General features: G+C 63.2%; 94 protein-coding genes, 1 tRNA gene and 1 rRNA gene (1 of these 96 running past the window's edge). 30 read left to right on the top strand and 66 right to left on the bottom strand.

The features are described from left to right. The 4 genes from proB to rplU form a co-directional block, all read right to left on the bottom strand. Positions 1-614: the 5' portion of a glutamate 5-kinase gene (gene proB / locus DN412_RS17185; protein ID WP_115212730.1), read on the bottom strand. The gene continues 505 nt to the left of window position 1, outside the view; only the first 614 of its 1,119 coding nucleotides appear in the window; its start codon is at positions 612-614; the stop codon falls past the left edge of the window. A 98-nt stretch (positions 615-712) separates the two neighbouring features. After that, a complete protein-coding gene (gene obgE, locus DN412_RS17180; protein ID WP_115212729.1) occupies positions 713-1,810 on the bottom strand; it encodes a GTPase ObgE in 1,098 nt (365 codons plus the stop codon). Positions 1,811-2,005: 195 nt separating this feature from the next. Beyond that, positions 2,006-2,266: a 50S ribosomal protein L27 gene (gene rpmA / locus DN412_RS17175; RefSeq protein ID WP_010814747.1), complete on the bottom strand. Its 261-nt coding sequence runs from the start codon at positions 2,264-2,266 to the stop codon at positions 2,006-2,008. A 39-nt stretch (positions 2,267-2,305) separates the two neighbouring features. Then, a complete protein-coding gene (gene rplU / locus DN412_RS17170) occupies positions 2,306-2,617 on the bottom strand; it encodes a 50S ribosomal protein L21 (protein ID WP_006576525.1) in 312 nt (103 codons plus the stop codon). Positions 2,618-3,145: 528 nt separating this feature from the next. Between rplU and ispB the strand changes: the two genes are divergently transcribed. The 3 genes from ispB to DN412_RS17155 all read left to right on the top strand — a co-directional run bounded on the left by ispB (position 3,146) and on the right by DN412_RS17155 (position 6,028). Continuing rightward, positions 3,146-4,075 (top strand): octaprenyl diphosphate synthase, encoded by a 930-nt coding sequence (ispB, locus tag DN412_RS17165; protein ID WP_115212728.1) that lies wholly within the window; start codon positions 3,146-3,148, stop codon positions 4,073-4,075. 125 nt (positions 4,076-4,200) lie between these two features. Then, positions 4,201-4,277, top strand: a tRNA-Pro gene (locus tag DN412_RS17160). A 173-nt stretch (positions 4,278-4,450) separates the two neighbouring features. Next, complete coding sequence (locus DN412_RS17155) at positions 4,451-6,028, top strand: site-specific integrase (protein ID WP_115212727.1); 1,578 nt, start codon at positions 4,451-4,453, stop codon at positions 6,026-6,028. Positions 6,029-6,163: 135 nt separating this feature from the next. Here the strand turns inward: DN412_RS17155 and DN412_RS45855 are convergent, their stop codons facing one another. Beyond that, on the bottom strand, positions 6,164-6,349 hold the full coding sequence (locus tag DN412_RS45855) for a DNA-binding protein (protein ID WP_161564010.1): 186 nt from the start codon (positions 6,347-6,349) through the stop codon (positions 6,164-6,166). 159 nt (positions 6,350-6,508) lie between these two features. On the opposite strand from DN412_RS45855, the gene DN412_RS17145 reads away from it, so the two are divergent. Continuing rightward, the gene (locus tag DN412_RS17145) at positions 6,509-6,934 is read left to right on the top strand and encodes a hypothetical protein (RefSeq protein WP_115212725.1); all 426 of its coding nucleotides are present in this window, start codon (positions 6,509-6,511) and stop codon (positions 6,932-6,934) included. A 231-nt stretch (positions 6,935-7,165) separates the two neighbouring features. On the opposite strand, the gene DN412_RS17140 is transcribed toward DN412_RS17145, so the two are convergent. Next, positions 7,166-7,522 carry a hypothetical protein gene (locus DN412_RS17140; RefSeq protein ID WP_115212724.1) on the bottom strand — a complete coding sequence of 119 codons (357 nt, stop codon included), beginning with the start codon at positions 7,520-7,522 and terminating at the stop codon, positions 7,166-7,168. Positions 7,523-7,653: 131 nt separating this feature from the next. Further along, positions 7,654-7,821, bottom strand: a complete 168-nt coding sequence (locus DN412_RS43420) for a hypothetical protein (RefSeq protein WP_161564009.1) — start codon at positions 7,819-7,821, stop codon at positions 7,654-7,656. Between the two features lie 556 nt (positions 7,822-8,377). On the opposite strand from DN412_RS43420, the gene DN412_RS17135 reads away from it, so the two are divergent. Further along, a complete protein-coding gene (locus DN412_RS17135) occupies positions 8,378-9,172 on the top strand; it encodes a hypothetical protein (RefSeq protein ID WP_115212723.1) in 795 nt (264 codons plus the stop codon). Between the two features lie 566 nt (positions 9,173-9,738). Here the strand turns inward: DN412_RS17135 and repC are convergent. The 5 genes from repC to DN412_RS17105 all read right to left on the bottom strand — a co-directional run bounded on the left by repC (position 9,739) and on the right by DN412_RS17105 (position 20,412). Beyond that, entirely contained in the window at positions 9,739-10,746 is a 1,008-nt protein-coding gene (gene repC / locus DN412_RS17130; protein ID WP_115212722.1) for a replication protein C, IncQ-type, read from the bottom strand. Continuing rightward, positions 10,743-11,657: an AAA family ATPase gene (locus DN412_RS17125; protein ID WP_115212721.1), complete on the bottom strand. Its 915-nt coding sequence runs from the start codon at positions 11,655-11,657 to the stop codon at positions 10,743-10,745. The genes repC and DN412_RS17125 overlap by 4 nt, the downstream gene beginning before the upstream one ends. A 1,795-nt stretch (positions 11,658-13,452) precedes the next feature. Beyond that, the gene (locus DN412_RS17115) at positions 13,453-17,232 is read right to left on the bottom strand and encodes an AAA family ATPase (protein WP_161564008.1); all 3,780 of its coding nucleotides are present in this window, start codon (positions 17,230-17,232) and stop codon (positions 13,453-13,455) included. Between the two features lie 100 nt (positions 17,233-17,332). Beyond that, positions 17,333-18,544 carry an ATP-binding domain-containing protein gene (locus DN412_RS17110; RefSeq protein WP_244222678.1) on the bottom strand — a complete coding sequence of 404 codons (1,212 nt, stop codon included), beginning with the start codon at positions 18,542-18,544 and terminating at the stop codon, positions 17,333-17,335. A 50-nt stretch (positions 18,545-18,594) separates the two neighbouring features. Continuing rightward, entirely contained in the window at positions 18,595-20,412 is a 1,818-nt protein-coding gene (locus DN412_RS17105; RefSeq protein ID WP_115212742.1) for an ATP-dependent nuclease, read from the bottom strand. A 345-nt stretch (positions 20,413-20,757) separates the two neighbouring features. Between DN412_RS17105 and DN412_RS17100 the strand changes: the two genes are divergently transcribed. Both DN412_RS17100 and DN412_RS17095 read left to right on the top strand, forming a co-directional pair. Beyond that, on the top strand, positions 20,758-21,651 hold the full coding sequence (locus DN412_RS17100; protein ID WP_115212717.1) for a hypothetical protein: 894 nt from the start codon (positions 20,758-20,760) through the stop codon (positions 21,649-21,651). Continuing rightward, positions 21,651-22,205 (top strand): hypothetical protein, encoded by a 555-nt coding sequence (locus DN412_RS17095; protein WP_115212716.1) that lies wholly within the window; start codon positions 21,651-21,653, stop codon positions 22,203-22,205. Before DN412_RS17100 ends, DN412_RS17095 begins: the two co-directional genes overlap by 1 nt. Positions 22,206-22,421: 216 nt before the next feature. Here DN412_RS17095 and DN412_RS43025 read toward each other — a convergent pair whose 3' ends face one another. From DN412_RS43025 to DN412_RS17080, 5 genes are all read right to left on the bottom strand, one after another. Next, positions 22,422-23,222 carry a hypothetical protein gene (locus DN412_RS43025; RefSeq protein WP_133303057.1) on the bottom strand — a complete coding sequence of 267 codons (801 nt, stop codon included), beginning with the start codon at positions 23,220-23,222 and terminating at the stop codon, positions 22,422-22,424. A 3-nt stretch (positions 23,223-23,225) separates the two neighbouring features. Further along, positions 23,226-23,633, bottom strand: a complete 408-nt coding sequence (locus tag DN412_RS43020; protein ID WP_133303056.1) for a hypothetical protein — start codon at positions 23,631-23,633, stop codon at positions 23,226-23,228. Between the two features lie 491 nt (positions 23,634-24,124). Beyond that, positions 24,125-25,819 (bottom strand): P-loop NTPase family protein, encoded by a 1,695-nt coding sequence (locus DN412_RS17090; protein WP_115212715.1) that lies wholly within the window; start codon positions 25,817-25,819, stop codon positions 24,125-24,127. 389 nt (positions 25,820-26,208) lie between these two features. Beyond that, positions 26,209-27,123, bottom strand: coding sequence for a hypothetical protein (locus DN412_RS17085; RefSeq protein ID WP_133303055.1), 915 nt, complete (start codon positions 27,121-27,123; stop codon positions 26,209-26,211). Positions 27,124-27,223: 100 nt separating this feature from the next. Then, entirely contained in the window at positions 27,224-27,904 is a 681-nt protein-coding gene (locus DN412_RS17080) for an EcsC family protein (protein ID WP_115212713.1), read from the bottom strand. Between the two features lie 399 nt (positions 27,905-28,303). Between DN412_RS17080 and DN412_RS17075 the strand changes: the two genes are divergently transcribed. The 5 genes from DN412_RS17075 (at position 28,304) to DN412_RS17055 (ending at position 33,894) form a co-directional block, all read left to right on the top strand. Beyond that, positions 28,304-29,443, top strand: a complete 1,140-nt coding sequence (locus tag DN412_RS17075) for a hypothetical protein (RefSeq protein WP_115212712.1) — start codon at positions 28,304-28,306, stop codon at positions 29,441-29,443. Between the two features lie 100 nt (positions 29,444-29,543). Further along, positions 29,544-30,953, top strand: a complete 1,410-nt coding sequence (locus DN412_RS17070; protein ID WP_133303054.1) for a hypothetical protein — start codon at positions 29,544-29,546, stop codon at positions 30,951-30,953. Next, positions 30,953-32,773 carry an Hsp70 family protein gene (locus tag DN412_RS17065; protein WP_115212710.1) on the top strand — a complete coding sequence of 607 codons (1,821 nt, stop codon included), beginning with the start codon at positions 30,953-30,955 and terminating at the stop codon, positions 32,771-32,773. Before DN412_RS17070 ends, DN412_RS17065 begins: the two co-directional genes overlap by 1 nt. 460 nt (positions 32,774-33,233) lie before the next feature. Beyond that, a complete protein-coding gene (locus tag DN412_RS17060) occupies positions 33,234-33,479 on the top strand; it encodes an AbrB/MazE/SpoVT family DNA-binding domain-containing protein (RefSeq protein WP_208647613.1) in 246 nt (81 codons plus the stop codon). A gap of 142 nt (positions 33,480-33,621) precedes the next feature. Continuing rightward, entirely contained in the window at positions 33,622-33,894 is a 273-nt protein-coding gene (locus tag DN412_RS17055; protein WP_133303053.1) for a hypothetical protein, read from the top strand. A 1,371-nt stretch (positions 33,895-35,265) separates the two neighbouring features. Here DN412_RS17055 and DN412_RS17045 read toward each other — a convergent pair. Beyond that, a complete protein-coding gene (locus tag DN412_RS17045) occupies positions 35,266-35,820 on the bottom strand; it encodes an HAD domain-containing protein (RefSeq protein WP_115212708.1) in 555 nt (184 codons plus the stop codon). Positions 35,821-36,199: 379 nt separating this feature from the next. Here DN412_RS17045 and DN412_RS17040 point away from each other — a divergent pair, with 379 nt between their 5' ends. Further along, positions 36,200-37,381, top strand: coding sequence for a hypothetical protein (locus tag DN412_RS17040; RefSeq protein ID WP_133303052.1), 1,182 nt, complete (start codon positions 36,200-36,202; stop codon positions 37,379-37,381). 220 nt (positions 37,382-37,601) lie between these two features. Then, positions 37,602-37,733 carry a hypothetical protein gene (locus tag DN412_RS45495; RefSeq protein WP_279635205.1) on the top strand — a complete coding sequence of 44 codons (132 nt, stop codon included), beginning with the start codon at positions 37,602-37,604 and terminating at the stop codon, positions 37,731-37,733. A gap of 1,459 nt (positions 37,734-39,192) precedes the next feature. On the opposite strand, the gene DN412_RS17025 is transcribed toward DN412_RS45495, so the two are convergent. Further along, on the bottom strand, positions 39,193-39,486 hold the full coding sequence (locus DN412_RS17025) for a hypothetical protein (protein WP_115212705.1): 294 nt from the start codon (positions 39,484-39,486) through the stop codon (positions 39,193-39,195). Beyond that, complete coding sequence (locus DN412_RS17020; RefSeq protein WP_115212704.1) at positions 39,483-40,112, bottom strand: hypothetical protein; 630 nt, start codon at positions 40,110-40,112, stop codon at positions 39,483-39,485. The genes DN412_RS17025 and DN412_RS17020 overlap by 4 nt, the downstream gene beginning before the upstream one ends. 373 nt (positions 40,113-40,485) lie before the next feature. On the opposite strand from DN412_RS17020, the gene DN412_RS17015 reads away from it, so the two are divergent. Next, positions 40,486-40,899, top strand: a complete 414-nt coding sequence (locus DN412_RS17015) for a hypothetical protein (RefSeq protein ID WP_115212703.1) — start codon at positions 40,486-40,488, stop codon at positions 40,897-40,899. A gap of 483 nt (positions 40,900-41,382) precedes the next feature. Here DN412_RS17015 and DN412_RS17010 read toward each other — a convergent pair whose 3' ends face one another. From DN412_RS17010 to DN412_RS16960, 11 genes are all read right to left on the bottom strand, one after another. Then, positions 41,383-42,621, bottom strand: a complete 1,239-nt coding sequence (locus DN412_RS17010; RefSeq protein WP_115212702.1) for a PDDEXK family nuclease — start codon at positions 42,619-42,621, stop codon at positions 41,383-41,385. Between the two features lie 107 nt (positions 42,622-42,728). Beyond that, entirely contained in the window at positions 42,729-44,324 is a 1,596-nt protein-coding gene (locus DN412_RS17005; RefSeq protein WP_161564006.1) for a DUF2357 domain-containing protein, read from the bottom strand. 2 nt (positions 44,325-44,326) lie between these two features. Continuing rightward, positions 44,327-46,579: an McrB family protein gene (locus tag DN412_RS17000; RefSeq protein ID WP_133303051.1), complete on the bottom strand. Its 2,253-nt coding sequence runs from the start codon at positions 46,577-46,579 to the stop codon at positions 44,327-44,329. 792 nt (positions 46,580-47,371) lie between these two features. Continuing rightward, positions 47,372-47,713: a helix-turn-helix transcriptional regulator gene (locus DN412_RS16995; protein ID WP_115212699.1), complete on the bottom strand. Its 342-nt coding sequence runs from the start codon at positions 47,711-47,713 to the stop codon at positions 47,372-47,374. A 179-nt stretch (positions 47,714-47,892) separates the two neighbouring features. After that, positions 47,893-48,339: a very short patch repair endonuclease gene (locus DN412_RS16990; RefSeq protein WP_115212698.1), complete on the bottom strand. Its 447-nt coding sequence runs from the start codon at positions 48,337-48,339 to the stop codon at positions 47,893-47,895. Between the two features lie 9 nt (positions 48,340-48,348). Further along, positions 48,349-49,440 carry a DNA (cytosine-5-)-methyltransferase gene (gene dcm, locus DN412_RS16985; protein WP_115212697.1) on the bottom strand — a complete coding sequence of 364 codons (1,092 nt, stop codon included), beginning with the start codon at positions 49,438-49,440 and terminating at the stop codon, positions 48,349-48,351. 136 nt (positions 49,441-49,576) lie between these two features. Next, on the bottom strand, positions 49,577-50,440 hold the full coding sequence (locus DN412_RS16980) for an HNH endonuclease (protein ID WP_115212696.1): 864 nt from the start codon (positions 50,438-50,440) through the stop codon (positions 49,577-49,579). Continuing rightward, complete coding sequence (locus DN412_RS16975) at positions 50,440-52,035, bottom strand: ATP-binding protein (protein ID WP_115212695.1); 1,596 nt, start codon at positions 52,033-52,035, stop codon at positions 50,440-50,442. The genes DN412_RS16980 and DN412_RS16975 overlap by 1 nt, the downstream gene beginning before the upstream one ends. A 17-nt stretch (positions 52,036-52,052) precedes the next feature. Beyond that, entirely contained in the window at positions 52,053-52,496 is a 444-nt protein-coding gene (locus tag DN412_RS16970) for an EcoRII N-terminal effector-binding domain-containing protein (RefSeq protein WP_115212694.1), read from the bottom strand. Positions 52,497-52,513: 17 nt separating this feature from the next. Continuing rightward, the gene (locus tag DN412_RS16965) at positions 52,514-54,391 is read right to left on the bottom strand and encodes a DEAD/DEAH box helicase (protein ID WP_115212693.1); all 1,878 of its coding nucleotides are present in this window, start codon (positions 54,389-54,391) and stop codon (positions 52,514-52,516) included. Positions 54,392-54,967: 576 nt separating this feature from the next. Then, positions 54,968-55,279 (bottom strand): helix-turn-helix domain-containing protein, encoded by a 312-nt coding sequence (locus DN412_RS16960; RefSeq protein ID WP_244222677.1) that lies wholly within the window; start codon positions 55,277-55,279, stop codon positions 54,968-54,970. A gap of 407 nt (positions 55,280-55,686) precedes the next feature. Between DN412_RS16960 and pilB the strand changes: the two genes are divergently transcribed. From pilB to DN412_RS16930, 6 genes are all read left to right on the top strand, one after another. After that, positions 55,687-57,417: a type IV-A pilus assembly ATPase PilB gene (gene pilB / locus DN412_RS16955; protein ID WP_115212691.1), complete on the top strand. Its 1,731-nt coding sequence runs from the start codon at positions 55,687-55,689 to the stop codon at positions 57,415-57,417. Positions 57,418-57,482: 65 nt separating this feature from the next. Continuing rightward, a complete protein-coding gene (locus DN412_RS16950) occupies positions 57,483-58,754 on the top strand; it encodes a type II secretion system F family protein (protein WP_115212690.1) in 1,272 nt (423 codons plus the stop codon). Between the two features lie 3 nt (positions 58,755-58,757). Continuing rightward, complete coding sequence (locus tag DN412_RS16945; RefSeq protein WP_115212689.1) at positions 58,758-59,672, top strand: prepilin peptidase; 915 nt, start codon at positions 58,758-58,760, stop codon at positions 59,670-59,672. A gap of 73 nt (positions 59,673-59,745) precedes the next feature. Next, positions 59,746-60,372: a dephospho-CoA kinase gene (gene coaE, locus DN412_RS16940; RefSeq protein ID WP_115212688.1), complete on the top strand. Its 627-nt coding sequence runs from the start codon at positions 59,746-59,748 to the stop codon at positions 60,370-60,372. A gap of 209 nt (positions 60,373-60,581) precedes the next feature. Next, positions 60,582-61,340 carry a cell division protein ZapD gene (gene zapD, locus DN412_RS16935; protein ID WP_078197965.1) on the top strand — a complete coding sequence of 253 codons (759 nt, stop codon included), beginning with the start codon at positions 60,582-60,584 and terminating at the stop codon, positions 61,338-61,340. A gap of 17 nt (positions 61,341-61,357) precedes the next feature. Further along, entirely contained in the window at positions 61,358-61,546 is a 189-nt protein-coding gene (locus DN412_RS16930; RefSeq protein ID WP_078197966.1) for a DNA gyrase inhibitor YacG, read from the top strand. Between the two features lie 30 nt (positions 61,547-61,576). Here DN412_RS16930 and DN412_RS16925 read toward each other — a convergent pair whose 3' ends face one another. The 5 genes from DN412_RS16925 to secA form a co-directional block, all read right to left on the bottom strand. Next, complete coding sequence (locus DN412_RS16925) at positions 61,577-63,616, bottom strand: OPT family oligopeptide transporter (RefSeq protein WP_115212687.1); 2,040 nt, start codon at positions 63,614-63,616, stop codon at positions 61,577-61,579. A gap of 107 nt (positions 63,617-63,723) precedes the next feature. After that, the gene (locus tag DN412_RS16920) at positions 63,724-64,182 is read right to left on the bottom strand and encodes an NUDIX domain-containing protein (protein WP_115212686.1); all 459 of its coding nucleotides are present in this window, start codon (positions 64,180-64,182) and stop codon (positions 63,724-63,726) included. After that, a complete protein-coding gene (locus DN412_RS16915; RefSeq protein WP_115212685.1) occupies positions 64,179-65,084 on the bottom strand; it encodes an ATP-binding protein in 906 nt (301 codons plus the stop codon). Before DN412_RS16915 ends, DN412_RS16920 begins: the two co-directional genes overlap by 4 nt. A gap of 81 nt (positions 65,085-65,165) precedes the next feature. Further along, on the bottom strand, positions 65,166-66,392 hold the full coding sequence (gene argJ / locus DN412_RS16910) for a bifunctional glutamate N-acetyltransferase/amino-acid acetyltransferase ArgJ (protein WP_115212684.1): 1,227 nt from the start codon (positions 66,390-66,392) through the stop codon (positions 65,166-65,168). Positions 66,393-66,531: 139 nt separating this feature from the next. Beyond that, positions 66,532-69,309, bottom strand: a complete 2,778-nt coding sequence (secA, locus tag DN412_RS16905; RefSeq protein WP_115212683.1) for a preprotein translocase subunit SecA — start codon at positions 69,307-69,309, stop codon at positions 66,532-66,534. Positions 69,310-69,586: 277 nt separating this feature from the next. Here secA and DN412_RS16900 point away from each other — a divergent pair, with 277 nt between their 5' ends. Continuing rightward, positions 69,587-70,090: a DciA family protein gene (locus DN412_RS16900; RefSeq protein WP_078197972.1), complete on the top strand. Its 504-nt coding sequence runs from the start codon at positions 69,587-69,589 to the stop codon at positions 70,088-70,090. Between the two features lie 66 nt (positions 70,091-70,156). On the opposite strand, the gene lpxC is transcribed toward DN412_RS16900, so the two are convergent. The 18 genes from lpxC to coq7 all read right to left on the bottom strand — a co-directional run bounded on the left by lpxC (position 70,157) and on the right by coq7 (position 90,796). Then, a complete protein-coding gene (gene lpxC, locus DN412_RS16895; protein WP_035826759.1) occupies positions 70,157-71,074 on the bottom strand; it encodes a UDP-3-O-acyl-N-acetylglucosamine deacetylase in 918 nt (305 codons plus the stop codon). A 153-nt stretch (positions 71,075-71,227) separates the two neighbouring features. Next, the gene (locus DN412_RS16890; protein ID WP_078197974.1) at positions 71,228-71,734 is read right to left on the bottom strand and encodes a peroxiredoxin; all 507 of its coding nucleotides are present in this window, start codon (positions 71,732-71,734) and stop codon (positions 71,228-71,230) included. 446 nt (positions 71,735-72,180) lie between these two features. Next, a complete protein-coding gene (gene ftsZ / locus DN412_RS16885; RefSeq protein WP_115212682.1) occupies positions 72,181-73,374 on the bottom strand; it encodes a cell division protein FtsZ in 1,194 nt (397 codons plus the stop codon). Positions 73,375-73,555: 181 nt separating this feature from the next. Then, a complete protein-coding gene (gene ftsA, locus DN412_RS16880; RefSeq protein ID WP_115212681.1) occupies positions 73,556-74,788 on the bottom strand; it encodes a cell division protein FtsA in 1,233 nt (410 codons plus the stop codon). Continuing rightward, on the bottom strand, positions 74,785-75,705 hold the full coding sequence (locus DN412_RS16875) for a cell division protein FtsQ/DivIB (protein WP_115212680.1): 921 nt from the start codon (positions 75,703-75,705) through the stop codon (positions 74,785-74,787). Before DN412_RS16875 ends, ftsA begins: the two co-directional genes overlap by 4 nt. Before the next feature lie 27 nt (positions 75,706-75,732). Next, a complete protein-coding gene (locus tag DN412_RS16870; RefSeq protein WP_115212679.1) occupies positions 75,733-76,716 on the bottom strand; it encodes a D-alanine--D-alanine ligase in 984 nt (327 codons plus the stop codon). Beyond that, a complete protein-coding gene (murC, locus tag DN412_RS16865; protein WP_078197979.1) occupies positions 76,713-78,128 on the bottom strand; it encodes a UDP-N-acetylmuramate--L-alanine ligase in 1,416 nt (471 codons plus the stop codon). Before murC ends, DN412_RS16870 begins: the two co-directional genes overlap by 4 nt. 22 nt (positions 78,129-78,150) lie before the next feature. Next, positions 78,151-79,221 carry an undecaprenyldiphospho-muramoylpentapeptide beta-N-acetylglucosaminyltransferase gene (gene murG / locus DN412_RS16860; RefSeq protein ID WP_115212678.1) on the bottom strand — a complete coding sequence of 357 codons (1,071 nt, stop codon included), beginning with the start codon at positions 79,219-79,221 and terminating at the stop codon, positions 78,151-78,153. Next, on the bottom strand, positions 79,218-80,459 hold the full coding sequence (ftsW, locus tag DN412_RS16855) for a putative lipid II flippase FtsW (RefSeq protein WP_078197981.1): 1,242 nt from the start codon (positions 80,457-80,459) through the stop codon (positions 79,218-79,220). The genes murG and ftsW overlap by 4 nt, the downstream gene beginning before the upstream one ends. Then, on the bottom strand, positions 80,456-81,967 hold the full coding sequence (murD, locus tag DN412_RS16850; protein ID WP_115212677.1) for a UDP-N-acetylmuramoyl-L-alanine--D-glutamate ligase: 1,512 nt from the start codon (positions 81,965-81,967) through the stop codon (positions 80,456-80,458). Before murD ends, ftsW begins: the two co-directional genes overlap by 4 nt. Before the next feature lie 70 nt (positions 81,968-82,037). Then, entirely contained in the window at positions 82,038-83,207 is a 1,170-nt protein-coding gene (mraY, locus tag DN412_RS16845) for a phospho-N-acetylmuramoyl-pentapeptide-transferase (RefSeq protein WP_115212676.1), read from the bottom strand. Between the two features lie 13 nt (positions 83,208-83,220). After that, entirely contained in the window at positions 83,221-84,621 is a 1,401-nt protein-coding gene (locus tag DN412_RS16840; RefSeq protein WP_115212675.1) for a UDP-N-acetylmuramoyl-tripeptide--D-alanyl-D-alanine ligase, read from the bottom strand. Continuing rightward, positions 84,618-86,180: a UDP-N-acetylmuramoyl-L-alanyl-D-glutamate--2,6-diaminopimelate ligase gene (locus tag DN412_RS16835; protein ID WP_115212674.1), complete on the bottom strand. Its 1,563-nt coding sequence runs from the start codon at positions 86,178-86,180 to the stop codon at positions 84,618-84,620. Before DN412_RS16835 ends, DN412_RS16840 begins: the two co-directional genes overlap by 4 nt. A 10-nt stretch (positions 86,181-86,190) precedes the next feature. After that, on the bottom strand, positions 86,191-87,996 hold the full coding sequence (locus DN412_RS16830; protein ID WP_115212673.1) for a peptidoglycan D,D-transpeptidase FtsI family protein: 1,806 nt from the start codon (positions 87,994-87,996) through the stop codon (positions 86,191-86,193). Further along, on the bottom strand, positions 87,993-88,310 hold the full coding sequence (gene ftsL / locus DN412_RS16825; RefSeq protein ID WP_114134140.1) for a cell division protein FtsL: 318 nt from the start codon (positions 88,308-88,310) through the stop codon (positions 87,993-87,995). The genes DN412_RS16830 and ftsL overlap by 4 nt, the downstream gene beginning before the upstream one ends. Continuing rightward, on the bottom strand, positions 88,307-89,308 hold the full coding sequence (gene rsmH, locus DN412_RS16820) for a 16S rRNA (cytosine(1402)-N(4))-methyltransferase RsmH (RefSeq protein ID WP_115212672.1): 1,002 nt from the start codon (positions 89,306-89,308) through the stop codon (positions 88,307-88,309). Before rsmH ends, ftsL begins: the two co-directional genes overlap by 4 nt. A gap of 7 nt (positions 89,309-89,315) precedes the next feature. Continuing rightward, positions 89,316-89,744, bottom strand: a complete 429-nt coding sequence (mraZ, locus tag DN412_RS16815; RefSeq protein ID WP_078197989.1) for a division/cell wall cluster transcriptional repressor MraZ — start codon at positions 89,742-89,744, stop codon at positions 89,316-89,318. Between the two features lie 428 nt (positions 89,745-90,172). Further along, on the bottom strand, positions 90,173-90,796 hold the full coding sequence (gene coq7, locus DN412_RS16810; protein ID WP_115212739.1) for a 2-polyprenyl-3-methyl-6-methoxy-1,4-benzoquinone monooxygenase: 624 nt from the start codon (positions 90,794-90,796) through the stop codon (positions 90,173-90,175). A 336-nt stretch (positions 90,797-91,132) separates the two neighbouring features. On the opposite strand from coq7, the gene DN412_RS16805 reads away from it, so the two are divergent. From DN412_RS16805 to DN412_RS16790, 4 genes are all read left to right on the top strand, one after another. Further along, entirely contained in the window at positions 91,133-92,296 is a 1,164-nt protein-coding gene (locus DN412_RS16805; RefSeq protein WP_115212671.1) for a porin, read from the top strand. A 171-nt stretch (positions 92,297-92,467) separates the two neighbouring features. Further along, a complete protein-coding gene (locus DN412_RS16800; RefSeq protein ID WP_115212670.1) occupies positions 92,468-93,469 on the top strand; it encodes a tripartite tricarboxylate transporter substrate binding protein in 1,002 nt (333 codons plus the stop codon). Positions 93,470-93,598: 129 nt separating this feature from the next. Beyond that, the gene (locus DN412_RS16795) at positions 93,599-94,102 is read left to right on the top strand and encodes a MarR family winged helix-turn-helix transcriptional regulator (RefSeq protein WP_115212669.1); all 504 of its coding nucleotides are present in this window, start codon (positions 93,599-93,601) and stop codon (positions 94,100-94,102) included. Next, positions 94,099-94,545 carry a hypothetical protein gene (locus DN412_RS16790; protein ID WP_115212668.1) on the top strand — a complete coding sequence of 149 codons (447 nt, stop codon included), beginning with the start codon at positions 94,099-94,101 and terminating at the stop codon, positions 94,543-94,545. The genes DN412_RS16795 and DN412_RS16790 overlap by 4 nt, the downstream gene beginning before the upstream one ends. Before the next feature lie 81 nt (positions 94,546-94,626). Here DN412_RS16790 and DN412_RS16785 read toward each other — a convergent pair whose 3' ends face one another. Together DN412_RS16785 and DN412_RS16780 are read right to left on the bottom strand one after the other, a co-directional pair. Continuing rightward, the gene (locus DN412_RS16785) at positions 94,627-96,309 is read right to left on the bottom strand and encodes a long-chain fatty acid--CoA ligase (RefSeq protein WP_115212667.1); all 1,683 of its coding nucleotides are present in this window, start codon (positions 96,307-96,309) and stop codon (positions 94,627-94,629) included. Between the two features lie 199 nt (positions 96,310-96,508). Next, positions 96,509-97,171, bottom strand: coding sequence for a TetR/AcrR family transcriptional regulator (locus DN412_RS16780; protein ID WP_115212666.1), 663 nt, complete (start codon positions 97,169-97,171; stop codon positions 96,509-96,511). A gap of 168 nt (positions 97,172-97,339) precedes the next feature. On the opposite strand from DN412_RS16780, the gene DN412_RS16775 reads away from it, so the two are divergent. Continuing rightward, entirely contained in the window at positions 97,340-100,648 is a 3,309-nt protein-coding gene (locus DN412_RS16775; protein ID WP_115212665.1) for an acetyl-CoA carboxylase family protein, read from the top strand. A gap of 192 nt (positions 100,649-100,840) precedes the next feature. Here DN412_RS16775 and DN412_RS16770 read toward each other — a convergent pair whose 3' ends face one another. After that, positions 100,841-101,974: an aminopeptidase gene (locus DN412_RS16770; RefSeq protein WP_115212664.1), complete on the bottom strand. Its 1,134-nt coding sequence runs from the start codon at positions 101,972-101,974 to the stop codon at positions 100,841-100,843. After that, positions 101,971-104,079 carry a molybdopterin-containing oxidoreductase family protein gene (locus tag DN412_RS16765; RefSeq protein WP_115212663.1) on the bottom strand — a complete coding sequence of 703 codons (2,109 nt, stop codon included), beginning with the start codon at positions 104,077-104,079 and terminating at the stop codon, positions 101,971-101,973. The genes DN412_RS16770 and DN412_RS16765 overlap by 4 nt, the downstream gene beginning before the upstream one ends. Before the next feature lie 287 nt (positions 104,080-104,366). On the opposite strand from DN412_RS16765, the gene DN412_RS16760 reads away from it, so the two are divergent. Next, the gene (locus DN412_RS16760) at positions 104,367-105,569 is read left to right on the top strand and encodes an ABC transporter substrate-binding protein (RefSeq protein ID WP_115212662.1); all 1,203 of its coding nucleotides are present in this window, start codon (positions 104,367-104,369) and stop codon (positions 105,567-105,569) included. Between the two features lie 81 nt (positions 105,570-105,650). Here the strand turns inward: DN412_RS16760 and DN412_RS16755 are convergent, their stop codons facing one another. The 6 genes from DN412_RS16755 to DN412_RS16730 all read right to left on the bottom strand — a co-directional run bounded on the left by DN412_RS16755 (position 105,651) and on the right by DN412_RS16730 (position 111,678). Next, positions 105,651-106,682, bottom strand: coding sequence for an ABC transporter ATP-binding protein (locus tag DN412_RS16755; protein WP_208647612.1), 1,032 nt, complete (start codon positions 106,680-106,682; stop codon positions 105,651-105,653). Positions 106,683-106,708: 26 nt separating this feature from the next. After that, positions 106,709-107,707: an ABC transporter ATP-binding protein gene (locus DN412_RS16750; protein WP_115212660.1), complete on the bottom strand. Its 999-nt coding sequence runs from the start codon at positions 107,705-107,707 to the stop codon at positions 106,709-106,711. 13 nt (positions 107,708-107,720) lie between these two features. After that, positions 107,721-108,650 (bottom strand): ABC transporter permease, encoded by a 930-nt coding sequence (locus tag DN412_RS16745; RefSeq protein WP_078198001.1) that lies wholly within the window; start codon positions 108,648-108,650, stop codon positions 107,721-107,723. Positions 108,651-108,653: 3 nt separating this feature from the next. Continuing rightward, positions 108,654-109,631, bottom strand: coding sequence for an ABC transporter permease (locus DN412_RS16740; protein ID WP_078198002.1), 978 nt, complete (start codon positions 109,629-109,631; stop codon positions 108,654-108,656). A gap of 148 nt (positions 109,632-109,779) precedes the next feature. Beyond that, positions 109,780-111,366: an ABC transporter substrate-binding protein gene (locus tag DN412_RS16735; protein WP_115212659.1), complete on the bottom strand. Its 1,587-nt coding sequence runs from the start codon at positions 111,364-111,366 to the stop codon at positions 109,780-109,782. Between the two features lie 36 nt (positions 111,367-111,402). After that, the gene (locus tag DN412_RS16730; protein WP_115212658.1) at positions 111,403-111,678 is read right to left on the bottom strand and encodes a hypothetical protein; all 276 of its coding nucleotides are present in this window, start codon (positions 111,676-111,678) and stop codon (positions 111,403-111,405) included. A gap of 35 nt (positions 111,679-111,713) precedes the next feature. Here DN412_RS16730 and DN412_RS16725 point away from each other — a divergent pair, with 35 nt between their 5' ends. Then, positions 111,714-112,907 (top strand): M20 aminoacylase family protein, encoded by a 1,194-nt coding sequence (locus DN412_RS16725; protein WP_115212657.1) that lies wholly within the window; start codon positions 111,714-111,716, stop codon positions 112,905-112,907. A 64-nt stretch (positions 112,908-112,971) separates the two neighbouring features. After that, complete coding sequence (locus tag DN412_RS16720; RefSeq protein ID WP_115212656.1) at positions 112,972-113,997, top strand: DUF2891 domain-containing protein; 1,026 nt, start codon at positions 112,972-112,974, stop codon at positions 113,995-113,997. 18 nt (positions 113,998-114,015) lie between these two features. Here DN412_RS16720 and DN412_RS16715 read toward each other — a convergent pair whose 3' ends face one another. After that, the gene (locus DN412_RS16715) at positions 114,016-114,966 is read right to left on the bottom strand and encodes a DUF3047 domain-containing protein (protein WP_115212655.1); all 951 of its coding nucleotides are present in this window, start codon (positions 114,964-114,966) and stop codon (positions 114,016-114,018) included. Positions 114,967-115,245: 279 nt separating this feature from the next. Beyond that, positions 115,246-115,343 (bottom strand): 5S ribosomal RNA (gene rrf / locus DN412_RS16710); the annotation flags it as partial.

Genomic DNA, 115,343 nt, shown 5'->3' with positions numbered 1-115,343 from the left:
ATGGCTTCCAGCTCGGGCTTGCCGGCCAGGGCCTCGTCCACGAACTGCGCGGCCGGGTCCTTGCGCGGGTCGGCGGTGTACAGGCCGCGCTGGTCGGTCAGGATCACCAGCACATCGCCCTCGATCAGGTTGGTGACCAGCGCGCCCAGCGTGTCGTTGTCGCCGAACTTGATTTCGTCGGTGACCACGGTGTCGTTCTCGTTGATGATGGGCACCACGCCCAGCGACAGCAGCGTCAGGAGGGTCGAGCGCGCGTTCAGGTAGCGTTCGCGGTCGGCCAGGTCGGCGTGGGTCAGCAGCACCTGCGCGGTACGGATGCCGTAGCGGCCGAACTGGCTTTCATAGACCTGCGCCAGGCCCATCTGGCCGACGGCGGCGGCAGCCTGCAACTCGTGGATTTCCTTCGGGCGGCGCACCCAGCCCAGGCGCTGCATGCCTTCGGCGATGGCGCCGGAGCTGACCAGCACCACTTCCTTGCCGGCCACGCGCAGCTTGGCGATCTGGGCCGCCCAGCGGGCGATGGCGTCGTGGTCCAGACCCTTGCCGTCGTTGGTGACCAGGCTGGAACCGACTTTGACGACGATGCGCTTTGCCTGCGCGATGACCGATTGCATGACGGGAATCCTGTCTCCCGGGCAGCCGGCGGCGGGCGCCGCGCCCGAATTGTCCGTGGGTATTCTTCTGGGTTGGGACGCGCCGGCGGCCGTCCCGCTTATGCTTCGTCCTGCCCCTGGTCGACGTTGTGCAGCCGCCCGTCCAGGCGGATGTCCGGCTCGGCCAGCGCCGCGGCCTCTGCGGCCTTGATCGCCTGCAGGTGATCCTTGATCGCGTAGATCAGCTCGCGGCAGCCTTCGCCGGTCAGCGCCGAGATCTGGAACACCGGACCCTTCCACTTGTAGCGCTTGAGGAAATCCTTCACCCTGGCCGCGCGCTCATCCTCGGGGACCACGTCGAACTTGTTCAGCACCAGCCAGCGCGGCTTGTCGTACAGGGTCTCGTCGTACTTCTTCAGTTCGTTGACGATAGCCTTGGCCTCGGCCACCGGGTCAACCGCTTCGTCGAACGGCGCCAGGTCCACGATATGCAGCAGCAGGCCGGTGCGCTGCAGGTGGCGCAGGAACTGGTGGCCCAGGCCCGCGCCTTCGGCGGCGCCTTCGATCAGGCCGGGGATGTCGGCGACCACGAACGATTGCTCATGGTCCACCCGCACCACGCCCAGGTTCGGGTGCAGCGTGGTGAACGGATAGTCCGCCACCTTCGGCCGCGCGTTGGAGATATGCGAGATAAGGGTCGACTTGCCGGCATTGGGCATGCCCAGCAGGCCGACGTCGGCCAGCACCTTGAGTTCGAGCTTGAGCATGCGGCGCTCGCCCGGCTTGCCGTCCACCTGCTGGCGCGGCGCGCGGTTGGTACTGGACTTGAAATGCAGGTTGCCCCAGCCGCCCATGCCGCCTTCGGCCAGGCAGACGCGCTGGCCATGCTCGGTCAGGTCGGCGATGACTTCGCCGGTGTCCATGTCCATGATCAGCGTGCCCACCGGCATGCGCAGCGTGATGTCCTCGCCGGCGGCGCCGTAGCAGTCGGAGCCGCGGCCGTTCTCGCCGTTGCGGGCGACGTGCTTCCTGGCGTAGCGGAAGTCGATCAGGGTATTGATGTTGCGGTCCGCCACGGCGAACACGCTGCCGCCGCGGCCGCCATCGCCACCATCCGGGCCGCCGAAGGGCACAAACTTTTCGCGCCGGAACGAGGCGCTGCCATTGCCGCCGTTGCCGGCGATGGCTTCGATTCGGGCTTCGTCGATGAACTTCATGATGGGTTTTCCGTGATGGATCGGCGCATGGGCGGCGGGATGCCGCCTACCCGGCCGGGCACACCGCAAAAGGCGCTATCGAAACGCGGCGCAGGTGCTGCGGCGCCGGGACCGTTTTGATAGTGCCTCTAATTGTGGCCAGAAAAGAAAAAGCCCCGCAAGGGTTGCGGGGCCTTCATCCTGCAAAGGCTGTTATCAGGCCGCCGGAACGACGCTGACTTGCTGCTTCTTGGCAGGGCCCTTGACGGCGAACTGCACGTGGCCGTCCACCAGGGCAAACAGCGTGTGGTCCTTGCCCACGCCGACGTTGTCGCCGGCATGCACGCGGGTACCGCGTTGGCGGATGATGATGCCGCCGGCGTTGATGGCCTGGCCACCAAACACCTTCACGCCCAGACGCTTCGATTCGGAATCACGGCCGTTCCGCGTGGAACCGCCGCCTTTTTTCTGTGCCATGTCTTACTCCTGTCGCTTTACCTGGTTACGCTCGATCGATCAGGCAACGATCGCTTCGATGCGCAGTTCGGTGTAATTCTGACGATGGCCCTGACGCTTCTGGTAGTGCTTGCGACGGCGCATCTTGAAGATCTTCACCTTGTCGTGACGACCTTGGGAGATAACGGTAGCCTTGACGGAAGCCCCGCTAACCAGCGGCGTACCAAACTTGATTTGGTCGCCGGCGCCCACTGCGAGCACCTGGTCGAGCGTGATTTCTGCGCCAATGTCTGCCGGTATCTGTTCTACTTTAAGTTTTTCGCCAGCAGCAACCTTGTATTGCTTGCCGCCGGTTTTTACGACCGCGTACATTGTCGAACCTCTCGGATGTGAATAAAACGCCTTGCCGGCACTGGCGCGCCCTGCGCAACCGGTCAAAGCACGGCGTAGCACATGGGCGGGCTCACTGCGGCCCGGTTATCTCCCGCCGGTCAGAACCCGCAAAGCGAGCACAACAACCGGAGGAAACCGGCAATTGTAAACGAGATCCTGGAAAAGCGCAAAGAAAACAGGCACATAGCCTGTGAGCGGCGGCCTCGCCACAGCAAGTGCGGCGTGCGGCTCAGATCAGGTCGGCGAGAAGGAATCCCGCCAGTGCGGCAAACGCCACCCATAGCGCGGTGCGGCGCAACGGGCGACGGGGTGCGTGCTTGTTCATGGCAGCATTATAGATGCGCCCCATCCGAACCCCCTGGGCGCATCCCCCGATCGGGTACTTTTAGATAGTGGGCCATACGTAGAACGCCGCGTGCATCGCATATAATCGTCCGGTTTTGCGTAACGGTGATCATCTTGCCCCAGCCTTCCGCCACTGCCTTGCTTGCCCCGGTCGCTGCAGACATGCGCGCGGTCGATGCTGTTATCCGCCAGCGGCTGTCTTCTGAAGTCCCCCTGATCGAACAGATCGGCGAATACATCATCAGCGCGGGCGGCAAGCGCCTGCGCCCGGTGATCCTGCTGCTGATGGCACGCGCGATGGGCTACGACGGCAACCGCCACCATGAGCTGGCCGCCGTCGTGGAATTCATCCACACCGCCACCCTGCTGCACGACGACGTCGTCGACGAGTCCGAACTGCGGCGCGGCCGCGACACCGCCAACGCCGTGTTCGGCAACGCCGCCAGCGTGCTGGTGGGCGACTTCCTCTATTCGCGCGCGTTCCAGATGATGGTCGATGCTGGCAGCATGCGCATCATGGAGATCCTGTCCAACGCGACCAACGTGATCGCCGAGGGCGAGGTCCTGCAGCTGCTGAACATGCACGACCCCGACGTCACCGTCGAGCGCTACCTGCAGGTGATCCGCTACAAGACCGCCAAGCTGTTCGAGGCCGCCGCGCAACTCGGCGCCGTGCTGGCGGGCGCCGACGCCCAGATGGAAGAAGCCGCAGCCGAATACGGGCGGCGCATCGGCACCGCCTTCCAGCTGATCGACGACATGCTGGACTACACCGCCAGCGCCGAGCAGATGGGCAAGAACGCCGGCGACGACCTGCGCGAAGGCAAGCCCACCCTGCCGCTGCTGCACCTGCTGGAACATGGCACGCCCGAGCAGCGCCAGCTGGCGCGCGATGCCATCGTGCAGGGCGGCACCGAGCACTTCGACGCCGTGTTCGCCGCGATCCACGCCAGCGGCGCGCTCGACGTCACCTTCGAGGCCGCACGGCGCGAGGCCGAGGCCGCAGAGCAGGCGGCACGGCAGTTCCCGCCGTCCGAGCTGAAGGAAACCCTGATCCAGCTCTGCGCGTTCTCGCTGCAGCGTCAGTCCTGACGACGTTGAAGGCAGCGGAAGCGGGACGAACGGCGATTTTCCTCGCCCTCTTCCATTCCCAAAAAAACGCTGCTAAACTTACGTTCTTTGCTGCTGACGGTCAAACGTCTGCCAGCGAACCAAATCGGGGTGTAGCTTAGCCTGGTAGAGCGCTACGTTCGGGACGTAGAGGCCGGAGGTTCGAATCCTCTCACCCCGACCAGAATTATCCTTGTGAATCAAGGGCGAAACCGCACAGGAGACTGTGCGGTTTTTTGCTTTCTGGGGTCGTCTGCGCCAAATCTGCGCCACCGCCCATGGCTTTCGTGCCACTTCCGCGCACGGATAAAAACGGTTCCTGCACTGGTTTTCAACCATGCTTTGAGGACACCGCAGATGGCCAACATCGAGAACCGCAGCCGCTACACCGTCACCGTCAAGAACAACGACGCGCTCGCGCGCACCTTTCCCTACAGCCAGCTCGAGCAGGCCAAGGCCTACCACGCCGAACTGCGCCGCCAGGGCTACAAGCCGAGCCTCGGCCAGCGCGAGGACACCATCGCCATCCGCATCCGCCAGAAGGGCCACCGGGACCTGAACTACACTGCCAGGTCGCTCGACGAGGCCGACAGGCTGGTCCAGAAAATCGAGGAGGAACGCAGCCGGGGCCTGTTCGTCGACTACACCAAGGCGCACCAGGTCAGCTTCGCCGACCTCATCCGCCGCTACATCAAGGAGGAGGGCCCGAAGAAGAAGGGCTGGGAAAAGGTCGAGAAGTACAAGTGCCTCGGCTGGCTCGAGGACCTCGACGGCACGCTGGCCAGGCGCGACCTCCAGCGCGCGGCCGAACAGGCCGCCGGCGGCCGCGCCACCACCGCGCGCGGCGCCATGCGCACGCCGGCCAGCGACCTCGACTGGATGAACAAGCCGTTCGCCGAGGTCGAGACCCTCGACCTCGAGCGCTACATCAACGACCGCCTCGAGGTGGCCGCGCCCGCCACGGTCGACCGCGAGGTCGACGTGCTGTCGGCCATCTGCAAGGTCGCCATCACGGTCTGGAAGTACCGCGTCGCCGAAAATCCAATGACCGGCGTCCGGCGCCCGCGCTACTTCAACGAGCGCGACCGCCGGCTCAAATCGGGCGAGGAGGCGCGGCTGCTCGCCGCCGCCCGCGAGGAGGACCGGCTGCGCTCCATCGAGCTGCGCACCGAGGCGCTGATGGCCGAAGCCCGGGCCCACGCCGCACAGCTGCCCACCGTCTACCAGCGCAAGGGGCACATCAAGGTGGCCCTGGAAGCGTGCCGGGCCCAGGCCGAACAGGACTACGTGCACGTGGCCCTGCACGAGACCCTCACCCAGTTTCTGCTGATGACCGCCGCGCGCCGGGGCGAGGCCCTGTCGCTGACCTGGGACAATGTCGACCTGGAAGGCCGCACGGCGTTTCTGCCCGAAACCAAGAACGGCCGCTCGCGCAAGCTGCCGCTGCGCGCCGACCTGGTCGCGTGGCTCGAAACCCTGGGCCGGGACAGCGAACTCGTGTTTCCGATTAACGACTCGACGCTGCAGAAGGCCTGGAAGCGCATCGCGGCGCGCGCCGGCCTCGACGACCTGCACCTCCACGACCTGCGCCACGAGGGCATCAGCCGGGTGGCCGAGACGCGCAAGTTCTCGCTGGTCGACCTGCAGGCCTTCAGCGGCCACCGCGATACGCGCATGCTGATGCGCTACGCCCACCTCTGCACGACGAAGCTGGCCCACTCGCTGGACGAGGCCTTCTCGGCAAAGGGGGAAGGCCAGGCCACGGTCGTCCACCGTGGCCGCCTGCGTCTGCGCAGTGGCACGGGGCCGTCGATTTCCGACGTGCTGGCCGACGGGCCGCAGCCTGCTCCCGCCGCGCCTGCGCCCGTTGCCGCGCCAGGCGCCGCGACGACCAACATCATCCCCTTCCCCGGCCGCCGCGCCCTCGGCCATTGAGGCAGTGGCGCCAGCCCCCACGGCGTGGCGATAGCGCGGGAAACCTCAAGGCCGGCGCATGGCACCGCCAGGGCGCCACTTCACCGCAAGGAAAGCGGCCCACCAAAGGGTGGGCCGTGCCTTCTGAATCATCCGTCAGCCTCGCGATGGGCGAGGCTCCTGCCGTAGCGCCAAGCGCCGCAGATGCCGGCTAATCGTTGTCATGCTGCCCCGCCCCAGCTGCGAGCGCACATTGCTCGGGCCGACGCGGCGCTTTTGGTGCCTGAGCGCGACGCAGGCTTGCACGACGTCGACCAAGGTGATGCCCGGTCGTCCTGCCATTATTTGCCCTCCTCTGAAATCCGCCCATGGGCGCATAGCACGTATAGGCAAAGACGTCGGATTACGTAATCGATAGTTGAATTTCGTAATCTAAATTTGGTGCGTTCCCGACCTTCTTTGTGCATGCTGTTTTGGCATTATTTTTAAAGGGAAATGTAGATGAATAAGACTACCGAGTTCACCGGCGTCCGCACGGTCCTCCACTTGTCTCCCGCCGTGTGCGCCGCTGCGCTGTCAGCGGCCCAGCAATCCGGACAGAGCCTGCAAGAATGGCTTGAAGACCGTGTCGGCTACGCGATGGCCGATGACAGCGTCATGCTTGATAGCGGGCTCGATGCGGTGGCGCCATGGTCTCTGGCATGCGCCGACCTGTTCGCGCAGGTGGCCAACAGCGCGCCGGAAGCGCTGCGCGGCCGCTGGGCCCTGCTGTATGAGCGCGTACGGCTCGAGCGGTCCCTGTGGCATGAACCGAGGCAGACTGTCGAGGAAATCGAAGCGGGTGCGCCCTTCAGCGAGCCTTACATCCTGCTGCCCAGGCTCCGGGCAGCGTGGTCACGCCTGTGCGCCGCCACGTTTTGCGTCTAGCAGAAGAAATGGCCCCGCATGGGGCCATTTTTGAATCATTGCACGTCGATACCTAGGTCTGCGAGGATTTCGAGGGGGTCTTTCCCGTCCTCTGTGGCGCGATACCACGCCTGCTCAAGCGCATCCGCCAGCGTGACCCGCTCAAGCGCTGACAGCTTGCGGAGCTTCTCTACCGGAAACGACGCGCGCGGCGCCATATTGACGCGGCCGCAGGGATACCCTTTGAGGAGTCTAAGCGCCCCTCGATGCCTTGAGGTCCTGATACCAATCCAGCAAGAATTTGTCGTCCGGTACCTTGAGCTTGAGCACTTCGAGTCCTGTGCGAGCGGTCCAATTACCGTCTTTGTCATACCCGAAGAGTTCCCAGTCGTCGCTGACTTGCACGATTTGCTGTGCATCATCGTCGTAATGGATGTACGGGAAGGCGTTGATACTAGCCACCAGAGCAGCTCGAAACGTGTCGAAACTTGCGAGACTCTCAGACGCATACGGCTCTTCCCAGAAAGTATTCACACCGTCATGCCCAAGCCCGTTCCACTCTCCACCAATGGTACACACCCGCGTCAGCTCTACCGAAGCAATTTTCATTTACAAGCCTTTCAATTCAGATTATCTCCAGAAATCCAATATTCCTGGATAACGAGATAAGTGTAGATAAGAAGCGCCTTCTTGAAAACTGCATCCAATCAGATGCACTCACCTAACTTTATTTTTCTACATTAATCAGCGTTTGTTTCTATTTGGCTGCGTTGTTGAGTGCTTGCAATATTTTTTTTATCTTCGGTTGCTTCGTCGCAAGAAAGCAACACTTGCTTGTCGCTTTCCGGCAGTACCGTGGCTTTCTCTACGACCACACAAGTGCTGACGACCGCGATGAGTGCGACCACGACTGGGACGCTGAGGTGCCACGAGCCAAAAGCAGCAAGCCTCAGGCGCCCTCCTCGCCGCCGCCCCTCAACGTGAGTTCATTAAAAAAATTGTTGCTTCTATTCAGATTTCACACACGTTAACGTCTTCCAGGGGAATCAACCCAAGCGAGTCGCAGAGTACGGCGAGTATCTTGATGTGCTGCGTGCGTCAGCAGAAGAAGGCCCGGAATTGCTGGCGGAGCAAGTCGCTGAAGCCGTACTTGGCTAGGCATCTTTTGCTGCGTATCATGGGCGCCGAAGACTGCGTAAAGCGGGTGCAAAAACGCAGCGCCGCCCGGGCATCCGGGTCCGACCTGGAGTAGGAATTCTGCCGAAAGGCAGATAGAGAACCCTGCATGCGACGGCCGCCGGAAAAGCGGCCGTTGGTTTTTCTACCTCCTGCAGGGCAGGCCCATGGGATGGGACACGAGGTAACGCCTAAGTCGGAATGGCTCACTACACGCTTTCCAGTAAGTCTCGCCGCAGCGGCGTTGTCCATCTCGTAACAGACCCAAACTTTGGAGGGCCACTCAGCATGTCAGCCGCTTTTCGACGCTACGTGGGCATCGACTATTCTGGAGCCCAGACTCCCGGCGACAGCTTGAAGGGCCTACGGGCTTACATGGCCACCCATCAGAATGCTGACCCAGTGGAAGTCCTCCCTCCCCCGAGTCCTCGCAAGTACTGGACACGGCGTGGCATTGCTATTTGGCTGGCGGACCTTCTACGAGAAGACGTTCCTACCATCGTCGGCATCGACCACAGCTTCTCGTTCCCGCTACGGTACTTCGAGGTCCATCACTTGGAGCCCGACTGGTACGTGTTCCTGGAAGACTTTCAACGACACTGGCCGACCGACGAGGCGCACGTCAACGTTGACTTCGTCCGCCATGGTCTCGCCGGCAACGGCGCCGCCCGGCAAGGGAATTCCAGGTGGCGACGCATCACCGAAGAGCGCTGCAAGGCCAAGTCGTCGTTCCACTTCGACGTGCAGGGCTCGGTGGCCAAATCGACGCATTCCGGCCTCCCGTGGCTGCTGTATCTCCACAGACAGCTTGGCGATAGGGTTCATTTCTGGCCGTTCGACGGCTGGGACGTTCCAGCGGGGCGCTCTGCAATCGTCGAAGCGTATCCGTCGATGTGGAGGCACGTGTTCACCGCGCAGGGCGGAATGACAAGCGACCAGCACGACGCGTACACCGTTGCGGAGTGGCTACGGCGGGCTGACCATAATGGTCGATTGCAGGCGGCGCTTCACCCCCGGCTACCCCCTGCAGAGCGAGCGATTGCGGAAATCGAGGGCTGGATTCTCGGGGTCGGTTCCGACTAATTGGGTTCGAGCAATTGCAGCGCTGCGCCCCGAGACAGTCCAGCGCGCAGCGCCCTGGCATTGCATATCGCATCGCCCGCCTGATGAGGGTCCTTGAACTGTGAAATCCAGCACTCCCGTATCCGAACGCCTTCCATCACGGTAACGTTGGCCAACCGATTGACACGAAAAGCCGCAATCGAAACGTACTGGGATATTTGCCAGGGCTTCGCCCAAAGACTGCTTCCTGGGCGTAGTTCGGCACGCCTCTGGCGTGCCCTAACATAGACCGGTGCCTTGCACCGCTTGAGGTGGCTGGCGGAGGCCGAACGCCCCGCCGGCCACACTCCGCCCTGTTGAGACTAATCTTTCTAGAGAAAGATTAGAGCGAACGCCGAAATCGCCTGAAAACCCTTATTTCACAAGACCTTCCGTCTGCCCGAGCGTTCACATAATGACAGGGTTTCGTTCACGTAAAGACGGGGGACTTATGTGAACGCCCCGCGCGGGGTAAGGTCGTCTACGAGGACGACGGGCTGGTTGTCGTGCTACGCCCCGTCTTTTCGTGAACGCGCTTGGCCCGCATATCAAGTGAACCAGCCAGAGACGTCAGTCGGCGTCTTTGGGACGCTTTGCTCAGCAGCCTCCAACTTGCTATTAGGTGGCTGCTTGTGGCAACGCGGCGAGCGCTTCGGTATGGACGCACGCGCCTCATCCTGAAAACGCTGCCGAGTGACTGTCACAGATTCGGCCTGTGCCAGGCATGACCCAGCAGACGCTTTCAACGTCCATCCCGGAAGCTGGCTGATGTCGCTCAATGCAACCCGCAACAACTGACGCCGGCGCCGCAGCGTCGATGCCGCAACCGGGCGCCCGTCTGGCCAGACATAGGAGGCCAGCGTGTCCAGCCTGAAAGACATGGTATTCCCCAGCCTGATTCGCACCGACAACGCACAGTGCAAGGCGCGTGCAGCGTCCGAGCGCAATGCCAGACGTTCAGTCAGCGAGACGGGCGAGAACTGCCGGCCCACGAGTATCTCAGTCAGTCGCCAATTGAGCACGACCTGCACGCCATTGCTGTCGCCACGCCGCCACTGCAGGAGCCGAGAACAGACCTGCACCCCAGATGGTGAGGTCGCCCATACCGTCACCTCGCAAAGTCGCTCCAGTTCTAGGCGAATTTGCCGGGCGGCGTTGCCGCCCTCGGCCTGCCGGCCGCAACGCCGTATCAACTCGCTGTAGCTGACAGCTAGCGTAGCCAGCGCCACAGGCTCACCCTCACGGGTTGGCACCGGCGGCATCGCGTCGGGGCTGTCAGCCCCATTTGCAAGAGCGCCGACCAATGCGTTCCAATCACTCAGGCCGGCGTGTCCTGCCGAATACTGCTCCGTGGCCAACTCGAGCAATACCAACAGCAAGGTCTGCTCAGGCATGCCGAGCATATCCGGTCCGCGCAACCGCCACTCAACCCCACCAAATTCGCATCTGGCGTCCAACTTCGGGCGCGGGCCTTTGCTGAGTGAACCGAATATCGCAGCCGTCGGCAACATAGGGTCGTACCGCACGATACGCTTTTCCCGGGGCGTCCACTTCATTGCGTTGCTCCCGCTCGCTTCCTCGGTGTCACTGCACGCGTCGATGGCTGATTCGGCACCCAGAGCGACATCATCCCGGACTGAGGCGCCTTGCGCAGCACCACGGTATCGCGTGGGCCCGAATAGTTGGACTTCGAGATATCAAATCGAACAAATTGACGCAAATCGGCCCTGTCAATGCCGAATTCATTCGCCAACGATTCGGACACCGGCGATAGATTGGCTTGCCAGCGGACGCCGTCCGTGAGGGCCGTACATCCTCGTGACGCGCCGACCTGCTCCCCCGTACCGCTCGAAATGGAACTGCGATTGGCGTGATGTGCAAGAAGAACCGCGCTACCTGTTTCGCGTGCCAGACGCTGAAATTGCATGACCACCGCAGTCATGAACGCCGTATCGATTTCGTCGCCCTCATGAAACTGTCGCAGCGGGTCGAACACAATCAGGCGGGCACCCTTGCACAACTCCACCAGCAGGCGGTATTCCTTTGTGCCGTCCCCCATTCGGACCAGTGACCCGTGGCCACCCATGGGATACATGCCCAGATTGGCGTCCAATAGCTCCAGCAAGGCGTGCCGGTCTTCGCGGCTTCTGGATGCCATAGACGAGGCCAATTGCTCTGTGGCCTCGTGGACCTTGTGGTGCATGACGGCCAACGTTTCCTCGGCCAAGAACAGCGCGACCTTGGCCGGAGACCGGTCGGTGCCATCCAGCGCCCCTCCAAGAACGGGCTGGCCGCATGCAATGGCGCCGCAGATTTGCGTCAGGAGCGTCGTCTTGCCAAGCCCGCCAGGAGCAATCAACGAGCCAACCGTTCCCGCCAGCAACCCCGGGAGAACGTACTTCAACGCCGGAGGTGGGGTACGCAGGATTTGCCGAATATTCATGCGCAGGTCTGCGAGTGTGGTCATTGCCCACCTCCCACGACATGCTCCGCGAGCCAAGCATCGACATCAGCCTGGCGCCACCGGAGCAGGCGCGTGCCGGGGATATGAAGACGGGGCGGGACGGCCAGAGGATTTCGGCGCAAATCCTTTTTAATCGTTTCAGGGCTGCGACCGAGCAGGGCCCCGAGTTCATGAATGTCTAACAGTTTCGACATGGGATGTTCACTCCAGAGAAGCGTTTCGCTGGAGCACGTTGGGCAACAGGGCTCTACGCGCTCGCAGGTGCCACGACGTGGCTCTGGGTGTAACCAACCGTTTTATCCTTCAGCACCGGCGACCATCCAGGTCATCGATGCTCCCTCCGTGAAAGCCGCACCCGCAGCCGCCTTCGCCGACCGCGCTGCACGTTTGCGAAGGGGAAGAGCCCACCAGGTGGCGGGCTCTTTTGTCGGCGCTTTTGTCTCGCTTTGCTTGAGTCCTGAAAGAAAACCGGCGGCGGGACGCCGCCGGTATCCGAATCATGAATCAAGGGAGGGGGCGAAACCCCTGCGCCCGTTGCCGAGCATTTCCCTCTCCTTCACTGGCGGTTCGTTAGGGTGCCAGCCCCAACTTCCACCCCATAGGTCACTGCCATCCTCGTCTCGGTGCCAGCCGATAGGAAGTGTGTAGGCAGGACTATGGACGGTGGGCGCCTTGTCATCGGCGCCCATTCCCCTTGAGCCCGGTGCCACCCGGGGCTCTCGTTCATCACGAGTCTCGTCACGACTCTTCCGACTCGACCGTTGTATGCCAACGGCCGGCCGCTCAACCGCACGCTCCAGTTTGCATCTCGGGACTGACCCACCATTGCTGGTGGCCCGACCTTCGTCGCGAGCAGTTGTCTTATAGGCGTTGGTTTCCGGGGTAGCCATCTCCCCGGACCGCCGCCCATTTTGCCTTCGTTAGAAGTGTTGAGCTTGGCGAGCAGACCACCAGTCCCTCACGAACCGTCTTGCTTTCTGGCGCATCTCCAGATTTCGCACCCCCGAACCCATTAAGCGGGGTGGTACTCATCGCAACATTCTCGGCTCGTTTCCAGGAATTCCAGGCACTTCAGGCCCTAGCTGGTTCTTACTCTCCCCATGCCCTCGCGGGCACTTACACGCTTTTGCTCTCGGCGAGGTGAAGCACTTCCGGGCGCGACCCCGGTCATCCTTCACTCCCGTGCCAGACTCCTCCACCGATTCTCACTCGGTGTCATGTCTGGCCCTGCAGGCTTCGACCCGTCAACGTACTGTTGACCGGCCTCGCGCTGCCCTGCCTGTCTACGTGGGGGCTTTTCGTCGTGCATCTGGGCCTTTTCAGGGGCGCCAGGTAGCACGCCGACGGCGGGCTTCAGCGGCGCGAATACGCGCCGCCATACCGCATTCAACAAATCAGGAGCTCGCACCGGGTGATGAGTCCGGTGGTCACAGGCGAATGCCCCAGCCTCGCGCAATGCGCCGGCTGTCCGTTTCCGAATCGCACGGGTTATCCGTGGCTTCGTTCATGAAGTAGAGGCGGGGGATTACTCCCAGCGGAAACCGCTGGGGATTACTCCCCGCCCCCCTTCCGGCACGTGACGGGCGCCCTTTTAAGACGCATCACGCGCTGCGGCATCGGTGGCTAACTGATGAGCGCCGGAAGAAATGACGAGATAGTGAGCGAGGTCGGTTGGCGGCCGACCTGCTCACTGCATGACGATGAACGTTGGCAATGGCAGGCGTTGGCAGCGCCTCTGACCTCGTGCGAAGTGTTGGCACATTTCGCAGCTGTCCTGTGACGTATAGGAACGTGTCAGTCAGCCAAAGAGCTCTTCAATCAGCGCATCTATCTTTTGTCCGTCGATTCCGCCTTTCTCATCGTCGTGGGTTACGACCAGCGTTGCCCTGTCACCGCCACCTTCCTCGAGCAGGCGGACGCCGTTCTCCCGGTACCACTGCAGCTTGTTCTCCCAGCGCTTCCGGTATCCCTCATCGGACAACATTCCACAGTGCTCCCATAGAATGGTGCGTCCTAGCGCCTGGTCCTCGATGGTGAAATCCGGCAACCGGTAATGCAGGCCGTCTGCGCTGTAGAACGGCACCTCATACCCCGCAACCACATCGTGCGCTGCCAAAGCGTCGTCGATGATGACCTCCGACTTCGAGCGTAGCGCGGTGCCTCGACGCGAGCGGTGTATGAGCTTCTCGTCCATCCATTTTCCGTTCACTTCCACGGGTGCCGGAAGCATCGAGGGGTCTTCCTTCTCGAACAAATTCGTGAAGCGCCCCGGAATAACGGCGTTCTCATCGGTGGCCAGCTGTTGCAGCTCCGACAAATCACCTTGATGGAGGACGACCACTCGGCGCTGCTGGCGGGTCAGCGCCGTGTAGAGCATTTCGCGGGTGATGAGCCGGCTCTTCTTGGGCAAGACCAGAATGGTGGTACCGAATTCACTCCCCTGGGCCTTGTGAACTGTCACTGCATAGGCCAGTTCGAGCAGCGCGCTGCGCTCATCATCAAAATCCCACGGCGCGAAGTTATAGACGAATCCAGGTTGCGAAGAGAATTCCACCTTTGTTAGCCAAGGCGCATTGCCCTTCGCGCCAGCGCTCAGCATTTCGCCTACGACGACACCAATCTCGCCATTGGCGATGTACTCGAGCGCCTCTTCCTGCGGGGTGACGTACTTGCGATTGTGATTCCGCACGTTGATAACCTTGTCCCCGTAGACGATACCTTCCTGACCGCGCGCAGGCGTGATTCGACCCCGCTTGTCAGACCGTCTGCCTGCCCACGCCACAGCATCCTTGCGGAAGGTCTTGTGTAACAGGCGATTGATGTCCTTTGCACCCAGCACATCATTGCGAAGAGGGGTCAGCACCTGCCACGCTTCGACCTTCGTGGCTGCGCCTGGATTGAATTCCACGGTCTTGTCGCCTAACACGCCACCGTAACTGGTTGCAAATGTCTGCTGGTCCTCGAGCGACTGCAATTCAAGTTCTGTGCGCAGGACTTCTAACAACTTCGTACGGAGTTCTTCCGTCGTATCCCAGCGGTGCGTCACGACACGCCCAGTAGTATCCCCCGCCCCTTCCAGAATGGACCAGATTTCGTCCTCGCCAGGTGCCAGCGGTCTGCCACTGAACCAATTAGCAAGCTGCAAGTCGACCGGGTAGCTATCCTGCTCGCCCGATTGCTTGTGCCGACGCTGAATGGTCAACTCGGCATACCCTCTCCTGACCATTGGAAACACGACATTGGGCTTGTCGTGCGTGAGGTACGTGACTGCATCGAAGAAAGGCTTGCCGGCACCGATTGGCGGCAGCTGCCGAGGGTCACCGACCAGGATGAGTCGGTCCACGCTAGTCTTTACCGCATCGAACAACGCACCCAGCATATCTTCCGTGAGCATCGAGGCTTCGTCGACAATGACAGTCTTACAGCCTTTATAAGGCGCGCCAGAAACGGTCTTGTAGACACCCGTCCGACTGTCGTAGCGCTTTCCGCAGCCGGCAAGAAACTGAGCCACTGTCTGAGCGTCATGGCCGCATTTTTGCGATAACTGCACACGCGCCTTGCCCGTAGGTGCCAGCAAGAGGACGCCCGTTGCCGCGATTTGTTCGTGCTGACACAGCGCTCGGAGCACAGTCGTCTTGCCCGCGCCAGCCGGCCCGACCAGGACGGAGAAGCGCGAGGCAGCAAGCTCAGCCAAGGCGGCTGCCTTTTCCTCACGTGCCCTCACCTCGTCTTTGTCCGCCTCATCAAGTTCTGGAAGAAGCCTATCCAGGCGTGCTCGCCAATCGTCCTGGAACGTGAACCTCTTGCCTTGGTGGACCCGGTCAGAGATTTGCTTTGAAAGCAGCTTCTTGAAGGCGACGTATCGCAAGAGCTGCAACGCGGGCTTGCCACCTTTCAGTACTACCCTGCTAACTTCGTAGGGAAGAAACTCGGCGACAGCATCGATGACGTCCTCCGAAGCCGGGCACGGCGGCTCCAGCTTCGCGTTGCGAATTCCGAGAACCACAATGTCTTCAGGAAGCATGGTGTGACCGCCGGAGAGCGCGGCCGCTTCAAGCTGCCCAATGACGAGGGCCCGCACTCTGCGCTTGTCCAAAGGTCCAGACATTCGCGACGGGTCTGGCAGTGGGTGCTTCTGGGCAACCACGTCCGCCGGATACGCGCCCCGGTCAATGGTTTCCAGTGTCACGCGCTCCAGTTTTCCCTCATCCGACGTCGGGACAGAGAAGCGGTCGCCTTCATAGATAAGATACGGATTCTCGAGCAGCTGCGAATCTTCGTACTCAAGCCCGGCAGCGCCGCGCTCGGCTCGAACGTAAAGTCGGGCCGCCTGTTCGTTTGTCAATGCAAAGCGAGCTAGGAGTTTGAGCAAGTCCAGACGACTAGCCTTGAGCGCCTTCCACTGGCCAGTCAGGTCACCAGTGACCAGCTTGGCCAGCGTCGGTGGCAGGGACGCTGGCTTGCGCATGACCTTGTCAACAAGTGGCCACGGGTCGTCGTTCTCGTTCAAGTGCTCTGCCAAATGCAGCGCCAAGAAGTTCCCGTGCTGGACTCCAAATGCAGACAATGCTGCGCCAAGTCCAGGATAGGGGCCCCGCAGCTTCCACAGCTCGGAGATTCTCGCGTCAATCCAGCGCAGCGCTTGCGCGACACCGTCCGCCCGGTGGAGCACCTCTTTCGCCGCTTCAAGCGCCAACCGGCACTCGAGCAGCGAAGACAAGGCGCCATCGTGGGTGACATGCTCGGCTCCGTATGAGAACTCCGAAAGCCGGTCCGCCGGCGAAAACGCCAAACACCGGCTCCAGTCCACGTCCGCCCCTTGTTCTTGAGCTGCCGCTAGCTCAGCATACGGCATCAAGAACCCACCATCGCCGACCTCCGCACGAATCGAATGGCGGACTACCACGTCCCAGACATAAGAGGTGTCTGCATCTGCCAACTTTCCTTCGCGTTCGTACTGGAGAGGCTTGCCGACTTGCTCTACACGCCCAACGCCGATTAGCACGCGTCTTGGGTCATCCGAGAATGGCGTCTGTTTGGCATAAAAGAAGCACAGCGAGCGCTCTACCTTGATGGCAGAGAAGAAGCCATCGAGCATTGCCCGCTGGTTGCGACCATTTTGAACCCAACCGCCTTCGGTCAACCAGCTTGGTTGGGTGGGCTCGCGTGCGAGGTCATAGTCCAAGCGCCAGCCCTTGGCGATGTCGTCGGCAAACTCGCGACGCATCCATTTGAACGGAATGCACGCTGCGGAGAAAGGAGGTTGCTGCAGTCCCATCGTCTGCAGGTCGTTGTGCGCGGCACTATCCGAATGTTTGTACGGGTGTGTAAGGTTGCGCCGCAAGGTGAAGGGGGCCATGAAGGTTGCCCGCTCCTTTAGGCAAGGCGGCAACATGCTTTCCTCAATCTCGTCAAAACGGCGGCCCGCGATACATATCTCGGCTTCATCACGCTTGGCCTCAGCGATTTCTGGCAGTACTACGCACGCGCCATTGTCACGTGGTTTCTTGCATACGGTACCCCGCCACTGGTCGTCATGCCAGGGGACCCGAATCGAGATGTGATTCACGAATGTCATCCTCTTCTCCCTCATTCATCTTGACTGCAACTGCGCCTGGAATGTCGGGCTGGCGGTTCCGCCCATTAGCAGCGGTCGCACATCCCGCTCTTGTGGGACATCAGGCAAAAGGCGCCTTCTTCACGCTCTCTTCTCCCTGAACTACAACAAAACACCAATTCTTGGCTCGCGTCACTGCGTTATAGAGGAGGCGCCGTTTGCCTTCGTCGTCAGAACCTACGGTATAGGGCCAGATAACAATGACGCCATCAAACTCGCGGTTCTTCGCCTGATGAACCGTCAACGCCCGGCGCCCCAAGTCTGACTTGTACGCCCGCGCGCGATGAGACGCGACGATACGCTTCGCCCTCACCAAGACCTCTGCCGCAGAAACACTTGAACGCCCAGCGACGTTCTCCTGCCGCTGGAGCCACCTCAAGAGCGAAGTACGCAGTGTCGAATCTGGCATACCTGCAATGCCCCTCCGGGTTGCTTCAAGGCTGTCAATCTCAGTGGACAGCAACCCTTTCAATTGGTGCAGGGCACCCGAATCGAGTTCCTCCCACGTTGTGGGAAAGGGGCCAAGCTTCCTCTGCCCGCGTTGTTTAGTGGAGATGTAAGTGACGAGCTGCTCGGCATGCCCCCTTGACCTAGATGGAGTAATGATGGCGATGCTTCTGCGGGGTTTTGCGTAAGTCAGCTTCGACGCTATATAAGCGGCGGCCATAGCAGGCGCTTTGAACCCAATGACGTCGAAGACCTTGCCAGGGGTTGGGGGCCTGCCATCGCGAATCGCAGTGGCTGCATCCAGAAGTTCTTGGACGTTCGTGCGCTGCGGCTTGTCGAGAACCTCCACCTCACAGGCTCTAGATATCCAATTAACAATTGGACTCGGGCGCCGCTCCTTGTCCAGACACTGGAAATCGTCAAACGCCACCAAGACTTTGGCATGGTCACCCAGAGAAGAGACAAGACGCACCCGTCCCTCATCAAGGTCTTGAGCTTCGTCCAAGAGTACCAACGGGTACCCTGCACCAACCCAGCCTCCGACCACCGCCCGCTCGAGCAAGTCGGCGGCGAGACTGCATTGCTGGTCGAAATCGACTTCATCGGTGGAGGGCTGGCAAAGGTGGGTCGCAAGCTGCCGCCAGCGTTCTCGAATGTTTCTTGCGAACCCGTCAACGGTTACACAGTTATAGCGGCCCCTCAGTCCCGGAATACCACGAAGTCTCTGGTCGAGGCGCTGACGCGCACCATGCATAAACGTCAACGCCAAAATGGACTGTCCAGGCTTGAGTGGGTTCGCGAGCAACTCCTCCTCCAGTTTCTCCATGAGCCTGAATGTCTTGCCATATCCTGCTGCTCCGCTCACACCCCATACACTCATGGCTTGAAAACCCGTACAAGGAAGTTGGCCTTCCCTTCCACTCCGTCGGAGAAGAGCGTTGAGCGCTTCCCGAGAGCTTCCTCGGTCACCGCGTTCAGAAGTTCGCGGGCGCGATAGCGGGCCGCAGGTGTCGACGCAATCGCTTGCGCCACGCCCTCATACGCAACTCTGTTCTGTTTCAATCCACCGTCGGACCGGTCATCGCTCTTAAGGCGGGCAACAAGTTCCTGAACTGATGCGATAGGCGGCGCGATGTCCTCGATACCATTGACCAACTCGGGAGCAGCATCGACAACCCACCCAACAACGTCCTCGATGGTCCAGTCATCGCACCACCTCAATGCACGCGATGGCGGCTCAGGGAGTGCGCCGAGCCCGGCAATGTATTCCTTACCCTTGACGTCGCCATCAACCAAACAGAGAGTCTTCGGATGTAGAGAACGTAGGCGCTTGTAGGTGTCAACTACCGCCGCGTCTCGAGTGCGAACGAGTCCCACGTGGGCTGAGAATCGCGACTCGTCATCGCTTTCCCAAGTCTGCTGTGCGTCAACCGCAGCGGTCAGGAGCTCCAACAGTTCGCCATCAGTTAGGCCTTCGGGAATAAGCACCGCATCGTGCATCAAGGCAGCAATGGTGTCCTGCCGATGCAACTCGAATAACTTCCTCACTCCGTTCTTGTCACTGGCCTGAGACTTGACAGAGTCCAGAGAAGTAGAGGTTAGAACACCGTCGATGTTTCGGAGAACAGCTAGCGCCCGTGGGTCAGACATCCCTGCCACGGTCGGCGAATGAGTGGAAATGAATGTCTGTCTGGATAAAGACTGCAATCGCTGGACCACGCGGCGTTGCAAAGGGGGAGGAATGTGCAATTCAGGCTCTTCCATTGCCATCCAGAAGCTCTGACCAGCCTCAGCGCGACGGCGTCCTAACTGGAGAAGTAGCAATAGGCTCTGTAGCGAAACCAAGCCTGTACCTTGGCGACGCGCAGGTATGACTGGACCGTCGACGCCATGAGCAAAGTGCGGGACCAACGCATCTAGGACCCCCTCGCTATCCGTCGAGGTGACTCTCAACCGCAGCGACGGTACGGTCTGAAAAAAGCCGTGAAGCTCATTGTTGAGCGCCGTGATGATTGGAGATATCTGTCTGTCATTCTCCACCGGCTCGGTTGGCGCTCTCAGACGGTCACGCTCCGCTAAGACGGACTGAGAGGGAAGGCCATCTCCCGAACTCACCACTCGACGGAAGAGTTCGCTACCAAAAGAGATGACTCGGTCCCAGGCGCGATTTGCCGGTATCAGGAAGAACCCCAACTCCCTTAGAAGACGTTGAGGAACGGAATGGTAGTTTTCTTCGTCAAACACGTCGCAATCTTCGTCGTCAACGAAGTAGCGCGCGGTTTCGATTTCAAGGTTCTGGCGGTCGAACCTGGCGGCAAACTCAATCTGGCACGCGAGGAGCGATTTTGCGTCCCTCGGCTCTGGGATGAGCTGTCTGGTCTCAGGGTCAATCCACTTGGGAACGGCTCTATCAGGAGTGAACCAGTCAGTATTCTTGGCTGGGTCATTGCCGGGAAATCCTACGATTGTCGCCGTTAGCTTGATGCGGTCAGTCGCAACAGGGTTGCCACCAAAGAAGTCATGCTCTGTGAGGGCACGCACAAGTCGGTCTCGGCCGAAGAGCAAGGCCAGCGCCTCGATGACAGTAGTCTTGCCACAATTATTGGCGCCGATGAAGACGTTGTGCAACCCGAGCGAAATATCCGCCTGGCGGATTCCCCGAAAGTTCCGAATGCTTAGCGTCAATAGCTGCACAGCGTCCCCTATTTGCACGTCTATGCGCATTCTAGCCAATGTACCAAGGCTTTGTGATGTCGGTTGCAGCGGGGTCAAGAGGCGAATGTACCCGCACAAGCATTGCGGCATGCCACACAGCATGCGCGGTAGTGCCGCACAAGTTGCGCGGAATGCTTGGAGACAGGATGGCGATTCTGTCGAATCGCGAAAAATTTTCAGGTGGTCTCGGTCGAGCTGGGTCCACCTGAAAATTTTTTAATGGGTTCATAGTCTGCGAACTCTTTCTTGTCTCCAAATGGCCCCTTCGGGGCAGTGGTGCCTATACGAGAGGTATCTGTCTACAAAACAACAGGAGACCTCTCAATGGCAACAAAACTCAGGCCCCTCGACCTCGCCGTCCCCCGAAATCAGACTGCCCTGATGCAGCACCTCCAACTTATTGTTGGCAGAGAGGGGCATCGGATTTGGTGCGGCGGGGTCATCGGCCGCACAAAACTGGCGGCCTTCATCACAAAAATGGCGGCACGATACCCCATCACCCGGAGCACCCGGCAGCGCACCTACGACCGCTCGCTTGGCCTCGCGGTCGTGCATTTCGTGGCCTACCCCGTCGGCGACAAAGTGCACTGGTGGCTCCTCTCCGACGCCGGCAAAGGCGGTCTTGCCGACCAGTCAAGTGAAGACGCCCGTGTGGCGCGCGACGCAATGTCCGCCGATGGACACATTGTCTTTGGCGACTATGTACTCCTGTACGCGACAAAGCGCGAGTGGCGGGAAGTTCAGTGTCCCAAGACTAAGAAGCCCCGTGGCTTTCATAAGCAGACGTCGACTTGGACGTGGAAGCTTCGCACTGAAGTCATGCGGGAACTGAAGCTCGGCATTGAGCGCTGCTGTGAACAGCTTGAATACGGCAGTGAAGGTGGCAATGGCAAGAAGGCATGGGGCCTACGCGGACTACTTGCGACCATGCGCTCTCGCCCCCTATTCTCGGGCGTTCGTTCGCAGGTTCTGGAATTGCACAGAGATGCGCGTGACCTATGGAAGCCGAGACAGCAGCTTTGGTGCGAACAGCACCCAGCTTACGCCGAGCAATACAAGCAGTCCGCTGGTGCCCTTACCCCCATTCGAGTAGTCGTGGCAAAGGAGTTGCCGAAGATGACGCGGAAAAAGGTTTTTGGTGAATCGCCGAAGACCCTGCAAGATATCGTCACGGGTGCGCATGTCCCGCTGTCGGCCGTGGTCAGGGAGGACTGCTAATGCCTCGCATCAGCTGTAAGCCGCGAAAGGACGGCAAAACGGTCGCCCTTGTTCGCTACCCGTACTCCCGTGAGCTCAAAAAGAAGGTAACTCACACATACGGGTCGATTCAAGTCGACGCCGACCCTGACGACGTAAGGTCCCACATACGCGTCGCCAAGAAGTACAGGAACGCGGATTTTGAGTCGCTGCTCACTGTGGATGACCTGGTCTACATAAGGAGCTGGCTAATGGAACACGGTGATACTAAGGCCCGGGAACTGCGGCGTGCCCGCGATACACGTGTCGAGAGAGATGTGCTCGAACGGCTCCGAGCAAACGCGGAGACCGACGGCAACCCACTCGCTCAGGTGGTCAAGCTGCTCCCCGCCGCTGGCGAGATGCTGCGCAAGTTCGCCGAGGATTGCCGTTTGCGTGGGCAGGAGCCTTGGGACCACCTGCGCAAGTCCTACCTCGAAGTGCACGCCGCCATCAAAGAATTCGAGCAGCTCGCTAAGAAGGCCGGCGTGACGAAGGAACGACGCAAGACCGCTGCCGATATCGCCTCCCCCTAAAAAGGAACGGCGACCATGCCCCTCGCGGGTCTGGTCGCCGCGCAGTCATGTACCGTTGACGCAGATTGCTAGAATGACGGCTCCTTGAATTGCCAAGGACGCTTTGGATTCTATGCCGACAGACACTGGCTTTTCGTTCATGCACCGCCGCGACGGGGCGGCGCAGTCGCTGATTCTTTCCAAAACATCACCCTCCGGCTACCCAACACACAACTCTTACTTTCCTGACCTGACCGTGAATGACTGTTGCGGACCAGAGAGCTGAGCAGGTAACTCCAACTTCGTTCCGTTGCTATTTTCTGCAGACAACTTGCTCCAAGAGCCACGAAACGTAATCTCATTGGGGACGGTTGCAGTTAGGCCGCCCGGGATAGTAATAATAACGCCACCACCACCGCCTGGCGAGGAGGTCTGTGCCAGCACAATGGACGCGACGAAAGATATCACAGAAAAAGCACCAATAATCGCTTGAAAGTTTAAAAGACGTCTAATCGAATTATCAATTATCCATCGCCCCCTATCCCTAAACCCACTATAAGCCAATTCCCGCAGCGCACGCAATCCAAAATATGCGCTAAAAAAGCTCGCCACACCACTCAAAATGCACAACAGGACAACTATTTGATTATCACGAATAAATGTACTCCACCCCAACTGAAAAAGAGTGCCAAGCGCAACTATTACTGCGAGAGACATCGTAATAAAAACCTTTGGCAAGTCTGCTGTAATTTGGACTGCGGCACGCCTGTCCTCATTTGAGGCATTCAGAAGAGTGAATAGTCTCTCATGAGCTGTCTTTATGACAGCTCCATAGTCTGCATCGGTCGCGGAGGAGAAATTTGATGCTAGCTCGTTGCATGCGGCGTCGACTTGGCTCGAGAAGTTGGAAATTTCCCTCGCACGCTGAATTAGGCTCTTCGCCTCGGCAAAGGCGAGTTCGTTCTCTTTGGCAAGAGTCGACTTTACTCGTTGCTTGGCCGCATCTAGTTTCGTGTCGGCATTATCAGCTGCGCTCATATTTCACGCCCATGCGAATAGCGGCACCAAATCGCCCCAAACTTCATCAATTGAGCGCATGACATTATGGGACGAATAGCCAAAAGGGTCTGTCGGCTGTCGTTCGTACAATTTATCAAAAATCTTATCCAGCGCGTAACTAACGTTTTTCAGTACTTGTGGCCCGGGCTTTGCGAGGCTTTCGCTGGACGGATAGCCTCCCGGAGGCCTAAATGGTTCAGAGTAAACCGCACCAATCATCTGGTCAAAATTTAGAAGAAGAAAAAACGCGGCGTCCCCTCGGAGCGGCGCAAAATTCTCCTTATGAAGATTGCTTACAACGGCATCTCGCACCAATTCAGCAATTGGCTCTGACGCGGCCCTGTAGCTCCAAAACAACGCCCAATATTTGGATTCCTGCGTCTTATCCATGTTATTCCTCAGGAAAAATTTGCTGAACGCATCTTGACTTGGGCGTACGCCTTGTCTAGGAAGGCAGGTTGCATCATCCTCAATCCATCCCTATTTTTAGATGGTCAAATCGCGTTTTTCAAGGAAGCCACTTAGTCAGAAATACGCGTCATCCCGATGCACGCCGTCGACTGCTTGACGCAGGCGTCGGAAATTCGTACATCCATTTGTTGCCTTGCGTACATACTTCGGTAATGGGACGTGCGTCGCTACGTCGCTACACCAGACTCGGTACACTAGTATTCGCGTGCCCAATGTACAGTCAAGCTCCTGCAATTTCTTTCCTCACTGGGCAGGTCTACTGCCTTCGGTGCGAACACAACAGTCCGTCTCCACCGCCCGACGCGTAACGTAGGTAACGCAGTAACGGTGCGCCACCAGACCGCCCGTCTAGCGCCGGCACCGCGAAGAAAAAAAGGCGAGCTCCCTTTCGAGAACTCGCCATCTACCGCTCATGCAGCCAACAGCTGCTCAAAATCATTCTGCGCCGGCAGGAGTTCCTGCGGCACGTCGAAAACCGTGACCTTGGCAGCCTTGAATCCGCTGCCAATGCGCTGTGTGCTCTCCTCGCCGCCCCGCAGCCGACGCAAGACTGTCGACCAGCCACCGGTCGCCCACTTGGTCCCAGCGAACAGGCGCTTCAGCTCCTGATGCTCCGGACTGTTGGCAATGAACACCTTCCACTCGCCTTTGACCATCGCAACGCGAATACCCAACTGGGCAAGCCGCGCCACAATCTCCGGAGTTCCCGTCGGGTCGTCACAGACCCGCTGAACTGCCTCCGAAATGGCCAAGCTTCGTGTCACCAGAGCGTCGTCACTCATGAATTTGAATGGCAGCACCCTCGTGAATAGCGCTTCCAGGCAACGCTGCTCGTCGGTCTCACCGTGCATTTCGACGCGAGCCTTGATGTCCAGCATCCCGACGAGAACCTCGGCATCCTCGGCCGTTGCCGGCTTCGATGACACCATCGTCCAGTAGCATGCAAGAAGGGTCCCGACCGTGTCAGCCATGCGGCCATCACCGCCAGCCGCCACGACGCATTCACGAATCATCCCCTCCGTTGCCTGAAATACACCCCAGCGGCTGATGAAGCGACGAGCAAGACGAGGCCCCATGACTCGAGCCTCTTCTTCGGTCAGCTGCGGACCATCGCCCTTTCGAGCAACGGCCTCCAGCACGACCCAGCGGGTGAGGTCCGCCGGCTCCATCTTTCCGGGTGACACGCCTGCTGCCATGAAGGGCGAGAAGAAGCGATAGCTCTTCTTTGCCCCGCCCGGCGTGCCCCGGACAATCCCTTCATCCCCCTCTTGTAGACTGTACGCCATGCGCGCCACTTCAAAGGTAACGGCGACGTTGGCCTTCTTCGGGTCTGCTTCAAACTCGTCAAGAATGATGGCCTTCGACGTCCCGCCGACCGCTTGATAGTAGCCTGCGAGGGTCTGCGGACCCGTGCAAACATGCGCGCATGGGCCCACGAGCCACTTGACGAGCTCCAATACTGTCGATTTCCCAACCCCGGCTGCGCCGGTTAGCAGAACATGCGGCCGACGACGCAATGCAGAGCAGACAAACATCAGAGCGACCTGCCCCAATATGAGTTCCGCACCGAGTGCGTGACGCCATTGGATTGCGCCGAAGGCGCTGAGAATGCGCTGCACCTCGCTATCATCCGCTTCCGGAGTTGACAGGTCGAAGCCAACATCCCCGCTGGCTGGATAAACCCGGCCTTCGTGGATGCCATGCTCCATCACGGTACCATCCGGGCGCCACACGCTGCGGCCATTAACCACCAGGCCGCCATCACTCATCCGCCAAATGCCGGCCGCCCGCTCATATGACTCGACGTACGGACCTTGCGCCTGGCAATCGCGAATGATGTGCGTCGCCAGAGCACGATGGTCAAACACCATGATTTCTTTTTTCGGGTGAAGGTGTGTGTAGTGCTCCTCGCACCAGTCAGCCCCGCAGATGGTCTTCAATTCCATCTCCTTCATCTCTGACGGAGATAGCCTGATAACCCTCTTCGAGAGCTTGCTGAGCAGGACGCACTTGTTACCCATAGTTCCGAGTGCCACATAGCCCCCGAGGGTGCCGGTGCCGTTCGAACCCATGGGGGTGCCATCTACGTTGATGATTTTGCTCATGCTTTATCCTTTTTTCAGTAGCCGGGCATATGCCGCCCGGTAATGGGTCAATGAGGCAGCCGGGAACGCGCTGCCTGGTCGGCCGTCAGTTGACGGCACGAAGCACCAACCAGGACTTCGAGACGCAGGGTCTTCCGACCCTGCAGGCACCCACACCTCCGCTGGAGTGTTCGGTTTTCAGAATGTGAAAGAGCGGTCCCGAGGAAAAGTCATTCCCCCGGAATGGGTCATAACGGCTGGCTCCCGAGAAAACTTTAGTGCGCGGCAAATTCTTTTGGCGCGAGATACATTGCGGACATGGACTTATGCCGCCGGCCCGGGTCCACGCCTCTGCTACTGGTGTTACCTGCGTTACCAGCGGCCCGGAAGACACATACATTCTCGCCGGCCTAGCCGTTGAGGCGCCATCGAGACACAATTTTGTCGCGGTCCACCCCAGTCTGGAGGCGTTCGCGGCTCGACCGCAGCATCGTCTCAATCGCGCACTGACTCGTCAGATACCACGACAGAAAAGGAGCAAAAATTCGCGGCCGAAGCCAAACGTTGGGCGCGTGCTTTTCTGCCCGGACGCCCTCGCTGAGGCATGTCACCAGATTGTCAAATTGCGCTTCGGCCTCCCTCGATGGAGAGCAAGAGCGCATTGAGGCCAGCAAAAATTGGCGCCTGTTGTCGGCCGGCGTCATGCCACACCACTGCATTAGGAGGAGTTGCACCACCTGCGAGGTTGGCGTGAAGACATGCTCCGGCGGCACCACGGCCAGTGGGACGACGAATCGGTCATCGTTGCGCGCAACGCTCCAGTTGCCATACATCAGCGACGCAAGGCGGGCCCATTCGATGCCCGCCAGCCCTTCAGCTACCTCCCCTCTTTTGGCCAGCGCAGCGACCTCTTCAAACGTTTTGTCGCCCTTCGCCCGGTTGACGCGCTGAGAGAACACTACTAAGTTGCCTAGCGCATACGTGCCGTCATTGAGAATTCGGTCAACTGAGGGATTCGCCTGCGACTGACCGCTCATAACGAAAGGGACAAGGGAGACGGGACAGGTCTTGCCAGTAATGCCGCGAAGAAAATCTGGCGTCACGGCAGGGTCAACGACGAAGTTACGCTTCACGGCGTTGCACCGCAGCCCGAGCCACTTTCTTACGTAATAGTCGGCCTTCAGTACTGGACCGCGATAGGCGTCGTACGCGACAAGAAATTCATCGGGCACGCCGGTGTCACGGCGCAGCCGATAACTGGCACAAGCCTCACCGAGCTGACGACACTCATTATTGAACGTCTGTTCATGTTGACCCGTCTCCATCTCTTGCAACCGCCCTCAAGCCATGAGTAACCCTAGGTTATCGACCAAATGAGCAATCTTCTTTATCTACGCAGTAACATTTGATGAATAAGATAACCCGCTAAGCCGCCAAAGCCGATTCTTCATCATCACTTTCGGCCTCAAAAAAATCCCTGGCCTTTGTGCCAACATACCAGGTCAATCCCTTGTTTGCACTAAACCCAATTATGACCCCAACTCCAAATGGGATAGCTTTCTCAACAGCTTTTCTCGTAAACGTTATACCTACTTTTTTGAATATCTCCTTTACCGCCTGAAGTGTGGCACCCTTAAGGTATTCTTTTGTCATCTTAACAAATGCCTTCGAGGTCAATGCCTTTCCGCCCTCCTTGGCTGCCTCGCCAATAGTACCTAATCCGGCTATCATCAAACACAACCTCTTCTCCTCTTCCTGAAGAATGTCGTGTTCATAGACCGAGGCAATCGCCATAACCATCTCAATTTGGTATTTCATGCATAACGCCGCATCCGCAGTAGCTCCGCCAAAAGCTGCTACAGCAGTCCCGAGGCCAGGAATCACACCAGCAAGCGACGTAGCTCCACCAGAAAAAGCGGCAAAGTATGAATAGTTTGAGATGATTTTCTCCACCGCTAACCGCCGAACTTCCCGACGACCCTTCCGAGGGTTAGCTTTCGTATATTTTCCCAACAACGCCAAAGCCTCTTCTTTTATCTTTTCAGGCTCTGCCAGGACCAACTCGACTGCCCTCAAAATGACCGGTTTATTATCTTCTTTTTTCATCTTTACCCCATTTATCAATAACTATATCGCAGAGAGGCATCAGTCCAGTGCGAGGGTCTAGCCTAGACATGCCCTAAGTTGCAAGAGCATCACCACCCCACTTAAGAAGGGAACGAATCGTCGGGCTTCGGACCAGCATACCATTGCTCCACACAATAATGTGAGCCTAGTCGGCTTGAGAAAGTTAGGACCATATGCCCCCCCAAAATGGGCCCCAATTAGCCTGTTGACTAGGATACTCCCACGTTAGCTATCCTACCTGGGGGCCTGAAGATGCAGGGCCTACAGAAGCCCCAAATTTCAAGCTTCGTGGAGCTCGATTTGGGGATACACTGTCGCCTTGGACCGAAATGCAGCAGCCAGCAGACCAACAAACGATACGCTCGGACTGACCATAGAATGCCATTTCTTCCCTATTACGACCACATTGACCCCGGTCAGGGCGGCTCGTCAATGGTGATACCGGAGCTTCCACGTCCGGTTCTGGACAGACCGCAAGTGTTCACATGCTCCCTGTGTCACGAGGATTTTCCTTCGTACGAGCACTGGTTCCAACATCGGTTTGAGGCGCATCCCTACCGGCGACCGCTCCTTGTACTTGGCTCAAGAGAGGTCAATACACCACGGTTTGTCGTAACCACGACACTAAAGCCTAAGCAGATACAAGCGATTAACGCGGAGATATGTCGCCTAGATGGCCAAACAATCTCCCCGGCGACACTCGCGCATCGCCTTGCCACCGCGAAGTCCGGATTTTTCAAGGTAGAACTGGTTGGCGCCGAAGGGAAGCTTAAGGTCGAATATGAAATTTCCATTGAAATTGCAACAACCGAGCATGCCTCATTAGTCGAGCAGGAATTTGCTCGCCTCTACACGTCCGGGGGCGTCTCGGTGACAAGCATCAGTGGATTCATTCAAGCGACTGCCGGAGCTCGCACTGCACAGCGATATGTTGACGGCCTGGCCGCCTATCTTTACGGACTCCTCGCAAAAGACCAGCGGGGTGGAACGATACTTTCTCAGGAACAGGGGCGGGCCAGGTTTAACGAGGCGCACCAGGCTCTCGCCGAAATCGACCGCCCTCTTGCAACAGTAGTCGCCGGCATCGTTAGTTTCCAATTGAATGCATTCTCCAAGAACGAAGGTCTGGTTGCCGTGCCGCGTCTGCGGGTTGCCATGCGCTGGTTTGATTCAGTCAGGAAGACTGGCCTTCTGGGGGCTATCGAGGAGTGTGACAGCACGCTAGCGCCGACCGCCCATGTGCCTCTTGACTCTTCTACCGATGAAGTTCTTACATGGATGGGACTTTCGCCAAGCAAAATAAGCGCTCTCACGAGGCAGATTGAGAAGCGAATGCAACAGGACGACTGGCTACCCGAGGACCGAATTAAGGCTAAGGTGCTCCTCGCGAGCATCTACGAGTCAGAGGGTGCCATCACCAAGGCCGCGCAGGTAGCCCGTGGATTCCGTCATGACCCGGTCTTTGGTAGGTTGGCTGAGCGGCTAATTTCGGATAAGAAAGATTCAGCAGATGAGTAAGCACCGACCACAGAAACCTGGAGGTAGTAAGAGTTCGAACAAGGGCTACCCTCGATGGGTGAACGAGAAGTATGGGCAAGCGCGCCCCCAGCGCGAGGAAATGACATCATCCGGCGGCATGCATAACCCTCCCTCTGAAGTGGTACATACGAATACGGAGGAGCCGCAGGTCGGAGCGGCTGTTGCACCCATCGGTGGCGCAGACGAGAGGGGCGTCGTCACATCGACGTCTGGTCCGGAACCGCTTGAATCTACCGCTGCCGATGTCGTCAGTGGTTCGACATCAAGCCCTCAAAAACCTGAACTTGCACAGACAGTGGGCTTACGCCAGAGCTTAAGCAGTTCCGAAGGTTCCGCCATGGAAAACGCTGCAGCGCCAGAAAGAAAAGAAAAGCGCCCGGAACCTCAGAACGTGCAGGAGTTCATCGACGCCTTTTTCAACGGCAAGGCCAAGACCTTGTCCGACATAGTCGCCAAGCGGCTCAGAGGCACAACAATTCCTATACCGCCGGCCGTGCGAGGTGAGCTACTTCGATGCGTCCAGGAGGTGGACCCTGTCCTTGATAAGACCCGAAAATTGATGCAGCTGGCTCTCGAAAATCGGGCGCTGAAAACGGTTGGCGACATACTGATGGAGTTCTGTGCAGAGTGCGTGCTGCTGAATCCTGCGGTCCACTCCAACGGAATGAAGGCGTTGCTCTTTCCCGGCTACGCTGATAGCACCCGTCTGGAAGACGCTTGGCAAGGGCTGATGTCACTGCCTCCGCTTAGCCAGGTCAGCAACAGAAATGTGACGAGCCCCGAAGAGGAACCAGACGCCGCTAGGCAAACACCTGGGACGCCGGGAGCCAACGGCGGCGCTCGCGACAAGCGTAAAGGCAAGAGCGACCGGACGGGGCCCGTGAAGGGGCTCGCTGCTAGTGCGCGGCGCAATGCATTGCTTTGCTCAGCTGTTTGGCGCTTGTATCACAGCCATTGCACTTTCCCGGAGATGATGCGGGGGCTACGCGCTACAGTTTTTGCTCTTTCCAAGAGGCCTCAATCGCTTGAGACCGAACTCATCACCGCCATCACGACGCTTTCTGAGAAAGAAGATGAACGCTTCGCGTATCTGCTGGAATGGTCAAACCGACTGCAGACGGATAGCTTAAACAAGCTTAACAACGCGCTCAGGCTGACAGAAGAGCTGCAATCCCACATAACAGCAATCGAACAACAGCTGCAGTCCTCAGTTGAACATGCCGATAAGCTTGAGAGTCAGTTGTCCGAGGAGCGCGCCGCTCGCGCGGCCTCAGACGAGGCGCTTGGTGTGGTCAAAACGCACGGTCAAGCAGACTTCGAAGAATTGCGAGCGACATCGCTAAAGGCTATCAGGGACGCAGTTGCTCAATTGGACGTAGTTTCGGAAGCGCTCAAGAGAGACGTCCCGAAGGTCGAAAGCGCCCGCGACAAGATTGATGCCGTAATGGACGCGCTCAAGGTTACCAACAAAAAACTGGAGAACGCCTGATGGGGATTGTAGGTTTTGACTTTGGGACAACCAACAGCGTGATGTCCATTGTCGCTGGTAACCGGTGCATCCCCATTCTCGATGAGGGATTCCCTCATCCTTCTGTCGTCTCATATCGCGGCGGGGAGGTCGTGGTGGGACGCGAGGCGAAAAAGGCCCTGGCCAGCGCCACATCCGGCGTTGTCGGTAACACCGTTAAGTCCCCAAAGACCATGCTCGGCCAAGGCAGCGTCGTGATAGACGGAACTAGCTACAGCCCCAAAGCTGTTGTCCGCGATGTTGTGGCGCACGTCATGATGCACGCGCGGGACGACCGGGTTGCCAAGAGTAGCGGGGAAGACTTTTCCCGAGCTGTTGTAACTATTCCAGTCGACATGAATGGTGCGCGAAGGCAGGAGCTTCGGGAAGCGTGTCGAATGGCCGGCTTGAGCATTTACCAGTTCGTGCACGAACCGCTCGCAGCGCTCTACGGTCACCTGCGGAGTCTGCCTGACTTCAAGGAGGAGTTCAATCGCCTGAACCGGGAACTGGTATTAGTGTTTGACTGGGGCGGAGGCACGTTGGACCTCACGCTGTGCCGGGTCGCCGATGGGATGCTAGTGCAAGTCCTAAACGATGGTTGCAGTGAAGTTGGCGGCGACGTGATTGATGACATGCTCGTCAATGAAATTGAGTCCCGAGCCCTAGCGAAGAGAGGCATCAGCCGTGAAGTAGGCCGACAAGTTGGAGCTGTTGCTCGCCTTCGGGAAGAGGCCGAGCGGGCTAAGATTGCACTGTCCTCAAAGGAGGTTTATTCAGTCTTAGTGTTGGACTATTTTCAATCGGAAGTGGGGGACGTCGACCTCGAATACCGCATCACTCGCCAGGAACTGCAAGAAATCGTTTCAGAAAAAGTCTCGCAGGCAATTTCACGAATCGAATCACTCCTGCGCGCGACTCGCATTGACCCCTCGAACATAGAGTTGTGCCTGGCAACGGGTGGTATGGTGAACATGCCCCTGATTCAGGAGCGACTGCACGAAATTTTTGGAGCGCGCCGAGTTCAAATCTCTGAGCGAGGCAACACCATCATTTCCGAAGGTGCGGCGTGGATTGCGCATGACTGTGCCCAACTGATGCTCGCGAAAAACATCGAGGTCTTGGTATCGAGGTCCTTGCACTTTCCAATTATCAGGGCAGGCACATTAATGCCCCGTGAAGGCGAAGTTCAACGCCTACCCGAGCCGCTGGCCTTCTACTGCAGTGACCCTACCGATGGTGTGGCCAAATTTCAGTTGATGGCACCCAAACGAACCGGGCGCAGTATACAAATCACCGATGAGCGGAATTTTCTTGGCGTGCTTTCCGTCGATGTGGATGCGCAGAAACGGCCTCTACTTGAGCGCCTCCTTCTTGACGCCGCCATCGATGAAAATCTAGTGCTAAATGCGACCGCCCGTTCCACGATTGCTGGAAAGTCCGATTCGCTTGAATTGCACAATCTCGAATTCGGTTTAAGCGTAGCTGCCGGGTCATCGGAAGATGGAGCCAAGAAGCTTGACGATGAACCGCTCACCATTATCGGCGACCACGATATCGGTTCAATCCAACTGCGACCCAATATCGCCGTACGCCAGGACGACCTGAAGGCTGTACCCGGTGAGGTACTCTACAAATGGAATTCCCACTACTTTGATTTGAGAAATTCGCCACCACGCGAACAGGACGATGAGAAAGCACACTACCAGCCCTGCTCGGTGTGTCGAAAAGTGTACTGCGAGTGCGCAGCACTTCGTGCTCAGGCGGCAAAAAAACTGCAGACCAGGCACGAGAAGACTTAAATGCGGAGCCGAGCGCGGAGGTGCCGTTGCGAAAGTGATTAAAGAAGGTGGTCCGCTGACGCCGACACGACGATGACAACATGTCCGCACATTGGTAGGCGGCACTATTGGATTCGGGCTGGTAGCCGTCATCCTCAGCCATTCGTGAAACGGAAATGCAGTCGCCTGAAGAAGGAAGGCACCTGCGCATACACCAACGGCTACCCGTGGGTAGCCGTCGCATGCGAGGTTCTCTATCTGCCGCAGCAGAACTTCCACTCCAGGTGGAACCCCCTACTCGAGGCGGCACTATGCTGTTTCACCCGCTCCGCATAGCCTTTCGCATGCGATGATAGCACCGGAGCGAGCGAGGAGGCGCTTATTAGGCCCTGCCCAACCCGGAGTCAGCGGACTGACCGTTTGGCACTCGGCCGGCAAGCTATCCTGAGAACAAGATGTAGTGCATGTCGACGGAGGCTTGATGATTCTGCAAATCGCAAAGTGGGGAAACAGCCTTGCGCTGCGCATCCCGGCTGATTACGTTCGCCAAACCGGCCTCAAGGAAGGCAGCTGGGTGCAAGCGACCTTGACCGTCGATGGCGGCATCAGCATCCGTGCCTCCAAATGGGACCGTGGCGCTTTCGCACAAGAACTGGAAAAGACACGCGAAGCCATGCCGATGACCCAGGCTGTCATGGAAGAGTTTCGGCGAGCGGCGCGCTACTAATGGCGTAGGCCGGTTCCCCAAGTCCAAGGCCTTGTGCGCGAGGACCTGGCACGACCGACGAGGGACGACAGATTGCCCTATGTTGACGCGCCGACTACCTAGTACATTGTTAGCACAACTGGTGGCGTCCGAGGTGCAAGACATGACTGTCCCCAAGATTATGAACGCAATCTCCGGTCTGTTTCGGCGCCCAACCGCCCGGAGCAAGTCCTCCGAGCGTCGCTATACGCTGGTGGAGTTGGCTGAGCTCGCCGAGCGCGATAGCGATGAATTCGAGCGCGTGCTAGCTGCGGCAGGTGTGCCTCCTGCACCTGCCGACTTGGAGCCGATTGTCCGACAGCGGTGGAGCGACCTCCACGGCTTCGACCGAGCTACATTCGATTACGACGCCTACACCCGGTCCCTAAAGCACTGATGGGCTTTCGACCTCGGCGTTATCCATCGATGTCTGCTACCCTATGATGGCTGAAAGTATCGGTCCGTTTGCGTCGCGAGCAAGCTATTTGTGGAGCCAGCGCGCGACTGCCCGAATCCGCCGGCGGATACCTTTTGCACTCTCTCGCAGCACGACGAACAGAATTGTCGCAATTCGGACCTCGTAGTATGTGTCTGCTGAGCTAATCTGTGCCGTTTCACGCGCAGGCAATCCGCAGGCGACCCGTACCTTCCGACGCAACCACGCCCTCCACGCAGCGCGACAGAACGCGCGCTCAGCAGCATCTGCTGTTCTTCTGACGGCATGGAATTCCTGCCCGTCGATGAAGCCAGACACGTCATAGCCGTCACGGCGTTGCGAACGCCAAGCTGTGTAGCCCCAGCAGAAGATTTCTGTTGCCATCCCCTCCCCTTCTCCATGCCTATCCGAACATTGTTCATAACTTCTGCTCAATGAGCCAAGGCGTTGCGCTTATCGAGGCCGAAGACAGGGGTATACTCGGACACACGGCTCCGACACCAGGCTGACAGTGCTCGTCATCACAAAGCGATATCAGGCTGTGGCCCCACGCTTCTGGGAACCACTCAAGCTGCCAGCCAGCTAACATTGATAGGCGCCGGGGACAACTACTGCTTGCAGTGTGGCGCCGGCTGGGGCATCACCTTTCTCGGCTGGAACGAATGTTGCGCTGCTTGCCTTGCAGCGGAAACACCTAGAGTAATTCTCCAGTGTTTCTGTTCGCGCTAGCCCCTCAGATGCCAAATAGCTGTTGGCTACGCAAATCTGCGCCTCAGCAACAGACAGGGGAATTGCTACATGGACCCAGCCACAGGCCGGACATTTGAACGTCTTATACATGGTGCTCACTTGGCGCTTCTTACGTTTAGAGACTAATCGAACACTGCTCCCCTTCCGGCACGAGTTGTCACGTAGCTTCGCCCGCACCACCCAGTGGCGACTCATCAGTGACATCACGATAGCTGGTCACGCCGTTGACACGGCACCAACCAGCCCACGTCACCTCGCCCTCGATACTAGTGCCCGGCGCGCCGTCAAGAACATATCTCCGGCCGGAACGGGTTACACCGACACAGGTACGCGCATCGAATTCGACGATTGCAGAGCTGACTCGACCAGTTCCTCGGTCTGGACGTGCCCCGAGGGAAATGCCGCTCCCCGCAATTGGTCTCATACACTCGCCACCGCACCAACACGACTTCCGGGAGTTCCTCTATCGAATGCGCCTTCCATATCGTCAAGATATTCCCCTCCATCAGTGTGCGATAGAGCATCGCTCGGGACGAGTACTACAACCCAACACGCGCTGGAATTAGCCGCCGGAGTTGCAACTCACCGCCAGTCCTTCACATGGAATGTCACATATAGCCTATCCCTCAGCATCCGTTGCACGTCGCAATCCCCCAAGCCCACACTGCGCTGACAGTGAACCAGATTGAGCATGCAGCTTTCAAATCCGTCCTTGCGGTCATCGAGGGCTAGCCAGCTTCTCAACCGGTGTTTTGCGACATATCGCAGAACCTGCTCTCCCCGGGTGAGGGTGGAGAACTGCAACGCGTTTGTGTCGTCGTCGGGGTAGGTGGCACCGATAACCCGCTCGCGCAAAGCCGCAATTGGCAACGCATCGCGTGCGCGCTCAAAGCCGAACACCTGAATCCAGTCTGTCGAAAGAACTATCTTGACATCAGGATACGGTTCGAGCAGCTGCTCAAGAATCCCAGCGTATTCAAACAGCACGACACCGGGCTCGCTCGCGACGACATCCTCCCCTACCACGTAGGCATCAGACCGATGGAGGCAGTTGTCGTAATCTACGAACAGCACATTCTTCCGGGAACTCTTCTCAACAGCCCATCCCTTCGAGGACTCGCCTCTTGCAGCGCCCATCGTTCCCCCTCTCCCTCACCTGACCAAGCTCGACTAGCTTACTCCCGCGAATCACCCCGCGCTCAACTCTCGGCACCATGAAATAAATTCTAGCCCACATAAACCAGTTGCATCAATGTTTTCAATACTTTGAATTAATTAAATTGAAAATATAATTTCTCCTTTAACGAATCACAGAATCCAGAAAAATGCGAAGCCAGCGTGTCAGATTGATGTGCCACCCGAAGCCAAGTCCCCATCCCTGCGACCGTTATTAGGTCTCTGTGCAATCCTATTTGCCCAGCCTCTTTCGTAGGCTGCTACCGAATTTCGACACATACACCCTATAGTCTGATTTGTGGTTGCCGACGAAACTTCCATCCGTTCAGGCAACGTTTGGGTGTTCGCTAAGCAGGGGGGAACGAAATTGGGCTGGGAATATACAAATTTCGAGCGTGAGAAGCTTTACGAGGAAGTTTGGGCCGAGCCGGTCACAAAGGTCGCCAAACGATACTTACTGTCCGACGTCGGTCTTCGCAAAATCTGCCAGAACCTCGAGATACCACTTCCGCCGGCAGGATACTGGGCGAAGCTGGCGGCAGGCCGTGCCGTAAAGCGCAGTCCGCTTGGGACGACGAAGGGTCCTACTACATATCGCCGTTCTCGATACGTCGCACCGCCGGACAACGAGTTCGAGGCCAGGTATCGTGAAAGGCTTGAAAGAGATTCGAAGCAACGCCCTCCGACCGAAACAGTGCCGCTAAGAACTTCGCTGGAAGACTGTCTTCCATTGGCCAAGCGCGTCGCGAAAAAGCTCCAGGGTAAGGGGCGCGATGCCAGAGACTGGCTGGTATGTGAGGGCCCGGGACTTATGTCCGTGACTGCATCCCAATCCAACGGTTTGCGCGCAGCGCTGCTCTTCAACCTGCTGCTCGAATCGCTCGACGCTGCCGGCTATGATGTTTCCACGAACGCTAAGGCCGAAGGTCCTGCGTGCGCCTCCATACTGGGCTTCGATGTGTCATTCAAAGTTCGCGAGCGGAGCAAAAGGGAAATCGTACCATTGACGCCCGAACAGCAAGACGTCAACACAAAGAAGGGATATGAATTCTTCCGGGAAGATTACCGGTACCATCCGACAAACGAATTCGACATATCAGCAATCGAGCCCCATGGAACGCATGAGCTCGCAAAGATTAGCGACAGCCGAACCACTCGGGTTGAGACCAAGGTAGCAGACTTCGTCGTTCGCCTGCGCGAGCTGGCCATACGCCGACACGTTAGAGCCGAAATAGATGCTGAGCGCCGCATTGTGGCCGAAGCCAGGGCGCAGGAACAGCGTCGGAGAGCAGAGGTTCGCAGAGTCGCCCTCGAGCGGCTGAAGCAAGTCGAGGAGTTGGCGACGCGGCTAGAACGGGCAAATCGCTTGAGGGGCTTGGCGAACATTTTCGAAAGCAACTGCCTGTCGTCAAAAGACGGCGTCATCGACGCACAGTGGATAAGGCGAGCGGCGGACTGGCTAGACCCTACCGTGGCTGGCCGGTGGCATGAGGTTGACGAGCCGGAAGCCTGTGAGCCGTAAGGCTGGCTTCCGAATAGTCACGGGTAGCGGCTTCCCGCGCCAGGATGTTGCATGTCTCAATCTGCTGAGAGCAAGGGCAACTCTCACGGCGATGTCAAGGGATTCAATTTGGCTAACCGCCGTTGCGGCTGTTATGTTTGCCATCGCTCGTGCCTATGTGAGCAGAGCGATGGGGCGCATACGAGACGATGCTATGGTGAAGAAATTGGTGGACCGAGCTATGACCAAACTACTCCACTTCGCCGAGTCGCAAGAAAATATCGCCCGGGTCGCGATGCGACTCGGCGCGGGCGTTGCAGTTCTCGGAGCGCTGGTAGCCGTCGCCACTATCATAGCCGTGATGACCAAGTGACCAGCTGCGCGCAATGTGGTGGATACCCACCACTCACATTCAGCAAACCGATGGCACTGCCAAAAAAAGAGCACGGGAATGAGGCAGCACAAGCGGCTGGGCGACCAGGCAACGCCTCCACTCATCCCGTCAGACGGCTTGCCCGTGCCTTCCGAGCCTGCGACATTCGCTGTTGCTCGTAGCCGCCCCCGTTGCAAGCTGGCGACCCTCATGGCAGAAATGCCGAATGGTCTGCTACGCGTTAAAGGCTGGGACGAAATGCCACCTGTCGGTCTCGCGAATGACCGATGAGCATCCAGTTTCCTCCCGCGAATTGAATGCAAGGCGAATAGGCCGCTCATCCCGGCGTCGTTGGCGAGAATGCTAACAAGGTGTCGGCTGTGATTTGCCAAAATTTGCGCGTCCAGTTTCTCCGGAGAAACTTCGATGGGGCGTCGCCGTGCCATCAGATTGCATGCGGGCTGCTGCATCACAACTAGCCACCGCAGGCCCAGACGTGGCAAATTTTTGGCGGTTAGTTTCCCCGGGGGGAAACTCGACGTGCAGCGCGTAGCCCGCAATGTTGACGACGTCGCCAAGGAGCCACCGGCCATGACAAGCCACGATTTGGCAAAATTTGTGCGGTTTGTTTCCCCGGAGAAACCAGAGGCGCCCGCGCTATCGCTGGCTGCCCCTTGTCGCATACCCGCACGGTGCGCGAGAGTCGCAGTAAGTTTCCCCGGGGAAACTCGATGCGCTGCGCGCAGCCCCCAAAGCTGACGACGGCGCCAGGAGCCACTGTCCGTGGCAGGCCACGATTTGACAAAATTTGCGCGGTTTGTTTCCCCGGAGAAACCAGAGGTGCCGGTACTATCGCAGGCCACTCTATGCCGCAGACCTGTATGGTGCGCGAGAACCGCGCTTAGTTTCTCCGGAGAAACTGCATGCGGAACGCGTGGTGTGCAACGCCCACCGCGTCGTGAGGAGCCACCGGCCATGGCAAGGGCAGATTTCGCAAATTTCTCCCGTCTGATTTCTCCGGAGAAATCGAATGCGAGCGACACTGAGCGCGTCACCAAGAACTCTTGCCCAGGGCAGAGGCAAACCTGGCAAATTTCTCCCGCGTTTCCCCGGAGAAACCGAACACGTGGCGCGTCGCATGCAACCCTGAGGAGTAGCAGCCGGACGCCCATCACCTGTGCAACCCATATTTCGCAAAATTTGCGCAATTTGTTTCCCCGGAGAAACCGGATGAGCCGACGCTATCGCGGGCCGCTCTATGCCGCAGACCAGCAGATTGTACGAGAGCCGCTATTAGTTTCCCCAGGGAAACTGAAAGCCCGGAATGGCTACCCTACCCTCACTCCCCCTATCTGTTCGCGGGTGCCCAGCGGGCAGCGCGGCGGGGAAAATGGCGCCCCTCCCAGGGTGGGGAGAGGTCGCCCTGCAATCAAACAACAATTTCCGCCTTGTTATGCCCTTAGTGTCGGGTCGCGTCAGCCTGGCGCCGTTCCGCTTCTGCCCGAGCCTGCATTGCCTTTAAGTAGGTCAACTTGAACACAGGAACACCGTCAGGCAGCAATTCGCCGCTCATAATGCTCACCTCGGTGTCCGGTGTCGTACCCAACATCCCACGCACGGCCCAAAAGAACTCCCAGGCCTCAGGCTCATCACACGCTTCCACAACTGCGATGACTCCATATGTCTCGGAGGCGGTGACGAGGTAGTAGCGGCAGTTTGTCTCACTGGGCAGTGCTGCTGCTTTGATGCTCATCTCCGCTCCCCGTCGTCGCAGCCGTCATGCGGAATACCCGCTAGGCAGTATTCCACCGGAACGACGAGCGACAGGCTGACATCGTTGACCGTAACATTAGCGAGCACGCTTGGAATCGTATCGACCCGGCTGGCAGCGTACATTGCGGTACGCATTTCGTTGAACGTCGTTGCGACGGAGGCGCAACGAGGCGCCTGGCACATCTCGACCAAAGGCACAATGCTCCTCCACGGCAGACGATTCTGCAGGACGACTGAGTCATCCTCGCCCTGCCGACCGAGCATCACCCGAACTGGCTCGGACTCCAAGGAGCGCAGGTACGACTCTATGGAGGGTTCGTAGAGGGGCAGCAGAAAGCGATGCTGACTCTCTCCAAGCTGGTGAGTGACCACCGCATAGTGGCCGCCGGATGACCCGACGCAACCGCTCAGACGGATAGCAACGTCGCCTCCATGCCGAACAATCGCATCCACCAACTGCGCTGACGCGTCGCCACATAAGCACCAGCCACTGAGGGGATTTGCCAATCCAGGATGATTGGCGGTGGCCGCTCGTACCTCCTCGGGCGACATCAGCCTCGCCATGCTCACCAGCGCCCCGTGCAGCGCAATGGGTTCAAAGTTCATTTCTGTGTCCTCATAAGTGCGCCGGACTGGCGCAACTTGTATAGCGACCACGAGGCAAGAGTTGGAGGAATTTGATGGATAGTCGAATCAATCGTCAGACACAGGGACCTAATCAGAAAGAATGGTTCTCTCGATTAAATCTGGCAAAAGTCAAGGTTGCTAGCTAGGGAGGCCGAAAGAATGCTGAGCGGAAGGCCTGTCATAAACCATTCTCGCGGCATCTCGTGGCTAAGAACATAGGATATTTGATTCAAGCTAATTGCATTTGGTTTTGTTTGTATTCGTTTGAGGCACGATAAGCCCCATTGAATCCGGTAGAGCACGTCGCTAGAATCAACAAAGCGGCACAAATCAACCTCACGGAGAATTAAAAATGAATACCATCAACGATACCATTGAGCAGACTAAAGAGATGTTTTTCACATCCCGCCTGTACTCGGACAGCGGTCGCGCCAATCCCGACCTGCCGCGCTTCCGAGCCCTTGTGGCTGACTATGCAAACAGCGCAAAAGGCACTGTGATGCCCGATGCTGAGGCGCTGCGGGGCTGGTGGCTGAAACATCTGCAAATTCAGATGATTCGCGTTGACGTTGAAGATAATAGTTTTGGGGAGGCCTGCTGCAACACCAATAGCGCCTTTGAATTATTTAAGGCTTTGGAAGCCGGCGAGGCTGCCGTCGACCCAAATTGGGGCATTTCTAATGGCGCGGCGCTGATGCAGATTCTGCCAGCGTTAGCTTTCTGCCTTGAGCATGAGGGCCTGATGCTCGAAGATGTGGCAGCGTGAGGTGCGAATATTTCGGAGAATATCGCACGCTTGGGCCGAGAACTCCACGCAGAAATGCCGGATTTGCAATAGCGTAGGTAGGCAGGGCAACGAAGGGCCTTGTCGGCTCGTCAAATTTACAGCGACTCTGAGCCGAGGCGTACAAGCTCCGCCGGGTCGTTGCCATCGACGGTGCCCTCTGGATGACCGGGCCACCAGCTCGAAGTCCGCCACATTAGAGACTTAAGCCACTGATTTTTAACAATTGGCCGTTCAAAGCGCAAAATTGAAAAATGAACGGCCAATGCGGTATGCTGCACATCCCCCCGGTTACCTGCTGCCTAACGCGTAAGACCCACACGTCGCCAGATAACGGGGCCAGCGAGGAAGAAGCGTTCTGGTCGGGCCATGGTTGAACGAGCCTGCCCCCCTGCGCGACTTCGGCTATCACGCGAGGAACGGGAAGCCGCCCCAGGGCACCGCTGGCTGCAGTACCTCGTGGCGTTAGCCATTTCCGGCTTGGGCCAGTCTCGGCCGCAGCGCATTGACCAACGCGTTCGCCGTTGTCAGAAACCACGCCAGTTGTGCAGCTTCACCGATTTTGACAGGACGTCCATCGGACGGCTCTACGAGAAGACGGCCCACAGTGTTTCCGTCTGGCTCTGCCGTGTGGCTTACCTCGAATCGAAGCGCATTTCCAATCTCAGATTCCAAGGCGGCTTGGTCATCGATAAGCCGCTGCAAGACTTCTCGCCCCTCGGCGCCAATAAACTTGAGCATGAGCCCCACGTTCCCGCCCGCTTCCCGGTAGGCCACTAGCGGCGCGACCGGGCCCGGCAACTCCAGGCGCACCCAGTTGTTACCGCCATGGCGCGGAGGCATCTGGTCCGGATGGTCGAAACGCGCATTGGCGATAAACCGGTCCCAGAAGGCGCGATTGGCCAAGCGATTGCTGGTCCGGTCCGTCTCGACAGGTTCCCCGTTGAGTTCCCCGCTAGCCATCCTCGCCGGCGCACCGCCCCGGTCGAGAAGCAACGGCACGCCCTCGTTGGACACGAGCACCCTGTGCTGTACCACCTCCGTTTTGAAGGGAACCGCCGGCACCAGCAGCGTGCGCCCGTGCGGGTCGCGATACAGCCGCAACTCAACCAGGGTCAGACGGGACAGCAGGCCACTCTGGCCCGACACTAGCCGACGCAGTGATTGCAGGTCGCTGCGGATACCGTCACCGGCGATGGCCAGGAGGAATTCGCCGCCACGCAATGAGGCAGACACTGCGTCGACAAAGGCGGCTTCCTGCAGTGCGGGGTGGCGTGCCTTGGCCAGCGCGAACATCGGGTTGACCCCGCTCAGGCCTCGGCTTTGCTTGAGCCTGGCCTCCAGGTCGGCGTACGACCATTCCGACAGCAGCGACGCGTACTCGAAGAGCTGGGCAATGACTTCGCGGCGCGCTTCTGGGTTTCGCCAGAGCTTACATTCGACGAGCACTAACCGCCCGGTTGCCGACACGCCGAGCAGGTCGAGATAGACCGTCGACGTGCCAAAGCGCAGCGGCAGTTCTCGGCACAGGGGAACGAAACTCTCACCGTGCCCGAACATCTCGAACATGGGTAGCAACTGGGGATGGCGAAACAACGTTTCTTGCAACCAGCGTTCGCTGTGCCCTTCGGCATTGGCAAGGGCGACGCGCTCAAATGACGTCGTGGAAGGTTCTGTTGCGTCGTCAAAAAGAAAAGCGGTCATGGTCTACTGCGGTAGCAGGCCAGTTGAAATTACCGCCAGTGTAGCCTTTCGCCAGCACCCGGCCCAAACAGCCAGTTCAAATGATTGGCGCAAGGTCGTCGTTGGGTTCAGACGCTGGCGGCAGCGAATTTAGGCTGTAGATGCGTGTATGGCGCAACCCAATCGAAAATTGCCTGCTCGCACCGATTCAGACCTTTCGCATCAATCGAGAACTCGCTAAGCGTACCAACCTCGTTGGTACGCCAGAAGTCCGCCGCCTCAAGCGAGGGCACGGCACTTTGTCCTGGCAGCAGCAATAGTACCAACTCTGGCGAATGGGCACCCAAGCGCAACGCATCGTGGTAGATGTGCGCCGACGCCATTGCATCCAACGTGTTCTCTCGACCACTACGGTACTTCGAATCAAAGACGATGAACCGCCTGTCTGCACCCTGGGTGACCGCAAGAACAACGTCTGGTCGTCGCTCTCTTGAGAGGCTACATGCGCATCGCCCACCGCTCGGTGATTCTGAGGGAAAGACCGCCTGGAACAAGAGGTCCAGCCTTCGCCCGTCAGATAATATTCCAGACATTGCCAAGTCGGCTGCCGCAACGCTCGACTCACACAGCTGCAATGTGCAACCTGTGACGTCCCGAAGAATGCTCACCAGTCGCACGAAGCACCAGGCCTCATAGACCCCCCAGGACGGGCTCACCTGCAATAGGTCTTGCGTATCCTCGCCTTCGACAGCAGTCCGCAGCGCGTCCGTTCCTTTTCGGTACGCACGACTATAGGAAGGGTGTGCCGAAATCTGCGTCAGGCCAGCCGCAGTCGTTTCGGCGCGGCTAATTTCCGCGAATGGAGGCAATGCCAATAGCTTTTCGACAGACTCGGCGAACTGACGGAGCACCTCCAGACGACGGTCTTTGCGCTGAGCCTGGTCTTCGACGCTTCCGCCAAGAGAGAGGGTTGCCGTCTTTTCAGCCAGGCTACGCACGACTGCCTGAAAGCGCTTTATCAAGGCGAGCATGGTGCGATTCGCCGGGGTATCAACGGTCAAAGCTGGCGCTTGCGATAGAACAGTTAGCGATTCCAGTGAAGCATCGTCATTCGATAGGCCGGTCGCAAGCGATGCAAGCCGATGGTCGCGCAAGGCGGAGGGCACCAAGCGGCGGATGCGCGAGAGCGGCACCGCCTGTGAGGCCGAACGCAAAAACCGCTGTGGAACTCGCGCAATCTCATGGACTGCCGCCAGAAAGCTCGACCCATGCTCTCTCAAGCGGGCCAACTGTACGAGCGCCTCGAAGTTGCCCGGCCGACCTTGGCGGCCGAAACCAATCGCAGCAGCGGAAGCGCCGACGAGCAACGTGGTATCGAAGTCTCGAATTTCCGACAACATCGCGTCGAACTGTTCCGCACCGAGCTTCTGCGGTGTAGGGCTAACGTCAAACTGGAAGGCGTATTCCTGCCCCGACGCAGCAAGCACGACGGCTGTGACGCGACCGGCGAAGAAATTGGGCGCCCAGGCGAAGCACCCGTCGGAAGTCTTAGGCAGTTCCACATCGTCCAGCAGCAGTCGACATGAATCCACGCCGTGCACGTTGATGAGATATGAGATGCCCTCACAGAATCCCGTCCCGACTTCACCGACGTGCACCGTGACCTGCTCGGCCTCGCTGTTCGCCGCAGGCCGAATCGTTAGGTAGCATGGCACCTCTGCCATGCTCATCGCCAAAAGCGCGCCGAGCCCGACTCGGCCAGGTCCTTCTGCATGTCCCCCAGCTTTTCGTAGCATCGCAATAGCGCGTGCTCCTTCATTACCTCCCTGGCTGCGTGCAGTGCGCCCTCAAAGCGCTTGGAGCTTTCTCCACGGAGTTTGGGCAATACCTTCGCATAGAGGGCGTCATCCAGCGCCTGAGCATCTGTGGTTCCCAGTCTGGCCGCAAATAGCAGGTAGCTCAGCACATCGTCAATCGTGCGCCAGCCAAAATGGAGACGCACTGGGGCCAAAACTTGTCCAAGCTTCTCGAGCACGGCCTGCGCCTTGTGGCGTAGCGGCGCGGGGAGCCCGATATTCTCCCAGCGTGGGAAGTCTGAAACCTTGATGTTCCAAAACTCGAGCGTGAAGGCGCGGTCGAGCACCTTGTCGGAGAGACCATGTGTGGTCTCATCCATGTTGACCGTGCCAATAATGGCGAGGTTGGCCGGATAGCGAACACATCGTGGTATTTCCGATGTCCCCTCTGCCAGTTGGTGAAGGTCTATCACACCCTGCGTCTCCATGGCAGAGAGAATGGGGGCGAGATACTGCTCGGGATGTGATAGGTTCATCTCGTCGAGCACCACCACATAAGGTTGGCTGGGATTCTCGGCGGCGCGCAATAGAAGTTCGAGAAACGGCGCGCTCCGATAAGCCGATTGCTGGATTGGGTTGACATAACCGAGCAACGGACTTGGGTCGAACCAGCCGGGCTGAATCGGGACGACCTTGACCGTTTCTTGACCAGCGGTTTGCTCGCCGCAGAGCGCCAGCCCGTAGTTCAGCGCCAGCTGTGTCTTGCCCGAGCCAGAGATGCCGGTAAGCACGGCGAAGTGGCGCACCGGGTGAAACCAAAGGCCAGCATGCAACTGCTTGACCAGTGTCTCGTCCAGACTGAGCCGCCCGTCAACAATTGCCTGTAAGTTCACGCTCAAGTCGGGCCAGGTTGGCAACTGCACCTTGTCGACGGTGATTTCGAGCTCCTCAATGGTGCTGGCAGGTTTGGGAAGACGCTCCGGCTCCCAGGTCACCATCTCGCGCCAACGCCGACCGCGTTCCGAGAGCTGATACTTCCGCTCCGCATCGAGCCGCACGACATCGATGCTCACAAGCCAACCGAGCAGTGAGGTCGGTGCAAAGTCGGATGTCCAGCCGGGGTTCACCTGCTGCAGCAGTGCAACCAACGCCCGCTTTGCCTTCGGCTCGTGCGACAACGCCTGCAACACATGGTCGACCCCGAGCACGCGTGTTAGCAGATGGTCCGCGAGTTCTTGCGGGTCCTGCGAATCCAATAGGTTGATGCCACGTGGGCTCAAGCGATAGATGTCCCCTTCCCGCCTACACAGGTCAAACTCTCGCATCACCACATTGATGGACGTGCCGATGCTTTGTGGCGCTAGCTCGGAATTCGCTTGGCTGATGAGGTCGCTGAACTCCTCCCGCGTCAGTCCCTCATCCAGCGCCGGAAGGAAACTGAGCAGGGTCTGAAAGCCCCCCTTCATCGCCGTCAATCCCTTGCGCCGCAGGGCTGCCGGAAGCGGCTTGAGGTCGGACTCCGTCGGGTCGACTGATGCTGGTTGCTCGGGCAGTTCCTCATTCGTCAGTCGCTGACTGAGGAGCCACGGCAGACACATGCGACGCACCTGCTCCAGCCGGTCCGATGGGTCGACCGGCTCGAGCACCTCGTCGATACGGCGCCGCAGGGACACATGTGCGTGTACCGGGTGGTCCTTCCGCGAGCCTCCCATCTCCCGATGCAGGAAGAGCAAGACACCGACATCAGCGATGGTGGTAAAGAAGTCCGGAAAGAGCGCGCATAGAACGCGATTGAGCTTCAGACGTGGGGTCCGCCCACAGAGAACACCAAGTCGCTTCGACGCTTCATCGTAGAGGACCGTGAGGCAGGCTTCGGCGTCGGCCAGGTCGTTAGGCAACGGACTGGATACGCGACCGGCAAACCAATCTACAAATTCGTCGTTGTCCAAGGCCGGCGCCATTCTTATCGTGCCATTACCAACGGCTGACACGGGATTATCATCCCATAGGCGACTCAGGAACACCCGGTCTCGGAGTTTTTCTGGCACGGCGGCCTGCGTCTGCCGAAGGAAGGTATCCAGTCTGCTGTACCAATTGGTTGCCGTCGCGGACTTTGCCGGACCGGCCAACACCGCGTCCAAGTTCGCGCGGAGCACACCAACTTCTTCGAGTTGATTCGGCATGACGTCCCTATGACCCCATCCCCGGTCAGGCCGGGTGCTTAGATTGGATTGGACCGGCTTTCTTGCAACGCAGAGGGCACGGCCTGAACAGGCGTATCCGGCCCAGTCGACTGCTATCCCCACTAGTAGTCGACGAACAGTGCGGCCCGAAGCGTTAGCATAACGCGATTCGCAACCCGTAGCCCCGTGGCCTAGCTTGGGCGATGTGGATGTTGTGGCCTGCATTCCCCGGAAGCGGAAGCGCACCGGCTGGTGAGGCGCTGTTGGGCAGTGGCATCCGCCCCTTCACAAGCCTCGGATGCATTTCAGACGAGTGGGCGCCACCGAAAGTCCTTGCTGAGCATGCAGTCGCGCGATGAGTCTTCGGCCTTGCCCAGTCCCCCTTGAGCGCCCCTGGCGCCTGCAGCGAGCAACTCTGCCGGAGCGCGCTAGGTGCAACAACCGATAGATGGCTGCCCGCGATGTCGGGGACGCTGATTCAGCCGAACTATGTATGTCATCTCTTCGATGCATTGCGGTAACACAGGTAACAAGAGGCACCGCCGCCAAGCATGTATGTCGAGCGTCCGCCACGACTCCGTCCCGGCGGATTGCAACCGGGGCCCGAAACGCGCTAGGCCTCACTGGCACGCGAAAGTTCGCTTACCCTTGACGCTTCTCGCCAACTCACACCAAGAACGATGAGAAAAGCAAGTCGGGTCAGGTACTGACGCCCGACCCACACGCGAACAGACAAGACGGACAGGATTGATGGCGACACGCGGGCGCATAAGTTCGCCGTGGCCATGAAATTCAAGGCCGAGCTTCCTCGGTAACACTGCTTAGTCGGTGTGCCTGCCGTTCCTGCATGCGCGCTACTGCGCTCTGCTTGGCCGGCGGGCGGCGCGCTGCCGGCGCGGCCAATTGCGGCCCGCTCGAAACCGGCGCAGGAAAGCCATCGCTTTCGCCTGGCGCTCGCAACTCTTGGTCCAGCCAAGTATAAAAGACGTCCGGGTGCCACAGCACACGCCCGCCAATTCGGCCTGGTGCCGGCATTTTGCCCGCGTTCACAAGATTTTCGATGGTGCGGATGGAGACGCCGAGCACCTGCGCGACAACTTCCTTGGTCATGGGGGTAAAGGGGGCAATCGACATGGCGAATTCAAAGATGTGAATTCCTGTCTAGCCCCCGGTTTTATCCCACCTTCCCTTCCGGTTCAGCTTGCCGTACCCCGCGTCCTCTAAGCCAATGCTGAATAAGTCTTACCGACGATTTTCGAGCCCTTGTAAATCAGGGGCTTACAAGGGCTTCGCACGATAGACCTGTAGCGTAGTCATAACTCAAGCGACGCAGATGCCCGTCCCTTTATCCACTCTGCAAGTCGCTCGAAAAGGCCTTCGTCATTTGACTTGATGGCGGTTCTCAGGGTGCACTCCCACACAACCGCGACTCTCCAGCCGTCTTGAAGCAGCTTGGCCATGTGCTCGCGGTCCCTCTCCCGATTCCTGTCCAGCTTCTCCTGCCAGAATTCCGTCCGGGACGAAGGCATCTTGAACAGAGGGCAGTTATGCTGGTGCCAGAAGCACCCATGGACAAACACGACTGCCCTGTAGCGAGGAAAGACAAGGTCAGGAGCACCAGCCAGACGTCGAACATGCAGCCGGTAGCGAAGGCCCAGCCGGTGCAAGGCTTTTCGGACAACCAGCTCGGGCTTCGTATTTTTGCCCCTGATACCGGACATCATCCGGCTACGTGTGGCCACGTCCGTGATGTCCACCATATCAATTGCCTAGACCACTACCGGAATCTTAACGGCCCGCGACGGCAGGTTCGGGGTGCCCTTGAGGATGACTGCGGGTTTCTCCATGGTCCTGGCCACACCTGAGGCTTTGCCGTTCTTGAGGGCCTTCTTAAGATAGGGCTCCATTGCCTTGGCAACTGCCTTGACCGCTGGAACGACCACCGAGTTGCCAAACTGGCGATACAGCTGTGTGTCCGAGACAGGCAACGCAAAATCGTCCTCGAAGCCCATGAGTCTCGCGCATTCACGAGGAGTAAGGCGACGCGGATTCAGGCTCCGACCGCGATGCACGAGAATCTCTGAGCCATCCTTGTGGTAGCGGGCCGACAGAGTCCGGGTCGTCTCGTCGCGAGTCACAACAGAGCAACCAAAGCCATTGCCTGCGTTGGTGTGTTTATCCCGGTAGGCCTGCAGATAGTCCCAGAGCCGGTCGGTGAGGATGTATTTCGGGTCGACCGTTGCTTCCGGTTCCAGGATGGAGCCGAGTTTGACCGAACCCGGTTCTGGCCATGCCGACTCATTGGGCCATTCGAACCCAACGTCCTCACGGAAGCCCACAATGTAAATCCGTTCACGATGCTGAGGGGTCCAGCGCTTGCCGTCGATGACCTTCCAGCTGATGTGATAGCCAAGCTCCTTTTCGAGCACGTGTTGGATGACACGGAAGGTGTGCCCCTTGTTGTGGGAAATGAGGTTCTTCACATTCTCCAGCATGAAGGCCCCGGGACGCTTCTCCTTGAGGATTTCAGCGATACGGAAAAAAAGAGTGCCTTGCGCATCACATGCGAATCCATGAGTTCGGCCCATCGCGTTCTTCTTGGACACGCCAGCCAGCGAGAACGGCTGGCAGGGGAAGCCGCCCACGAGAACGTCATGGTCTGGGATGACATCCAGGGGAACAGACCAGATATCCCCGGCGATGTCTTCTTCGTTCTCGCCATGGTTTGCTGCGTAGGTGATACGGGCGAATTTGTCCCACTCGCTGGTGAAGACGCACTTCCCGCCGATATGTTCAAACCCTTTTCGGATGCCACCAATGCCTGCGAAGAGGTCAATGAAGGTGAATTTTGGAGCTGCCATGCGTAGCTTTCAGTGGTTGTTCGTTCACTTGTCTAGCGAAGAAATTTTCTTCCTCCTGGATTCCTGGCGACCTCCAGACAAACCATGTGACTTTACCAGGTCTTGCCCCCGTTCGCCAGGAATCCAGGAGAAGTTTTCAGTGCCCCTGCAATCCGGCTGCTTTGCGGGCCTCGACCAGCGCGTTCAGCTGCTCCACGGGCATTGGAGGGTCTGTCCGGTGGACCATTGAATGACAGTTGCCGCACAGTGGAACTAGGTCCTCGACGGGGTCGACGATGTAGTCTGGCCCCAACTTGGAGACAGGCGTGCGATGATGCACCTCGATGTAGCCATCTCCCAACTCACCGTAGAAGTCGGCAAAGTCAAAGTCGCAGCACTGGCACCTAAGCCCGTAGTATTCGATGCAGGCAGCCCTATTGACAGGGCTTCGCTCATAGCGGTTTACCTCAACCCGGAGCTTGGCACCTTCAGGCAACCCCTTCACCGCATTGTCCAGGACGGCTTGGCCCTCCTCGCCAATGCCTGTCAGTGCAAGGACAAGGGTGAGGCAGGTTGAAGCGACCTGTAAGGCCGTTGCAAGCATCTCGTCTGCCGTCTTTCCCGAGGGGAACCGACGAGAGACGTCAATCTCCACTCGAGTCCAACGGTCCTTCAGGTCAAGGCAGTTCCGACTATCGTTGCCATTGATGGCCACGTAAACGTGTGTACCTGAAGCTTCGGCAGCGTCTCGGGCACGAACGAACGCTTTTTTCTGACCATCGGTGGCCTCAGACATGACCCGCAGGAGCGCGCCCGCGAAATTGTCAGCTTTAAAAGAGGCCTCAAACTGCCGGTGCGTCCGGGACAGGAGGATAGCGAAGCCATTACCCTGCTCCAACTCGGCCGGACGCAATGCGTCAAACTCCCCCCCGTCAACAGTTTCTGGTTGCGAATAGAGAGCAACCTGAAACCTGCCTTCGAGCTTGCGACGCATCGCTTCGATATCAAGGCCTTCCGACATCAGCTATTCCCGTTCTCGACTGGGTCAGGTAAGTCGGCCACCAGCTTCTTCAGATTACGCGAAACTTCGATACGAAACTCTTCAAATGCTTCCTGGTTGTCCGGGTTAATATTGTTCAGCTCCGCTTGGGCAAGGGCCCAAAGCAGGTAGTCCATGGCTTGGATGACTGTGCTGTTGGCCTTGTTGGGCAAATATGCCTTGGTGTAAAAGGGATGGCCCGTGTTAAGGGCGACAGCCGCCTTGCTGTTCTTGCCGATGGTGGGCTCCCACAGCACCCCATGTTCAAGGGTTCCACTGGTAACCACGTGGGCACTGCCAACGTCATCCGGATTCACGAGGCGGACAGTGGTCGTGGTCACACCCGAATTGTTGTTGACCGTAACCTTGCCGGTCTTTTCATCCACCTGCGCCACCGCCGCCGTTTTGAGAGCGGAAGCCTTCTGTTCGATGACGTTGCTGGCCGGAGTATGGAGCAGGACGGCCGCACCCTTGGCAACTCCAGCGGCACCCTTCCGGTAGCGGGTTTCTGCTTCTCTTCGAGGCCCCGCGAGAAACTTGTCGCGCAGCCACTCGTAAAGGCCGGAGTTCAGCTCGATACGGGACTTCTTGATGTCCACCTGGAATGCGTTATCCAGAGAGTGGTCGAACGACAGCTCAACACGAAGCAGCGAGTAGTGGGGCTCCTGCTTGAACATGTTCATCCAGTCAGGGCCATGAATGAGCCGGTTCTCACGGTAGATGTAGAGGCCCTGACGCTCGTTGGAGATACGTGCTGCGATGCGATTCGCATCGGAAGAAAATTCCTCTTTTCGTGGCAGTACGAAGGCCCGGACGACGAATGAGGTCTGTGTTCCGTCTGGCAGCCGGACCTCCATCTTCTTCTCGGCAACAGGCTCCTTGGCCTCGACGATGCAGAAGGGGTCCCACGCGGCAACGGACTCCCCGTTGAGCTGGATATGAACGTTTCGCTCGCGACCGTCATTGGCATCGAGAAAACGCTGAAAGACAACCGCGATATGGTCCCGGAGGCCTGTCTCCAGCTTTTCAACGGCTTTCCGGATGGGCTGGCCCTCAGGGGCAGTCACGCGGTCAATGTTTTCCCAAAGCACAACCGTGCCAGCTGCTCCCGGCGCAATCTCGTCGAGCAATTGGCGGTGAGCCGCATCAGCGGCAGCAATCTCGAGGTCCCAGGAGTTCCGGGCAGCCATGTCATCAAGGTCCCACGTCGCACGCAGCATTGGGGACGAGCCGGAGTCACGGGAGATGACCGACAGACGCCGGCAGAAGGCTGTTGAAGCTGTCTTCAGGCCCAGACCAAACTTGCCCAGGCTCTTGGCACTGGCCCGCTTGCTGGAGCCATACTTCATGGCGTTGACCAGACCTTCCTCGTTCATGCCGTGGCCGTTATCCACGATGGAAATGACGACGCTGTCGGCAAAGTCGACTTCCAGGCGGACATAAATCTTATCGGCCCCAGCTGCAATGGAATTGTCAAGGATGTCAGCAACGGCGGCGTTGAAGTCATACCCTGTGTCTCGCAGGCCCTCACTGATACGGGCCACGTCGGGCGGAACGCTGATTTTTCTTTCTGTCATGGGGTGCTTTAAATATGTTAGCGCGATGGAATAACCGTCCAGCCTCCACCGAGAACAAGGGTGTCGCCATCCATTTGCAGACTAAACGACGCATTCGAGCGAACGATGTCGACCTCAAAGGAAGCGTTTTCATCCCGGGAGAAGACAAGCACGTCATCGACCTTGGCGTCAATTGCGCGCATGAACTTTGTCATGCCAGTGATACGGTATTCGTTACGTGTACCTTTACCTGCGCCTTCCTTGAAAAGCTTGTTGTTGTAGTAGATGAAGTTAAATTCCCAGCGCTCCCGACTTTCACGTTCAAACACAACGAGCTTCATCCTCGGGTTTTTCACGGTCTTGTCGAGGGTAGGAAAGAACGAAAGAATTTGTTCTTCCTTGGGAACCAGAATGCCTGCCTGATGGCCGCCGGTAGCTCCGACGTCGTTGGCGCTCAACTTCTTCCGGATTTCTGTTGTCACTTCACATAACTCCCGTTTTAGGCCAGTGGTGAAACCTGCAGGGCCTGCGCAATAGCCATTGGGTCCAAATCTCCGTTGTGACCAGTCACGGCCTCACCGGCGAGGTCCTGCTTGAAAGCTGCCGCGCTTCTAATCACTTCCTCTACTGTCTGAACGTAGAACAGATGATGAATCGTTACTGGCCTTGTCTGCTTTCTTCTATAGGAACGCGCCGACGCCTGGGCTGTCAGTGCCGGGTTCCACTCCGGGTTGTAGTGAATCACATGGTTGGCTGTCGTGATATTTAGGCCCGAGCCAGCTGCCTTCGGATTCAGAAAGAGTACGCCATATCCCTGGTGCCCAAAGAACCGGTCCACAACTGTCTGTCGCACAGCTCCCTCGACTCGCCCATCGATAAAATCAAAAAATCCCTTAGGGAATCGTCTCGGCATATCGGACATGAAAAGGTCGGCAATGGCCTGGTATGTCGAGAAAATGAGCGCCTTCTCACCCCCACTGAAGATTTCCTCGAGAAGTTCCACCGTCCTCTCATATTTAGGTACCTCCATGGATGGGTCCGCATGCCAGTTACCCACCAGTAAGGGGTGAGCGCAAAGCATGCGAAGACGCGTGGTAGCAACTAGGCCACCGGCTGGGCCAAACTCCTCCAGCGTCTGCTTGCGTAGAGCCTCGTACGCCAGAGCAAGGGGCGAGGACATCTGCAAGGCCTGCGAGACGTCAATCCGCTCGGGCAGGTCCTGCGCTACGTCCAGTACCCTGCGCCGCAACAGCATCGGGGCAATGATAGGCGCCAACCGCGCGGCGTCCTCCAGCTCGTTGCCAAACTGGGCGAGGAATGTGTCCCGTTCCCCTAATAGCCCGGACATGGCGAAGTCTGCCAGGGACCAAAGGTCATCTATGCGGTTCTCCAGTGGCGTGCCGGTTACGGCAATTGAGACCCTGCGAGGCAGCCGCTTCACGGTAGTTGTCCGCTGGGCCTCAGGGTTCTTGATGGCTTGCGCCTCGTCAAGTGCGATGACGTTCCACTCAATCTGATTGAGGATTTCCTCGTCACGAATTGCCGTGTCATAGGATACGATAACGATGTCAGCGCCTCGTAGCCGGGCGGCTACACCCGCCCGGTCTGCCCCCGCGTGTAGCAGGACAGTGAGCGTAGGTGCAAAGAAGGCGAGCTCCCTTCGCCAGTTTTCAAGCAGTGTGGCAGGAGCAACCACAAGAGCTGGGCCACGGCCAGCGTTCTTCTCAATCTGGAGCACTGCGATGACCTGAGCCGTCTTGCCCAGCCCCATCTCGTCGCCAAGGATGCACCCAACACCCTGCTCTGCCACTAGGGACAGAAAGGCTACACCGGAAGACTGGTAAGGGTAGAGTGTTCCCGAAAACCCCGGAATGAATGCCTGAGGCTGTTCAACGACTGAAGTTGAAGCATCGAACGCTACTTCATCGAATACAGCAAAGGGTTTTTCCGTTTGGGCTCGCAGGGCGACAAGGTCACCGACAGTGATGCCCCCCTGTGTCTTGACTCGTGCATCTGCCAGCCAGTCAAGGGCTGTCCGCAGGAGGTCTGCTCTGACGGGATACCACCGACCGTCGTGAATGAGCTGGTCGGCCGCCCCGTCTAACTGAACAAAACCCGTGTCCGTGGACAGACCAAAAGAGAGCTGGAGGTTGCGGCCATCATTCCCCGAAAGACGAATAGCCGGCTGTGCAGGCTGTCGAGAGAAGGTCAACGACGGGATGTCATCCACAGGGCTGCGGACGACCTCGTCGGCACAGACACGCAGATGGCCGAAGACCGCCTTGAAGATGTCCATGGCCGGGAGCAGCACACGCTCTCCTGATGTCTTCTTGAGAAGAATTCGGCAGCCTTCGGCCACCCAGGTTGCAGTAGTCATGACGGCTATTTTGGGTTCTATAGCGTGTTCTCTTAAACAGCAGGAACGCTAGAAATGACCACCGTTGGCATCCTGCCACAACTGAGTGGCTCAGTTGGCGCATCTGACTGGAGAGTCCCCCACAATCGCTCCAGCGGCAAGTATAGTCCACTCCACTTACTGGATAGCCACGTCGAACGGGACAACAGTCCAGCGGCGCCAGAATCACTGTGCCCAGTTCATTAACGCAGGCATGCGCAGGCATTTGACCCCAACCTACTAGGCGGGTGCATGCATAGCCATTTGGACGCTCCCGAAGAAGCTTGTTTACGAGGAATCTGCGCCAAATCTGCGCCAAACTGGCGCAGATTCGCTTGCGCGCATAGGCACGCAAAGGGGCGCAGGCGAACGCAAGTTATTGATTCTTAAAGGACGTGCTATACTGCACAAACCTGTAAGGGACCTATAAGCCGCGTTCGGGACGTAGAGGCCGGAGGTTCGAATCCTCTCACCCCGACCAGATTTAAAAGGCCGAATCAACGTCAGTTGATTCGGCCTTTTGTCTTTCTGCCCTTCCTCCCCCCGCTCAGCGTCAACTCATCCCTTGATCGCGTTGCGCTGACGCTTGAATGCCTTCAGGTCGGGCGCGGAGAACAGCTGGCTGCGGCCCACTTCCGCATGCGGAACCAGCTTGCCGTCACGCACCAGCCGCCGGAAGGTGGCAATCGAAACCTCGAGGTATTCGGCCGCCTCCGCGGCGGTGAAGTCTGCTTCAGCGACGTGGCCAAAGACTTCCTCGTGCGAAAAGCTCTCGTCCTTGAAAGCCTGCTCGCCCACCAGCGTGAAGAACTTGACGCGCTCCTGCGCGGGCATCTTGCTGACGACCTTCATGAGGTCTTCTGCGGTCATGATGTTCATTCCTTTCTCTCTGCCTTCAGGTACTGCTTGAGCCCATGCGCGAAGGGCTTCTTGTAAATTGGCTCCATGCAATGTTATGCACGCATCTTTGATTCTATATCAGATCAATACTGCGTGACGTCTTCCGTTGTGGAAACGGCCAATGGAAACATGGGAAGGGGCCGGGATTCCTCTCAAAAGGACAACAGCCCGCGCGCAGGGAAGTTGCCCGAAAGGCCCCTTCTCCCCTGCGCAAGTGGGGTTGCGCCCGTGTCGCGCAAACGCCAACAACACGCCGACATCGCCTTTACAAAAAGTGACCCCAGCGGCAAACTGCCCCGATCCGGGGACGTGAGTCCGTCCGCCCCCGCCTGCGTGGCATCCGCCATCGCCTAACCGCACCGCACAGCGCACCTGCCATGACACTCGGTCTTGCCCTGGCCCAGAGCCGGCGTATCGCGCCCGCCCTGCTTGCTCAGCTGGAGCAGGCCGCGCGTGAAAAGCAATCGCAGCTGATCGACGAGATCGTCGGCAGCGGCACCATGAGCGCGCACGACCTGGCGCTGTTCGCCGCGGACAAGTATCAGCTGCCGCTGCTGGACCTGGCCCAGTACAACCTGACCAAGGTGCCGCCGGCGCTGGCCGGCAACCGTGAGTTCCACGCGCACCGGCTGCTGCCGCTGGGCCGGCGCGAGAACCGGCTGTTGCTGGCGATGTCCGACCCGTCCAACCAGGCCGGGCTGGATGCCATCAAGGAAAAGTACAAGCTGCCAGTTGAAGCGGTGGTGGTCGAGCACGACAAGCTGATGAAGCATGTGCGCTCCGCCGGCGAGGCCTTGGGCACGATGAAGAACATCTCGCCGGTGCAGGCCGAGCGCAAGATGATCGAATACGATCCGGTGGCCGCGGCGGGCAACCAGCGCAACCGCACCACCGCCGACAACATCGACGACGCCCCGGTGGTGCGTTTCCTGCAGAAGCTGCTGACCGAGGCCTTCCACCGCGGCGCCTCGGACCTGCACTTCGAGCCGTTCGAGACCTTCTACCGCGTGCGCTTCCGTGTCGACGGCGTGCTGCAGGAGGTCGCGCGCCCGCCGCTGGATATCCGCGACAAGATCGCCACCCGCATCAAGGTGCTGTCGCGGCTGGATATTTCTGAAAAGCGCGTGCCGCAGGACGGCCGCATGAAGTTGCTGCTCGCCCTGCCCAAGGACAAGGACGCCAAGGAGACGGTCGAGCGGGCGGTGGACTTCCGCGTGTCGACGCTGCCGACGCTGTTTGGCGAAAAGATCGTGATGCGGATTCTCGAATCGTCGTCCGACAAGCTCGATATCGACCAGCTCGGCTATGAGCCCGAGCAGAAGGCGCTGCTGCTGGATGTGATCAAGCGCCCCTACGGCATGGTGCTGGTGACCGGCCCCACCGGCAGCGGCAAGACGGTGTCGCTGTACACCTTCCTGAACCTGCTGAACCAGGGCGACATCAATATCTCCACGGCGGAGGACCCGGCCGAAATCCAGCTGCCGGGCATCAACCAGGTCAACGTCAACGACAAGGCGGGCCTGACCTTTGCCGCGGCGCTGCGCTCGTTCCTGCGCCAGGATCCGGACATCATCATGGTCGGCGAAATCCGCGACCTGGAAACCGCCGATATCTCGATCAAGGCCGCGCAGACCGGCCATCTGGTGTTGTCGACGCTGCACACCAACGATGCGCCGACCACGCTGACCCGCCTGATGAACATGGGCGTGGCGGCCTTCAATATTGCGTCGAGCGTGCTGATGATCACCGCGCAGCGGCTGGCGCGGCGGCTGTGCACCTGCAAGCGCGAGGGCGAAGGCGAGATCCCGCGCGAGGCGCTGCTGGAGGCGGGCTTCCGCGAACAAGACCTGGATGGCAGCTGGCAGCCCTACCACCCGGTCGGCTGCGAGCGCTGCAATGGCACCGGCTACAAGGGCCGTTGCGGCATCTACCAGGTCATGCCGATCACCGAGGCCATGCAGGAGATCATCCTGACGCACGGCACCGCCTTGCAAATTGCCGAGCAGGCGCGCAAGGACGGCGTGCTATCGTTGCGCGAAGCGGGGCTGCTGAAGGTGAGGCAGGGCGTCACGTCACTCGAAGAAGTGCTGGCGACTACAAATACTTAGGGAAACAGGACACAACGTAAATACAAGACGCAGAACAAGCGTCATTGTCATCGGGGGTCAATATCATGGCGACGCGCGCACCAGCGGCGGGCGCCCGGACGGCGGCACAGTCACGGGCGAAATCAGGGAAGGGGCGCAAGGCACCCACCCAGTACAACTTCGAGTGGGAAGGCAAGGACCGCAAGGGCAAGACCTTCACCGGCGAGCTGCGCGCCGAAAACCAGGCCGAGGTCACCGCCACGCTGCGCAAGCAGGGCCTGACCATCGTCAAGCTGAAGAAGCGCAAGGCCGCGCGCGGGCGCAAGATCACCGAGAAGGACATTGCCTACTTCACCCGGCAACTGTCCACCATGCTCAAGGCCGGCATTCCGCTGCTGCAGTCGATCGACATCATCGCGCGCGGGCACGTGAACCCCAACTTCACCCAGCTGCTGTCCGACATCCGCTTCGATATCGAGGCCGGCAGCAGCATGGCCGCGGCATTCCGGCGCCATCCGAAGTATTTCGACACGCTCTACTGCAACCTGATCGATGCCGGCGAACAGGGCGGTATCCTGGACTCGCTGCTGGAGCGCCTGTCGCTCTACATGGAAAAGACCATCGCGCTCAAGAGCCAGATCAAGTCGGCGATGATCTACCCGATCGCGGTGCTGACCGTGGCCTTTGCCGTCACGGTGATCCTGATGCTGTTCGTGATCCCGGCGTTCAAGGGCGTGTTCTCCAGCTTCGGCGCCAACCTGCCGGCGCCGACGCTGCTGGTGATCGCGATCTCGGACTTCTTTGTCCAGTACTGGTACCTGGTGATCGGGGTGCCGGTGGCGGCCATCACCTTCTACCTGCGCGCGCTGAAGAAATCGGAAAAAGTGCAGCGCACCACCGACCGCGCGCTGCTCAAGCTGCCGATCTTCGGCAACCTGTTCCGCAAGGCCGTGATCGCGCGCTGGACCCGCACGCTGGCCACCATGTTCGCCGCCGGCACGCCGCTGGTGGAGTCGATGGAGTCCGTGGCCGGCGCGGCCGGCAACTGGGTCTACTACGACGCCACGCGCGAGATCGAGCAATCGGTGCGCATCGGCACCAGCCTGACCAACGCGATGCAGGCCACCCATGTGTTCGACAACATGGTGCTGCAGATGACGCAGATCGGCGAGGAGTCCGGCGCGCTGGACAATATGCTGCTGAAGGTGGCCGAGTTCTACGAGCGCGAGGTCGACGACGCCGTCGCCGCCATCTCCAGCCTGATCGAGCCGCTGATCATCGTGGTGCTGGGTGTGCTGATCGGCGGCATGGTGGTGGCGATGTACCTGCCGATCTTCAAGCTGGGACAGGTGGTGTAAGCGATGTTGTCTGCGTGGTCTGCTTCTCCCTACCTTTCGTCGACCCCCACTGGTAGCGCGCCGCTGCTGCAGGCGCTGGTGGCGCTGCCACCCGCCTTCCTGGTGGCGGTCGCGGCGTTGCTCGGGCTGGTGGTCGGCAGCTTCCTCAATGTGGTCATCCACCGGATGCCGCGCATGATGGAGCGCGACGAGGCCAACTATATCGCCGAGCTGCGCGGCGACCCGCTGCCCTACCCCGGCCGCTACAACCTGATGGTGCCGCGCTCGGCCTGCCCGCATTGCGGCCACGCGATCGCGCCCTGGGAAAACGTGCCGGTGCTGAGCTACCTGTTCCTGCGCGGACGCTGCTCGGCGTGCAAGGCGCCGATCAGCGTGCGCTATCCGCTGGTGGAGCTGGCCTGCGGCGTGCTGAGCGCGTTGGTGGCGTGGCGCTTCGGCCCCGGCGGGCAGGGGCTGGCCGCGCTGGTGCTGGTGTGGGCGCTGCTGGCGCTGACCATGATCGATGCCGACACGCAATTGCTGCCGGACCAGATCACGCTGCCGCTGCTGTGGCTGGGCCTGCTGCTGAACCTGGGCAGCCTGTTCGTGGCGCTGCCCGACGCGGTGATCGGCGCCGCTGCCGGCTACCTGGCGCTGTGGACGGCCTACTGGCTGTTCCGGCTGGTGCGCGGCAAGGAAGGCATGGGCTTCGGCGACTTCAAGCTGATGGCGGCACTGGGCGCCTGGTTCGGCTGGCAGGCGCTGCCGGCGCTGGTGCTGCTGTCGTCGGTGGCCGGCGTGCTGTTCGGGCTGGCCAATATCGCGCTGCGCCGCCAGGAGCGCGATACGCCGTTCCCGTTCGGGCCCTTCATCGCGCTGGCCGGCGTGGTGGTGCTGCTGTTCGGCCCCGGCGTGCTGCCGCTGTTTGCCTGGCCATGACGGCCATGGCGTTGTCCGACGTTGGCCACTGAAGCTGGTATCGTTGCGGCAACACCGTCAAACAGAACCTCACATGCTGGAAATCGGACTGACCGGCGGCATCGGCAGCGGCAAGACCCGCGTGGCCGACATGTTCGCCGCGCGTGGCGCGGCGATCATCGACACCGACCTGCTCGCGCATGAGATCACCGCCCCGGGCGGGCGCGCCATCCCGGCGCTGGTCGAGGCCTTCGGCCCCGCCTGCCTGCGCCCGGACGGCGCCATGGACCGCGACGCGATGCGCGCACTGGTGTTTGCCGACCCCGCCGCCAAGGCGCGGCTTGAATCCATCACGCACCCGCTGATCCGTGCGCTGACCACCGAGCGCGCCCAGTCGATCCGCAATGCCGGCGAGCATCCCTACCTGATCTACGTGGTGCCGCTGCTGGTGGAATCGGGCTCATGGCGCGAGCGCGTGGGCCGCGTGCTGGTGGTGGACTGCACCGAGGCCACCCAGGTGGCGCGCGTGATGGCGCGCAACGGCTTCAGCCGCGAGCAGGTGCAGGCCATCATGGCCAGACAGGCGACACGCGGCGCGCGCCTGGCATGTGCCGACGACGTCATCGACAACGACGGGCCCGTGGAGGCGCTGGTGGCCCAGGTCGACCGGCTCGATCGCCACTATCGTGAACTGTCGGCCGCGGCCAGGGTCAATCCATAACGCGCGACCCGGCACGCCAGCGCATGGCATCACGCACGCGACATTGTCCTCGGCCCTTGTCTCGCATAGAATGCGCTGGAATAAGCGGGGAAATCACCGCATACTGCCGGTATCCGCCTGCCATATATCGCCCCTTCCGGCATTTCCCGGGCCTCATTCTGCACCGGGCCGCTCCTGAAAGCGCCCGACGCCCTGCACGGACATAGCACTTGATTCTGTACGAATACCCTTTCAACGAACGCATCAGGACACTCCTGCGCCTGGAGGACCTGTTCGATCGGCTGGAATACTTTCTCGGCCAGGATCATGCCCATCAGCACCATGTCGCGCTGACCACGCTGTTCGAGATCATCGACGTGGCCGGCCGCGCCGATCTCAAGACCGACCTGATCAAGGAACTGGAACGCCAGCGCCAGGCCCTGGCGCCGCTGCGCGCCAACCCGCAGATCGACCAGGAGGCGCTCGACGCCATCATCGGCGAGATCGAGCAGGGCATCGGCCTGCTCAACCAGACCGTGGGCAAGGCCGGCCAGCTGCTGACCGACAATGAGTGGCTGACCAGCATCCGCAGCCGCGCGATCATCCCCGGCGGCACCTGCGAGTTCGACCTGCCGGCCTATTATGCCTGGCAGCACCGCCCCGCCGAAGACCGCCGCGCCGATATCCTGAAGTGGGTTCGTCCGCTGCTGTCGCTGCGCATGGGCACCACCATCGTGCTGCGCCTGCTGCGCGAAGCCGGCCAGAGCGGCAAGGTGATCGCCACCGGCGGCAGCTACCAGCAGATGCTGTCCGGGCGCAGCTACCAGCTGATGCAGGTCTGGCTGGACGATTCGCTGCTGGCCTTCATCCCCGAGATGAGCGCCAACAAGTACATGCTGTGGGTGCGTTTCACGCAGCAGGACGGCGACCTGCGTCCGCGCTCGGTCGATGCGGATATCCCCTTCCTGCTGAAACTCTGCAACTTCTGAAGCCTGCGCTGAACGCTATGCCTGCTGTCGTCAAATGCCCCACCTGCGGCACCGATGTGGCCTGGGTGGCCGACAACAAATTCCGCCCCTTCTGTTCCGAACGCTGCAAGCAGATCGATCTTGGCGCCTGGGCGTCCGAGAAATACGTGATCGGCGGCAAGCCGGGCGAGACCTCCGCCGACCAGCCTGAAGACGAGGACGACTGAAGCGCCCTCGCCTTCATCGTCGCCAGTCGTTCAGTGCGCCGCCGCCAGCACGCGGCGGTAGAACCCCACGCACACCAGCACGAACACAGCCAGGCCCAGCCACTGCGCGGCCGCTTCAAACCCGCTCCCGACCAGCGCCAGCGGCGCATCCCTGCCGGACAGGCCGATTACCGCGGCCAGCATCACGCCGACCAGGCTTTCCCCCACGATCAGGCCCGAGGCCAGCAGCGTGCCGCGCCGCTCGGCATGTTCCAGCGCCAGCCTGACGTCGTCGCCGCGCGCGGTGGCGCGGCGGCGTTCGCTGCGCAGCAGGAGCCACGACAGCACCGCCCCCACCACCAGCGCCGAGCTGATCGTCGGCGGCAGGTAGATGCCGATGCCCACCGCCAGCACCGGCAGGCGCGCTGCGCCGCGGCGGCGGCGCAGCACCTCGTCGATGGCGATCAGCACCGCGCCCAGCCCGATGCCGATCAGGATCATGGTCCAGTTGAGCTGGTGGGTGAAGATGCCGGTGGCGATCGCCGTCATCAGCGTCGCCTGCGGTGCGGCCAGCGCCTGGTTCGGGTCCATGCCCGCGCGCGGCAGCGCGCCCGCGAAGCCATATGCGCTGTAGAGCAACTCCAGCACCGGCGGGATCACCGCCGCGCCGACCACGCAGCCGATCAGCAGCGCCACCTGCTGGCGCCACGGCGTGGCGCCGACCAGCCAGCCGGTCTTCAGGTCCTGCAGGTTGTCGTTGGCGATCGACGCCACCGCCACCACCGCCGAGGTGGTGAAGATCGCCAGCGCAATCGCGAACTTGCTGCCCTCGGGCGTGGCCAGCAGCCCGTCGGCCTTGCCCGCCACCAGGATCAGCAGCGACACCAGGATCACCGCGATGATGCCGATGCCCGAGATCGGGCTGGCCGACGAACCCACCAGCCCGGCCATGTAGCCGCACGCGGCCGCCACCAGGAAGCCGAAGATAAACGCGAACACCACCGCATAGATCACCAGGCGCCAGCGCGCACCGCCATCGAGCGGCGCCGGCGCGAGGAACCACGCGAACACCGTCACCAGCACCGCCAGCAGCGCCAGCATCACCAGCCCGATCCATTTGGCCGGCATGTCCTGCTGCGTGCGCGGCATCTTGCCCTGCCCTGCCGGCCCACCCTGCAGCGCGCCGAACGAGGCGCGGATGCCGTACAGCATCGGCCCGGCCAGCGACAGCAGCGTCCAGATCGCCGCGATGCCGATGGTGCCGGCGCCGATAAAGCGCGCCTGCTGGCTCCACACCATGGTGCCGAAGGCCGACAGCGTGGCGCCGTCCGGGCGCGGCGTGATGGCCGTCAGCCACGGCACCGCGACGCCCCAGGTCAGCACCAGCCCGAGCAGCATGGCCAGCCCGCCGACGATGCCGACCAGGTAGCCCGCGCCCACCAGCGCCAGCGAGAAGCCCATCGACAGCCGCACCACCGAGGCGCCGGCAGACAGCCAGAAGTTGGCACCCTCGGCCAGCACGCGCAGCCCGCCGGCGGCAAAGCTGAACAGCCCCGCCACCAGGCCGCCGGCCATCAGGTCGGCCAGGCCGGTCGCCTGCGGCTTCTGGCCCGGCGCGGCCTCGTCGGGCACGGCGCTGCCCACGCGCAGGATCTCCGCGGCGGCCACGCCCTCGGGGTAAGGCAGCTCGCTCTGCACCACCATCGCATGACGCAGCGGGATGCTGAACACCACGCCCAGCATGCCGCCGGCCGCGCAGATCGCCAGCGTCTGCCAGAACGGGAAGCCCTGCCAGTGGCCCAGCATCACCAGGCCCGGCAGGATAAAGATGATCGACGACAAGGTGCCCGCGGCCGAGGCCTGCGTCTGCACCATGTTGTTTTCCAGGATGTTGGCGCCGGGGAAGAGCCGCAGCACGGCCATCGAGATCACGGCCGCCGGGATCGCCGACGAGAACGTGAGGCCGACCTTCAGGCCCAGGTAGATGTTGGAGGCGGTGAACACGACCGTGATCAGCGCACCGAGGATGATGCCGCGCAGGGTCAGTTCAGGCAGGGAAACGTCGTCGGCGATACGATCGACACGTAGCATGCAGGTTCCTTTCCTGTGGGTCAGGGCCTGGTCAGGCCCTGGCGGCGCAAAAGCGGGCGCCGCGGCCGCTTGCCTGACGGCGGCGCTTGCACGCTGGAATGGCAGGATCAGCCTTTGCCGGATTCCTCGGCCAGCCACTCCACCACGGGAATGGTGGCGGGCAGCAGCGGCCCCACCGTCACCGGCGTGCGCTGCCACGAGAACGCCTGGCCTTCGCGGCCGACGGGGTCGCCCCGCCAGTCGGTGACCTTGCAGAAATGCAGCCGCACATAGGCGTGCGGGTAATCATGTTCCAGGATGTGCCAGCGCTCGCATTGCGTGACATCAAGACCCAGTTCTTCATGGAGCTCGCGGGCGAGTGCTGCCTCCACCGATTCGCCCGGCTCGAGCTTCCCGCCGGGGAATTCCCAGTAGCCCTCGTAGGGCTTGCCGGCCGGGCGCTGCGCCAGCAGAAAGCGGCCGTCGGGCTGCACCAGCACGCCGACCGCCACCTCGGTCACCTTGCGCGGCGGGTTGCCGCCGGTCTGCGCAGGGTTCTGCGCGGAGTTCTGCGTGCCCGCGCTCATGCCCTGGTGTCTCCGGCAACATCGGCGATATAGGGCTTGCCGTGCTTGCCGCCCCAGTCGCGCGCGAACTGCCACGCCACGCGGCCCGAGCGCGAGCCGCGCTCCAGCGCCCACACCAGCGCGTCGCCGCGCGCCGCGGCGATGTCCTCTTCGGTGCAGCCGAAGTGCCTGAGCCAGTGGCCGACGATGGCCAGGTACTCGTCCTGCTTGGGCGGGTAGAACGACAGCCACAGCCCGAAGCGCTCGGACAGCGAGATCTTCTCTTCCACCACTTCGCCGGGATGGATCTCGCCGTCGTCGGTGTGGCGGTAGGTCTCGTTGTCCTTCATGTACTCCGGCAGCAGGTGCCGGCGGTTGGAGGTGGCGTAGATCAGCACGTTGTCCGACTGCGCCGCCACCGAGCCGTCCAGCGCCGATTTGAGCGACTTGTAGCCCGACTCGCCTTCCTCGAACGACAGGTCGTCGCAGAAGATCACGAAACGCTCGGGGCGCTGCGCGACCAGCTCGACGATATCGCCGAGGTCGCCCAGGTCATCCTTGTCGACCTCAACCAGGCGCAGCCCGTCCTTGACGAAGGCATTGAGGCAGGCCTTGATCAGCGACGACTTGCCGGTGCCGCGCGCGCCGGTCAGCAGCACATTATTGGCCGGCAGCTGATTCACGAACTGGCGCGTATTGCCGACGATGGCGTCCTTCTGGCGCTCGATGTTCTTCAGGTCGTCCAGGTGGATCGGCGGCAGCTGGCGCACCGGCTGCAGGTAGCCGATATTGCCGAACAGGCTCTGCCGCTTGCGCCAGCGGAACGCCACGGCCTCCTGCCAGTCGGCGTCGCTCAGTTGCGGCGGCAGCCATTGTTCGAGTCGGGCGAGGAAGTTGTCGAGGCGGGCGGCGAGGTCAGACATGGCAGGGGCGCGCTAGCGGCGCGGTATCGGCTGGCAGGGAAATCGATGTCCTTCCCGCGTGGGCGGGAAGGACGGACAGGCTTAAGAACGATAGTCAGCGTTGATCGACACGTAGTCGTGCGACAGGTCGCAGGTCCATACGGTCGCTTCGGCCTTGCCGCGGCCGAGCGCGATGCGCACGGTGATCTCGGCCTGCTTCATTACGCGCTGGCCGTCTTCTTCGCGGTAGTCGGGATTGCGGCCGCCGTCGCGGGCGACCCAGACATCGTCCAGCCACAGGTTCACGCGGTCGACGTCGAGGTCGTTCACACCGGCGTAGCCGACCGCGGCCAGGATACGGCCCAGGTTGGGGTCCGAGGCGTAGAACGCGGTCTTGACCAGCGGCGAGTGCGCCACGGCATAGGCGATCTGGCGGCACTCGGCCACATCCTTGCCGCCTTCGACGCGGATGGTCATCAGCTTGGTGGCGCCTTCGCCGTCGCGCACGATCATCTGCGCCAGCTCCTGCGCCAGCGCGGTCACCGCGTCGCGCAGCGCCTCGAAGGCCGGGCCTTCGGCGCGGTCGACCACGGCGCCGGACTTGGCCGTCGCGATCAGCACGAACGAGTCGTTGGTCGAGGTATCGCCATCGATCGTGATGCTGTTGAACGAGTGGTCGGCCGCGTACGACACCAGCGCCTGCAGCACCGGCTGGGCCACCGCGGCGTCCATGGCGATAAAACCGAGCATGGTCGCCATGTTCGGGCGGATCATGCCCGCGCCCTTGCTGATGCCCGACAGCGTCACGGTCTTGCCGTCGATCTGCACCGTACGCGACGCGGCCTTGGGCTGCGTGTCGGTGGTCATGATGGCCTCGGCGGCGGCCAGCCAGTTGTCCGGCCTGGCATTGGCGATGGCGGCGGGCAGGCCGGCGACGAGGCGATCAACCGGCAGCGGTTCCAGGATCACGCCGGTCGAGAACGGCAGCACCTGCTGGGCGGCAATCCCCAGTTGCGCTGCCAGCGCGTCGCAGGTGGCGCGGGCACTGGCCAGGCCCGGCTCGCCGGTGCCGGCGTTGGCATTGCCGGTGTTGACCACCAGCGCGCGGATGCCCTTGCCCGCGGCGAGATGCTCGCGGCAGACCTGCACCGGCGCGGCGCAGAAGCGGTTGCTGGTGAAGACGCCGGCCACGGTGCTGCCTTCGGCCACGCGCACCACCAGCACGTCCTTGCGGTTGGCCTTGCGGATGCCCGCCTCGGCCCAGCCCAGCTCCACGCCGGCGACGGATTTCAGGTTCTCTGCCTGGGGCAGCGGAAGATTGACGGGCATGTGGACTCCTCTGTTCCTGCTTGCGCTTTCTGCTAGTGAATTGCTTGTCTCAGACGAACATGCCCGCTAAGGGCGGGCATGTCGTTTCCATTCGCGGCACGCCCCGTGCGACGGGCGTAACGTCATACCGGTGCGCGGCTCAGCTGAGCTTGCCGTGGCACTGCTTGAACTTCTTGCCCGAGCCGCACGGACACGGGTCGTTGCGGCCGACCTTGGGCATCTCCGCCAGCGCCAGTTCGGCGGCGGCCATGGCCGCGCCGGTGCGCGGCGACGGCACTTCTTCCACCGGCTCGCGGCCTTCGGCGAACTCGTCGTGCTTGTACTGCAGGTTCTCCAGGTGCGACAGGCCTTCTTCGATCTCTTCCGAAGCCTGCTCCAGCTCTTCCGGCGACTGGATCTGCACGTTGAAGGTCACGCGCGTGACTTCGTTCTTGATCAGGTCCAGCAGGCGCGCGAACAGCTCGAACGACTCGCGCTTGTATTCCTGCTTGGGATCCTTCTGCGCATAGCCGCGCAGGTGGATGCCCTGGCGCAGGTGGTCCAGCGCGGCCAGGTGCTCGCGCCAGTGCGTGTCGATGCTCTGCAGCATGACCGAGCGCTCGAAGCCGGCGAACGACTCGCGGCCGACCAGCGCGACCTTGCTGCCGTAGCGCTCCGCGGCCGCCTTCATGATCAGGTCGAGCAGCGCTTCGTCCTCGATGCTCTGCGCGCCTTCGATGGTCTGCGCCAGCGGTACTTCCAGGCCCCAGTCCTCGCGCAGGCGCGTTTCCAGGCCGGTGATGTTCCACTGCTCTTCCATGGTGTCGGCCGGCACGTGGTCGCGGAACAGCTCGACGATCACGCTCTCGCGCAGGTTGCCCACCATCTCGCCGACGTCCTGGGCTTCCAGCACGTCGTTGCGCAGCTTGTAGATTTCCTTGCGCTGGTCGTTGGCGACGTCGTCGTACTGCAGCAGCTGCTTGCGGATGTCGAAGTTGCGGCCTTCCACCTTGCGCTGCGCCGATTCGATCGAGCGCGTGACGATGCCGGCTTCGATCGGCTCGCCCTCGGGCATCTTCAGGCGCTCCATGATGGCGCGCACGCGGTCGCCCGCGAAGATGCGCAGCAGCTGGTCGTCCAGCGACAGGTAGAAGCGCGACGAACCCGGGTCGCCCTGGCGCCCGGCACGGCCGCGCAGCTGGTTGTCGATACGGCGCGACTCATGGCGCTCGGTGCCGACGATATGCAGGCCGCCGGCGGTCTTGACCTGCTCGTGCAGCGAATGCCACTCATCCTCGAGCTGCTTGATGCGCGCGGCCTTCTCGGCGTCGGACAGGTTCGGGTCCGCCTCGATAAAGCCGGACTGCTTCTCCACATTGCCGCCCAGCACGATGTCGGTACCGCGCCCGGCCATGTTGGTGGCGATGGTGATCATCTTGGGGCGGCCGGCCTGGGCCACGATCTCGGCTTCGCGCGCGTGCTGCTTGGCGTTGAGCACCTGGTGCGGCAGCTTCTCTCGGTCGAGCAGGCCCGACAGGTATTCCGAGGTCTCGATCGAGGTGGTGCCCACCAGCACCGGCTGGCCACGCTCGTAGCAGTCGCGGATATCGCGCACCACGGCGTCGTAGCGCTCCTTGCCAGTCTTGTAGATCTGGTCCTGCTGGTCCTTGCGCTGGGCCGGGCGGTTGGTCGGGATCACCACCACTTCCAGGCCGTAGATCTCCTGGAACTCATACGCTTCGGTGTCGGCCGTGCCGGTCATGCCGGCCAGCTTGTTGTACATCCGGAAGTAATTCTGGAAGGTGATCGTCGCCAGCGTCTGGTTCTCTTGCTGGACGGTGACGCCTTCCTTGGCTTCCACGGCCTGGTGCAGGCCGTCGGACCAGCGGCGGCCGGTCATCAGGCGGCCGGTGAATTCGTCGACGATCACGACTTCGTCGTTCTGCACCACGTAGTGCTGGTCGCGATGGAACAGGCTCTGCGCGCGCAGGGCGGCATACAGGTGGTGCATCAGCGTGATGTTCTGCGGCGCGTAGAGCGACTCGCCCTCGCCGATCAGGCCCAGCTGCGACAGGATCTCTTCGGCCTTCTCGTGGCCGGCCTCGGTCAGGTAGACCTGGTGGCCCTTCTCGTCGACGTAGTAGTCGCCGGGCTTCTCGACGCCGGTGCCGTCGGCCTTTTCCTCGCCGATCTGGCGCTCGAGCAGCTTGGGGATGCCGTTCATGCGCTGGTACAGGTCGGTCTGGTTCTCGGCCTGGCCGGAGATGATCAGCGGGGTGCGGGCCTCGTCGATCAGGATCGAGTCCACTTCATCGACGATGGCGTAGTTCAGCGGGCGCTGCACGCGCTGCGACGGGTCGTAGACCATGTTGTCGCGCAGGTAGTCGAAGCCGAACTCGTTGTTGGTGCCGTAGGTGATGTCCGAGTTGTACGCCGCCTGCTTGGCGTCGTGCGGCATCTGCGACAGGTTCACGCCCACCGACAGGCCCAGGAAGTTGTACAGCCGGCCCATCCACTCGGCATCGCGCTGCGCCAGGTAGTCGTTGACGGTGACCACGTGCACGCCCTTGCCGGTGATGGCATTCAGGTACACGGCCAGCGTCGCGGTCAGCGTCTTGCCTTCGCCGGTGCGCATTTCGGCGATCTTGTTGTCGTTCAGCACCATGCCGCCGATCAGCTGCACGTCGAAGTGGCGCATCTTCATGACACGCTTGCTGGCCTCGCGGCAGACGGCGAAGGCCTCGGGCAGCAGCGCCTCGAGCGCTTCGCCGCCGGCGTGGCGCTGCCGGAAGGTCTCCGTCATGCCGCGCAGTTCGTCGTCCGAGAGCTGCTCGAACTTCGGCTCCAGCGCATTGATCTGCGCCACCGTGCGGAGATATTGTTTGATCAGCCGCTCATTGCGGCTGCCGAAGACTTTCTTGAGAAGGCCCGTGATCATCGATTGCTTTCACCTGCGCGGAACCGGGCTGGCATCCCCAGGGAAGGCGGGCTGCTCCGGCGACCGGGCGCGGAAATGGATAGATTGGCGCAAAACGCCGAGTTTATCATGTGCCGGGGTCACGGCCGGCTGGGGGTGGGCCGTGTTGCACCGGACCCGCCACACCCGCCTGAATATTGTCCCCGGGGCTTGCCAGCCGCAGTTTGGGGTGATTGCGCCAGCTTCAATCCAGACATGGCCGGCGTGCGCACGCGCCGCCCCTTGCTAGAATGGATGCATGCGCCGCTTCACCCACCACGCCCTGCAGACCCCCGCCGCCAAGCCGCTCAACGACTGGCTGGCCAAGGCCGGCCCGGTTTCGTCACTGATGCAGACCGCACGCCAGTTGTCGGTGCTGGAGGCCGAGGTGCTGGCGCTGCTGCCCGCCGGCATGCACGCCGGGCTGGCGGTGGCAGGCATCAAGCGCGACCCGGGCGACCCCAACGGCCAGGTTCTGCTGTTGCTGGCCGCCCATGGCGCGGCCGCGGCGCGGGTGCGCCAGATCGTGCCGACGCTGCTCGGGCGGCTGCAGCAGCGCGGCTCGCCGGTCACCTCGATCCGGGTGCGGGTGCAGCCGGAAGTGCAGCGCCACTCGGACTGGGAAGTGGAGCCAGTGGCACGCCCGCGCACCGGCGGCCGCATGACGCCCACGGGACTGGCCAACCTGGACCAGCTCGCGCGCAGCCTGCCGGACTCGCCGCTGCGCGACGCGCTCAATACCCTGCTGGCCCACCACCGCTGAACGCGAGGGCCGCCTGAAATAGAAAAGCCGACCCGAAGGTCGGCTTTTTCACGCCTGCGCGGCGCCTCAGGCGAAGGCCGGCTGTGCCTGCGGCAGGAACGCGGCCGGGGCTTCCTCGACGCGGTCGAAGGTGACCAGCTCGTAGGCTTCCTGGTCGGCCAGCAGCGCGCGCAGCAACTGGTTGTTCAGGCCGTGGCCCGACTTGTTCGCCACGTAGGCGCCGATCAGCGGATGGCCCACCACATACAGGTCGCCGATCGCATCCAGGATCTTGTGGCGCACGAATTCGTCGCCGTAGCGCAGTTCTTCGTTGTTGAGCATGCGGTGCTCGTCCAGCACGATCGCGTTGTCCAGGCTGCCGCCACGCGCCAGGCCCATCTCGCGCAGGGCCTCGACCTCGTGCGCAAAGCCGAAGGTGCGGGCGCGGGCGATCTCGCGCACGTAGCTGGTGTCGGCAAAGTCGATCGAGAAGGTCTGGCCGGTCTTGTCGACCGCCGGGTGGCGGAAGTCGATGGTGAACGACAGCTTGAAGCCGAAGAACGGCTCGAGCCGCGCCAGCTTGTCGCCCTCGCGCACTTCCACCGGCTTCTTGACGCGGATGAAGGTCTTCAGCGCGTTCTGCTCTTCAATGCCGGCCGACTGCAGCAGGAACACGAAGGACGCGGCGCTGCCGTCCATGATCGGGATTTCCTCGGCGTCGACGTCGACATAGAGGTTGTCGATGCCCAGGCCGGCACAGGCCGACATCAGGTGCTCGACGGTCGAAACCCGCGCGCCATCCTTCTGCAGCACCGACGCCAGGCGCGTGTCGCCGATGGCCGACGCGGCCACGGGAATCTCGACGGCCTCGGGCAGGTCGACGCGGGTAAAGACGATGCCGGTATCCGCCGGCGCGGGACGCAGGGTCAACGTGACCTTGCGGCCCGAGTGCAGGCCGATGCCAACGGTCTTCACCAGGGATTTGATCGTGCGCTGTTTGAGCATGACAGCCTCAACTATTATTAAAATCTATCGTATGATTTTTCTGATTAAGGGATTTTACCACCACCTGAAGGGCGTTGCAGCCGGGTTTTGTTTCCGGCTGTTAACACAGTATTAATAAGTTACGTATTATCCACGTTTACCCGGGTCACTGTGTCAGCCGCGCAACGCTGCCAGCACCGCCTCGGCACTGCTGACGCGGAATTCGCCCGGTGCCTCGAGGTCCAGCCGGGCGACGACGCCGTCGTCGATCACCATGGCGTAGCGCTTGGAGCGCACGCCCATGCCGCGCCCGGTCAGGTCCTGATCCAGGCCCAGCGCGCGGGTCCACTCGGCGCTGCCGTCGGCCATCATGCGCACCGTGCCGGCGGCGTGCTGCTCACGGCCCCAGGCGCCCATCACAAAGGCGTCGTTGACCGACACGCACCAGACCTCGTCGACGCCGGCTTCGCGCAGCGCGGCGGCGTGCTGTACAAAGCCCGGCACATGCTTTGCCGAGCAGGTCGGCGTAAAGGCGCCGGGCAGGCCGAACACCACGATCTTGCGGCCGCGGACCAGGTCCGCCACCTTGAAGGCATTGGGGCCGAGCGCGCAGCCATTGCCTTCGGTATCGAAGAATTCCTGCAGCGTGGCGTCGGGGACGCGGGAACCGACAGTAATCATGAGTCGTGGTCTCCTGGGTTTTCTGAAGGATAGTCCGGATGCCGGGGTGCGGAGTCGCGCCCCGGCGCAGGGCAACCTCAGGATCATAGGCGTCGTGCCCGCATTGCCAAAGCCGGATCACATCCGGTGACATCCCGCGCGAATCCGATACACCTTGCTACAAAGACGTCCGCGCGACGCACCTTTTGGGTGCGCCGCGCGGACGACGATACATCCCGACCGGGAAGGCGGGAAACCAGTCCGGGGAGGCGGCCGGCGGCACGCCCGTCCCGGCGACGGGATGCGGGTGAGGCTCAGTCCGGCGCAGGCGCGGCGCCGCCAGCAGCCCGGCGGTTCACGTCAGTCCATGCAAGGCACGCGCGGATAGGGAGCGCACGTGCATCGCGACAAGGCGACGCGTTCCGTCAGGCGGCCGGTGGAGGCACCGATGCCGCGCCAGGCAGGGCTCAGTCTGCCTGCTTGCGCAGGAAGGCCGGGATATCGTACGTATCCACACCCTTCTCCTGCAGCGCGGCGACGTGGGCCGATGCCGACTCACGCGAGCTGCGCCACACTGCCGGCGTATCCAGGTTGCTGTAGTCCGGCGAGCTGTGCGTGGCCGCGGCGGCGCTCATGCTGGCCATCATCTGCACCGGCATGTTGTCGGTGCCGGTCTTGAGCAGGGTCATCGGCTGTTGCTTCTTGGCCGAGCGGCCCAGGCCCGTGGCCACCACCGTCACGCGCAGCGCATCGCTCATCGAGTCGTCGTACACCGTACCGAAAATCACGGTCGCATCTTCCGCGGCGTAGCTGCGGATGGTGTTCATGACTTCCTTGGTTTCCGACAGCTTCAGCGAACGGCTGGCGGTGATGTTGACCAGCACGCCGCGCGCGCCGGACAGGTCCACGCCTTCCAGCAGCGGGCTGGCAACGGCCTGCTCGGCCGCCAGGCGCGCGCGGTCCACGCCCGACACGGTGGCCGTCCCCATCATGGCCTTGCCCTGCTCGCCCATCACCGTCTTCACGTCTTCGAAGTCGACGTTCACCAGGCCGTCAACGTTGATGATCTCGGCAATGCCGGCCACCGCGTTGTGCAGCACGTCGTCGGCGCACTGGAAGCACTTGTCCATCTCGGCGTCGTCGCCCATCACTTCGAACAGCTTCTCGTTGAGCACCACGATCAGCGAGTCGACGCTCGACTCCAGCTCGCTGGAACCGTGTTCGGCCACCTTGGCGCGGCGCGCGCCTTCGAAGTCGAACGGCTTGCTGACCACGCCCACGGTCAGGATGCCCATTTCCTTGGCAACCTGCGCCACGATCGGGGCGGCACCGGTACCGGTGCCGCCGCCCATGCCTGCAGTGATGAAGACCATGTGCGCGCCACGCAGGGAGTCGGCAATCTGCTCGCGCGCCTGATCCGCGCAGTTGCGGCCGACTTCCGGCTTGGCGCCGGCGCCCAGACCCGTGTTGCCCAGTTGCAGCACGCGCGAAGCGCTCGAGCGCTTCAGGGCCTGCGCGTCGGTGTTCATGCAGATGAATTCGACGCCTTGCACGCCGCGGCTGATCATGTGCTGCACGGCATTACCGCCCGCGCCGCCCACGCCGACCACTTTGATGATGGTGCCGTCCTGCACTTCCGTTTCGATCATGTCAAAGTCCATCACTGCCTCCGAGAAAAATCAGTCCCCAGACGATGCAGCCTCCCCGCCGCAACCCCTGGTTTCTGAACAAGAAACCAATAAAAAAGAAAACCAGAAAACTTCCACTCAGCACGCAGGCCTGTCCGGTAGACCGCCCTGCCCGCGCGCCGTTGCATCGTCAGCGCGTCAATTTCCGCATGGATCAGAAATTGCCGACAAACCATTCCTTCATGCGGGTCCACACCTGCTTGACCGAGCCGCTCTGCACGGCGACCTTGCGCCCGCGCATGCGTTGCACGCGGCCTTCCAGCAGCAGTCCCATCACGGTTGCGTAGCGCGGGCTCTTCACCACCTCGTGCAGGTTGCCGCGGTACTCGGGCACGCCCACGCGCACGGGCTTGAGGAAGATGTCCTCGCCCAGCTCGACCATGCCCGGCATCATCGCAGTGCCACCGGTGATGACCACGCCGGACGACAGCAGTTCTTCATAGCCCGACTCGCGCACCACCTGGTGCACCAGCGAGTACAGCTCTTCGATACGCGGCTCGATCACCGCCGCCAGCGCCTGGCGGCTGAGCGTGCGCGTGCCGCGGTCGCCCACGCCGGGCACCTCGATCATGTCTTCGGGGTCGGCAATCGCCTGCTTGGCGATGCCGTACTGCATCTTGATGTCCTCGGCATCGGGCGTCGGCGTGCGCAGCGCCATCGCGATGTCGTTGGTGATCTGATCGCCGGCGATGGGGATCACGGCCGTATGCCGGATCGCGCCTTCGCTGAAGATGGCGATATCGGTGGTGCCGCCGCCGATGTCGACCAGCACCACACCCAGCTCCTTCTCGTCCTCGGTCAGGACCGCCAGGCTCGAGGCCAGCGGCTGCAGGATCAGGTCGTGCACTTCCAGGCCGCAGCGGCGCACGCACTTGACGATGTTCTGCGCGGCGCTGACCGCGCCGGTGACGATATGCACCTTGACTTCCAGGCGGATGCCGCTCATGCCGATGGGCTCGCGCACGTCTTCCTGGCCGTCGATGATGAATTCCTGCGTCAGGATGTGCAGGATCTGCTGGTCGGTCGGGATATTGACCGCCTTGGCGGTCTCGATCACGCGCGCCACGTCGGTCTGCGTGACCTCCTTGTCCTTGATCGCCACCATGCCGCTGGAGTTGAAGCTGCGGATGTGGCTGCCGGCGATGCCGGTGAAGACCTCCGAAATCTTGCAGTCGGCCATCAGTTCGGCCTCTTCCAGCGCCTTCTGGATGGACTGCACGGTGGCCTCGATATTGACCACGACCCCTTTCTTCAGACCCTTGGACTCTGACTGGCCCATCCCGATCACCTCGTAGCCGCCGTCGGGGCGCAGTTCTGCCACCACCGCCGCCACCTTCGAGGTGCCGATATCCAGACCGACCAACAGGTCCTTGTATTCCTTGCTCATCGGGTTTTCTCCGCGTTCTTGCTCTTCAGTCGCGTCGGATTGCTGTTGGAAGTACCTGAAACCGCTGCTGCCGCCGCCGGCTTGGCCGCGTTCGCTGCTTTCACCGTTTTCGTTGCCTTCTCGGCCCTGACCGCCGCCGCGATCTGCGCGTCGGTCAGGAAGCGGGCATTGGCGGCGCGTATGGAAAAGCCGTTGGGATAGCGCAGGTCGGCATACTCGATCTGGCTGCCCCATTGCTGGGTGACCTGCGGCCAGGCCGCGACAAAGCGCCGGACCCGCTGGTCCATCGCCACGCGTTCCTCGTCGTTCTGCTCGCGGCCCAGTTCGATCTCCATGCCGTTGGACAGTCTGGCGCGCCAGGCATAGCGGCCGGACAGCGCCACTGCCAGCGGCTCGGCCTTGAGCGGCTTGAACCACTGGCGCATGACCTCGAGCTTCTCGATCACGTCGCCCTCGCTGTCCGGCGGCCCGTCCAGCGCCAGCAGCTGTGCGTCTTCTTCCGCCTCGGCGGTGTTGGCGACAAAGACCTCGCCGTAGGTATTGATCAGGCGCCCGCTTTCGGGCGAGCCCCAGGTGCCCAGCGCCTCGTGTTCCTCGACCTCGACCGCCAGGCCGTTGGGCCACTCGCGCCGCACGCTGGCACGCCGCACCCACGGCACCGATTCGAAAGCCTGCCGCGCCGTGTTCAGGTCCAGCGTGAAGAAGTTGCCGGTCAGCTTGCCCAGCGCGCTGGCGCGCACGCTGGGCGCGTTCACGTGGCGCAGGGCGGCGCCGTCCATCGGGCCGATCTCCACATGGGTGATGGCGAACACCGGCCGCTGCGCCAGCCACAGCAGGCCTGCCGCGAGCGCCATCAGCACCACCAGCGCGTACAGCGCGGAGGCGATCAGGTTAAGCAGGCGTGCGTTATGCCACATGGTCCGGTACGGTCCTGTTCGGTTGCGTTATTCGGGTTTCCAATGCTCGTTCGGATGCAGGTCCAGCGTTGCGGCGGCCACCACCTGCATCACGAAGTCCTCGTAGCTGATGCCGACCGCGCGCGCCGCCATCGGCACCAGCGAATGGCCGGTCATGCCGGGCGAGGTATTCATCTCGAGCAGGAAAGGCTTGCCGTCGGCGCGCAGCATCACATCGGCGCGCGCCCAGCCGCGGCAGCCCAGCACGCGGTAGGCCTGCACCGCCAGCGCCTGGACTTCGCCTTCGACTTCAGGGTCCAGGCCCGACGGGCACAAGTATTGGGTATCGTCAGTAAAGTACTTATTTTGATAGTCGTAGTTGGCTTCGGGCGCGACGATGCGGATCACCGGCAGCGCTTCGGCGGTGTCGCCCTCGCCCACGATCGGGCAGGTCAGCTCGGCGCCGTCGATAAAGGTCTCGGCGATGACGTCATTGTCCAGCGCCGCGGCCTTCTCGAAGGCCGCGCGCATCTGGTCCGCCGCGGTGACCTTGGTCAGGCCGATCGACGAGCCCTCGCGCGCCGGCTTGACGATCAGCGGCAGGCCCAGGTCGGCAGCCACGGCGTCGAAGTCGGTGCCGGCATGCAGCATGGCAAAGCGCGGCGTGGCCAGGTCGTGGGTCATCCACAGGCGCTTGGTGGCCTGCTTGTCCATGGCCATGGCCGAGGCCAGCACGCCGCTGCCGGTGTACGGCACGCCCAGCTGCTCGAGCAGGCCCTGGATGGTGCCGTCCTCGCCGTAGCGGCCGTGCAGCGCAATGAAGACGCGGTCAAAGCCGGCCGCGGCCAGCTCGGCCACGCCCTGCAGGCCCGGGTCAAAGCCATGCGCGTCCACGCCGCGCGACTGCAGCGCGGCCAGCACGCCGTTGCCCGACATCAGCGAGATCTCGCGCTCGGCCGAGCGCCCGCCCAGCAGCACGCCGACCTTGCCCAGCGATTTGGGATCGATATTGGGATGGGCGACGAAGCTCATGCCTGGCTCCCTTGCTGGTGCGACACCAGTTGTCCGGGCACGCCTCCGATCGAGCCCGCGCCCATCGTCACGACCACATCGCCGGGCCGGACGGCATTCAGGATGGCCTGCGGCATGTCTTCCATCTGCTCCACGAAAACAGGTTCTACCTTGCCGGCCACGCGCAGCGCGCGGGTCAGCGCACGGCCGTCGGCGGCCACGATCGGGGACTCGCCGGCGGCATAGACCTCGGCCAGCATCAGGGCATCGACGGTGCCCAGCACCTTGACGAAGTCTTCAAAACAATCCCGCGTACGGGTAAAGCGGTGCGGCTGGAACGCCAGCACCAGGCGGCGTCCCGGGAACGCGCCGCGCGCGGCGGCCAGCGTGGCCGCCATCTCCACCGGGTGGTGGCCGTAGTCGTCCACCAGTGTGAAGGTGCCGGCGCCGTCGGGCGTGGCCACCTCGCCGTAGCGCTGGAAGCGCCGGCCCACGCCGTGGAATTCGCGCAGCGCCTTGACGATGGCGGCATCGGGTACTTCCAGCTCGGTGGCGATGGCGATCGCCGCCAGCGCGTTCTGCACGTTGTGCAGGCCGGGCAGGTTCAGCACGATCTCCAGCGGCGGCTCGGCATGGCCGTTGAGCTGGCGCTGCACGGTGAAGTGCATCTGGCCGTCGACGGCGCGCGCGTCCACGGCACGGATCTGCGCGTCTTCGGCAAAGCCGTAGCGCACCACCGGCTTGGACACGAACGGCAGGATCTCGCGCACGTTGGGGTCATCCACGCATAGCACCGCGATGCCGTAGAACGGCAGCCGCTGGGTGAACTCGATGAACGCCTGCTTGAGCCGGGCAAAATCGTGCCCGTAGGTGTCCATGTGGTCGGCATCGATATTGGTAATGACCTCGATGACCGGGAACAGGTTCAGGAACGATGCGTCCGACTCGTCGGCCTCGGCCACGATGAAGTCGCCCGTGCCCAGGCGCGCATTGGCGCCGGCCGAGTTCAGGCGGCCGCCGATCACGAAGGTCGGGTCCAGCCCGCCTTCGGCCAGCACCGACGCCACCAGGCTGGTGGTGGTGGTCTTGCCGTGCGTGCCGGCGATGGCCACGCCCTGCTTCAGGCGCATCAGCTCGGCCAGCATCACCGCGCGCGGCACCACCGGGATGCGCTTGCTGCGGGCGGCCAGCACTTCGGGGTTGTCGCCGCTGACCGCGGTCGACACCACCACGGCATTGGCGCCGGTCACGTTGGCCGCGTCATGCCCGTGCATGACCGTGGCGCCCAGCGACGCCAGGCGCCGCGTGGCGGCATTGTTGCCCACGTCGGAGCCCGAGACCTTGTATCCAAGGTTCAGCAGGACCTCGGCGATGCCGCTCATGCCGGCCCCGCCGATGCCTACGAAGTGGATGTTTTTGACGATATGCTTCATTCGATTGCTGCTTGTATAGGCTTCAGTCCCTGGCCAGCTCGCTGCATACCTCGGCAACGCGCCGGGTAGCCTCTGGCCTGGCCAGTCCGCGCGCCAGGCGCGCCATGTCTTTCAACTGCGGCCGGGTCAGGCTGGCGATGGTCCGCGCCAGGCCTTCGGCCGTCAGGTCTTTTTGCTGCACGAGCAGGGCCGCGCCCTGTCCCGACAAAAACTTTGCGTTGGTGGTCTGGTGGTCGTCCACCGCGTGCGGGAACGGCACGAACAGCGCCGCCACGCCCGCCGCGGCCACTTCCGAGACCGTCATCGCGCCGGCGCGGCAGATCACCAGGTCCGCGTCGGCATAGGCCCTGGCCATGTCGTCGATAAACGGCAGGGTCTGCGCCGGCACCTGCGCGGCCGCATAGTTGGCGCGCAGCGTATCGATCTGCTTCGCGCCCGCCTGGTGCGTCACCACCGGGCGCTCGCCCTCCGGCAACAGCGCGATGGCCCTGGGCACCACCTCGTTGAGCGCCGCGGCGCCCAGGCTGCCGCCCACCACCAGGATGCGCAGCGGGCCGCTGCGCTGGTCGTAGCGTGCCTCGGGGGCGTCCAGGTGCGCCAGTTCCTCGCGCACCGGGTTGCCAGTCCATTCACTGCCGGGCAGCGCATCCGGGAACGCGCACAGCACGCGATCGGCCACCTTGGCCAGCACCTTGTTGGCCAGGCCCGCGATCGAGTTCTGCTCGTGCAGCACCAGCGGGCGTCCCAGCAGCGACGCCATCATGCCGGCCGGGAAGGTGATATAGCCGCCCATGCCCAGCACCACGCTCGGGCGCACCCGGCGTAGCGCGACGATGCTTTGCCAGAACGCGCGCAGCAGGTTCAGCGGCAGCAGGAACTTGGTCACCAGCCCCTTGCCACGCAGGCCCCCGAACTGGATGAACTCCATCGGGATGTCGTGCTTCGGCACCAGCGTGGCTTCCATGCCGGTGCGGTTGCCCAGCCACACCACTTTCCAGCCCTGCTCGCGCAGCGCCTGTGCGACCGCCAGCCCCGGGAACACATGTCCCCCGGTGCCGCCGGCCATCACGAGCAGGGTGCGCGGTGCGGTCATACCTTCCCTCCGCGCATCAATACTCGATTTTCATAGTCAATGCGCAGCAGGATCGCCAGGGCCACGCAGTTCATCAGGATCCCCGAGCCGCCGTAGCTCACCAGCGGCAGCGTCAGCCCCTTGGTCGGCAGCAGGCCCAGGTTCACACCCATATTGATAAAGGTCTGCCAGCCGACCCACACGCCGATGCCCTTGGCCACCAGGCCGGCAAAGGTGCGGTCCAGCTGCAGCGCGGTGCGGCCGATATTGAAGGCGCGGCGCACCAGCCAGTAGAACAGTACGATCACCACCAGCACGCCGATAAAGCCGAATTCCTCGCCGATCACCGCCAGGATGAAGTCGGTATGCGCTTCGGGCAGGTAGTGCAGCTTCTCAATGCTGCCGCCCAGCCCCACGCCCGTCCACTCGCCGCGGCCGAAGGCGATCAGCGAGTGCGTCAGCTGGTAGGCCTTGCCCAGCGCATTGCTCTCTTCCCACGGGTTCAGGTAGGCGAAGATCCGCTCGCGCCGCCAGGGCGACGCGGTGATCAGCAGCGCGAACGCGCCCACCGCCACGCCGACCAGCCCGGCGAACAGCTTGCCGTTGATGCCGCCCAGGAACAGGATGCCCATTGCCACGGCGGCGATCACCAGGAACGCGCCCATGTCGGGTTCCAGCAGCAGCAGCATGCCCACCACCACCACCGCCACGCCCATCGGCAAAAAGCCCTTGGACACGGTCTGCATCCACTCCTGCTTGCGCACGGTGTAGTTGGCGGCATACAGCACCACCGCCAGCTTCATCAGCTCCGACGGCTGGAAGTTCATCACGCCCAGTGGAATCCAGCGCCGCGCGCCGTTCACACCCTTGCCGATGAAGGGCACCAGCACGATGACCAACAGGACCAGCGCCACGATAAAGAGCTTGGGCGCATAGCGGTCCCACACTTTCACCGGGATCTGGAACGCGGCCAGCCCGACCGACAGCCCGATCAAGAGCGCAAACGCGTGCCGCAGCAGGAAGTGGCTTTCGCGGTAGTTGGCGTAGCGCGGCGAGTCCGGCAGCGCGATCGAGGCCGAATAGACCATCACCAGGCCGAGCGCGAGCAGCACGATCGACACCCACAGCATGGGCTGGTCGTACTCCATCATGCGCGAGCGCGTCGGCTTGACGCCCGACACCGCGTCGCGCAGGCCACCCCAGGCATTGCCGATGGTGGCGCCGATAAAACCGCTGCGCTTGACCTGTGCGTCACTCATGGCAGGATCCCCCGGGACAGGGCCAGTTCTTCCACCGCGCCGCGGAAGACCTCGGCGCGATGCACGTAATTGCGGAACATGTCGAGGCTGGCGCACGCCGGCGACAGCAGCACCGCATCGCCGGCTTCGGCCAGTTCGGCGGCCCTGGTCACCGCCTCTTCCAGCGTGGCGGCGTCGGCGAGGCTCGCGCCGCTGCCCTGCAACGCGTCGCGAAGCTCACCCGCGGCGCGGCCGATCAGCACCACCGCGCGCGCGTACTGCGCCACCGGCGCGGCCAGCGGCGAGAAATCCTGGCCCTTGCCTTCGCCGCCGGCGATCAGCACCACGCGCTTGTCCAGCCCCGACAGCGCGGCCACGGTGGCACCCACGTTGGTGCCCTTGCTGTCGTCGAAGTACTCGACGTCGTCGATGGTGGCGACCCACTCCACGCGGTGCGGCTCGCCGCGGTACTCGCGCAGGCCGTGCAGCAGTGCGTTCATCGGCAGGTCGATGGCACGGCACAGCGCCAGCGCGGCCATCGCGTTGGTGGCGTTGTGCATGCCGCGGATATGCAGCGCATCGGCCGGCATCAGCCGCTTGTGGCGCACCGGCACGGCGTCCTGGACCACGTCGGCGGCCTTGCGGCGGCGCAACTTGCCCTCCCCTTCCGCTTCCGAATCGGGTTCGGCCAGCACCATCCAGGGCATGCCGCCCTCGCGCAGGATGCCGAAGCTGCCCGGCGTTTCCGGCAGTTCGGTGCCGAAGGTCAGCAGCGTGCGCCCGGGGCGCGCCATGTCCATGGTCAGGCGGTCGTTGCGGTTGAGCACCTGCACGCAGCCGCTGTCGGCCGGCCCGAAGATGCGGGCCTTGGACGCGGCATAGGCTTCCATCGAGCCATGCCAGTCCAGGTGGTCCTGGGTGACGTTGAGCACGGTGGCCGCGGCGGGTGCCAGCGTGTGCGTGGTTTCCAGCTGGAAGCTGGACAGCTCCAGCACCCACACCTCCGGCAACGACGCCGAGGCGATGCAGGCCGACAGCTTGTCCAGCGCCGACGGGCTGATATTGCCCGCCACCGCCACGCTCTTGCCGGCGCGCTCCACCAGCCGGCCGGTCAGCGCGGTGGTGGTGGTCTTGCCATTGGTGCCGGTGATGGCCAGGATCTTCGGCGCGTAGCCCGACTCGGCCTCGAGGTGGCGCAGCGCGCGCACGAACAGTTCGATCTCGCCCCACACCGGGATGCCGCGCGCCTGCGCCGCGGCCAGCAGCGCGCCGGTGCCGGCTTCCAGCGGCGACAGGCCGGGGCTGATCGCCACCAGGCCGATGCCGTCGAGCAGGCTTTCGGCGAACGGGCCGCCGACGAACTCGGCCGAAGTCAGCTCGGCCTGCAGGAAGACAAGATTGGCGGGGGCCTCGCGCGTGTCGGCCACGCGCACCGCGCAGCCGTTCAGGCCACACCAGCGCGCCATGGCCAGCCCCGACTCACCGAGGCCCAGTACCAGCACATGAGGTTTCTGCAGCTCGCCAAACACTTCGATTTCCTGCCTTTTTGTTTCCTGTATCTATATAGAGAGCGCCGTCAGTCCCTGACCTGCGCAACCATTACCGCAACTTCAGCGTCGACAATCCGATCAGCACCAGCAGCATGGTGATGATCCAGAAGCGCACCGTGACCTGCGTTTCCTTCCAGCCGCCCAGCTCGAAATGGTGGTGCAGCGGCGCCATCCGGAACAGCCGCCTGCCCTCGCCATAACGGCGCTTGGTGATCTTGAACCACGTCACCTGCAGCATCACCGACAGCGTTTCCACCACGAAGATGCCGCCCATCACGAACAGCACGATCTCCTGGCGCACGATCACCGCCACCGTGCCCAGCGCGCCGCCCAGCGCCAGCGCGCCGACGTCGCCCATGAATACCTGCGCCGGGTGCGCGTTGAACCAGAGGAAGGCCAGGCCCGCCCCGGCCAGCGCCGAGCAGAAGATCAGCAATTCGCCCGCGCCCGGGATATGCGGGAACAGCAGGTACTTGCTGTAGACCGAGCTGCCCATCACATACGCAAACACACCCAGCCCGCTGCCGACCAGCACCACCGGCATGATCACCAGCCCGTCCAGGCCGTCGGTCAGGTTCACGGCGTTGCTCGAGCCCACGATCACCAGGTAGGTCAGCACGATGAAGCCGGCCACGCCCAGCGGATAGCTGATCTCCTTGAAGAAAGGCACGATCAGGTTGGACTTGTACGGCATGTCCAGCGACAGCCCGCCCTCGACCCAGCTCAGGAACAGGTCCCACACCCTCACGTTGCTGCTTTCCGACACCGAGAACGCCAGGTAGACCGCGGCCACCAGGCCGATCAGCGTCTGCCAGAAGAACTTCTCGCGGCTCGACATGCCGCGCGGATCGCGATACACCACCTTGCGGTAGTCGTCCACCCAGCCGATCGCGCCGTAGCCGAAGGTGACCAGCATCACGACCCAGATAAAACGGTTGCCCCAGTCGCACCACAGCAGCGTCGACACTGCGATCGAGACCAGTACCAGCACGCCGCCCATGGTCGGCGTGCCGGCCTTGACCAGGTGGGTCTGCGGGCCGATGGTGCGCACCGCCTGGCCGACCTTCAGCTCGGTCAGCTTGCGGATCACCCACGGACCGAACGCCAGGCCGATCAGCAGCGCGGTGAGGTTGGCCATCACCGCGCGGAAAGTCAGGTAGTTGACGACCCGGAGGAAGCTGTAGTCGTTTTGCAGCCACTGGGCCAGTGCCAATAACATCGTGTTGTCTTATTTAATGTGCGGAAGTGTCTGCGACCAGCGCCGCGACCATCCGTTCCATGCGCATGAAGCGCGATCCCTTCACCAGCACGGCGCCCGCTTGCGCCACCATGCCCCCGCTGTCTTCCTCCAGTGCCTTCACCAGGTCTTCTGCGGCGCCGAAATGCCGGGCGTCCGCACCGAACGCCTGCACCGCATGCACGGCCAGTTCGCCGGTGGCCCACAGCGTGTCGACGCCGCGCGCCTTCGCGTAGGCACCGATCTCTTCGTGGTATGCCGGCCCCTGCTCGCCCACTTCGCCCATGTCGCCCAGCACCAGCACGCGCGGCGCGGCAAAGCCGGCCAGCACGTCGATGGCGGCGCGCATGGAGTCGGGGTTGGCGTTATAGGTGTCGTCGATGACGACCGTCCCACCCGTCGTGTACTTGACCTGCAGCCGGCCCTTGACCGCATTGAAGCCGGCCAGGCCCGACTGGATCGCCGGCACGTGCACGCCCGCGGCCAGCGCGCAGGCGATGGCGGCGAGTGCGTTGCGCACGTTGTGCGCACCCAGCAGCGCCAGGCGCACGTCGAAGGCATGGCCAGGCGCGCGCACCTGCATCACCTGGGCACCGTCGACCAGCGTCACAGTGGCGTGCACATCGGCGCGCTGCGAGGTGCCGAACGACAGCACGCGGCGCGCGCCCGCAGCCTCGCGCCACACCGGCGCGTGGGCGCCGCCGCTTTCCGCGTCGAGCGGGTACACCGCCACGCCGCCGGCCGGCAGCGCCGCGATCGCGGCGGCGTGCTCGTGGGCGACGGCTTCCACGCTGACCATGAACTCCTGGTGCTCGCGCTGCGCGTTGGTAATCACCGCCACGGTGGGCTGGGCAATGCCGGCCAGGTAGACGGTCTCGCCCGGATGGTTCATGCCGAGTTCAAGCACCGCCAGCTTGTGCGTGGCGCGCAGGCGCAGCACCGTCAGCGGCAGGCCGATATCGTTGTTCAGGTTGCCCCCGGTGGCCAGGCGCTGCGCCTCGCCCACCGCCGCGGCAAAGATGGCCGCGATCATTTCCTTGACCGTGGTCTTGCCATTGCTGCCGGTCACCGCCACCGCCGGCAGCGTGAACTGGCGGCGCCAGCCGGCACCCAGCTCGCCCAGCGCGACGCGGGTATCGGGCGCGACGATGGCCGGCACACCGGCATCGACCTCACGGCTGACCAGCACCGCGGCGGCGCCGCGCGCCACCACGTCGGCGATAAAGTCGTGCGCGTCGAAGCGCTCACCCTTGAGGGCAACGAACAGGTCGCCGGGCCCGACGCTGCGGCTGTCGGTGTGCACGCGCGAAAACTTCACGGCGCCGTCGCCGCAAACGCGCGCGCCGGCGATCCAGCCGGCGGCTTGCTGCAAGGTAGTCATTGGGGTCTGGCTCATGCCGATACTCCGCGTGTGGCCAGTGCCAGGCGTACATGTTCGCGATCGGAGAACGGGCGCTTGCGGCCCTGGATCTCCTGGGTGGCCTCATGGCCCTTGCCCGCCACCAGCACCACGTCGGCCGCGGCTGCGTGCCTGACGGCATAGAGGATGGCGGCGGCGCGGTCTTCGATCTGGCGCCCGCGCGTGCGCTCAGCCATGCCGTCGGCAATGGCTTCCAGGATCTCCTGCGGGTCTTCGCTGCGCGGGTTGTCGCTGGTCAGGATGACCTTGTCGGCCAGGCGCTCGGCCACCGCGCCCATCAGCGGGCGCTTGATGGGATCGCGGTCGCCGCCGCAGCCGAACACGCACCACAGGCGGCCGTTGCGCGCCTGCGCCACCGGTCGCAGCGCGGCCAGGGTCTGCTCCAGCGCGTCGGGCGTGTGGGCGTAGTCGACCACGGCCAGCGGCGCATCGGGGCCGCCGCCGGCACCGAACAGCTCCATGCGTCCTTCCACCGGCGTCAGCGCGCGCAGCGCGGCAATGGCCGCGTCCCACGCCACGCCGTTGGCCAGCGCCGCGCCCAGCACCGCCAGCAGGTTGCTGACGTTGAAGGCGCCGATCATCGGCGTGGCCATGTCGGCGCTGCCGAAGCTGCCGTCGATATGGAAGGCGGTGCCGGTGGGCGTGGCGCGCAGGTTGGTGGCGCGCAGCCACTCGCCGCGCGGGCGGCGCACCGTGGCCGCGCCGGGGCCGTCGATGCCGTATTCGATCACGTGCGGCGCGGCAATGGCGGCGGCGTCGGCCGCCAGCTGGCGCTGGCCCATGGCGTCGTCGCGGTTGATGACCGCGGTGCGCAGGCCGTCCCAGCGGAACAGGCGGATCTTGGCGGCCTCGTACTCGGCCATCGAGCCGTGGTAGTCGAGGTGGTCCTGGGTCAGGTTGGTCAGCACCGCCACCGAGAAATGCGTGCCGGCGACGCGTTCCTGCTCTAGGCCGTGCGAGGACACTTCCATCGCCACCGCGCGCGCGCCGGCGTCGTGCAGCGCGGCCAGGCTGGCCTGCAGCTGCACCGCGTCGGGCGTGGTGAAGCCGGTGGCCTGCAGCGCGCCCGGGAAGCCGGTGCCCAGCGTACCGATGGCCGCGCAAGGCGTGCCGGCGGCCTGCAGCACCCGCGCCAGCCACTGGCTGCACGAGGTCTTGCCGTTGGTGCCGGTGATACCGGTCACTGCAAGTCCGCGCGCCGGGTTGCCATGCCAGCCGGCGGCGACCGGGCCGGCCAGCTGGTACAGGTGGCTCAGGGCCAGGTGCGGCACGACGTCGCCGAACGGCCAGTCGAAGCCGTCGGCCTCATAGACCACGGCACCGGCGCCGGCGGCAATCGCCTGGGCGATATGGGGCCGGCCGTCGGTGGCCAGGCGCTCGTTGCCGAGCACGTAGGCAAAGAACACATCGCCGCGCGCCAGGCGCCGGGTATCGCCGCTCAGCTGCGCCGCGGCGGACACGTTGGTACGCAGCCAGGCCAGCGCGTTGCTGGCCTGGGCGGTGACCTCGAGGGGGAGCAGGGGCTTGGCCGTCATCGGGTCGATCTCATTGGGTCGAACTCCACGGTTCGCTCTCCTGCACCTTGTCGCTGACCACCAGCTGGCGGATCGGCGAGTCGGGCTGGACATTCAGTGCGCGCAGCGTGCCGCCGGTGATGGCCGCGAACGCCGGGCCGGCCACCAGGCCGCCGTAGTGGCTGCCGGCGGTGGGCTCGTCCACGCTGACGGCGACGATGACGCGCGGGTTGGACATCGGCGCCAGGCCGATGAACGAAGCGCGGTACTTGCTGCGGTTATAGCCGCGGCCTTCATGCTTGTACGCGGTGCCGGTCTTGCCGCCGACGCGGTAGCCCATCACCTGCGCCTCGGGGGCGGTGCCGCCGGGCGCGGTCACGGTCTCGAGCATGGCGCGCACATCGCGCGCCACCTGCGGCGACAGGATGCGTTCGCCAGTGACCGGACCGTTGGTGCGGAACATCGACACCGGGATCAGCTCGCCGTCATGCGCGAAGATGGTGTAGGCATGAGCCATCTGGAACAGCGAGACCGACAGGCCGTAGCCGTAGGACATGGTGGCCTGTTCGATCGGACGCCAGCTCTTGAACGGGCGCACGCGGCCGGCCACGGCGCCGGGGAAGCCGATCTTGGGCGCCTGGCCGAGGCCGACGCTGGTAAACATGTCCCACATTTCCTGTGGCTTCATCAGCATCGCGATCTTGGTCGTGCCGATGTTGCTCGACTTCTGGATCACGCCGCTCACCGTCAGGGCCCCGTAGTTGTGGGTATCGCTGATGGTCGCGCCTTCGAAGTTGTACTTGCCGGTGGTGGTGACCACCGTGGACGGCGTCACGCGCTTGAGCTGCAGCGCCAGGCCGATCGTGATCGGCTTCATCATCGAGCCCGGCTCGAAGGTGTCGGTCAGCACGCGGTTGCGCAGCTGCTCGCCGGACAGCCGGCTGCGGTCGTTGGGGTTGTAGGTGGGCCAGTTGGCCAGCGCCAGCACTTCGCCGGTCTGGGCGTCCAGCACCACCGCGCTGGCGGCCTTGGCCTTGTGGCGCTCGACCACGGCCTTGAGCTCGTTGTAGGCCAGGTACTGGATCTTGGCGTCGATCGACAGCTGGATGTCCTCGCCGTCGCGCGGCGTCTTCAGCACGCCGACGTCCTCGACCACGCGGCCCAGGCGGTCCTTGATCACCTGGCGGGCGCCGGCACGGCCGGCCAGGCCGGGTTCGCGCGCCAGTTCCACGCCTTCCTGGCCGCGGTCTTCCACGTTGGTGAAGCCGACGATATGCGCCATCGCCTCCCCTTCCGGGTAGAAGCGCTTGTATTCGCGGGTCTGGTGGATGCCTTCGATCTTCAGCGCGGCAATCTTGTCGGCGACGTCAGGCAGCACCTGGCGCTTCAGGTAGACAAAGCCCTTGTCCTCGGACAGCTTCTTGCCCAGGTCCTTCTCGGACATGCCGAGCAGCTTGGCCAGCTGGCTGATCTTGGCGGCGTCGACCTGGTTGGGCACGTCTTCCGGCACCGCCCAGATTGCCTTGACCGGCAGGCTGGTGGCCAGCACCAGGCCATTGCGGTCCAGGATCTTGCCGCGCGTGGCGGGCAGCTCCAGCGTGCGCTGGAAGCGCTTCTTGCCCTCGGCCTCGTAGAACTGGTTGCCCGGGCCCTGGATCCAGGCCGCGCGCACGGCCAGCGCGGCGAAGGCCGCGAACATCAGGAACACCACCAGCTTGGAACGCCACATCGGCAGGCGCAGGCCCAGCACCGGGCTGGCCGAAAACTGGCCGCTGCGCGGGCGCGAGGCGGTGCCGTTGCGGTCGCGGCGGGGCGGGTTGGGACGGGCCATGCTCATCGGCGCGCCTCCGCGGCACTGGCCGGCGCCGCCTCGGCGGGCGGCGGCAGCACGATGCCGGACAGGTATTGGGTCTTGCCGGGGTTGACCGGCGCCATCTTCAGTTGCGCGCGTGCCGTATCGGCAATGCGCGCGCTCTTGCCCAGCGCGCTCTGCTGGTACTGCAGGCGCGACCAGTCGATATCGAGCTGCTTCTCTTCAGCCTGGGCCCGCTCCAGTGCGACGAACAGCGTGCGCGCCTGGTGCTGCGCGCTCACCAGCGACAGCGCGCACAGGATCAGCGCGGCGAGCAGGAAGAAGGTCAGGCGGTTCATGCGCGCGCACCTCCGCCGGCAGGCGACGCTACCGGGGCCAGCTTCTCGGCCACGCGCATCACGGCCGAGCGCGCGCGCGGGTTGGCGGCCACCTCTTCGGCACCGGGCTTGTAGCGGCCGAGCAGGCGCAGCGTCGGTTGCGGCAGGTCGGCCGCGCGCAGCGGCGCGCGGCGCAGCGCCGGGTCGGCATCCTGCTGGGGACGGGCGTGCGCCGCCATGAACCGCTTGACGATGCGGTCCTCCAGCGAGTGGAAGCTGATCACCACCAGGCGCCCTCCGACCTGCAGCAGTTCATATGCCGCCTTCAGCCCTCTTTCGAGGTCCTCAAGCTCTTGATTGACGTGAATCCGTAGAGCCTGAAAGGTGCGGGTCGCAGGGTCCTGACCCTTCTCGCGTGTTTTGACGGCTTTCGCCACGAGCGCGGCAAGGTCGGCAGTAGTGGCGATGGGTCCGCCATCGCCGGGTTCGCGCCGGCGAGCAACAATCGCCTTTGCAATCTGTACAGCAAACCGTTCTTCCCCATAGTCTCGTATCACCCTGGCAATGTCCTGCTCATCCGCCTGCGCCAGCCACTGGGCGGCAGTGATGCCGCGCGTGGTGTCCATGCGCATGTCCAGCGGGCCCTCGAAACGAAAGGAAAACCCCCTCGCCGCCTCATCGATCTGGGGCGAGCTGATCCCCAGGTCGAGCAGCACGCCAGCCACGTGGCCGCGCCCCGACAGGCGTTCGGCCATGGCCGCAAAGCTCGCGTGCTCAATGGAGAAGCGGGCATCCTTGATGGTGCCCGCTTCTGCGATTGCTGCTGGGTCCTTGTCGAACGCAACCAGGGCCCCGTCTGGCCCCAGCCGGGCAAGCACCGCCCGGCTGTGCCCTCCCCTGCCGAAGGTGCCGTCGACGTAGACCCCGTCGGGCCGCCAGACCAGAGCCTCGACGGCCTCGTCCAGCAGCACGGTGCGATGGTGCAGGGCGGGGGTTGCCGGCGTTCCGGTAGGACTCATGACTTCGTCAGAAAGAGAAATTCTTCAATGCTTCGGGCATGCCCTGCGCCATCGCCTGCTGTTCCTTGGCGGCGTAAGTCGCGGCATCCCACACTTCGAAATGGCTGCCCATGCCGAGCAGCATGACTTCCTTGTCGAGCAAGGCGGCACTGCGCAGCTCCGGTGCGATCAGCACCCGGCCCGCGCCGTCCATTTCCACGTCGGCGGCGTTGCCCAGGAAGATGCGCTTCCACCAGTGCGCATCCATCGGCAGCGCTGCAATGCGCGTGCGGAAGTTTTCCCACTCGGGCCGGGGAAACAGCAGCAGGCAGCCATCCGGGTGCTTGGTCAGCGTCACCCGGCCCTCGGCCTGCTGTTGCAGCGCCTCGCGATGCCGGGACGGAATGGACATCCGCCCCTTGGCATCCAGCGAGAGTGCCGATGCTCCCTGAAACAAGCTCGCTCCCGGTCCCTGCAGGCCAGTTGCCGGCCGGCATTCGCGTGCATCCTTCTGTTCCGACTATGACGAGATCATCCCACGGTCGGGGCCCAATTTCACACAAAAATACACTTCCTCACACTATTTCCCACTTTAGAGGAAGCGATATGGGCGGTCAAGGCTGCAGGCAGGGCAGCAAACGAGATTTTTTGAATCAGAACAATGACTTAGCGCGCACACTTCACGCACCGAAAAAGTGAATCCTTAATGAAATGAAGATCTTAGGGAGGAAAGCAGAGAAACCACCTGAGAACCACTTGAGGGGGAACTGCCGGCCGCGCGGGAAAGACCTGTCCCGTCGCGCGGAGAAAGGATACAACAATTGCCCGCCAGCCCCACTGAATCCAGGGCCCGGCGGCGGTCGGGCAGGTTGCTTCAGACCCGCGTCAGATCCGATAAGCGGCAGTGGTCATCACGCGCGACGCGCCGCGCATCAGCGCCCGCACCGGCGCGGGCAACGGCATTCCGCCGGCATCGCGCGCGGCGTCGCCATGGCGGATCTCGTCGTCGCGCATCTGCTCGAGGATGGCGCGCGAGCGGCCGTCGGCCTCGGGCAGGCGGTCCAGGTGCCCGCCCAGGTGGTGCTCGACCTGGCGCTCGGTCTCGGCGACGAAGCCTAGGCTGACGCGGTCGCCCGCGCGGCCGGCCACCCAGCCGATGGCAAAGGCGCCGGCGTACCACAGCGGATTGAGCAGGCTCGGACGCGACCCCAGCTCGCGCAGGCGCTCGGCGCACCAGGCCAGGTGGTCTTCCTCTTCGCGCGCGGCGGCATCCATCTGCGCGCGCACCGCGCCGTTGCGCGCCGTCAGCTTCTGCGCCTGGTACAGGGCCTGCGCGCAGACCTCGCCGACATGGTTGATGCGCATCAGGCCGGCCACATGGCGGCGTTCGTCGGCGCTCATCTGTTCCGTGTCCGGCGCCAGCCGGTCAGCCGGGTTGGCGCGCGCCGAGCGCGTAGCGCCGGCGATGGCGCGCAATGCCACGTCGAATTCTTTGATCAGGGTGTCCATGTCGCAGAGGCGGTTGGTCTTGGTTCCCGGCAGTCCCTGCCATGGTGGGGTGCGCAGCCGTGGTGCGGCACGCGAGGAGGCCATCGGGGTTACCCGCATTGTAGCTTGCCTCTAATCGGCGCCAGCCCGCATCGCGCCTTGTATTGATACGCCCGGCTACTCAGAAACCCTGAGTTGTTAAAACCAGACAAAGGGGGTGGAGCCCGATAGTGAATGAAAAGTTGTTTGTTACAGTACTTCGCAACTTCCAACGAAGTTTGACGCATGGGGGATGGAGACCAACAGGAGGTTCTCCCGCGCAGTCACCAATAATTCTTACAGTGGAGATCAACGAGCATGAAGAAATCGCTTCTGGCGCTGGCAGCGCTTGGCACATTTGCTGGGGCGGCGCAGGCCCAATCGAGCGTGACCCTGTATGGCGTGGTCGATGCCAATATCGAGTACGTCAATAAGGTCGGCACGGTGCCCGTAGCAGCCAACGGCTTCAATCCCGGTCCGTCCAATCGCGTCTTCCGCCTGAATTCCGGCGGCCTGTCAGGGTCGCGTTGGGGCCTGCGCGGCACGGAGGATCTCGGTGGCGGCCTGAAGGCGATATTCGTGCTCGAAAGCGGTTTCAACCTGGACACCGGCACCTCGCAGCAAAGCGGTCGCCTGTTTGGCCGCCAGTCGTATGTCGGCCTGCAAAGCGACAGCTTTGGCCAGCTTACCTTCGGCCGCCAGTACACCTCGATGTTTGACGCGCTCGCCAACTTCTCGCCGACCGGCTACGTCACCCAGTACGAACCCGTCGTACTGCAACAAGGCCCCAACTACCGCTCGGACAACGCGATCAAGTACGTCGGCAAGTTTGGTCCGGTCACGGCGGGAGCCCACTGGTCGTTCGGGAATGGCACGGCCTTGCCGGCTACGGTCGGCGTGGCAACGCCGATCGGCGGCAACGGCGAAGTCCCGGGCCAGTTCCGGCGCGACACGGCCTACGGCGCAGGCGTGGCCTACGCCGCAGGCCCGTTCGGTGCTTCCATTTCCTACGACCAGTGGAATCCGACCATCGGCACCGGCAACGGCACCGTCAAGAAAGCTGCCGCTGCAGCAAGCTACAGCTTCGGCCCGGCCAAGATCATGGGCGGCTACCGTTGGGGCCAGAACAAGAACGCGGCTGACGTGCTGATCCAGCGTGACGACTTCTACTGGATCGGTGCCAACTACCAGGTCACTCCGGCCATTGGCCTGACGCTCGAGTACAACTACGACGATCTCAAGAACCTGTACGGCAACAAGAACGTTGCCAACCCCTGGCAAGTCGCGTTCATTGCGAACTACGCCTTCTCCAAGCGTACCGATGTGTACCTGACCACGGCCTATGCCAAGAACGCCGGCCTGACGATGGATTCGCTGGCGACCGGGTTCGCCACGAGCCTTTCCCTTGCCAACAGCTATGTGCTGGCCAACGGTCAGAGTTCGATGTTCGGCGCAGCCGTGGGTATCCGCCACAAGTTCTAAGCGTATCCCGCTTGCATTGCAAAGGCACCTCCGGGTGCCTTTTTTCATTGGCGCGCGCTGCATCTCCATAGGGCATCACCTCATCGGCGCCACGGCGGGCGCCGACTAGAATGCACTGACCCTACCCGCCCCCCGGGGCATCAAGAGCGGGCCAACACCAGGAGACCAGGCATGCAACCCAATCGCCGGCGCGTCGTTGCGCTGCTGCTGTCCGCCAGCCTTGGCGCGCTCGCCAGCCAGCCGGCGCTGGCCGCCGATCCGTACCCGGCCAAGCCGATCCGGCTGGTGGTGCCGTTCGCCGCCGGCGGCACCACCGACATCCTGGCCCGTGCTGTGGCTGCCGAACTGGCCAAACTGCCGGGCTGGAACGTGGTGGTCGACAACAAACCCGGCGCCGGCGGCAATATCGGCGCCGACATCGTCGCCAAGGCCGCGCCCGACGGGTACACGCTGCTGATGGGCACCGTCGGCACCCACGGCATCAACCAGTCGCTGTACGGCAAGCTGCCGTTCGACCCGATCAAGGACTTCGCGCCGATCACCGAGGTGGCAGCCGTGCCCAACGTGCTGGTGCTCAACCCGGCGTTCGCGCAGCAGAACAAAATCGACAGCGTCAAGGACCTGATCGCCTACGCGCGCGCCAATCCCGGCAAGCTCAACATGGCCTCCAGCGGCAACGGCACTTCGATCCATCTGGCCGGGGAACTGTTCAAGACGCAGACCCGGACCTTCATGGTCCACTTCCCGTACAAGGGCAGCGGCCCGGCGCTGACGGACCTGGCGGGGGGCACCATGCAGGTGATGTTCGACAACCTGCCCTCGTCGATGGCGCTGATCAAGAGCGGCAAGCTCAAGGCGCTGGCCGTCACCAGCGCCAGGCCGTCGCCGGCGCTGCCCGGCGTGCCGACCGTCGCCCAGGCCGCGGGCCTGCCGCAGTACGAAGCCAGTTCCTGGTTCGGCATGTTGGCGCCGGCCGGCACGCCGCCGGACATCGTCCACCGTATCCGGCAGGAAGTGGCCAAGGCCCTGGGCGCCCCGGCCGTGCGCGAGCGCCTGCAAGCGCAGGGCGCCGAGCCAGTCGGCAACACGCCGGAGCAGTTCGCCGCATTCATCCACGCCGAAACCGCCAAGTGGGCCAGGGTGGTCAAGGATTCCGGCGCCAAGGTCGATTGACGCGGATTTGATCGCCGGCAGGGCGGCGGCGCGCATCGCGCATATACTTGAGGCATCAAATGTCGGCCGCCCGCAGCGCGGGTGGCCCCTGGCGGCTGTTGCCGCACACCGCGCACCGATGCACTGAAGATGCCAATCCCGTCCCCCGCCGCCGGCGCCGAGAGCGCGCCGGTCGACCTCGAAACCCGTGCCGATCACACCGAGCACGAAGCCCTGCGCCTGTGGCTGCGGCTCCTGACCTGCACCAACCTGATCGAAGGCGATATCCGCTCGCGGCTGCGCCAGGACTTTGCCTGCACCCTGCCCCGCTTCGACCTGATGGCGCAACTCGACCGGCACCCCGAAGGCCTGAAGATGGGCGAGCTGTCGCGCCGCATGATGGTGACCGGCGGCAACGTCACCGGCATCACCGACCAGCTGCAGCAGGAAGGGCTGGTCTCGCGCGAGGCGCTGCCCACCGACCGCCGTGCCTACCTGATCCGCCTGACCCCGGCCGGGCGCGCCGCGTTCTCGCGCATGGCGCGCGCGCATGAGGACTGGATCGAGCAACTGCTCTCGGGCTTGGCCGAGACCGACCGCCGCGCCCTGTTCCGACTGCTGGGCCGGCTCAAGACCGGCCTGATCTCGCCATGAAACCGCTTGCCGTCCTTACCCTGTGTGGCCTGCTGCCGGTGCTGGCTGCCTGCGCCAGCTCGCCCCAGCCGCCGCAGGTCGCGCCGGTGAACGCCACCATCAAGCTTGGCCGCGTCACCGAGAAGACCTTCCTGACCCGCCTGGACGTAGCCCAGGTGCCTCCCTACTATGGCGGCGGCACCAGCGTCGGCGTGGGCGCCGCGGGTGGCGGTGGGGGCGGCGGCGTGGGCGTGGGCTTTGCCTTCGACCTGAGCCAGCTGTTCAACAAACCCGCGCCGGTGCAGCAGGTCGACCTGTTCCAGTACAAGGTACGGACCATGGACGGCGCGATCGTGTCGGCCAACGCGCCGGCGGCGCCTGGGCTGGAGCCGGGGGCGTGCGTGCGGGTGATCTACCCCGACGGCAGCCAGGAGGCCCGCCTGGCGCCATCGAACGAGTGCTGAGCCGCCGCGGCGCGGCCTGAAAGCACAACGGCCTCCGCGCAGGAGGCCGTTGTCGTTTGCGGCGACTGCCGCCTGGGTCGCTCAGGCCGCCTGGCGGCTGTCGCGCAGTTCGCGGCGCAGGATCTTGCCGACGTTGGTCTTGGGCAGCTCCGTGCGGAATTCGACGTACTTGGGTCGCTTGTAGCCGGTCAGGCGCTCCTTGCAGAACTCGATCACGTCGGCCTCGGTCAGCGCCGGATCCTTCCTGACCACGAACAGCTTGACCACCTCCCCCGAGTGCGTATCCGGCACGCCCACGGCCGCGACTTCGAGCACGCCCGGGCATTCGGCCACCACGCCTTCGACCTCGTTCGGGTACACGTTGAAGCCCGACACCAGGATCATGTCCTTCTTGCGGTCGACGATCTTGGTGTAGCCGCGCTCGTCCATCACGCCGATGTCGCCGGTCTTGAAGAAGCCGTCCGGGGTCATGACCTTGGCGGTCTCGTCCGGGCGGTTCCAGTAGCCGGCCATCACCTGCGGGCCGCGGATGCAGATCTCGCCAGGCTGGCCGAGCGGCACGTCCTTGCCGTCATCGTCGCGGATCACCACTTCGGTCGAGGGCAGCGGCATGCCGATGGTGCCCGAGAACGCATTGGTGTCGGTCGGGTTGCAGGTGGCCGAGGGCGAGGTCTCGGACAGGCCGTAGCCTTCGATGATCGGGCAGCCGGTCTTGGCCAGCCACTGCTTGGCCACCGCCTCCTGCACCGCCATGCCGCCGCCGTTGGCCACGCGCAGGCCGGAGAAATCGACCTTGCCGATTTCCGGGTTGTTGAGCAGCGCGTTGTACAGCGTGTTGACGGCCGGGAACATGTTGAACTTGTACTTCTGCAGTTCCTTGATGAAGCCCGGGATGTCGCGCGGATTCGGGATCAGCACGCTGGTGCCGCCGCTGCGCATGCCCAGCAGGCAGCAGACCGTCAGCGCGAAGATGTGGTACAGCGGCAGCGCGGTGATGGTGATCGGCTGGTCGATATGGGCGCCCTTGTTCAGCGCCGGCTGCATCCACGCCTCGGACTGCAGCACGTTCGCCACCACATTACGGTGCAGCAGCACCGCGCCCTTGGAAACGCCGGTGGTGCCGCCCGTGTATTGCAGGAAGGCGATGTCGTCCGGGCCGGTGGCAGCCGGCTGCAGCGTCAGCTTGCGGCCTTCGGCCAGCACGCTGTTGAAGCGCACGCAGTTGGGCAGCTCCCACGCCGGCACCATCTTCTTGACGTTGCGCACCACGAAATTGACGATCGCGCCCTTCAGCCCGCCCAGCATGTCGCCCATGCTGGCCACCACCACGTGCTTGATCGGGGTCCTGGCCAGCACCTGCTGCAGCGTGCAGGCAAAGTTCTCCAGGATCACGATGGCCTCGGCGCCGCTGTCCTTGAGCTGATGCTCGAGCTCGCGCGGGGTGTAGAGCGGGTTGACGTTGACCACCACGAAGCCCGCGCGCAGCACCGCCGCCAGCACCACCGGGTACTGCAGCACGTTCGGCATCATGATGGCCACGCGTGCGCCGGGACGCAGCCCGCGCGACTGCAGCCATGCCGCGAAGTGGGCCGACAGCTGGTCCAGTTCTCCGTAGGTAATGGCCTTGTCCATGCAGATGAAGGCCTTGCGGTCGGCATAGGTGCGGAAAGACGCTTCGAGCAGCGCGGCAAGCGAGCGGAACTGGCTGGCATCGATCTCGGCAGGGACGCCGGCCGGGTAGTGTTTCAGCCAAATTCTTTCCATAGCACCGTCTCCTGAATTTCTGAATGGTCGTTCGATTTTGCCGAGATGCTAAACGTGCGACCCGGTTAAAACAACAACTTAGACGAAGTCCTCGGGGCCATCGGTCCTGACCGATGGCCTCTGACGGGCATTATGCGCCACCGGTCAGCCGTAAGCAGCGGGATAACCCCTAGTAGTACGGATAGTCACGATGACCCGGTCACCCGCCGCCGGGCAGCACCAGCTTCATCATGTTGGCGGCGAGTTCCCGCGCCAGCGTCTCGGGGTCCATGCGGCCGGGTTCATGCCAGGTGTACAGGAAGCCCACCACGCTGCCGATCGCATGCGCGGTCACGCGCGCGTCGCCGAAAGCAAACACGCCGTCGCGCTTGCCCTCCTCCAGCAGCGCATAGAGATCACGGTAGAAATCGCGCGCCATGCTGTCGAGCCACGCTACGGTGTCGGGGCGCAGATACTGGTTGTCGCGGAAGCTGAGCGTGGCCGGCACATGGCAGGCCACGCAGCGTCGCGCCATCTCGAGCAGGCAGGTCTGCAGGCGCTCGCGCACCGGCAGCGCCGGGTCCGCGGTCTCGCGGATCACGGGCAGGCAGGTCTGGGCCGACTCGCGGCACAGGATGTCGAAGATCTCGTACTTGTCAGTAAAGTAGTAGTAGACCGCCGGCTTGGTCACGCCCAACGCGCGGCACAGGTCGTTCATCGTCATGCCGGGGTAGCCCTTGCTGTAGAAGAGCTGCGCGGCAGTATCGAGGATCTGGCGGCGGCGGGCTTCCTGGCGCTCGGCGATATGCGGGCGGGCCGGCTGCGGCTCAGGTGGTGCGCTCAATGGCGGGTTCGGCGGTGCGGATCTGTGTGCAATCGACATGATGCAATTCTCGCATGGCGGGCTCGGTACGCCAGCCCGGTCGAGCCGTCGGCCGATTGACGCGAATGCCCGATCATCCTAGGATTTTACCCAACGGTAAATAAATATACCAACGGGTACAAGCCCGTGCTGCCCCGGTACAACGCACGCCATTAACCCTCCCGCATCATGACCTCTCACAAGCTCCTGATCGCCAACCGCGGCGAAATCGCCATCCGGATTGCCCGTGCCGCCGCGGCCATGGGCATCCCCAGCGTGGCGCTGTACAGCGAAGACGACCGCGACGCGCTGCACGTGCGCAAAGCCGACGCGGCCGTGGCGCTGCCCGGCACCGGTCCGCGCGCCTACCTCGACATCGCCGCCGTGGTGGACGCCGCGCGGCGCGCGGGCTGCGGCATGGTGCACCCGGGCTACGGCTTCCTGTCCGAGAACGCAGACTTCGCGCAGGCCTGCCTGGACGCCGGCCTGGTCTTCGCCGGCCCCGCGCCGGACGTGCTGCGGCTGTTCGGCGACAAGGCCCGCGCCCGCGCGCTGGCGCGCGAGCATGGCGTGCCGGTCGTGCCCGGCACCGCCGGCCCGACCACGCTGGAGCAGGCGCGGGCCTTCTTCGGCGACCTGGATGGACAGGCGGGCATGATGATCAAGGCCCTCGCCGGTGGCGGCGGGCGCGGCATGCGCGCGGTGCATCGCGCAGAGGAAATCGACGAGGCCTATGCCCGCTGCGTCTCCGAAGCGACCGCCGCATTCGGCAACGGCACGGTCTACGTCGAGCGCATCGTCAGCGCGCCACGCCATATCGAAATCCAGGTGGTTGCCGACGCCGAGGGCCGCGTGTTGACGCTGGGCGAGCGCGAATGCAGCCTGCAGCGCCGCCACCAGAAGCTGGTGGAGATCGCCCCCAGCCCGACCCTGGACAACGCCCTGCGCGCAAGGCTGGCCGATGCCGCCGCCACGCTGGCGCGCGCCGCCGCCTATCGCGGCATCGGCACCTTCGAGTTCCTGGTGGAGGATGGTGGCGATGGCGGCCCGTCGTTCTGGTTCATGGAGGCCAACCCGCGCCTGCAGGTCGAGCACACGGTGACCGAGATGGTGACCGGCGTCGACCTCGTGCAAACCCAGCTGGCCATCGCCGCCGGCGCGCGCCTGGCCGACCTGGGCCTGGAGCACGCGCCCACGCCGCGCGGCATCGCGGTGCAGCTGCGCATCAATGCCGAGCACCTCGACGCGCAGGGTCAGTTGCGCCCGGCCAGCGGCACGCTGACGGCTTTCGAGCCACCCAACGGGCCAGGCGTGCGCGTGGACAGCGCGGGCTTTGCCGGCATGACGGCAAATCCGCGCTTTGATTCGCTGCTGGCCAAGCTGATCGTGCACGAACCCGGCGGCGACTACGCGCGTGCGCTCGCGATCGCCTACCGCGCGCTGTGCGAGTTCCGCATCGAAGGCATCGACACCAACCGCCGCCTGCTGCAGGACCTGCTGCAGCTGGACGACGTGCGCCGCAATGCCGTGCACACGCAGTACCTGGACCAGGCGCTGGCCGCGCTCGCCACCGCCGACGCCGACCACCCGGTGCTGCACGCGCCGCCCGGCCTCGCCGACAGCACACCGGCAGGCGAGGACAATGCGCTGGCCGATATCCCCGACGACGCCATTGCCGTGCCCGCGCCGATGGACGGCGCGCTGGCCGCCATCCACGTGCGCGAAGGCGACACAGTCAGACGCGGCCAGCCGCTGGCGATCATCGAAGCGATGAAGATGGAGCATCCGCTGGAGGCGCCCGCCGCCGGCACGGTGCTGCGCGTGCTGGCCGCCGCGGGCGCCGCGCTGCGCGCCGGTGCCGCGGTGATCGTGCTGGCGCCCGGCGACGATGCCGGCCATGCCGCCGAAGCCTCGGCCGCCGGCGACCTCGACCAGGTACGCGCCGACCTGCGCGAAACGCTGGAGCGCCACGCCCTCGGCCACGACGCCGCGCGCGCCCAGGCCGTGGCCAGGCGTCACGCGCAGGGCGGCCGCACCGCGCGCGAGAACATCGCCCAGCTGTGCGACGACGATTCCTTCATCGAATACGGCGCGCTCGTCATTGCCGCGCAACGCCAGCGGCGCAGCGTCGAGGACCTGATCAGCGCCACACCCGCCGACGGCATCGTCACCGGCATCGGCACCGTCAACGCGGCGCGCTTCCCCGATGCCGATACGCGCTGCATGGTGCTGGCCTACGACTACACCGTGCTGGCCGGCACGCAGGGCTTCTACGGGCACAAGAAGCTGGACCGCATGCTGGCACTGGCGCGCCAGTGGCAGATGCCGGTGGTGCTGTTTGCCGAGGGCGGCGGTGGCCGCCCGGGCGATACCGATACGCCGGTGGTGGCCGGGCTCGATTGCACCTCGTTCATCCAGTTCGCGCGCCTCTCGGGCCAGGTGCCGCTGGTCGGCATCGTCTCGGGCCGCTGCTTTGCCGGCAATGCGGCGCTGCTGGGTTGCGCCGACGTCATCATCGCCACCCGCAGCGCCACCATCGGCATGGGCGGGCCGGCCATGATCGAAGGCGGCGGGCTGGGGGTGTTCGCACCGGAGGAGGTGGGGCCCGTCAGCGTGCAGGGACCCAATGGCGTGATCGACGTGCTGGTCAACGACGAGCAGGCAGCGGTCGATGCCGCGCAGCGCTACCTGTCCTACTTCCAGGGCGACGTGCGCGACTGGCAGGCCGAAGACCCGCGCCACCTGCGCCACGCCATTCCCGAGAACCGGCTGCGCAGCTACGACATGCGCGCGGTGATCGCGGCCATGGCTGACAGCGGATCGGTGCTGGAGCTGCGCGCGGCGTTCGGCACCGGCATCATCACCGCGCTGATCCGCATCGAAGGCCGCGCCTTCGGCTGCATCGCCAACAATCCGCGCCACCTGGGCGGCGCCATCGACAGCGCCGCCGCCGACAAGGCCGCGCGCTTCATGCAGCTGTGCGACGCGCACGGGCTGCCGATCGTGTCGCTGTGCGACACCCCGGGCTTCATGGTCGGGCCGCAGGCGGAGAAGACCGCCACGGTGCGGCACGTGTCGCGCCTCTTTGTCACCGCCGGCGCGCTGCGCGTGCCGTTCTTCACCGTGGTGCTGCGCAAGGGCTACGGACTGGGCGCGCAGGCCATGGCCGGCGGCAGCTTCGCCGCGCCCTTCTTCACCGCGGCCTGGCCCAGCGGCGAATTCGGCGCGATGGGCATCGAGGGCTCGATCCGGCTGGGCTTCCGCAAGGAGCTGGAGGCCGTGGCCGACCCCGACGAGCGCGAAGTGCTGTTCGCGCGCATGGTCGATGGCGCCTACCAGCGCGGCCGCGCGCTCAACATGGCCAGCCACCTGGAGATCGACGCCGTGATCGACCCGGCCGACACGCGCCGCTGGCTGCTGCGCGGCCTGGCTTCGGTGCCGCCTGGCAGCCTTGGCCGGCAGACCGGTTCACCGAGACGTTTCATCGATACGTGGTAGCGGAGCGCGCGGACAACCGTTTGTGTGCTCCCTCTCCCGCTTGCGGGAGAGGGTTGGGGAGAGGGCCGGAGCTTCCACGAAGTTCAGGCTTTCGGTCTGCCAGCGCCTGCCCTCTCCCCCTGCCCCTCTCCCGCAAGCGGGAGAGGGGAGCAAACCAGCAGCATGCGTGGTCCGTCAGCAATCTGAGCGGCCTCAGTTGGCCGCCGTCTTGCCGCCTGCCGTCAGCGTGTCGGTGCGCGTGGCCGGCGGCGCCAGCCGGCGCAGCGCGGCTTCGCGCTCGGCGGCGGGCAGCGCACCGATGCGGGCAGCCTCGTCATAGAAGCGCCGCCAGTCGCCATTGCACTGCGCCAGCAGCGCGGTGAAGGCCGGCACCCATTGCTGGTAGGTGGCCACCGCGGCCAGGTGGGCGTTGGTCAGCGGCTGGTCGAACCAGCGGTCGTAGCCGCTGTAGCCGCCCCACTCCGTGCGCAGCCGCGCGTACTCGCTGCGCAGGTCGGCGAAGATCTTCGCCTTGCCCTCGCGCTTGGCACCGTCATCGAGCGGGGTCTGGTACAGCGCCACCAGCCGGTCGCGCGTGCGCAGCAGCAGCGCGCGGAACTGCTGGCGCCGGGCGTCGTACTGGCGATAGCTGGCGCGCGCGTCCTCCGACGCATCCTCGGCCAGCCAGCGCTCCACGCCCGCCGCTTCCACCGCGGTGGCGAAGGATTCGTTGAAGGCGGTGTCGTTGCGCACGTACACCACCTGGTGCGCCAGTTCATGGAAGATCAGCCGCGCCAGCTCGCCCTCGGGCAGGTAGACGAAGGTGTTGAGCAGCGGGTCGTCGAAATAGCCCAGCGTCGAATAGGCGGGGATGCCGGCCACGTAGGTCTCCAGCCCGTCGCGGCGCAGGCCCTGCGCGTACCGCTCGGCATCGGACTGTGCGTAGTAGCCGCGGTAGCTGATGCAGCCGACGATGGGGAAGCACCACTTGCGCAGTTCCATCGACAGCTCGGGGGTGGCGAACACGCTCCACACCACATAGGGACGGTGCAGGTTGGCGTAGCGGCGGTAGCTGCCGTTGTCGGGCAGCTTCAGCTCGCGCGAGGCAAAGTCGCGCATGCGGCCGGCCAGCGCCAGCCGCTGGGCCAGGCGCGCATCGTTGGCGTCGCGCGCGCCGGCAATGGCGTCGGTCAGCGGCTGCGCCTGGGCCATCACGCCCAGATGCCCGCCGATCGACTGCGCGTAGTAGCCCACGGCCTCGCACCCTGCCATCAGCAGAACCACGGCCGTCAGGCCCGTCGCAGCCAGGAGTGCCGCCCAGCGCTGGCGGCCGGACCGCGGCGTCATGCCGGCAGGACCGCCCCTTCCGTGCAGGCCTCGACCTGCACCAGGCAGTCGTAGAACACCGGCGCGCGGCCCAGGTCGGTCAGGCGCTGGCTGGTCAGCTCGTTGGCGTTCTTGCCGTCCGGGGCCAGCTTCTTCCACCAGATAGACAGTCCCACCACCAGCCCGCGCCGGGCGCGGTCGGTGACGCGGGCGCGCGCCACCATGCTGCCGCGGTCATTGAAGGCGCGCACCAGCGCGCCGTGCACGATGCCGCGCTCGGCGGCGTCGGCCGGGTGGATGTCCAGGTGCGGCTCGCCCTCGGTGGCGCGCAGGCTGTCGACGTTGACGAAGGAGCTGTTGAGGAAGTTGCGCGCCGGCGGCGAGATCATTGCCAGCGGATAGCGCGCCGCCAGTTCGGGCGCGGTCTGCGGCGCCTCGTATTGCGGCACGTAGTCGGGCAGCGGGTCGAAGCCGTCGCGCACCATCGGCTCCGAATAGAACTGGCACTTGCCCGATGCGGTCGGGAAGCCGCCCTCGGCGAATGGCGCTGCCGGCAGCGCCAGCTTCTGCCAGCCCTGTTCCTTCAGTGATTCCCAACTGATGCCAGCCGCGCGCGCATCGCCCGGGATAATGGCCTGCGCGGCAATGGCCTCGTCGCTGTCGGCAAAGCAGGCCTCGGTGAAGCCCATGCGCTGCGCCAGGCGGCGGAAGATCTCGGTATTCGGCAACGCCTCGCCCATCGGCGCGATGGCGGCGTTGTTGGCCAGGAAATAGGTGTGGCCGTAGGCCTTGTGCACGTCGGTGTGCTCGAGCTGCGTGGTCGCCGGCAGGATGATGTCGGCATAGTCGGCGGTGTCGGTGCGGAAGTGCTCCAGCACCACCGTGAACAGGTCCTCGCGCGCGAAGCCCTCGGCGACCTTGCCGGATTGCGGTGCCACCGCGACCGGGTTGCTGTTGTAGACCACCACGGCCTCGAGGCGCGGCGCGCCGGGCGCCGGCCCGGCCAGCAGCGCGTCGCCGATGGTGCTCATGTTGACGATGCGCGGCAGCGTCTGCGGCCAGCCGGGCAGCAGGTCCGGGCGCTGCAGCGCGGCCTCGTTGACCGGAAAGAAGCCCGAAGTCGACAGCTGCAGCCCGCCCGCGGGGTGGCGCCAGGCGCCCACCAGCGACGGCAGGCACGCCACCGCGCGCACCGCCTGGCCGCCGCCGTGCACGCGCTGCATGCCGTAGTTCAGGCGGATCGCCACCGGCTGGCGCTCGCGCACGGCCAGCTGGCCATAGAGGCCGGCCAGCCATTCGATGTCCTCGACCGGGATGCCGCAGATCTCCGCCGCTCGGGCCGGGGTGTAGGCCTGCGCGCGCTCGCGCAGCGCCTCGAAGCCGACCGTGTGGCGTTCGATGTAATCGTGGTCGAGCAGGCCGTCGCGGATCAGCACATGGATCAGCGCCAGCGCCAGCGCGCCGTCGGTGCCGGGCATTGGCGCGATATGGCGGTGGCACTTCTCGGCGCTCAGCGAGCGGTACGGGTCGATCGCCACCAGCGTGGCGCCGCGCCGCTTGGCTTCCTGGGCGCGGGTCCAGAAATGCAGGTTGGAGGCAATCGGGTTGCCGCCCCAGATGATCACCAGCCTGGCATCGACCACGTGCTCCATGTCCATGCCGACGCTGGCACCGTAGGTATAGCGCAGCGCGGTGGCGCCGGCGCTGGCGCAGATGGTGCGGTCCAGCCGCGATGCGCCCAGCTTGTTGAAGAAGCGCGCGGCCATGCTCTCGCCCTGCACCAGCCCCATGGTGCCGGCGTAGCTGTACGGCACGATGGCCTGCGGATCGCGCGCGGCGATCGCCTGCAGGCGGGTGGCGATGGTGTCCAGCGCCTCGTCCCAGGAGATCGGCGCGAACTTGCCTTCGCCCTTCTTGCCGACGCGCTTCATCGGCGTCAGCAGCCGGTCCGGGTGATAGGTGCGCTCGGTGTAGCGCGACACCTTGGTGCACAGCACGCCCTGCGTGCCGGGGTGGTCGGGATCGCCCGCTACCTTGACGGCGCGGCCGTCCTCGACGGTGACGAGCAAGGCACAAGTGTCGGGACAGTCATGCGGGCAGGCGGCGCGGACGATGCGGGAAGCCATGGGGTCTCCGGGCGGGATATGTTGTTTTCGTTCGGTCGTACGGAACTGGAGGTGCCGGCGCAGGCGGCGGGTTGCGGCGCCTGCGCCGCGCCGGCGGGCGGCGCATTTCCCGGCCGTTCAGGGTGATGGCGGGGAGTATCTCGACCCGATTGTATTCGATTATGATGTGCCGGCGCGCTCGCGGCACAGACCGGGACGCGCACCATGCCGCACGATCCGGGCAACTTGCCGGCGACAGACCGGCCGGCGCGGCGAACGGGTAACCGAACCACATTTCGCGGGGGTTTATGTCTTTCCGATCCGGGGTCAATGGCCGGCTTGCCGGCCTGCTGGTGGCGTGCGCCATCGGCACGGGTGGCGCATCCTGCGCTGCCTTCGCAGCCAATACGGCGGGCACTGCCGCCACATCCGAGAGCGGCGTAACCGCCGACACCATCCTGCTGGGCCAGTCCGCCGCGCTGACCGGCCCGACCGCCATGCTGGGCAAGCAGATGAACTCGGGCGCGCGGCTGTATTTCGACCATATCAACCAGCAGGGCGGCATCTACGGCCGCAAGATCCGGCTCGAGGCGCTGGACGACTACTACGAGCCCGATCCCGCCGCCAAAAACACCAAAAAGCTGATCGACGACGACCGTGTCTTCGCCCTCTTCGGCTATGTCGGCACGCCCACCAGCCAGGCCGCGCTGCCGCTGGCGATCCAGGCCAGGGTGCCATTCTTTGGCCCGTACACAGGCGCGCGCTCGGTGCGCGAGCCGCGCAACCGCTACGTCTTCCACGTCCGCGCCGGCTACAACGACGAGGCCACGGCGATCCTGCGCCAGATCCAGACCACCGGCCTGAAACGCGTGGCCGTGGTCTACAACGACGACGCCTACGGCAAGGCCGAGCTCGAGGAGCTGGAACGCGCCCTGAAGACCATGGCCGACAGCGGCGTGCAGCTGGTGGCGCGCGAGGGCGTGGTGCGCAACACCACGGAAATCGGCGACGCCATGCAGGGTTCGATGAAGGCCAGGCCCGACGCCGTGGTCATGATCAGCGCCTACCGCACCGCCGGTGCCTTCGTGAAGGAAGCGCTGCGCCGCGGCTACAACGGCCAGTTCTACAACGTCTCCTTCGTCGGCACCCAGGCCCTGGCCAACGTGGTCGGCGCGCAGGGCAGCGGCGTGATCATCTCGCAGGTGATGCCGCACCCGGGCAACGCCACGCTGCCGATCGTGCGGGAATACCTGCGCCTGCTGCAGGCCGCCGGCAAGGCCAGCGAATTCGACTACGCCAGCATCGAAGGCTTTATCGCCGCCAAGGCCTTCACCGAAGGCCTGCGCCGCGCGGGCAAGGACCTGAACCGCGAGAAGTTCGTCACCGCACTGGAAACGATGCGCAGCTACGACCTGGGTGGATACATTGTCAACTTCACGCCGGAGAACCACGTGGGTTCGAAGTTCGTGGAGATGACGATCATCAATTCGAAGGGGCAGGTGATCCGCTGAGTTGACCGGACCTCCTGTTGTCTCCCCTCTCCCGCAAGCGGGAGAGGGGAGCAAACCGGCGGGATCGTGCAAGCCGTGGCCTTACTCCATATCGTTCAGGTGACACGCCGAAAACCGCATCGGCGCAATCTCCTTGAGCAGCGGTTGCTCTTCCCGGCAACGCGGCATCGCGTGCGGGCAGCGCGGATGGAAGTGGCAGCCCGGCGGCGGGTTCAGCGGTGACGGGATCTCGCCGCGGATTGCCACGTAGGTCTTGCGGGCAACCTCCAGCTTGGGCGCCTCGGCCAGCAGGGCCTGGGTGTAGGGATGGTTGGGCGCGGCGAACACGTCTTCGGTCGGCGCCGATTCCACCACCCGCCCCAGGTACATGATCACCACGCGGTCGCTGATGTGCTTGACCACGCCCAGGTCGTGGCTGATGAACAGGTAGGTCAGGTTCAGCTCTTCGCGCAGGCGCATGAACAGGTTCAGCACCTGGGCCTGGATCGACACATCCAGCGCCGCCACTGACTCGTCGCACACCAGGAATTCAGGCTTGACCGCCAGCGCCCGGGCAATGCCGATGCGCGCGCGCTGGCCGCCCGAGAACTGGTGCGGAAAGCGGCGCAGCACGGTCGGGTCCATGCCGACGCGCACCAGCATGTCTTCGACATAGCCCTTCTGCGCGCCGCGCTCGACCATGCCATGCACCACTGGCGCCTCGCCGACGATATCGAGCACGCGCAGCCGCGGATTGAGCGAGGCATATGGGTCCTGGAAGATCATCTGGATCGCCAGCTGCTTCTCGCGGCGCTTGTCGGGCGGCAGGTGATCCAGGTTGATGCCGCGCCACAGGCGCTCGCCCTCGGTCAGCGAGTGCAGGCCCACGGCCATGCGCCCGAGCGTGGACTTGCCGCAGCCGGACTCGCCGACCAGGCCCACCACCTCGCCGGCGCGGATGCTCAGGTCGACGCGGTCGACCGCGTGCACCACCTCTTCATGCGCATGGGCGCCGAACAGGTTGGCGATGCGCGCGGCGGCGTCGAGCGACTTGACGAAGCGCTTGGACACGCCGCGCAGCTCGAGGATCGGCGCGCCCGGCGTAGTCCCCTCTTCAGCGGTTGGACTCGTCATCGGTCGGTATTGCACTCCAGTTGCGCTCATGCCGCCTCCTGGTTGGCCTGCACCGGATGGAAGCAGCGCAGGCGGCGCCCGTCGGCGGCGGTTTCCAGCGGTGGCTCGGTCTTGCAGGCAGCGGTGGCGTAGGGGCAGCGTTCGCGGAAGGCGCAGCCGCCCGGCAGGTTCAAGAGCGACGGCGTCATGCCCGGGATCTGCCGCAGCGGCGTGCCGCGCGGGTTGCGCGAAGGCGCCGAGCTGATCAGGCCGTGGGTGTATGGGTGCTCCGGGTGCTCCAGCACCTGGCGCACGTCGCCGGCCTCGACGATCTTGCCGGCGTACATCACGCACACGGTATCGGCCAGCCCCGCCACCACCGACAGGTCGTGCGTGATCCAGATCAGCGCCGTGCCCGACTCGCGGCACAGGGTCTGCATCTCGTACAGGATCTGGCCCTGGATGGTGACGTCCAGCGCGGTGGTCGGCTCGTCGGCAATGATCAGGTCGGGCTTGTTCAGCAGCGCAATCGCAATCGCCACGCGCTGGCGCATGCCGCCCGAGAACTGGTGCGGATAGGCCTGCAGGCGCTCGTCCGGCGACGGGATGCCGACCCGCGCCAGCGCATTGCGCGCGCGTTCGCGCGCCACCGCCTTGCCCACCTTCTCATGGGCCAGCACCGCCTCGATCATCTGCGTGTCGATGCGCAGGACCGGGTTCAGCGTCATCATCGGATCCTGGAAGATCATCGCGATGCGGTTGCCGCGCACGTCGCGCTGCTGCGCCGGCGTGAGCGCGCGCAGGTCGCGCGTGACGCCGTCGCGGCTGGTCAGCGCAATGCGGCCATCGACGATCTTCCCTGGCGGGTCGATCAGGCCCATGATCGAATAGCCGGTCATGGACTTGCCCGAGCCGGACTCGCCCACCAGCCCCATGATCTCGCCGCGGCCCACGGTGAAGGACACGTCGTCGACGGCCCTGGCGATGCCGCCGCGCGTGTGGAACTGCGTCTTCAGGTGTTCAACCACCAACGTCGGTTGTGCCATGCTCCGCTCCTGGTTATTGCGTCTGCAGGCGCGGGTTCAGGACATCGCGCAACTGGTCCGCCACCAGGTTCATCGCCACGATGGTGACCACCAGCGCGATGCCGGGGAAGAAGCTGATCCAGTACTTGCCCGACAGCATGTACTGCTGCCCGTTGGAAATCAGCGAGCCCAGCGACGGCTCGGTGACCGGCACGCCCAGCCCGAGGAAGGACAGCGTCGCTTCGAGCGTGATGGCCGAAGCCACCTGCAGCGCCGCGATCACGATCAGCGGCGGCAGGCAGTTGGGCAGCAGGTGGCGGAACATGATGCGCATCGGCGACAGGCCCAGGCAGGTGGCAGCCTCGATATATTCCTTGCGGCGCTCCACCAGCGCGGCGCTGCGCGTGGTGCGGGCGTAGTAGGCCCACTGCACCGCCACCAGCGCGATCACGATATTGCCCAGGCCCGGGCGCAGGAAGGCCAGCAGGATCAGCGCCAGCAGGATCGGCGGGAACGACAGCTGCAGGTCGGCCACGCGCATGATGAAGGCCTCGGTGCGCCCGCCCAAAAAGCCGGCAATCAGGCCGAGCGTGCCGCCCAGCAGCAGCGCGATGATGGTGCTGACCACGCCCACGCCGATGCTGATGCGCAGCCCGTACATCACCGCCGACAGGATGTCGCGGCCCTGCTCGTCCGAGCCCAGCAGGAAGGTCATGCCGTTGCCGGCCTGCTCGCCCGGCGCCAGGCGCGCATCGAGCACGTCCAGCGTGGCCAGGTCATAGGGGTTCTGCGGCGCCAGCCACGGCGCGAAGATCGCGATCAGGATGATGATGACCAGCGTCACCAGCCCGGCCACGGCAATCTTGCTGGAGAAGAACTCCGCGGCAAAGCGGCGCCACGGCGATTGTTCGCGCGCAGCGGCCGGCGGCGTCTTGTCCTCTTGTTCGACGGATACGGCACTCATGGCTCAGCCCTTGTTGTCGGCAATGCGCACGCGCGGATCGAGCATGCTGTAGAGGATGTCCACCACCAGGTTGATCAGGATGAACAGCGTCACGATCACCATCAGGTAGGCGACGATCACCGGCCGGTCCAGCAACTGGATCGAGTCGATGATGAGCTTGCCCATGCCGGGCCAGGCGAAGATCGATTCGGTCACGATCGCAAAGGCGATGATCGAGCCGAACTGCAGCGCAATCACCGTGACGATCGGGATCAGGATGTTCTTCAGCACATGCACGCCGACGATGCGGGTGTTCGACAGCCCCTTGGCGCGCGCGAACTTGACGTAGTCCTGCAGCATCGCCTCCTGCGTGCCGGCGCGCGTGAGCCGGATCACCATGGCGATATTCAGCAGCGACAGCGTCACCGCCGGCAGGATCAGGTGGCGGATGCCGTCGACGGTCAGGAAGCTGAGCGGGATGCCGAGCACGCGCACGGTCTCGCCGCGCCCGTTGGAGGGCAGCCAGCCGAGCTGCACCGCGAACACCATGATCAGCATCAGCCCGACCCAGAAGGTGGGCAGCGAGAAGCCCAGGATCGACACCGTCATGATCGACTTGCCGGCGATGCCCTTGGGCCGCAGCCCGGCCCACAGTCCCAGCGGGATGCCCAGCACGATCGCCAGCAGGATCGCGCAGACGGCCAGCTCCATGGTGGCGGGCATGCGCTCGAAGATCAGCTTGAGCGCCGGCGTGCCGTGCGCGAACGACGTGCCCAGGTTGCCTTGCAGCGCGTTCTGCAGGAACACCCAGTATTGCTCCCACAGCGGCTTGTCCAGGCCCAGCGCCGCGATGGTGCGCTTGATGTCCTCCTGGTCGGCCTGCGGGTTGATCAGGATGTCGACGGGATTGCCGATGGCAAAGACGCCGAGGAAGACCAGCAGCGACATGACGAAGAGCACGACCACGCTCTGCATCAGGCGCCGGATGATAAAGACCAGCATGTTCGAACCACTTTCCTTTCGCGCGCGAATGCACGCCACGCCCGGGCCGCGCCGTGGCGCTTCCCGGGTGTGGCGCGGCAGCCATGCGCGGCACCGCAAACTCGGCCAGCAGACAACCCGCGGGCCGAGGCTCCTGTGTTACCGGAGCTTACTGGGGCTTGAAGTTGTGCGCGTAGGTGCGCTCGTCGGTACGCGGCACGTAGACAATGCCCTTCTGCGTAGCCCAGGTGGTCACCTGCTGGTGGATCGGAATGATACCGCCATCGTTGATCGCGATCGCGGTGGCCTCCTGCAGCAGCTTGGAGCGTTCGTTGTCATCCACGGTGGACAAGGCCTTCTCCAGCACCGCGTCCATCTTCGGGTTGCAGTACTCGCCCCAGTTGGTGGTGCCGAAGCCCTTCTTGCTGTCCTCGCACGCCAGCAGCGCGCGCAGCGGCGAGCTGACCTCGCCGGTCTGCGCGCCCCAGCCGAGCAGCCCGAACGACCACTCATGCTTGATGCCCTTGGACGAATACGTCGCCATCGGCATGCCCTCGACCTTGGTGGCGATGCCGACGCGCGTCAGGTTCTGCGCAATGGTCTGCGCGATCTTCTCGTCGTTGACATAGCGGTTGTTGGGCGTGTGCAGCGTCACGCCGAAGCCGTTCGGGTAGCCCGCGTCGGCCAGCAGCTTCTTGGCGCCCTCGGGGTCGTACTTGACCGTCTTCAGGTTGGGGTTGTAGCCGAATAGCGTGGGCGGCACCAGGTTGTTGGTCGGCTCGGACAGGCCCTCCATCAGTCGGTCCTTGATGCCCTGCCGGTTGATCGCCATGCTGATGGCATTGCGCACGCGCGCGTCCTTCAGCGGGTTCTTGTCCATCGGGGCGCCTTCCTTCGTGGTCACGAAGGGCGACTTGTCGCGCTTGGCATCGAAATACAGGTAGATCACGCGGTGCGAGATCTTGGAGAAGAACGACAGCTTGGGATCCTTGCGCACCTTGGGCAGGTCAGGCGTGGGCACGTTCTCGATCGCCTGCACGTCGCCCGACAGCAGCGCCGCCAGGCGCGTGGCCGGGTTGGGGATGAAGCGCAGCGTGACCTTGTCCCACGCCGGCCTGGGGCCCCAGTAGTCGTTGTTGCGCACCAGCTCGACCCGGTCGTCGCGCGCATAGCTGACAAACTTGAACGGCCCGGTACCGACCATGCCCTTGCCCTGCGCGAAGTCATCGGAGCTCAGGCCCTGCGTGGCCTTCTTCTGCACGATGAAGATCGACGTCAGGTCGTTCAGCATCAGCGGATAGGGCTGGTTGGTGGTCAGCTGGACGGTGTACTTGTCGATCACCTTCTTGTTGACGATCGCCTTGGTGTAGACGTCGAACTTGCCCGGGCTGTTCTGGATGGTGGCCGGGCGGTCCAGCGACCAGATGACGTCCTCGGCGGTCAGCTCCGAGCCGTCATGGAACTTAACGCCCTTGCGGATCTTGAATTCCCACGTGAGGTTGTTGACCAGCTTCCACGACTCGGCCAGGCCCGGGATGATGCGGCTGTCCGGGTCCATCTTGGTCAGCGAGTCGAACATGTGCTCGGAGACGTTGATATTGGAGAACAGGTTGTAGAAGTGCGGATCCATCGAGGTCGGCGGCGAACTCATGGCCAGTTTGAGGTCCGCGGCCCGGGCGGTGCCGGCAAGTGCCAGGCCAAGGGCCCCGGCTACCGCCACCACACCAATTGCCTTCTTGAAAGTGCGAAGGGACATCGCGCAATTCTCCCTGTAGGAAGTGAAGCAGACGTTTTAGGTTCGGCAATGCGCCGCACCGCGGGTCACGCGGTGGCGCTGCATTTTGGTGCGGCTTGTGGTGCGGTTTGGGGTGCAGTTGCGCATCACAAAGCGACGGAATTGCCGGCCGGGCACTTCAAGCATGAACTGTTCCAGCAGTGCGCATATCGCGGCAATGCGTGGAAACCCGCCCGCGCTGGCATATTGCACTGCGCCAACCGGCCAGGCGCGCAGGAAATCGCCGCATTTTGGCGCTTTCGCGGGAGGCATCGTATGATCGGGGTATCCCATCGCTAACGCCTTTGTCACCAAGGCAGCCCGGCATCATGAAGCTCATCCCCGAAATCCTGCAGGCACAAGCCGAAATCCGCGCGATCCGGCGCGACATCCACGCCCACCCTGAACTCTGTTTCGAAGAGCAGCGCACCGCCGACATGGTCGCGCGCAATCTGGAATCGTGGGGCATCGAGGTCCATCGCGGCCTGGGCACCACCGGCCTGGTCGGCGTGATCCGCAACGGCAACAGCGCACGCACCATTGGCCTGCGCGCCGACATGGACGCGTTGCCACTGCAGGAGGCCAACACCTTCGGCCACCGCTCGCAGCACACCGGCAAGATGCACGCGTGTGGCCACGACGGCCACACCGCGATGCTGCTCGGCGCGGCGCGCTACCTGGCGCAGCACAAGCCTTTCGACGGCACCGTGCACCTGATCTTCCAGCCGGCCGAGGAAGGCGGCGGCGGCGCCCGCGAGATGATCAAGGACGGCCTGTTCGAGCGCTTTCCTTGCGACGCGGTGTTTGGCGTGCACAACTGGCCGGGCATGCCGGTCGGCGCGTTCGGCACGCGCGCGGGTCCGCTGATGGCATCGAGCAACGAGTTCCGGATTGTCGTGCGCGGCAAGGGCGCGCACGCGGCCATGCCCAACAACGGCAACGACCCGGTCTTCACCGCGGCGCAGATCGTGTCGGCGCTGCAGGGCATCATCACGCGCAACAAGCGCCCGATCGATACCGCGGTGATCTCGGTCACGCAGTTCCATGCTGGCGACGCCACCAATATCGTGCCGGACCAGGCCTGGATCGGCGGCACGGTGCGCACGTTCACGGTGCCGGTGCTGGACCTGATCGAGCGGCGCATGGAAGAAGTGGCGCGCGCGGTGGCGGCGGCATTCGACTGCACCATCGAATACGAATTCCACCGCAACTATCCGCCGACCATCAACAGCGAGGCCGAGACCGGCTTTGCCACCTCGGTCGCCGCGGAACTGGTCGGCGCGGACAACGTCGACAGCAATGTCGAGCCCACCATGGGCGCCGAGGATTTCTCGTTCATGCTGGAGCACAAGCCGGGCTGCTACCTGTTCCTGGGCAATGGCGACGGCGGCCATCGCGATGCCGGCCACGGCATCGGACCCTGCATGCTGCACAACCCGAGCTACGATTTCAACGACGAACTGCTGCCGGTCGGCTCGACGTTCTTCGTGCGCCTGGCGGAGAAGTGGCTGGCACCTGCGTGATGGTATCTGCCTGAGCGCACCTGCCTGACCGCAGCATTACGATAACTACAGGGGAGCTTCCGCGATGGGCCGCTCGGCGCTGGATCGCGAGACAGCGCGCAGCTTCGCGCGCGTGGCGCTGGACAATATCCTGCGCCGGTATCCGTACAAGCTGGACCACATGATGGCCAGCGCCGGCGACGTGGCCGAGCCCGCGGCCTGGCACCCGGTCTTCTGCGGCAGCTACGACTGGCATTCCAGCGTGCACATGCACTGGCTGCTGGTGCGGCTGCTGGCGCTGTGGCCGGACCTGGAAGAGGCACCCCGCATCCGCGCCACGCTGGATGCCCAGCTGCGGCCAGAGCACATCGCGGTCGAACTGGCCTACTTCGAGCGGCCCCACGCACGCACCTTCGAGCGCCCCTACGGCTGGGGCTGGATGCTGAAGCTGCAAGCGGAGCTTCTGGCGCTGGCGCGGCACGACCCGCAGGCTGCCACCTGGGCCGGCGCGTGCGCGCCGCTGGCATCGCACCTGTCGCGCCAGCTGGAGGATTTCCTCGATGCGGCGGTGTTTCCGGTGCGTACCGGCACCCACTACAACAGCGCCTTCGCCCTGGTCATGGCGATGGCCTATGCGCGCACGCACCAGGACCTGGCCTTGCGGCGCGCCATCGTGCGGCGGGCCCACCGCTGGTTCGGGCACGACCAGAAGTATCCGGCGCGCTATGAACCCGGCGGCGATGAGTTCCTGTCCGGCGGGCTGACCGAAGCCGTGCTGATGCACGCCGTGATGGACGGCTGCGCCTTTTCGGAATGGTGGGAGTTGTTCGTGCCGGGTCAGGTGGAGCTGGCCAACTGGCTGACGCCGGTGGAGGTGGCCAATCGCAGCGATCCCAAGACCTCGCACCTGGACGGACTCAATCTGTCGCGCGCCTGGTGCTGGCGCATGCTGGAGCCCGCCCTGCCCGATCCGCTGCGGCCACTGGCGATCCGGGCGTGGTCAGACCATGTCGAGGCATCGCTGCCGCAGGCGGTGGAAGGCGAGTATGTGTCGACGCACTGGCTGGCCTCGTTCGCGGTGCTCGCGCTGGCCGAGCCGATCGGCGGCTGAGGATGCCGCCGGGGTGCTTCAGTCCAGCGCGATGTCGCCGTACCAGGATTCGGCCTTGCTCTTGGTGTTGTCGGTATCGGTCATGATGCCCACGGCGACGATCCGGCCCGGGTCGGTCCCGAACGCCTTGCGGTAGTCGGCGCGCAAGTCGCGCTCATGGCAACGCCATTCATTGGCATGCTTCATGCCGCTATCCACCACGATCATGCGCACACGGTCGGTGTGTGGATTCTTCACCACCGAGCCCTCGGCACGCCGCCCGCCCCAGATATACATCAGGGTGGCGTAAGGCATTTCGCGGCCGGTGGTCAGCCGCGCCATCTCGTACATCAGCTGGTCCTTCAATGGCAGGGCGCCCTTGTCGCCATCGAAGGCGACAAACAGGCGCAGCGGCGAATCCTCGCGCGGGCCGAGGCCGTTGTCGGCGTTGCGGATGATGCCGCTGGTCTTCCAGGTCCAGCGCAGCGTGCCGGCGTCGCGGTCGCGCAGCGGAACATACAGGCCCGAGGCGGAGCTGTCAGCCTGCGCATGGACGACCACGCGCTGGTCGACCTCAACCATCGAATAACGGGTGGGAATCTTGTTGCGGTTGATGGTCCACGGCTGCCAGCCGACCGGCAACTGGCCACGATTCGGCGAGATCGAGAACAGAGGCAGCGTGGCCAGAGTCGGCGGCGACGATGCATCGGCGAGCTCGCCGTCGTCACCGGCCTCGGCGTCAGCCGCACGGCTGTTGGCGGCGGCCAACGGGTCGGGGGATGTAGCGTCGCGCGCTTCGGCATCCGTCTGCGCCGCCACGTACGCAGCCATGCGCTTGGCGAACGCCTGGCAATCGATCGCGGATGTGGCGGCCATCGGGGCCGGATCGCCCGGGGAAACCGCGGAAACAGGGGGATTGGATGCGCATCCTGCCAGCAGCAGCGCGCTGGCGGCGCCAGTCAAAACCAGCCGGAACATCTTGGCCGTCATGTAACCCCTCAAAACCCGAAACCCGGACCAGCTTTGTCGGCAGTGGTCCGGCTATTGCTCGCTACTTGCTGCAAACATGTGTTGCAACCGACTTCGTGCCGCAGAGGGGCGCTTGGGTGTCGACCATAGCAGAAGGCGGGCAGCGTCGGAATGCTCGCTGACCCGACGATGCGGCACGAAAACAACGGGCTCCAGCGCGCCTGCGCCTGCATCAGCGCTTGCGCCGCGCCAAAGCAAAAACCCCCAGCCTTTTCGGGCTGGGGGTTCTGCGGTATAAGAGCCTGGCGATGACCTACTTTCACACGGGTAATCCGCACTATCATCGGCGCGGAGCTGTTTCACGGTCCTGTTCGGGATGGGAAGGGGTGGTTCCAGCT

This window comes from Cupriavidus lacunae (genome assembly GCF_003353055.1).
Taxonomy (GTDB): Bacteria; Pseudomonadota; Gammaproteobacteria; order Burkholderiales; family Burkholderiaceae; genus Cupriavidus; species Cupriavidus lacunae.
This window is presented reverse-complemented; position numbering and strand designations above follow the sequence as displayed.

Excerpts from the sequence above, each read along its gene's own strand:
- argJ (WP_115212684.1), bottom strand. The coding sequence starts at position 66,392 with ATGCCCGTCAATCTTCCGCTGCCCCAGGCAGAGAACCTGAAATCCGTC.
- DN412_RS16780 (WP_115212666.1), bottom strand. The coding sequence starts at position 97,171 with ATGTCGATTGCACACAGATCCGCACCGCCGAACCCGCCATTGAGCGCA.
- DN412_RS17000 (WP_133303051.1), bottom strand. The coding sequence starts at position 46,579 with ATGCCGAATCAACTCGAAGAAGTTGGTGTGCTCCGCGCGAACTTGGAC.
- DN412_RS16760 (WP_115212662.1), top strand. The coding sequence starts at position 104,367 with ATGTCTTTCCGATCCGGGGTCAATGGCCGGCTTGCCGGCCTGCTGGTG.
- mraY (WP_115212676.1), bottom strand. The coding sequence starts at position 83,207 with ATGTTATTGGCACTGGCCCAGTGGCTGCAAAACGACTACAGCTTCCTC.
- pilB (WP_115212691.1), top strand. The coding sequence starts at position 55,687 with ATGACACTCGGTCTTGCCCTGGCCCAGAGCCGGCGTATCGCGCCCGCC.
- DN412_RS16840 (WP_115212675.1), bottom strand. The coding sequence starts at position 84,621 with ATGAGCCAGACCCCAATGACTACCTTGCAGCAAGCCGCCGGCTGGATC.
- ispB (WP_115212728.1), top strand. The coding sequence starts at position 3,146 with ATGCGCGCGGTCGATGCTGTTATCCGCCAGCGGCTGTCTTCTGAAGTC.
- DN412_RS17065 (WP_115212710.1), top strand. The coding sequence starts at position 30,953 with ATGGGGATTGTAGGTTTTGACTTTGGGACAACCAACAGCGTGATGTCC.
- DN412_RS16805 (WP_115212671.1), top strand. The coding sequence starts at position 91,133 with ATGAAGAAATCGCTTCTGGCGCTGGCAGCGCTTGGCACATTTGCTGGG.
- DN412_RS16800 (WP_115212670.1), top strand. The coding sequence starts at position 92,468 with ATGCAACCCAATCGCCGGCGCGTCGTTGCGCTGCTGCTGTCCGCCAGC.
- DN412_RS17100 (WP_115212717.1), top strand. The coding sequence starts at position 20,758 with ATGGCAACAAAACTCAGGCCCCTCGACCTCGCCGTCCCCCGAAATCAG.
- DN412_RS16740 (WP_078198002.1), bottom strand. The coding sequence starts at position 109,631 with ATGCTGGTCTTTATCATCCGGCGCCTGATGCAGAGCGTGGTCGTGCTC.
- DN412_RS16715 (WP_115212655.1), bottom strand. The coding sequence starts at position 114,966 with ATGACGGCCAAGATGTTCCGGCTGGTTTTGACTGGCGCCGCCAGCGCG.
- murG (WP_115212678.1), bottom strand. The coding sequence starts at position 79,221 with ATGACCGCACCGCGCACCCTGCTCGTGATGGCCGGCGGCACCGGGGGA.
- coq7 (WP_115212739.1), bottom strand. The coding sequence starts at position 90,796 with ATGGACACCCTGATCAAAGAATTCGACGTGGCATTGCGCGCCATCGCC.
- DN412_RS17155 (WP_115212727.1), top strand. The coding sequence starts at position 4,451 with ATGGCCAACATCGAGAACCGCAGCCGCTACACCGTCACCGTCAAGAAC.
- DN412_RS17085 (WP_133303055.1), bottom strand. The coding sequence starts at position 27,123 with ATGGAGACGGGTCAACATGAACAGACGTTCAATAATGAGTGTCGTCAG.
- DN412_RS16790 (WP_115212668.1), top strand. The coding sequence starts at position 94,099 with ATGAAACCGCTTGCCGTCCTTACCCTGTGTGGCCTGCTGCCGGTGCTG.
- DN412_RS16735 (WP_115212659.1), bottom strand. The coding sequence starts at position 111,366 with ATGTCCCTTCGCACTTTCAAGAAGGCAATTGGTGTGGTGGCGGTAGCC.
- DN412_RS17095 (WP_115212716.1), top strand. The coding sequence starts at position 21,651 with ATGCCTCGCATCAGCTGTAAGCCGCGAAAGGACGGCAAAACGGTCGCC.
- DN412_RS16745 (WP_078198001.1), bottom strand. The coding sequence starts at position 108,650 with ATGAGTGCCGTATCCGTCGAACAAGAGGACAAGACGCCGCCGGCCGCT.
- DN412_RS16990 (WP_115212698.1), bottom strand. The coding sequence starts at position 48,339 with ATGGTGGACATCACGGACGTGGCCACACGTAGCCGGATGATGTCCGGT.
- DN412_RS17110 (WP_244222678.1), bottom strand. The coding sequence starts at position 18,544 with ATGGAGAAACTGGAGGAGGAGTTGCTCGCGAACCCACTCAAGCCTGGA.
- secA (WP_115212683.1), bottom strand. The coding sequence starts at position 69,309 with ATGATCACGGGCCTTCTCAAGAAAGTCTTCGGCAGCCGCAATGAGCGG.
- murC (WP_078197979.1), bottom strand. The coding sequence starts at position 78,128 with ATGAAGCATATCGTCAAAAACATCCACTTCGTAGGCATCGGCGGGGCC.
- DN412_RS16965 (WP_115212693.1), bottom strand. The coding sequence starts at position 54,391 with ATGACTACTGCAACCTGGGTGGCCGAAGGCTGCCGAATTCTTCTCAAG.
- rplU (WP_006576525.1), bottom strand. The coding sequence starts at position 2,617 with ATGTACGCGGTCGTAAAAACCGGCGGCAAGCAATACAAGGTTGCTGCT.
- DN412_RS17045 (WP_115212708.1), bottom strand. The coding sequence starts at position 35,820 with ATGGGCGCTGCAAGAGGCGAGTCCTCGAAGGGATGGGCTGTTGAGAAG.
- DN412_RS17145 (WP_115212725.1), top strand. The coding sequence starts at position 6,509 with ATGAATAAGACTACCGAGTTCACCGGCGTCCGCACGGTCCTCCACTTG.
- repC (WP_115212722.1), bottom strand. The coding sequence starts at position 10,746 with ATGAAGTGGACGCCCCGGGAAAAGCGTATCGTGCGGTACGACCCTATG.
- obgE (WP_115212729.1), bottom strand. The coding sequence starts at position 1,810 with ATGAAGTTCATCGACGAAGCCCGAATCGAAGCCATCGCCGGCAACGGC.
- ftsA (WP_115212681.1), bottom strand. The coding sequence starts at position 74,788 with ATGAGCAAGGAATACAAGGACCTGTTGGTCGGTCTGGATATCGGCACC.
- DN412_RS45855 (WP_161564010.1), bottom strand. The coding sequence starts at position 6,349 with ATGGCAGGACGACCGGGCATCACCTTGGTCGACGTCGTGCAAGCCTGC.
- rsmH (WP_115212672.1), bottom strand. The coding sequence starts at position 89,308 with ATGAGTCCTACCGGAACGCCGGCAACCCCCGCCCTGCACCATCGCACC.
- DN412_RS16730 (WP_115212658.1), bottom strand. The coding sequence starts at position 111,678 with ATGGGATACCCCGATCATACGATGCCTCCCGCGAAAGCGCCAAAATGC.
- DN412_RS17025 (WP_115212705.1), bottom strand. The coding sequence starts at position 39,486 with ATGAGCATCAAAGCAGCAGCACTGCCCAGTGAGACAAACTGCCGCTAC.
- DN412_RS16755 (WP_208647612.1), bottom strand. The coding sequence starts at position 106,682 with ATGACGAGTCCAACCGCTGAAGAGGGGACTACGCCGGGCGCGCCGATC.
- DN412_RS17135 (WP_115212723.1), top strand. The coding sequence starts at position 8,378 with ATGTCAGCCGCTTTTCGACGCTACGTGGGCATCGACTATTCTGGAGCC.
- DN412_RS16785 (WP_115212667.1), bottom strand. The coding sequence starts at position 96,309 with ATGGAAAGAATTTGGCTGAAACACTACCCGGCCGGCGTCCCTGCCGAG.
- DN412_RS16915 (WP_115212685.1), bottom strand. The coding sequence starts at position 65,084 with ATGTCTGACCTCGCCGCCCGCCTCGACAACTTCCTCGCCCGACTCGAA.
- DN412_RS16950 (WP_115212690.1), top strand. The coding sequence starts at position 57,483 with ATGGCGACGCGCGCACCAGCGGCGGGCGCCCGGACGGCGGCACAGTCA.
- DN412_RS16830 (WP_115212673.1), bottom strand. The coding sequence starts at position 87,996 with ATGAGCATGGCCCGTCCCAACCCGCCCCGCCGCGACCGCAACGGCACC.
- DN412_RS43025 (WP_133303057.1), bottom strand. The coding sequence starts at position 23,222 with ATGAGCGCAGCTGATAATGCCGACACGAAACTAGATGCGGCCAAGCAA.
- DN412_RS16750 (WP_115212660.1), bottom strand. The coding sequence starts at position 107,707 with ATGGCACAACCGACGTTGGTGGTTGAACACCTGAAGACGCAGTTCCAC.
- rpmA (WP_010814747.1), bottom strand. The coding sequence starts at position 2,266 with ATGGCACAGAAAAAAGGCGGCGGTTCCACGCGGAACGGCCGTGATTCC.
- DN412_RS17060 (WP_208647613.1), top strand. The coding sequence starts at position 33,234 with ATGATTCTGCAAATCGCAAAGTGGGGAAACAGCCTTGCGCTGCGCATC.
- DN412_RS17080 (WP_115212713.1), bottom strand. The coding sequence starts at position 27,904 with ATGAAAAAAGAAGATAATAAACCGGTCATTTTGAGGGCAGTCGAGTTG.
- DN412_RS17090 (WP_115212715.1), bottom strand. The coding sequence starts at position 25,819 with ATGAGCAAAATCATCAACGTAGATGGCACCCCCATGGGTTCGAACGGC.
- DN412_RS16890 (WP_078197974.1), bottom strand. The coding sequence starts at position 71,734 with ATGATTACTGTCGGTTCCCGCGTCCCCGACGCCACGCTGCAGGAATTC.
- DN412_RS16870 (WP_115212679.1), bottom strand. The coding sequence starts at position 76,716 with ATGAGCTTCGTCGCCCATCCCAATATCGATCCCAAATCGCTGGGCAAG.
- DN412_RS16720 (WP_115212656.1), top strand. The coding sequence starts at position 112,972 with ATGGGCCGCTCGGCGCTGGATCGCGAGACAGCGCGCAGCTTCGCGCGC.
- DN412_RS17055 (WP_133303053.1), top strand. The coding sequence starts at position 33,622 with ATGACTGTCCCCAAGATTATGAACGCAATCTCCGGTCTGTTTCGGCGC.
- DN412_RS16980 (WP_115212696.1), bottom strand. The coding sequence starts at position 50,440 with ATGTCGGAAGGCCTTGATATCGAAGCGATGCGTCGCAAGCTCGAAGGC.
- DN412_RS16945 (WP_115212689.1), top strand. The coding sequence starts at position 58,758 with ATGTTGTCTGCGTGGTCTGCTTCTCCCTACCTTTCGTCGACCCCCACT.
- ftsZ (WP_115212682.1), bottom strand. The coding sequence starts at position 73,374 with ATGGACTTTGACATGATCGAAACGGAAGTGCAGGACGGCACCATCATC.
- ftsW (WP_078197981.1), bottom strand. The coding sequence starts at position 80,459 with ATGAGTGACGCACAGGTCAAGCGCAGCGGTTTTATCGGCGCCACCATC.
- DN412_RS16775 (WP_115212665.1), top strand. The coding sequence starts at position 97,340 with ATGACCTCTCACAAGCTCCTGATCGCCAACCGCGGCGAAATCGCCATC.
- DN412_RS16795 (WP_115212669.1), top strand. The coding sequence starts at position 93,599 with ATGCCAATCCCGTCCCCCGCCGCCGGCGCCGAGAGCGCGCCGGTCGAC.
- DN412_RS16930 (WP_078197966.1), top strand. The coding sequence starts at position 61,358 with ATGCCTGCTGTCGTCAAATGCCCCACCTGCGGCACCGATGTGGCCTGG.
- DN412_RS17020 (WP_115212704.1), bottom strand. The coding sequence starts at position 40,112 with ATGAACTTTGAACCCATTGCGCTGCACGGGGCGCTGGTGAGCATGGCG.
- DN412_RS16765 (WP_115212663.1), bottom strand. The coding sequence starts at position 104,079 with ATGGCTTCCCGCATCGTCCGCGCCGCCTGCCCGCATGACTGTCCCGAC.
- DN412_RS17005 (WP_161564006.1), bottom strand. The coding sequence starts at position 44,324 with ATGGCAGAGGTGCCATGCTACCTAACGATTCGGCCTGCGGCGAACAGC.
- ftsL (WP_114134140.1), bottom strand. The coding sequence starts at position 88,310 with ATGAACCGCCTGACCTTCTTCCTGCTCGCCGCGCTGATCCTGTGCGCG.
- DN412_RS16920 (WP_115212686.1), bottom strand. The coding sequence starts at position 64,182 with ATGAGCGCGGGCACGCAGAACTCCGCGCAGAACCCTGCGCAGACCGGC.
- DN412_RS16975 (WP_115212695.1), bottom strand. The coding sequence starts at position 52,035 with ATGACAGAAAGAAAAATCAGCGTTCCGCCCGACGTGGCCCGTATCAGT.
- DN412_RS17010 (WP_115212702.1), bottom strand. The coding sequence starts at position 42,621 with ATGACCGCTTTTCTTTTTGACGACGCAACAGAACCTTCCACGACGTCA.
- lpxC (WP_035826759.1), bottom strand. The coding sequence starts at position 71,074 with ATGCTCAAACAGCGCACGATCAAATCCCTGGTGAAGACCGTTGGCATC.
- DN412_RS16995 (WP_115212699.1), bottom strand. The coding sequence starts at position 47,713 with ATGTCGATTGCCCCCTTTACCCCCATGACCAAGGAAGTTGTCGCGCAG.
- DN412_RS43020 (WP_133303056.1), bottom strand. The coding sequence starts at position 23,633 with ATGGATAAGACGCAGGAATCCAAATATTGGGCGTTGTTTTGGAGCTAC.
- dcm (WP_115212697.1), bottom strand. The coding sequence starts at position 49,440 with ATGGCAGCTCCAAAATTCACCTTCATTGACCTCTTCGCAGGCATTGGT.
- DN412_RS16875 (WP_115212680.1), bottom strand. The coding sequence starts at position 75,705 with ATGTGGCATAACGCACGCCTGCTTAACCTGATCGCCTCCGCGCTGTAC.
- DN412_RS17125 (WP_115212721.1), bottom strand. The coding sequence starts at position 11,657 with ATGACCACACTCGCAGACCTGCGCATGAATATTCGGCAAATCCTGCGT.
- DN412_RS17070 (WP_133303054.1), top strand. The coding sequence starts at position 29,544 with ATGACATCATCCGGCGGCATGCATAACCCTCCCTCTGAAGTGGTACAT.
- DN412_RS16900 (WP_078197972.1), top strand. The coding sequence starts at position 69,587 with ATGCGCCGCTTCACCCACCACGCCCTGCAGACCCCCGCCGCCAAGCCG.
- DN412_RS17140 (WP_115212724.1), bottom strand. The coding sequence starts at position 7,522 with ATGAAAATTGCTTCGGTAGAGCTGACGCGGGTGTGTACCATTGGTGGA.
- DN412_RS16770 (WP_115212664.1), bottom strand. The coding sequence starts at position 101,974 with ATGACGCCGCGGTCCGGCCGCCAGCGCTGGGCGGCACTCCTGGCTGCG.
- coaE (WP_115212688.1), top strand. The coding sequence starts at position 59,746 with ATGCTGGAAATCGGACTGACCGGCGGCATCGGCAGCGGCAAGACCCGC.
- DN412_RS16960 (WP_244222677.1), bottom strand. The coding sequence starts at position 55,279 with ATGACCGCAGAAGACCTCATGAAGGTCGTCAGCAAGATGCCCGCGCAG.
- DN412_RS17075 (WP_115212712.1), top strand. The coding sequence starts at position 28,304 with ATGCCATTTCTTCCCTATTACGACCACATTGACCCCGGTCAGGGCGGC.
- DN412_RS16925 (WP_115212687.1), bottom strand. The coding sequence starts at position 63,616 with ATGCTACGTGTCGATCGTATCGCCGACGACGTTTCCCTGCCTGAACTG.
- DN412_RS16835 (WP_115212674.1), bottom strand. The coding sequence starts at position 86,180 with ATGACGGCCAAGCCCCTGCTCCCCCTCGAGGTCACCGCCCAGGCCAGC.
- DN412_RS45495 (WP_279635205.1), top strand. The coding sequence starts at position 37,602 with ATGACCAAACTACTCCACTTCGCCGAGTCGCAAGAAAATATCGCCCGG.
- DN412_RS17115 (WP_161564008.1), bottom strand. The coding sequence starts at position 17,232 with ATGACATTCGTGAATCACATCTCGATTCGGGTCCCCTGGCATGACGAC.
- DN412_RS17015 (WP_115212703.1), top strand. The coding sequence starts at position 40,486 with ATGAATACCATCAACGATACCATTGAGCAGACTAAAGAGATGTTTTTC.
- DN412_RS16725 (WP_115212657.1), top strand. The coding sequence starts at position 111,714 with ATGAAGCTCATCCCCGAAATCCTGCAGGCACAAGCCGAAATCCGCGCG.